Origin of the sequence: Streptomyces yangpuensis (genome assembly GCF_001005295.1) — a bacterium.
Classification (GTDB): Bacteria; Actinomycetota; Actinomycetes; order Streptomycetales; family Streptomycetaceae; genus Streptomyces; species Streptomyces yangpuensis.
On record NZ_LBMK01000002.1, the window covers coordinates 1 to 115343 of the forward strand.

Sequence of the window (115343 nt, forward strand, 5' to 3'; positions counted from 1 at the left end):
GTCGGTGCCGTGTCGGCGACGCCCAGGTCATCACCCGTTCCGCCGGAGAACCAGACCCGCTGGTGCCTATCCACACCAGGGACACGGTCATCAGCTGCTCGGCAATGGCGTTCGGCACGGCGGAGGCATGCCCGAATCCACCGACCCCGACGGTGACAAGGACGCCGTCCAATCGGCCGAGCACAGACCGTGCCCAGGGGCCCGACGCGGCGCAGGCGTCGAGGTCGCGGGCATCAAGGGTGCGCGTGGGGCAGCCCGACCGTGCGGCCAGGCCCACGAGGCTTCTCTCGTTTCGGCCGGTCAGTGCCACGCGAGCACCCCGCCCGAGAAGCTCTGTCACCGCGATGTGACCCAGCTCGCCGGTCGCGCCCACCACCAGTATCCGTGCCGGACCCTCAGACATGACGGTCCCGCCGCGCGGGCAGCCCACGCGGCGCTTGGGCTGTGGCACCGATCTGGGTGCGGGAGTCCGCTGCCTCCCGAGCAGCTTGTTCGGGGTGCCGCTGACGCCAGTACGGGTTGTCGTGGGGCAGTCCGCCGCTGACGCGGCCGTACATCCCGAACGTCATGACGAGCAGTCCCATCAGAAAACTGAAGACGACGTTGGACATACCGAAGTCCAAGACGTTGCCGTCCCTACCGATGAGGAACAGGTGGACGAAGCCGCTCGTGACGAAGAGGACTCCAACGACGACGTTGACCGTAGAGGCGAGGTTGCCTCCGATGGCTGCGGCGACGATGAGGAGCAGCCCGAAGATTATCGAGATCGTGCTGAGTAGTCCGTTCGTCGACAGGCCGGCGATGTGCTGCCCGCTCGTGCTGAAGGAGGACAGGCTGCCGGCGAAGCCGAGGCAGCCGAACAGGAGGAGCAGCAGACCGCACAGAGCCGCTCCGACCCGGTAGATGCGGTTGAGCGGGTGATTCACGGGCAATTCATCGCGCAGGCGCATCGGGCCCTCCAGAGGATCGTTTTGTCCCGTCCCGAGAAATCCAGCATGGCCAGTGCCGACGGACGGCGAAACTCGCAATGTTTCTGCATCGAATCTCAGGGCACGTTCGTGGCTGGCGAGACGGCCATCAGGCCGGTGCTGCCGAGATCCTCGAGCCCTGGGGGTCCTCGGCCCCCGTAGTCACAGCTGTGTTGCGGCGAGGGTGCAGGTGCAACCGGCCGCCCCCGAACCCGAGTAGGCCGCGACTTCGAGGAAGTGAGTGCCGGTGGTCGTTGCGGTGAAGTTGAGGGCCTCATCGGCTCCGGCGCCGTCGATGACGGACCGCGCGAGGGTGCTCCCGCCTCCGTCGAGCAGGTACACGTCAGCGTCGTAATCGCTGGGGATGTCGCACCGGACGTCGGCTCTCTGTCCGGCGGTGAAGCGCACGGCGAAGTAGTCGCGGTCGCCGGTCGGGTCGAGCCTGCCGGTCAGCGTTGCCGGTGGGGCCAGGTTGGTGGCGTCGTCGGCGGTGTCGCGAGTGTTGCTGGGCTCGGTTTCGGTGAACGGGGCATGCGGTGTGCTGGAGGTCTGCGGTGGCCCGTCGTAGAGATTGGCGTCCGGCACTCCCGCGCTGACGCTGCGCAGGTAGTTGCCGCAGCTGGGGCGGTCAGCGAAGTCGAAGCTCGCGCCCGGGGCGATCTTCCAGATCTTGAAGCTGCTGTAGGTGAGGGGTTTCCGGGCTGCGGCTTGTTCGGGCTGGTGGTCGCCGAGGACGACAAAGCCGCTCTTGCCGTAGACGGTGGCCAGGCCGTTCTTGTCGATGTGGAGCGCCCCCCTTCCTCGACGCCGACGCCCCAGGCGGATCCGGTCGTGGTCAAGCCGTCTTTGATGGACCGTGCGACGAAGGCCATCAGCCGGCCCATACGGTCGCGTGCGACGAAGTGTGACTCGTTGATGACGTTGTCATAGTGGTTCCAGGCGAACATGCCGCTGGTGAAGCTGACGTAGCGGTCGTGCGGGTCGGCGAGGGCTTCGCTGCTGCTGACGCTTCCGTTGCAGGCGTCGTAGACGACGGGGCTGTTGATGTGATGGCCGGCGCTCCCGCCACCCGATCCTCCGCCTCTGGCTACCACGGACTCCACCGACGTTTCGAGTGCGGTCCCCTTCCAGGAGGCGTAGCGACACTGGTCGCCACCGGCAAAGCAGACGAACTCCGCTTTGCGTACGTCTGTGTTGAGTTGGCTATTGCCCGCGTCCGATGAGGCGGTCAGGGTCCACGTGGTAAAGGAGTTGACGCCGGGGAGCGCCATGACGGTGTCGCATTCGGGTGTCCTGCTGCCGCTGTTCGGCGCGGAGCCGGCCAGGACGACCACGTCGAGGCTCCCGGAGCCGCCGCGGATGTCGTCGATCGCGGGGGCCATCGAGTCGGCCACGACCCCACCGGCGCCGTTCATGGTGTGTGCAGGGCCTTCCCAGGAAGGCCGGGACGCGTCGGCGGCATTGCCCAGGCGGATGCGTGATGCCGCCGCATGAGCGGCTTCGGTGCCGATGATGCTACCCGGCAGCGTCAGTAGGGCTGTCATGGCTGCGGCAAGTGCGGTTCGGTGGACGGTCCGTTGCATGCCGTCCTCCTCGATGGGCGGGCATGGGGCGCGTGAATCGCCACACCTTGAGTGGTAGCGGAAGATACAAGTCATCCTCTGCTGTGGACAGGTGTAACGCCGAGATGGCCCGAGGTTCGGCATGAGGGCTCTCATATCGGAATGAAAGCCGTGAAGTTCAGGTCCTTGTGCTCGGATCTTGAACCTGAAGAAAAAGTAACGTGCGATACATCTAGTAAACCTAATGGTTCTTCTGTAACTTTCCAGATGGCTCGCCAGCGGCAGCCGTCCCCGGTGTCTCCCTCCCCTTGTGAACGAGGTCCGAGAGTCATGCACGCACGCATACGCTCCATCCGCCCCTTCTCGGCTGCGGTCACCGCACTCGGTGTGGCCGCCACCCTGTCGGCCTGCGGGAACGCTGACGACGTGTCCGGCGCTACGCCCGCCCCGTCCGGCGTTGCCGTCGCAGGGGTTCAGATCATGCGCGATCAGGCCTTGCACGAGGCTCTCCCGGAAGCGGTCAAGAAGTCCGGCACCGTGCGGGTGGCGACCGATGTGCCTTACGCGCCTTTCGAGATGTTCGTCAAGGAAGGCGAGAGCCGGCTGACCGGCCTGGACTATGACCTCGGGCAGGCCCTGGGAGCCAAGCTCGGAGTGAAGTTCGCCTTCGCTCCGCAGAAGTTCGACGGCATCATCCCTGCGATCCAGGCGGGCAAGTACGACGTTGCGATGTCCGCCATCACCGACACGAAGGAACGCCAGCAGGTGGTCGACTTCGTTGACTACTCCCAGTCGGGTTCCGGTCTGCTGGTCGCCGACGGCAATCCGGCAAAGATCGCCACCCTGGACGACCTGTGCGGGCACCCGGTCGGTGTCCAGTCCGCCACCAACCAGGCCGACCTCCTGAAGGCCCACCAGGCGCGCTGCGCGGAACTGGGCAAGCAGTCCATGGACATCCAGACCTTCCCCAAGGACTCGGATGCCCAGCTCGCCCTGCGCGCGGGCAAGGTCGTTGCGGACGTCCTGACCAAGCCCGCCGCAGGCTGGACCGCCAAGACCGCCGAGAACGGGAGCGCCTTCGACTCCGTCGAAGACCCCGCGGCCCAGGGCGGCTACAAGGCATCACCCAACGGCATCGCGGTTTCCAAGCAGCAGCCGGAGCTGACCGACGCGATCCACAAAGCGCTCCAGCAACTCATCGACGACGGGACCCTGACCAAGATCTGCGACAAGTACGGCGTCGCCTCCATCGCGGTCAAGGAAGCCACCAAGAACGCGGGCGCACAGTGACCGACGCGACCGCACCCACCCGCACACCTTCGGTGATCACGAAGAAGACCGAGGACGAGGCGCTCGACGTGGTCCCGGTCAGGCACTACGGGCGCTGGGCCGCGGCGGTCACGGCAGTGGTCGCCCTGATCGGCCTGGCCGGGTCGCTCGCGAAGAACGACAACCTCCACTGGGACGTCGTCGGCGACTACCTGTTCGCCGGGTTGATCTTCGACGGTCTGGTCACCACGCTGTGGCTGACTGCCGCGGCCATGGCACTTGGCCTGGCCCTGGGCACCGTCATCGCCGTCATGCGCCTGTCGGCAAGCCCCGTGCTGTACGGGCTGTCATCCCTGTTCGTGTGGGCCTTCCGCGGGACCCCGCTGCTGGTGCAGATCATCTTCTGGGGTTACGCCGCGGCCCTGTACTCGCAGATCAAGATTGGTATCCCGTTCACGGAGGTCACCTTCGTCTCGTGGGACACCAACGCCGTCCTGACGCCCGCGGTGGCCGCCCTGCTCGCTCTCGGCCTGAACGAAGCCGCGTACGCCTCCGAGATCGTCCGCGCGGGGATCCAATCCGTCGATCCCGGACAGGCCGAGGCCGCGCACTCGCTCGGCATGCGGCCGGCCCTAACGATGCGACGCATCGTCCTGCCCCAGGCCATGAGGGTCATCATCCCGCCCATGGGCAACGAGACGATCAACATGCTCAAGATGACCGCTCTGGTGTCGGTGATCGCCGCCCACGACCTCATGTCGAACATCCAGGAGGTCTACGCCCAGAACTACCAGGTCATCCCCCTGTTGGTGGTGGCCAGCTGCTGGTATCTGGTGCTGGTGTCGCTGCTGAGCATCCCCCAGGCCTGGCTCGAGCGCAGGTACGGACGGGGCGCCGCACGCAGCCAGAGCAATTCCGCCGTTCAGCGGCTGTTCGGCAGCGCGGGAACCCCTTGGGCCCGCCGTACGAAGAAGGAGGCCGGACGATGAGCCAGCCCATGGTCCAGGCGCGCGGCGTCCGCAAGAGGTACGGCAGCCTGGAAGTCCTGCGCGGTATCGATCTGACGGTCGAGCGAGGTCAGGTCTGCTGCCTACTGGGGCCGTCCGGGTCGGGCAAGTCGACTTTCCTGCGGTGCATCAACCACCTCGAACGGGTCGACGGCGGCACGCTGAAGGTCGACGGCGACCTCGTCGGCTACCGGCGGCATGCGGGCAAGCTCCATGAACTGGGTGAACGGGAGGTTGCCGAGCGCCGCCGCGACATCGGCATGGTCTTCCAGCGCTTCAACCTCTTCCCGCACATGACCGCCCTGGACAACGTCTGCGAGGCCCCCGTGAAGGTGGCGGGTGTGTCCAAGGCCGAAGCCGAAGCCGAAGCCCAACGGCTTCTGGAGCAGGTGGGTCTCGCCGACCGGGCAGGCCACTTCCCGGCTCAGCTCTCCGGCGGTCAGCAGCAACGCGTGGCTATCGCCCGCGCGCTGGCGATGAAGCCCAAGCTGATGCTCTTCGACGAGCCCACCTCAGCACTCGACCCCGAGCTGGTCGGCGACGTCCTGGACGTGATGCGGCGTCTGGCTGCCGACGGGATGACCATGGTCGTCGTCACCCATGAGATCGGCTTCGCCCGGGAAGTCGCCGACACGGCCGTCTTCATGGACGAAGGGGTCGTCGTCGAAGCCGGCGCCCCGCGGCAAGTCCTCACGGAGCCGACGCAGGAACGCACCCGGGCGTTCCTGTCCAAGGTCCTGTGACCGCCGCCGTCAGCCCCCAGCCGTCCACCCGGACCCTGCGGGCCCGCGCCGCCGCCCGGCACAGCGAATACCTCGCCGACCTCGCCGCCCTAGTGGCCATCGACTCCGGTTCCTACAGCCCCGACGGCGTCAACCGCGTCGCGGCCTGGCTCGCGGACCGCCTGGAGCGCTGCGGCGCCACCACGCGGACCGTGCCCGTCGGCCGTCACCGGGACCGGGCTCTGGGCAACGCGCTCGTCGCCCGGAAACAGGGCTCCCGACAGGCCTCCGCCGGTGGGCGCAGGATCCTCCTGGCCGGCCATATGGACACCGTTTTCGACGACGGTACCGCCGCCGCCCGCCCCTTCAGCCTCACCGGCTCACTGGCTCATGGCCCCGGTGTCAGTGACGACAAGGGCGGTCTGCTCGCCGGCCTGAGCGCACTGGAGATCCTCACCGAGGCCGGATTCGACGACTACGACGAAATCGTATTCCTGGCCACGCCGGACGAGGAGATCGGCTCACCCGGCAGCGCGGCACTGACCCGTGTCCTCGCAGCCGAAGCAGACTTCGCGCTCGCTCTGGAATGCGCCAGGGAGAACGGCGATGTGGTCATCGCCCGGAAGGGCGTGGCCGAATACCTGATCACCATCGAAGGCCGGGCGGCCCACGCCGGCATCGAGCCCGAACGCGGCGCACACGCCGCCCTGGCAGCCGCCCACCTCACCATCGCGCTGCAGGCACTCAACGGACGAGAGGACGACGCCACCGTCAACGTCGGCGTTCTGCAGGCCGGAAGCCGCCCCAACATCGTTCCTGCACAGGCCGACCTCCGCGTCGAGGTGCGCGCCACCAGCGCCGTCTGCCTGGAACGGGTCGAGGAAGCCATCATGGCCGCGGCGGCAGACCTGCCCGTACGAGGCACCACTGCCACCGTGCGGCAGCTGGACCTGTGCCCGGCGATGGAAGCCACGGACGCCAGCCTCCACATGCTGTCCCTCGCCCGCAGCGCCGGCCGCGAACTCGGAGTCGCCTTCGGTGCCGCAAGCACCGGGGGTGTCGGCGATGCCAACACCATCGCCGCCACCGGTACTCCGGTCCTCGACGGCCTCGGCCCGGTCGGCGGCGCCGACCACACCCCCGAGGAGTGGCTCGACACCACCACTCTCACCGACCGCATCACCCTGCTGGCCCTGCTGATCACCCGCCTTTGCCACACCACCACGCCCTGAACGGAGCCCCCATGCCCGGCAGTCGCACCCGACGCAGCCTCTTGGCTGCCACCGTTACCACGCTGCTTGCAGCCCTCGCAGTGCCCGCGGCCGAAGCCGTCCCCAGACCCGCCGTTGCGGGTTCGCTGGTCCTGGTCGGCGGCGGACTCAAGGCCGACAACAAGGCCGTCTACGGCGAGATCATCAAGCGTGCCGGCGACAGCAGTGCCCGCATCGGCGTCCTGACCGCGGCCTCCGTCCCAGCCAGCCGGGACCCGCACGCCGATGATCCCGACCGGTGCAGCAACTCCGCCTGCAACGGCGCCTACTACGCCTCCCTGTTCAAGCAGCACGGCGCGGCCGACGCGCAATGGATACCCATCGACCTCGACCACATCGCCAACGCCGACTCCGACGCTGTCGTCTCCCAGGTCAACTCCATGACCGGCTTCTTCTTCGGCGGCGGCGACCAATACCGCTACATCACCACCCTCCTACACGGCGACGCGCACACCGACAGCAAGGTTCTGGCCGCCATCCGCGCCAAGCTCGCAGCTGGGGCCGTCATCGCCGGCTCTTCCGCAGGAGCCCAGATCATGGGCGGACGTGACATGGTCACCGGAGGCGAGTCCTACCAAGCCCTGCGTGATGGCAGCGCTCCCGGCTACTTCGACGATCCCACCCGCCTGGGACATCTTCCCGCAGGCGGCTTCGGATTCCTCCACTCCGGCCTTCTCGACACCCACACCGGCGCCTACGGCCGAGAGGGGCGCGCCTTGCGCCTGGCTTCCGACACCGGCCACACGCGCGTCTACGGTCTGGAAGAGAACACCGCCCTCGTCATCGACCGCCCCGGTACACCTGCCGAGACCGCCACCGTCAAGGGCACACAGGGTTTGACCGTCCTCGACCTACGCCGAGCCCGCACGCGAACGACGACCGCCGGATGGTCCCTGAGCGGCGCCAGCTACACCTATCTCACCGATGGGGACCGCTACTTCCCACAGGCGTGGCAGGCCCTGCCCGCCCCCGGCAAACGCCTCCTCACCGCGACCACCGAAACCCCGGTACCCGCCAACACCGACGTCTTCTGCTCACCCGACAACATCGGCGGTCGGCCCTACTCCCTCCTGGGCACTGCCCGGGCCCTCGTGGCCACGCGCACCCAGCGCACCGCGACGGCACACACCTTCGAGACCGGCCCGCGCTTCACCGTGACCCTCACGCGCACCACACAGCGGCGGGCGTGGGTCGGAGACAGCCGGTCCGGACCCGCGACGATCATCGGACTCACCATCGCCATTGCCCCGCACTGACCCAGGGGGCTACGGACACCCCGAGCTGCCGCGTCCGCCGCGCCGGGCACTAGGCTCGGCGGACGCGGCACGAACCACCCGAAAGGAAGTCATCCGACGATGAGCGGCACCCTCGCCGACAGCATCCGGGCCAAACTCGGCGACCTCAGTCCCGCCGAACGCAAGGTCGCCCGTGCGCTGCTCGCCGGATACCCCTCCATGGTGTTCGAGACCGTCGCCGTCATCGCCGAACGTGCCTCGGTCTCCACCCCCACGGTTCTCCGCTTCGCCGCGCGGATGGGGTACCACGGCTTTCCCGAACTCCAGGCAGCAGTCCGCGAGGAACTCGACGCCCGCAACGCCTCCCCCATCTCTCTGTACGAGGCCGCCGGCCTGGGGGTGTCGGACGACGGCACGAGCGCAGCCGGCCTGCTCGAACACGGCAACGCCGTGTTCGCCCCCGCTGTGGCCCGAACACTCGCCGAAATCCCTCCGCACGACTTCGAACGCGCGGTGGCACTGCTCGCCGACCGAAAGCGCCGCGTCACCCTCGTCGGAGGCCGCTTCACCCACCTGCTGGCCCAGTACCTCGGCCTGCACCTGATGCAGCTGCGCGAGGAGGTCCGCTTCCTGCCCGACCGGTCGGTGGAGCGCACCGCTGCATTGACGCAGCTGAGCAGACGCGATGTCGTCGTGCTCTTTGATTACCGGCGCTACGAGGAGGACAAGACCGCGATCGCGCAGCTCACCCGCGAGGCCGCCGGTAAGGCCATCGTGTTCACCGACCCATGGCTCTCGCCAGCGGCCGCCCACGCAGACGTCGTCCTGCCCAGCCAAGTGGGCACCACGGCGCCCTACGACAGCCTTGTGCCCACTCTCGCCGTGATCGAAGTACTCATCGCCAGCGTAATCAACGCCCTGGGCACCGAAGCGCACCAGCAACTGGGCCGCAACGAGGAAGTCGCTCGGCGCATGGGCGCGGTCCAGTAGGCGTCGCCAGCTCCGAGAAGCGTTAGACCCGTTCGTGGCCTGGCTCGTAACTGCCGAAGGTCCACTCGTTGCCTTCCGGGTCAAGGACTCGGGCACGCCGAGACCCCCAGTCGGTCGATTCCGGGGGCAGCACGGGGTGACCGCCTGCGGCGGCGGCCCTTTCGAACAGCGCGTCGACGTGCTCGGTGAGGATGTAGAGCTCTCGCCCCGTGGAGTGCCCCATGAGGCACGGCGTCTGACACTCCTCGTCGTAGCTTGCAACCATGATCACCGAGTCCCCGGACCGTAGCTCGGAGTGGATGACGCGCCCGCTCTCCTCCTGTCGCAGGACCGTCTCGAACCCGATCGTCTCCAGCCACCTGATGGCGCCGAGGACGTCGCGATAGCTGACATAAGCGAACACACGGGGCTCACTCGCTGGCACAGTGATCAGCTCCTCGTTGGTATTCGATGCCGACCCGATTCCCTGGACCGACGAGCACGTCCTGGATCAGTCAAGCATTCAGTGAAGGCGGGGGCGCCCGGTTGTTCGTCAGGTCGCTCGCCAGCAGGGCCAGCAGCCCCAGGGCCACGGTCGCCGCACTGGCGGTGACCGCCCCGGCCGACCGGCGCACGGCGGCCAGCGCCGCGTCCGCCCGGTCGCCCCGTACGGCCTTTACAGGATCAGTAGCGCTCTGACCTGGGGAAACTTCGTGCGATCCAATGGTTCTGGAACTGGATCGGCCGCTCCCACGATGAGATCGCCCAGTTCCGCGACGACTGGACGAACGGCACCCGCTACGGCGAGGTGAAGGGCTACGACGGCCCTCCGATCCCGTCCCCGGAGCTGCCGCCCACCCACCTGAAGCCCAGGGGGGCGAGTGCGCTGACCTGCGATTTTTTAGTCCCTAGGTTGGGTGCGGTGTTCGCTGCCAACCTTCCGTTTCTCGTCTTGGAGAGGGTGCCGCGGGGCGGCGTTTGACGGCCTGCGGCGCCGGTGGTCGAGTCTCACGTGTTGCAGGCTGAATCAAGTCTGGTCGGACGAATGCTGACCTTTTGCTGACTCTACTGAGGAGTGGTCAGTTGTGGTCTCAGGTGCCGCCGAGTTGACTTGCTGCAACGGGCAGCGGCGGAGGCCGTTGTACTGCAGACTCCTGCAACCTTGTGGGTGGATCCGGAACAAGCGTTGCGGTTCGTCTCTGCAGCGTGTGCGTGGGTGCGTGCCGACGACGACGGTCTTTTGCCCGCCGCTGCGGTTGCTCAGTGCCACCACCTGCGCACCGCAGGCGTCATGACCGGCCGCGTCGGCATCTGGTCACCACTCGGAGATGAGCGGCGTGTCCGGTTCGTGCTGCCGCCAGGCTTCGGTGAGGCGGGCGAGGCGGGTGGGGGCGGCGATGCCGTGCACGGTGGAGCGGGCCCCTCTGGCGGAGGACGCGGTCCTGGAACACCGGATCACTGCGGCGACCGCTTTCGCCGATACGCTCCCGCCCAAGTGACATCCCTGCTCAGCGCTCGATGAGTGCCTTGAGCGCCGCCAGATCCTTCTTCTGTGCGCGGCGCATTGCTGCCGCCATCACGGCGGCGCCCACGGACGCGAATCCCCGTGGCTCGCCGCGATTGCGCAGTGTCATGCGGGTCTGGACCGCCCCCTCGCCGTACGGCTCCCAGGTGTAAGTGGTTTCCATGGGGAAGGGGCCCTCGGCCGTGCGCATGACCAGTCGGCTGCCGGGCTCGTAGTCGGTGACCTCGTAGGTGTAAGCCAGGCGCCTGCCGAGGAAGCGGGCTACGAAAGCGACCCGGGAACCGACCGCCACCGGTGGAGGGGTCTGCCATTGCACGGACGTGATGTTGGCGTACCACTCGGGTGCGTGGGCGGGGTCGGCGGCGTAGGCGGCGACGCGCTCGCACGGCGCGGTGATCACGGTCTCGGTCAGCACGTCGACCTTCATGGGAGGACCCTAGACCACGCGAACAGGGAGTCGCCTTGATGATGCGGGCAAGCCGACGCAGGAAGGCAACGCTGTTCACCCGGACGACCGGATGCCCCAGGTGACCGGGTGATGGCTCCTCAGTGCTGTGATGGCGTGGCCGGGTCGGAGACCGCAGCGGCGGCTCCGCGCCGTACCCCGCTCATCACGAGGACGAGGGCTGCTGCGGCTCCGTACGCGATGCTGGTCAGCGACGGAGGGAAGTGGAGCGTCGGGGCGAGTACGTAGACGGCGGCCCCCGCGAGGGGGATGCCGAGCCATTCCCAGCGTCCGTCCAGGGCGACGAGGGCGATCAGGAGGAGGGCGTACCAGGAGTAGCCCGGGGTGAGGAGGAGGAAGGACCAGCCGGTGACCAGGAGCGCGCCGCTCCAGGGGCGCCGCGGATCGCCGCGCCACATCACGTACAACGACACTGCCGCGATGACGACGAGCAGGACCGGGAACGCCCAGGTGCCGGGCAGGACCAGGCGCAGGAGCGAGTAGCGGGATCCGGCTGAGGGGTCGTCGTAGCCCTCTTCCTCGACGTAGCCGCCGAGGTAGCCGAAGACCGAGCCGTGCGAGAGCAGGACGTACGGGACGTAGGAGAGCAGGGTGAAGGCTGCCGCCGGCAGCAGTACCGCAGCCGCGTCACGGACGCGCCGGACCCCGGAGAGCGCGCCGGGGAGGACGACGGCCGGCATCAGCTTCGTGGCGATGGCGGCGCCGATCAGCACCCCGCCCGCTGCTCGCCGGGGCAGGGCCCGGGACGCGACGAGGCCGAGTCCGGCGACGGCGAGGAGCACGCCCAGCACGTCGATGTGCGCATTGTTGACCGCTTCCAGGGGGACGGCCGGGCACCATGCCCAGTACGCGGCCTTGCGGAGGTCCTCGCCGCGCCGACGCAGGATCAGGAGGAGTACGCCCGTGACGCCGAGGGAGATCAGTGCGGCGCCGATCTGGAGCGGCCCCAGCCGGGCGCCGGCGGGGGACAGCCGGTCGACGGCCAGGAAGTACGCCTCGGCTACGGGCGGGTAGATGGTGTGGACGGCGGGCCTGTTGATGCGGGTGCAGTGGGGCTCACCGTCGGTGGGCGGGATGCGGGCGAGGTCGGGGCCCTGGCAGGCGGCCCCGGTGGGGAAGAGCCAGGGGTCGCGCAGCCGGGCGAGGGCCGGGTCCTGTGGAGGATGGTCGTACGGGGAGATGCCGGCCGACTGGACGCGGCCGTCCCAGGCGTAGCGGTACGAGTCGGTGCTGGTCCGAGGGGGTCCCAGCAGTCCGGTCACCGTGACGGCGACGGCCCCGGCGACGATCAGCCACGCGGCAGGGCGGGGCGGGACCCGGCGCACCACGAGAAGCGCGACGGCGAACAGCGCCCAGCCGACCGCGTACCGGCCGAAGAGCCCGACGGGGTCGCTGAAGTAGCCCCCGTACAGCACGGTGAGGGTGAGCACCGTCGTGAGTGCGGCGAGAAGGAGGGCGGTGGCGACGAGTGCGGCGCGCGGGGGGAGGGCGGTAAGCGGTTTCACCTGCGGAAGCGTTCCAGGAACCGGCCCTCCCGTGGACCTCGCCACCTCGGACGTCTGTGTTTCGTAAGGTGTTCGGGCCACCTGCGCGGCTCTCGTCGGGGGTGTGATGGGGGCATGCGTTTCACCCTTCCTCCGGGGCCGCCCGTCACGTTCAAGGCGCGCCTGCACGATGCCCGTACGGCGACCGCGATCGGCCGCTGGCTCGGCCTGGCCATGGCCGTCTGCTTCGCGACCGGCGTGCTGAGCCATTACCTCCAGCACCCGCCGGGGTGGCTGGCCGACCGGCTGCCGAGCCGCCCGTACTGGGGCTACCGGCTCACCCAGGGCCTCCACGTGGCGTCCGGGATCGCGGCGGTTCCGTTGCTGCTCGCGAAGCTGTGGGCGGTCTACCCGCGGTTGTTCGCGTGGCCGCCGGTGCGGTCCCTGCGGCATGCCCTGGAGCGGATCTCCGTGGCCGTCCTCGTCGCGGCCGCCCTGTTCGAACTCTTCACCGGACTGCTGAACACCTTCCAGTGGTACCCGTGGCCGTTCAACTTCGTTCCGGTGCACTACGCGGTCGCCTGGCTCCTGCTCGGCGCGCTGCTCCTGCACGTAGCCGTGCAATGGCCGCTGATCCGGGACCACTTCACGCGCCGCTCTCCCGGGACCCTGGCCCTGCCCGCGGCTGACGGGCCCGACCGCCGGCAGCTCCTTCTCGGTGTCACGGCCGCGGTCGGAGCGGTGACGCTGACCACCGCCGGACAGTCCGTCACCGCGCTCGGCGCGCTGGAGCTGTTCGGCCCGCGCAGCCCGTCCCACGGGGCACAGGGACTCCCGGTGAACAGGACGGCAGCGGCCGCACGCATCACCCCGGCCTCGCTGGCCGACTGGCGGCTGACCGTGCACGGGCCGCGCCCGTACACCCTCACGCTGGAGGAGCTGCGCGCCATGCCCCAGCACGACGTCACCCTGCCCATCGCCTGCGTCGAGGGCTGGAGCAAGTCCGCGCACTGGACCGGGGTACGGGTGCGGGACCTCCTGGAACGGGCGGGGGGAGGCGCGGACGCGCGGGCCAGGGTGGTCTCCCTGGAGGCGGCGGGCGCCTACCGGGTGATGGAGATGGGCCGGCTCTACGCGCAGGACCCGCTCACCCTCCTCGCGCTGCGCCTGAACGGCGAGGAGCTGTCCCTGGACCACGGCTACCCGGCGCGGATCATCGCCCCCAACCGGCCCGGGGTGCTCCAGACCAAGTGGGTCGGCCGGCTGGAGGCCGCGTGATGAACTTCCGACACGTGACGGGCGGACTCGGGCTGGCGTGCGCGGCCTGGGGCGGATGGCTGCTGCTCCAGCAGCCCGAGCCGTGGCGGATCGCCGTGTGGCTCGGGGGAGCGGTCGCGGTGCACGACGGCTTCATCGCGCCGCTCGTGTTCGCGGTCGCGGCCCTCGCCGCCGCGGCGGGCCTGCGCCTGCGCGGAGTTCCGCGTGCGGCCCTGATCGTCGCGGGCTCCCTGACCGCGATCGCGCTCCCTGCGCTCCTGCGCCCCGGCGGCACGGCCAACCCCACCGTCCTGCCGCTCGACTACCTGCGCAACTGGCTGCTGGCCATGGCGGCCATCGCGCTGTTCACCGTCGTACACGCAGCCCTGCACGCCGCTCTGCGGGCGCTGACGCGCCGAGCCGACCGCGGGGCCTGACAACCGGCGTCGCGACGACAACCGCCGGAGTGGGAACCGCAGTTGCGCGGACTCCACCCCGGCGGTCCTGCGTGGCGTGCCGGTCAGCGGGTCAGCGCAACGAAGTGCCGGCCCGCGGCCTGCCAGATGTCGTACGGGGTCCAGCCCGCGGCCTCGGCCCCGGTGCACAGGGCGCGGGTGCCGAGCCGGGCCCACCAGAAGGAGGCCCCGCGGCCGCCGGTGCCGTCCTCGACGTAGACCTCGACGCGTTCGTCGACATCGGCAGTCGCCACCTCGACAAGGAGGGATCCGCCGGGGGCGGTCAGCTCGGCGGCCCGGCGCAGCAGGGCCGTCGGGTCACCGCCGATACCGATGTTGCCGTCGATGAGCAGGACCGTCCCCCAACCGCCCTCGCGGGGAAGCGGGTCGAAGACGGACCGGCACAGCGCGCTGCCGCCGGCCCGGACGGTACGGGCTACGGCCTCGGGGGTGACGTCCACCCCGAGAGCGGCCTGCCCCCGTCCGGCGAGGGCGGCGACCAGGCGGCCCGGCCCGCAGCCGATGTCGAGGACGGGGCCGGTACATCGGTTCAGCACGGTCTCGTCGGCCGCGTCGGGCTCTGCGCACCACCGCTCGACTTCGAGGGGAAGCAGCCAGCCGTCGTGACGCCGCAGGTAGAGCGGGCCCTGTCCGGCGCGCAGGGCATCGGCGTACGGGTCGGCCTGCCAGGCCTGCGGGGCGGGCTCGGTGAGCTGCGCGGTCATCGGCTCACCGCGCACAGGCCGGAGTGCAGGGCGGCGAAGCGGGTCCACGGTGCGGCCGCGGCGACCCGCCGCGCATCGGCGGGGGTGTCCACGTCGCACAGCTCGGGCAGGTCGCGCAGGCCGAGCCCCGCGCCCGTCAGCCGTTGCCGCTGGACCTCACCGGTGTGGGCCACGGACATAGGGACGCCGATCAGCAGGGCCGGGTCGGGTTCGGCCAGGCCGAGGGCCCAGAACCCGCCGTCGTCGGCGGGGCCGAACCACGCGTCGGCCTCGGCGAAGTCGAGGCCGGGGGTGAGGAGGCCGGGGGTGACCTGAGGGGTGTCCATGCCGATCAGCAGGGCCGGACCTTCTGCCAGGGCGAAGGCAGCGGCCAGCCGGACGTCCAGGCCCCCCGCGCACTGCGCGACGACCTCGATGCCGGCCGGGATCCATGGCCCCGGCTGTCCGTCCAGTACCAGGACGCGCCGCCGGGCCGGGGTCGCCAGGACCGCCGCGAGGGTGTCCTCCAGTGCGGCGCGTGCCAGGTCCGCGGCCTGCTGCGGGGTGAACCGGGTGGTCAGGCGGGTTTTCACCCGGCCCGGGACGGGGGCCTTGGCGATGACGAGCAGGGTGCTCATGCGGAGATCCCCTCGGTTCGTGCGGGCCGGGCGACCGGTGGTTCGGCCAGGACCCGGCGCATGTCGCGCACGGCGTTCCAGGTGCCGCGCCAGGTTCCGGTGACCTTGGACTTCCCGGCGCGGGGCAGGTAGGGGACGTCCGTCTCGGCCACCCGCCAGCCCGCGTCGGCGGCCCGTACCACCATCTGGAGCGGGTAGCCGCTGCGCCGGTCGGTCAGCTCCAGACCGAGCAGCGCCTCGCGGCGCGCGACCCGCATCGGGCCGAGGTCGTGCAGCCGCAGCCCGGTACGCCGGCGCAGCATCCGGGCAAGGGCGATGTTGCCGGCCCGGGCGTGGGCGGGCCAGGCGCCGCGGGCCTGGGGACGGCGGCGGCCGAGCAGCAGGTCGGCCCCGCCGGTCGCGACCCGCTCTGCCATGGGCGCGAGCAGAGCGGGATCCATGGAGGCGTCGCAGTCGCAGAAGCAGACGAACTCGGCGCGGGCGGCGAGCAGCCCGGCGTGGCAGGCGGCGCCGAAACCGCGGCGGACCTCGTGCACGACCGTCGCACCGAGGGAGCGCGCGATGTCGGCCGAGCCGTCGGTGGAGCCGTTGTCGACGACGATGGCCCGCCACCCGGACGGCACCCGCGCCAACACCCAGGGCAGCGCCTCGGCCTCGTCGAGGCAGGGAAGTACGAGGTCCGCGCGGGGCGGACGAGCAGAAGGAGTCACCCTCCACACCGTAGGAACCGGAAGGCCGGGAAGGGCGTCTTGAGACCTTACGAAACGCGGACACCGCGCCGTACCGCGGCGCCCGCCGGTCCGCACGGAACGGCACGGTGCCACCCTGGGGGCATGGCAATGAGCAATGAAACCGGTCCCGGCTCCTCCGGCCTGGGCCCCGTCCCCGGCGGCGTCGCGGGCCGCGTTCTGGTGGTGGACGACGATCCGACCGTCTCGGAGGTGGTGGCGGGCTACCTGGAGCGGGCCGGATTCACGGTGCACCGTGCCGTTGACGGGCCGTCCGCGCTGGAGGCCGCCGCCCGGCACCGGCCGGACCTGGTCGTCCTCGATCTGATGCTGCCGGGCATGGACGGCCTGGAGGTGTGCCGCCGGCTGCGTGCGAGCGGAACCTGGGCGCACACCCTCCCCGTGGTCATGCTCACCGCGCGCGGGGACGAGGAGGACCGGATCCTGGGCCTGGAGGTCGGCGCGGACGACTACGTGACCAAACCCTTCAGCCCGCGCGAACTGGTCCTGCGCGTCCGGTCGGTGCTGCGCCGGAGGTCCTCGACGACCCCGGTCGACGAACCGTTGCTCGTGGTTGCCGGTCTTTCCGTGGACCCCGCTGCCCGCCGTGCGACCCGGGACGGATCGGAGCTGGCCCTGACCCTCAGGGAGTTCGACCTCCTGGTGTACTTCCTGCGGCACCCGGGGCAGGTCTGTGACCGGGAACGGTTGATGCGCGAGGTCTGGGGCTGGGAATACGGCGACCTTTCCACCGTGACCGTTCACGTCCGCCGACTGCGGAGCAAGATCGAGCAGGATCCGGCCGACCCGCAATTGATCCGGACGGTCTGGGGCGCCGGATACCGCCTTGAGACGGTCCCCCGTCCGCCCGGCGGCGCGCCGGGCGGCGCCCGCGTGGAGGGCGGCCATGCGTGACCTGTTGCTGATCGCCCTGTACGCCCTCCTCGGCGCGGGGGCGGCGGGACTGCTCGGTGCTGTCGCGCTGCGGATGCTGCGCCGGCGGAGCGTCGCCGTCTCCCTCGCGGTCGTCGCGACGGTCGCGGTGTCCGCGATGCTCGCCGGTACGCTCGCGGTGGCTTGGGCGATGTTCCTGTCCTCCCACGACCTCTCCGTGGTGACCACCGTCGTCGCGATGGCCGCTGCCGTCTCCCTGGGTACGGCGTTGCTGCTGGGACGCCAGGTCGTGTCACGCTGCCGGGAACTCGTCTCGGCGGCCCGCGACTTCGGCGAGCAGGGGGCCTTCACGCCACCCGCCGCACCGGCCCCTGCCGAATTCGCGGCGCTGAGCCGTGAACTGGCGCTCACCGGCGAACGACTGGCGGCCTCGCGTGAACGCGAACGGGCCCTGGAGACCTCCCGGCGCGAGCTCGTCGCGTGGATCTCGCACGATCTGCGGACTCCGCTGGCGGGGCTGCGTGCGATGTCGGAGGCGCTGGAGGACGGTGTGGTGGCCGATCCGGCCCGCTACCACCAGCAGATGCGCGCCGAGGTCGAGCGCCTCAACTCCATGGTGACGGACCTGTTCGAGCTCTCCCGCATCCATGCCGGCGCCCTCTCGCTCAGCACGGCCCGGATCTCCCTCCACGACCTGGTCGGCGACGCCCTGGCGGGCGCGGACGCTCTGGCCAGGCAGCACGGCGTACGGCTGGCGGGCGGGGCGGTGGATCCGCTGCCGGTGGAGGTCGACGGCAAGGAGATGACCCGGGTCCTGTCGAACCTGCTGGTCAACGCCATTCGCCACACCCCGGCCGAGGGCACGGTCGCGATCGCCGCCGAACGCCGTGCGGACGCGGTGGTGCTGTCGGTCACCGACGCGTGCGGCGGGATCCCGGAGGAGGACCTGCCGCGTGTCTTCGACACCGGATGGCGGGGATCGCGGGCCCGTACGCCTCCCTCGGGCGCGGGGCTGGGTCTGGCGATCGTACGCGGCATCGTCGAAGCCCATTCCGGACACGCCGACGTCCACAACGTGCCCGGCGGCTGCCGCTTCGAACTCACCCTCCCCGCCCCCGTGTAATCCAGGAAGGCCGGGCCGGCGGAACCGCCGCCTGCGCGCCGTGCCGTCCATACCGCCCCGCGCCTCTCCGTGGGGCCTCAGCCGACGGCGCCCGCCGAGGCCCGTTGACCGGCTCGGGCGAACTCGGCCATGCCGTCTTCGAAGCCGACTTCCGGACGCCAGCCCAGTCCGTCGCGCAGTCGGGCGGAGTCGGCGGTGATGTGCCGTACATCCCCCAACCGGAACTCGCCGGTCACCACCGGCGCGGGCCCGCCGTACGCGGAGGCCAGGGCCGACGCCATCTCGCCGACGGTCCGCGGCTGTCCGCTGCCGGTGTTGTAGGCGGTCAGCATCCCGGCAGCCGTCCCCCTGAGGGCCTCCAGGGCCACGACGTTCGCCGAGGCCACGTCCCTCACGTGGACGAAGTCCCGCCGCTGCGCGCCGTCCTCGAAGACCCGGGGGGCCTCGCCCCTGGCCAGGGCGGACCGGAAGAACGAGGCCACCCCGGCGTACGGGGTGTCGCGCGGCATCCCCGGCCCGTACACGTTGTGGTAGCGCAGCGCGACCGCACGGCCCTCCACGCAGCGGGCCCAGGCGGCCGCCAGGTGCTCCTGGGCCAGCTTCGTCGTCGCGTAGACGTTCCGTGGATCCGTCGGCGCGTCCTCGCCGACCAGACCCGGAGCGAGCCCAGCCCCGCAGTCGGGGCACCGGGGCTCGAAACGGCCCGCCTCCAGATCCTCGGCCAGCCGCGGCCCGGGCCGTACCGTCCCGTGCCGTTCGCAGGTGTAGCGGCCCTCCCCGTACACCACCATCGACCCGGCGAGCACGAGCTGCCGGATGCCGGCGGACGCCATCTCCGCCAGCAGGACGGCCGTGCCGAGGTCGTTGCAGCCGACGTACTCGGGGGCATCGGCGAAGTCCTTTCCGAGGCCGACCATCGCAGCCTGGTGGCACACCGCGTCCATGCCCTGCAGTGCGTCCCGGACCGCGTCGGCGTCCCGCACGTCGGCCCGGACGAACTCCGCGTCCGGCAAGGCGGGTGTGTCAGGGTGGGCGGCCGGCAGCAGGGCGTCGAGCACGACGGGGTCGTGCCCGCTGTCCATGAGGGCGGTGACGATGTGGGAGCCGATGAACCCGGCCCCTCCGGTGACGAGTACGCGCATGCCCCGGACGCTACGCAGTACCGGCTGTCGGAGCCGTCTCCCACGCGCGGGCGTAAGACTTCCGTCATAGGTGATCGGCGCGGCCCACGGGGCGGCGTCCAGCCGCGAGCAGTGCGGCGATGACGGGGGCGACGGGGCTGCGAGCCGACTCTGTGGCGAGGGGACGGCATCACCGGCCGGGCCGTGGGGTCGTTCGGGTTGACGCCGGTGGCGGCGGAGACCAGGGCGGCGCCGGTGGCCTTCCGTGCGGACGCGCTCCGGCTGCCGGACCGGCCTCGTGCATGGTCGTCACGATCAGAACCTTTCGGGGAAGAACAACGCCAGGATCAGATACCCGACCAGGCTGACCGCGACGACGATGCCTACGACAGTCTCCGTGCTCACCCGTACACCGACTCCTCCGTGCGTCCTCAACCTCACCAGCGAACATCAAGGAAACGCTGAACGAAACGGCGCATACGGCTTCCTGACGCGGTTGGCCGGGACTTTGACGGTGTATTGACGGCCGCTCCATCGACAGGGTGAAGGCGGTGTGCCGGGAAGCCCGGCTGGCGTGGTTCCCGCTGCCCTCGGCCGCCGTCCAGCGGAACGCGGGCGCACACCCGTCCTGCGCGTCCCGGCCGTGCTGACGCGGGCACGTGGCGTGGTCCCCCGGCGGCAGGTACGCGGAGGGCGCGCGGCCGACGTCAGAGGGCCGGGCAGGCAGCGGGCGCCGTCGGCAGCACCGGATTCGGTGGCCGATCGTCGTAGCGCGGACCGCTGTTCATGGCGCAATCCCAGCGCATCGCCGACGTCGGGGCAAGCGCCCGGCGGCTCCTTGACGGCCTTCTGATGCCCCTCCATCAGGGCGGCGTAAAAGATCGACTTCCGCGCGGAAGGAACCCGTCAAGGAGTGGCGCCGGGGCCTTCGGCCGGGCGCAGACTGAAGTGGCGACGGAGCCGGACGACGGACCGGCGGCACGCGGCCGGCGGGCGGTGACCTGAACACCTCCGCAGCCGCGCATGGTCCCACCGTGGGGGTACGGACCGATGCGACCGCGTGTCGGTCACCCGTCGCACAACACATGAGCCGTCCGGCCTTCCGGTGTGGGGATACCGGGCCGGACGGCTCTCGTGTTCCAGGGGGTTGCCCCGGTGTCAGGTGACCGCGGACGCCGGGAGCTCCGGGGACAGCGGAGGTCCGTCACCCGCTACGGGGAGGGTGAGGACCATCGTGAGGCCGCCGCCCGGAGTGTCCTCGGCCGTGAGGGTGCCCTTGATGGCTTCGGTGAAGCCGCGTGCGACGGCGAGGCCGAGGCCGACGCCGGCGCCGCGCGGGGCGTCGCCGTGGCGCTGGAAGGGTTCGAATATGCGGTCCTTGGCCTCGTCCGGGACACCGGGGCCCCGGTCGACGACCCGGAGCTCGACGCGGCTGCCCAGGGCGCTCGCAGACACGTTGACGGGCTGTCGGTGGGGGCTGTACTTGACGGCGTTCTCGACGATGTTGGCGACGGCCCGCTCCAATAGGCCCCGGTCGACGGCGACCATCGGCAGCGTCTCGGGGATGTCGAGTTCGACGCTGTCCTCCGGTACGCCGCGCAGGGCCATCGGGACGACCTCGTCGAGGTCGGTTTCCCGGATCAGGGGGACGACGGTGCCGGTGTTGAGGCGGGACATGTCGAGGAGGTTGCCGATCAGGGCGGCGAGGCGGTCGGCGCCGTCCTCGATGCCTTCGAGCAGTTCGGCCTTGTCGTCCTCGGACCATTCGACGTCGTCGGAGCGCAGGGAGGTGACCGAGGCCTTGATACCGGCGAGCGGGGTGCGCAGGTCGTGGCTGACCGAGGCCAGCAGGGCCGTGCGGATGCGGTTGGCCTCGGCGAGCTCGCGCGACTTCTCCGCTTCGTCGACGAGGCGCTGGCGGTCGAGTACGACGGCTGCCTGGGCGGCGAAGGCGCCGAGGACACGGCGGTCCTCGGCGGGCAGGACCCGGCCGGTCAGGGTGAGGGTCATGGTGTCGCCGATGGGCAGGTCCACGTCCGCGTCCTCGGGGCGGACGACGGTGCCTGTGCCGACGGATGCCGCCGTGGTCCAGGGGTCGACTTCGCTGGTGCGCTCCAGGAGGGCCACCGACTGCATGGCGAAGGTCTCGCGGAGGCGTTCCAGGAGGGCGTCGAGGGAGTCCTCGCCGCGCAGGACGCTGCCGGCGAGGAAGGAGAGGATCTCCGACTCGGCGCGCAGGCGGGCGGCCTGGTGGGTGCGCCGCGCGGCGAGGTCGACCACGGAGGCCACGGACACTGCCACGCCGATGAAGATCGCGATGGCGACGATGTTCTTCGGGTCGGAGATCGTGAACTGGTGCAGCGGCGGTGTGAAGTAGTAGTTCAGCAGCAGGGACCCGAACGCCGCCGAGGCGAGCGCGGGGAGCAGCCCGCCGAGGAGTGCCGCCGCCACCGTGCACGTGAGGAAGAGCAGCATGTCGTTGGCCAGGCCGAGGCCGGGGACCAGCTGGTTCAGCAGGACGGTGAGCAGCACGGGGCCGCCGATGCCGGCCAGCCAGCCCCAGATGCGGCGGGACCGTCCAAGGCGCGCGCCGCGCGCGACGGGCAGGCCGCGGCCCTTGGCGGCCTCGTCGTGGGTGACGATGTGGACGTCGAGGTCCGGGCCCGATTCGCGGGCGACGGTGGCGCTGACGCCGGGGCTGAAAACCGACTGCCAGGAGCGGCGGCGGCTCACGCCGAGCACGATCTGGGTGGCGTTGCAGCCGCGGGCGAACTCCAGCAGGGCGTCGGAGACGTCGTCGCCTATGACGTGGTGGAAGGTGCCGCCGAGACCTTCGACCAGGGTGCGTTGGACGGCGAGCTCCTTGGGCGAGGCAGAGGACAGCCCGTCGCTGGCGGCGATGTACACGGCGAGGACCTCTCCGCCGGCGCCCTTCTCCGCCAGGCGGGCGGCCCGCCGGATGAGCGTACGGCCCTCGGGGCCCCCGGTGATGCCGACGACGATGCGTTCGCGGGCCTGCCAGGTGGAGCGGATGTTGTGCTCGCCCCGGTACTCCTGGAGGTACTCGTCGACCCGGTCGGCCACCCACAGCAGCGCCAGCTCCCGCAGCGCGGTCAGGTTCCCGGGCCGGAAGTAGTTCGAGAGGGCCGCGTCGACCTTGTCGGGCTTGTAGACGTTGCCGTGGGCCATGCGCCGCCGCAGCGCCTGCGGGGACATGTCCACCAGTTCGATCTGGTCCGCCCGCCGGGCCACCTCGTCGGGGACGGTCTCGCGCTGCCGTACGCCTGTGATCGTCTCGACCACGTCGCCCAGCGATTCGAGGTGCTGGATGTTCACGGTGGAGATGACGTCGATGCCGGCCTGGAGGAGCTCCTCCACGTCCTGCCAGCGCTTGGCGTTGCGCGAGCCGGGAACGTTGGTGTGTGCGAGCTCGTCCACCAGCACGACGGCGGGGCGGCGGGCGAGGATCGCGTCGACGTCCATCTCGGTGAACGTGGAGCCGCGGTACTCCAGCTCACGCCGCTCGATGAGCTCGAGGCCGTGCAGCATCACCTCGGTCCGTGGCCGGCTGTGGTGCTCGACGAAGCCGACGACGCAGTCGGTGCCCCGCTCGACCCGGCGGTGCGCCTCGGAGAGCATCGCGTACGTCTTGCCGACGCCCGGTGCCGCGCCGAGGTAGATGCGGAGCTTGCCGCGACCCATGTTCAGACTCTTCTTCTCTGTCGACGGTTGGGCGGATGATCAGGGTTCGAAGCGGTAGCCCATGCCCGGTTCGGTGATCAGGTATCGGGGGTGCGAAGGGTCCGGCTCCAGTTTGCGCCGGAGCTGGGCCAGGTACACGCGCAGGTAATTGGTGTTCTCGCTGTAAGTGGGGCCCCAGACTTCCAGCAGCAGCCTGCTCTGGGTGATCAGCCGGCCGGGGTGGGCGATGAGGATTTCCAGCAGGTGCCACTCGGTCGGGGTCAGCCGTACCGTGCGTTCGCCCCGGTACACCTTCTTCGCGACCAGGTCGACGGTGAACTCGTCGGTGGTGACGATCGAAACCTCGTCGGCCCGCGAGGCGTCGGCCGGCTCCTGTCTCCGGGCGGCCGCGCGCAGCCGGGCGAGGAGTTCGTCCATGCTGAACGGTTTCGTCACGTAGTCGTCTGCGCCGGCGTCCAGGGCTCGGATCTTGTCTTCCGAGGTGTGGCGTGCGGACAGCACCAGGATGGGCACGCGGCTCCAGCCGCGCACGCTCTTGATCACGTCGACGCCGTCCATGTCGGGGAGCCCGAGGTCGAGCACGATGACGTCCGGCTTGCGCGCGGCCGCGAGCCGCAGGGCCGAGCCGCCGTCCGGAGCCTCTTCGACCTCGAATTTGCGTGCCTGCAGATTGATCTTGAGCGCACGGACGAGCTGGGGATCGTCCTCCACCACCAGCACCCGGGTCATGGGTGTGCAGCCTTTCCTTCGATGAGAACAAGACGGTCAGGAGCCGGCATGGCGCGAGCATCCCGCGCCCTGCCGGCTCCCGGTCCGTGCGATGGGGAACATCAGCCGTTGGTCAGTGCCTTGAGCGCGATGTTGAGTTCGAGGACGTTGACCCGCGGCTCGCCCATGAAGCCGAGGATCCGGCCGGTGGTGTGGTCGGCGACGAGCTTCTCGACCTGCTTGACGTCGAGCTTGTTCTGCTCGGCGACCCGGTGGATCTGGAGCTCGGCGTAGGCGGGGGAGATGTGCGGGTCGAGGCCGGAGCCCGAGGAGGTGACGGCGTCAGCCGGCACGTCCTCCGGCTTGACCGTGTGGGAGGGGGTGGAGTTGTCCGCGATGACGGCTTCCTTGGCGGCGACGACCTGGGCGCAGAGGGTGCCCTCCTCGGCGTCCTTGGTGCACTGGCCGTTCACGGCTCCGTTGTCGGCGGAGCGGTTGGTGGCGCCGGAGAGGATCAGCGAGTACTGGGTGTTGACGCTGTTGGTGCCCAGGCCGCCCGAGGGGCGGGGCTGGAACCACCTCAGGTCCGGCTTCGCGGCCTCCTCCGGGTCGTCGCCCGCCGTCGAATCAGAAGCAGCCTGCTTGGGCAGGTTGTAGGTCTGCCCGATGAGGGAGGAGCCGACGACGGTGCCGCTCTGGTCCTTGATCTCGGAGCCGTTGGCCTTGTCGTTGAACAGAGCCTGGGCGATGCCGGTGACGGCGAGCGGGTAGATGACCCCGCAGATCACGGTCAGGACGAGCAGGGCCCGCAGGCCCGCCCCGATCAACCGTGCGGTGTTGCGTACGGAGTTGTTCATGGTCGTCTCAGCCGATTCCGGGGAGGAGGGTGATGAGCAGGTCGATGAGCTTGATGCCGATGAACGGGGCGATCAGACCGCCCACGCCGTACAGCCCGAGGTTCCGGCGGAGCATCTTGTCGGCGCTGGTCGGCCGGTACTGGACGCCCTTGAGGGCGAGGGGGACGAGCGCGATGATGATCAGCGCGTTGAAGATGACGGCCGAGAGGATCGCCGATTCAGGGGACGCGAGCCCCATGATGTTGAGCTTGTCGAGGCCCGGGTAGACCACGGCGAACATGGCCGGGATGATCGCGAAGTACTTCGCGACGTCGTTGGCGATGGAGAAGGTGGTCAGGGCTCCGCGGGTGATGAGGAGCTGCTTGCCGATCTCGACGATCTCGATGAGCTTGGTGGGGTTGGAGTCCAGGTCCACCATGTTCCCGGCCTCCTTGGCGGCCGACGTCCCGGTGTTCATGGCGACCCCGACGTCGGCCTGGGCCAGGGCGGGCGCGTCGTTGGTGCCGTCACCGGTCATCGCGACGAGCTTGCCGCCGGCCTGCTCCCGCTTGATCAGGGCCATCTTGTCCTCGGGCGTGGCCTCGGCGAGGAAGTCGTCGACACCCGCCTCCTCGGCGATCGCTTTGGCCGTCAGCGGGTTGTCACCCGTGATCATGACCGTCTTGATGCCCATGCGGCGCAGCTCCTCGAACCGCTCCCGCATGCCCTCCTTGACGACGTCCTTGAGGTGGATGACACCCAGGACCCGGGCGCCCTTCTCGTCCTTGACGGCGACCAGGAGTGGCGTGCCGCCGGCCTCGGAGATGCGGTTGGCGAGGAGGTCGGCGTCCTCGGAGACCTCGCCGCCCTGCTCCTTGACCCACGCGATGATCGAACCGGCCGCGCCCTTGCGGGTCTGCTTGCCATCCACGTCAACACCGGACATACGGGTCTGGGCGGTGAAGGCGATCCACTCGGCGTGCGCGAGCTCGCCCTGGTGGCGTTCGCGCAGCCCGTACCTCTCCTTGGCGAGGACCACGATGGAACGGCCCTCGGGGGTCTCGTCCGCGAGCGACGAAAGCTGGGCGGCGTCCGCGACCTCCGCCTCGGTCGTGCCCTTGACCGGCACGAACTCCGACGCCTGGCGGTTGCCGAGGGTGATGGTGCCGGTCTTGTCGAGCAGCAGCGTCGAGACGTCGCCGGCGGCCTCGACGGCGCGGCCCGACATGGCCAGGACGTTGCGCTGGACCAGACGGTCCATGCCCGCAATGCCGATCGCGGAGAGCAGCGCGCCGATGGTGGTGGGGATCAGGCAGACCAGCAGCGCGGTCAGCACGATCATGGACTGCTCGGCGCCCGCGTAGATCGCGAAGGGCTGGAGCGTGACCACGGCGAGCAGGAAGACGATGGTGAGGGACGCGAGGAGGATGTTCAGCGCGATCTCGTTGGGCGTCTTCTGCCGCGCGGCACCCTCGACCAGCGCGATCATCCGGTCGATGAAGGTCTCGCCCGGCTTCGTCGTGATCTTGATGACGATCCGGTCGGAGAGCACCTTCGTACCGCCGGTGACCGCGGACCGGTCGCCGCCCGACTCCCGGATGACGGGAGCCGACTCGCCGGTGATGGCCGACTCGTCCACGGAGGCGACGCCCTCGACGACGTCGCCGTCGCCGGGGATGACGTCCCCCGCCTCGCAGACCACCAGGTCACCGATCTTCAGCTCGGTGCCCGGGACCTGCTCCTCGCCCCTGCCGTCCTTGGTCAGGCGGCGGGCGACGGAGTCGGTCTTGGCCTTGCGCAGGGTGTCGGCCTGCGCCTTGCCGCGGCCCTCGGCCACGGCCTCGGCCAGGTTGGCGAAGATCGTGGTCAGCCAGAGCCAGGCGGTGATGGCCCAGCCGAACCAGTCCGTCGGGTCCAGACACGCGAGGACGGTCGTGACCACCGAGCCGATGAGGACGACGAACATGACCGGGGACTTGATCATGATGCGGGGGTCGAGCTTGCGGACCGCGTCGGGGAAGGACTTCAGCAGTTGCCTGGGGTCGAAGAGGCCGCCGCCCACGCGGCCGCCGTCCGGCTTGTGGCCGGTGGGCACGTCCTGGTGCGGAGCCCTGGTGGGTGTGGCGGTGCTCATGACGCGAGCCCTTCGGCGAGCGGTCCCAGCGCGAGGGCGGGGAAGTAGGTCAGACCGGTGACGATCAGGATGGTTCCGACGAGCAGGCCCGTGTAGAGGGGCTTGTCGGTGCGCAGGGTGCCGGCGGTCTCGGGGACGGGCTTCTGCTCGGCGAGCGAGCCCGCCAGGGCCAGGACGAACACCATGGGCAGGAACCGGCCCAGCAGCATCGCGATGCCGATGGTCGAGTTGAACCACTGCGTGTCGGCGTTCAGACCCGCGAAGGCCGAACCGTTGTTGTTGGCGCCCGAGGTGTAGGCGTAAAGGACCTCGGAGAACCCGTGCGCACCGGCATTCGTCATCGAGTTGACGGGCGTGGGCAGGGCCATCGCCGCAGCCGTGAAGCACAGCACCAGCGCCGGGGTGATGAGGATGTAGCAGGCCGCGAGCTTGATCTCGCGGGTGCCGATCTTCTTGCCGAGGTACTCGGGGGTGCGGCCGACCATCAGGCCGGCGATGAACACCGCGATGATCGCCATGATCAGCATGCCGTAGAGGCCGGAGCCGACACCGCCGGGCGCGATCTCGCCGAGCTGCATGCCCAGCAGCTGGATGCCGCCACCGAAGCCGGTGAAGGAGGAGTGGAAGGAGTTGACAGCGCCGGTCGAGGTCAGGGTGGTGGACACGGAGAAGATGGCCGAGGCGCCGATGCCGAACCGGGTCTCCTTGCCCTCCATCGCGCCGCCCGCGGTCTCGAAGGCGGGGCCGTTGCCGGCGAACTCGGTCCACATCATCAGGGCGACGAATCCGACCCAGATGACCGCCATCGTCGCGAGGATCGCGTAGCCCTGGCGCAGGCTACCGACCATGCGGCCGAAGGTGCGGGTCAGCGAGAACGGGATGACGAGGATGAGGAAGATCTCGAAGAGGTTGGAGAACGGGTTGGGGTTCTCGAAGGGGTGGGCGGAGTTGGCGTTGAAGTACCCGCCGCCGTTTGTTCCGAGTTCCTTGATGACTTCCTGGGAGGCGACGGCGCCGCCGTTCCACTGCTGGGTGCCGCCCATGAACTGCCCGACCTCGTGGATGCCGGCGAAGTTCTGGATCGCGCCGCAGGCCACGAGGATGATCGCGCCGATCACGGAGATCGGCAGCAGGATGCGGAAGACACCCCGCACCAGGTCGGCCCAGAAGTTGCCCAGCTCACCGGTCCGCGAGCGGGCGAAGCCCCGTACGAGGGCCACGGCGACGGCCATGCCGACCGCGGCGGAGACGAAGTTCTGCACCGCCAGGCCGCCGGTCTGCACGACGTGGCCCATGGCCTGCTCGCCGTAGTACGACTGCCAGTTGGTGTTGGCGACGAACGACGCGGCGGTGTTGAAGGCCTGGTCGGGGTCGATGGCCTGGAAGCCGAGCGAGCCGGGCAGGACGCCCTGGGCGCGCTGGAGGCCGTACAGGAACAGGACGCTCACCGCGGAGAAGGCGAGGACACCGCGCAGGTAGGCGGGCCAGCGCATCTCGGCGGTGGGATTGGCGCCGATGGCCTTGTAGATCCACTTCTCCGGCTTGTAGTGCTTCTCGGAGGAGTAGACGCGGGCCATGTAGTCGCCGAGCGGGCGGTAGGCCAGCGCGAGTGCGGCGATCAGTGCGAGGAGCTGGAGCACACCAGCGAGAACGGGACTCATCGGTGGCTAGAACCTCTCCGGCTTGACAAGGGCGAGGACGAGGTATCCGAGCAGGGCGATGGCCACGACGAGGCCGACGATGTTTTCGGCGTTCACAGCTTGGTCACCCCTCGGGCGATGAGAGCCACCAGCGCGAAGACCGCGATTGTGGTGACGACGAAGGCCAGATCGGCCACCGTGAGCTCCTGGATGAAGAGGGAAGAAATGAATCGGCCAGATGGCCGATGTCGAGATAACCGTGTCTTCATCCCGGCGTTAAGACGCCTTGACGGGGTCCATACGGGCCGACGGAAACTCTTGACGCCACCCTTACGGGAAGAGCTGGGGAAGGCCCGGTCAGACCTGGTGGTACAGGCCTGCCGTGTCGGGCGCGGAGCCGGCCTGAGCGGCCGACGCGACGGCCACCGGACGATCCTGCTCCGGAGGCAGCGGGCCAGGCGGGGCCGGCAGGAAGCGGCCGTAGTAGTGTCCGCCGCCGACGACCCGCAGCTCGGTCTCGCCGTCCGGCCGCGGTCCGCCGCGACACCGACGCCGTGATCTGCCGGCTCCGTTTCCGCGTCATGGGCGACACGCGTTGACGCGTCTCTGACGGCGGTTTGACGCGTCCCGTGCGGCCGCCGTCAAAGGGGCGCCAATTCCGGAGCCGACAGGGGCAGTACGGCTGGAACGGGCAGTAGTTTCCTGCCTGTCGCGCTGCCGGGGGCCGCGAAATCACCCACATGACGGCCGAGGGGGTCCATGGAGGTGGTCCCCGGCGGTGAGACCCTCCCGCGCTCTGGCCACGAGCTGCCCAGGGCTGCCACCTCGAACCCATCCAGAAGGTCGCTTCATGCCTCCCGCCGCCGCGCAGCACGTTCCTCCGGGTCTCGGGACACCTCCGCGAACCCCGATCAACCGGCCCTCCCGGAAACGGTCCGGCCAGCTGAACGTGGTGGACCCCGAGCTCCTCGCCTCCTCCGCACGGGAGGCCGTCGGCAAGCTCCATCCTCGCGAACTGGTCAAGAAGCCGGTGCTGTTCGTCGTCGCCGTCGGATCCGTGCTGACCACACTCTCGGCGCTCATCCACCCGTCCGTCTTCACCTGGGTGATCAGCGTCTGGCTCTGGCTGACGGTCCTGTTCGCCAACCTCGCCGAGGCCGTCGCCGAAGGCCGGGGCCGCGCCCAGGCCGAGTCGCTGCGCAAGGCGCGTACGGACACGGTCGCGGTGCGGCTGAACCACTGGACGTACGGGGCGAACCTGCATCGAGCCGAGACGGAGGTGGTCACACCGGCCGAGCTCCAGCCCTTCGACTTCGTGATCGTCGAGGCCGGCGAGCTGATCCCGGCCGACGGCGACATCGTCGACGGCGCCGCGATGGTGGACGAGTCGGCCGTCACCGGCGAATCGGCTCCCGTCCTGCGGGAGTCGGGCGGTGACCGTTCCGGCGTCACCGGCGGCACGACCGTGCTGTCCGACTCGATCGTCATACGCGTCACCTCGCGCCCGGGGCACAGCTTCATCGACCGGATGATCGCCCTGGTCGAAGGCGCCACCCGGCAGAAGACGCCGAACGAGATCGCCCTGAACATCCTGCTGGCCGCCCTGACCGTCAGCTTCGTCCTCGTGGTCGTCTCCATCCAGCCGATGGCCGCCTACGCGCACGCCGCACAGTCCACGACCGTCCTGGTCGCCCTCCTCGTCACCCTCATCCCCACCACCATCGGCGCCCTGCTGTCCGCCATCGGTATCGCGGGCATGGACAGGCTCGTCCAGCGCAACGTCATCGCCATGAGCGGACGCGCCGTCGAGGCCGCCGGAGACGTGAACACCCTGCTGCTCGACAAGACCGGCACCATCACCCTCGGCAACCGCGAGGCCGCGGCCTTCATCCCCCTGCCCGGCGTGGACCACATCAAGCTGGCGGACGCCGCCCAGCTGTCCTCGCTCGCCGACGAGACGCCCGAAGGCCGCTCCGTCGTGGCACTCGCCCAGCGGTACGGACTGCCGCCGGCCGACGCGGCGGACCTCAGCAATCCGCGGTTCACCGAGTTCAGCGCCAAGACCCGGATGAGCGGTGTCAACCTGAGCTGGTCGGGCGGCGCCGGCTGCGCCATCCGCAAGGGTGCGACGGTTCAGGTCTGTGACTGGGTGGCGATGCGCGGCGGCACCGTCCCGGCGGAGGCGGTGACCTGGTCGGCCACCGTGTCGGAGTCCGGGGGCACACCCCTGCTGGTGGCGGTCCACGACTGGGACGGGCCGAGAGTGCTCGGCATCATCCACCTCAAGGACGTCGTCAAGGAAGGGATCCGGGAGCGGTTCGAGGAGCTGCGCAGCATGGGGATCCGTACGGTCATGGTGACCGGGGACAACGAACTGACGGCCCGCGCCATCGCCGCCGAGGCCGGGGTCGACGAGTACCTGGCGGAAGCCACCCCCGAGGACAAGATGGCCCTCATCAAGCGGGAGCAGGCCGGCGGCAAGCTCGTCGCGATGACCGGTGACGGCACCAACGACGCCCCGGCCCTGGCCCAGGCCGATGTCGGCGTCGCCATGAACACGGGCACCTCGGCGGCCAAGGAAGCCGGGAACATGGTCGACCTCGACTCCAACCCCACCAAGCTCATCGACATCGTCGAGATCGGCAAGCAGCTCCTCATCACCCGCGGAGCCCTGACCACCTTCTCCATCACCAACGACGTCGCGAAGTACTTCGCGATCATCCCCGCGATGTTCGCGACGGCCTATCCAGGCCTCGAAGCCCTCAACATCATGGGCCTGAGCAGCCCCCGGTCCGCGATCACCTCGGCGATCATCTTCAACGCGCTGATCATCGTCGCCCTCATCCCGCTCGCCCTGCGCGGCGTCCGCTACAAGCCCGCCTCCGCCCACGACCTGCTGCGCCGCAACCTCGGCGTCTACGGTCTGGGCGGGCTCGTGCTGCCGTTCGTCGGGATCAAGCTCATCGACCTGCTGGTCTCCCTCATCCCCGGCATGGGATGAGCTCTGGGCCGCTCCCTCCCCGGCTGGCCTGGTTCAGGCAGCCGGCTGGGGCTGGCGCAGTTCTGCCTGGCCGAAGAGGAGCGCGTACCCGCCGGGGAGTTGGCGAAGGATGCGGGCGAGGAGGTCGGGGCCGGCGAGGCGGGTGACGACGGCGAGTACGGCGCCGGTGTCCCAGCGGGCGACGGCCGGGGTCGTGCCGGCGCGGGCGGCAACATCTTTGACGAAGCCCCATCCGGTGAGCTGTTCGGTGTCGGGGACCTGTCCGGTGAAGGTGAGGGCGGCCTCGACGGGCAGGGCCTGGGCGAGGTCGACGCGTTCGTCTCCGACGAGCTGGCGGCCGAGGGCGGCGAGGACCGTGCGGACGGCTTCTTCTGCGCGTGCGCGGGTGGGGTAGGCGCCTTCGTAGCGCACTCGTTCCAGCATCTGGTCGAACGTCATGGCCGCGAGGGACGGGTTCGGTTGAGGCTGGGCGTACATGGTGCTGCGGTTGCCTTTCTCGTCGAAGGTACGTTCTGGCCGGTGCCTGCGGTCAGGTGGGCTGGGGGTGGCCGAAGAGGAGGTCGTAGCCGGGCGGGAGCTGGAGCAGCGCTTCGCGGATCAGGACGTCTCCGGCGGCTGCGGCCACGGTGGAGAGGACCGCTCCGATGTCCCACAGGGCCGTCTTCTCGGTGGCGCCTTCGATCCAAGCCGCGGTGGCGCGGACGAAGCGTTCGGGAGAGAGCGGCTCCGCGGCCTGCAGCGGATTGAGGAGGATCAGGGCGTAGGTCTCGGGGAGCCGGGCGGCGAGCTCGGCCCGCACGGTGCCGACCAGGTGTGCGCCCAGCAGGGCCAGGACGACGCGGGCTGCGCGTTCGGCTTCCTCCCGGGTTCGGTACTCGCCGCGTTCCTGGACATGGTCCAGGAACGCTTCCCGGCGCATCGACATCTCACGTCACCTCCATGGGAGGGGTGAAAGGGGAATGGGGCGCGGAGGGCGGGGTGCCGGAGGGGGATCGGTTCCCCGTCCTCCGCCGCCGGTGCCGGCCTGGTCAGCCGGAGATCTGCTTGCGGCCGGACTCGCCGCCGATGGCGATCTTCCGCGGCTTGGCGCGCTCGGCGATCGGGATCCGCAGGGTCAGGACACCCGCGTCGTAGTCGGCCTCGATGTGCTCGGTGTCGAGGGTGTCGGCCAGCATGACCTGGCGGGAGAAGACGCCCAGGGGCCGCTCGGAGAGCTCCATCTGCACGCCGTCGGCCTTCCCCGCGGGGCGGCGCTCGGCCTTCACCGTGAGCATGTTGCGCTCGACGTCGATGTCGATCGCCTCGGTGCTGACTCCGGGGAGGTCGAAGGCGATCACGTACGTGTCGCCCTGGCGGTAGGCGTCCATCGGCATCACGGACGGCTTCGACCAGGTCCCGGACGCACCCGACAGCTGCTGGACGATCCGGTCCATCTCGCGGAACGGGTCGGTGCGCATCAACATCGCGAAACACCTCCAGTCGGTTCAGGCAGGAACTGCCAATGCGCTTCAACGTGCTTCCGTTGTAACATGTCATCGAAGCGATGACAAGCAAGGAGTCGTCGAGTGGACGACATATGACGGAGAGAGTGTCATGAACGAGGCCGCCCAACCCCGCGCACAGATCCCCTTCCTTGCCGCCGCCGCGGCGCTGGAGGCCATTGCCCAGGCCGTGAGGGATGCGCAACAGCCTCCCGCGGGAGCACCGACGGGCAAAGCGGCGCACGCACCGGACCCGGGTCCGGAATCGGCTCTGGCCGCGCTGCTGATGCTGCGCGAGGTCCGTGAGCAGCTCGCCGGCTGGGAGAGCGGGCTGATCGAAACCGCCCGGGGCCAGGGCGCGAGCTGGGCCGACCTCGCCGGACCCCTCGGGGTGGCCAGTCGCCAGGCCGCCGAACGCCGCTACCTGCGCCTACGCCCCGGCGCTGCCGGAAGTACCGGCGAGCAGCGTGTCCAGGCCACCCGCGACACCCGCGCCGCCGACCGCACCGTGAAGGGCTGGGCCCGTGACAACGCGGCCGACCTGCGTCGGCTCGCAGGCCAGGTCACCGCCCTCACGGGTCTCCCCGCCGGCGCCGATTCCGCCGTCGGCGACCTGAACCTGGCTCTCGCCGACAACGACGTTTCCCGCCTGGTGCGCCCGCTGGCCGACACCCGGCCCTATCTGCGGCCGGAGGATGCCGAGCTCGCCGAACGCATCGACGTACTGACCCGACACGCCGACCAGCTCCGCCAGGACACCCACGACCGGCGCAGCATGTGATCCGCACCCCGAACCCTCGACCGGCGTCGGGACCACGCCCGTCGACTCAAGGAGTGATCCACCATGGCCGAACACCCTCCCCGGGAGACAGGCGGCAACGACATCGCCGTGGACGACTTGGACCACATGGTCGCGGTCCGGCCCGTCGGAGAGATCGACATCGAGACGGCACCCTCCCTCCGGCTCGCCCTCGCCGAAGCTCTCGTCCACGCCTCGTCGGCCAAGCCCGTGGTGGTCGACTGCAGCCGCCTCACCTTCTGCGACTCCTCGGCACTCAACGCACTCCTCACCGAGCGACGGGCCGCTCAGGAGACCGACACCGTCATCCGCCTGGCAGCCCCCAACCACCAGCTCCAGCGCCTCCTGGAGATGACCGGCGCCCTGCCCCTGTTCCCCGTGGACGCAGACCCGCCGGCCAACGGCTGCATTCCGACGGGACACCCCGACGGAAGGCAGTAGGCGGGCCGGTGGTGCGCGGGTGCTGGCCGGCGTGTGGCGTAGCCGGGTCGCCTTTCCGGGGCCGCCCTCATCGCCGCCCGCCACCACCTGTCCGGCACGGGTACCGATGGCCGTCTCGACGAGGGGCAGATCCTGACGGCGTGGGCTCAGCAGGCGCCGCGGAAGGCGTGCCGGGAGTTCTTGGGGTACGTGTACGGGGAGGGCGGTGGGCACGCACCGCCGCTCTGGCACGCATCGCCGCTCTGGTGTCGGGGCAGATGCCCGGAAGGCGGCTGAGGCGGGTGAGAAGCACCTGGCCGCAGTTTGGGAGCGGGTGTATCCCGGTCATGGCTCAAGCGTTCAGCAGCCCATTCCTTGGAGACACACGATGACGACGAAGCACAGCGCTGCCGCCTCGGAGCCGGACGAGGACGGTCTGCCGGGCAAGCCGGGGCCGGTGTCCCCGGCCGTGGCCGAGCCGGCACAGCCCGCAGAGCCTCTCCCGCCCAAAGCGGACCAGGAAGGGCCGGAGACCGTGAGCCCCACCGGGCAGGCCACCGGGGCGGAACAGGCACGCATGGCGCAGAGCGGCGCGTACCTCACCACCGCCCAAGGGGCCCGGCTCTACGACACCGATCACTCGCTGAAGGCCGGACCGCGGGGGCCGGTCCTTCTCCAGGACCACCATCTGCGCGAGAAGATCACGCATTTCGACCACGAGCGGATCCCGGAACGAGTGGTGCACGCGCGCGGCGCCGCCGCGCACGGGGTCTTCCAGGGCTACGGGACCGCAGGCGAAGTCACGCGTGCCGCCTTCCTGGCGAAGGACGTGGAGACACCCGTGTTCGTCAGGTTCTCCACCGTCCTCGGCTCACGCGGCTCGGCCGACACGGTGCGCGACACCCGCGGCTTCGCGACGAAGTTCTACACGGAGGAAGGCACCTTCGACCTGGTCGGCAACAACATCCCGGTCTTCTTCATCCAGGACGCCGTCAAGTTCCCCGACATCATCCACGCCGGCAAGCCGCACCCCGACCGGGAGATCCCGCAGGCACAGAGCGCGCACGACACCTTCTGGGACTTCGTCTCGCTCCACACCGAAGCCACGCACCACACCCTGTGGAACATGTCCGACCGCGGTATCCCGCGGTCCTTCCGGATGATGGAGGGCTTCGGCGTCCATACGTTCCGCCTGATCAACGCGGCCGACGAGAGCGTGCTGGTGAAGTTCCACTGGAAGCCGAAGCTCGGCGTGCACTCCCTGGTCTGGGAGGAAGCGCAGCTGATCAACGGGATGGACCCCGACTTCCACCGCCGGGACCTCTTCGACGCCATCGAATCCGGCGCGTACCCGCAGTGGGAGCTCGGCATCCAGGTCTTCCCCGACACCCCGGAGCAGACCTTCGAAGGCATCGACCTCCTCGACCCGACGAAGATCGTCCCGGAGGAGCTCGCGCCGGTCCGGCCCATCGGGCTGATGACCCTGAACGCGAACACCAAGAACTACTTCGCCGAGACCGAGCAAGTCGCCTTCCACCCCGGCCACCTGGTCCCCGGCATCGACGTCACCGACGACCCACTGCTCGCCGGCCGCCTCTTCTCGTACCTCGACACACAGATCAGCCGGCTCGGGGGCCCCAACTTCGGCCAGATCCCGATCAACCGGCCGCACGCCCCCGTCAACGACATGCTCCGCGACGGCATGCACCAGACCGCCGTCCACACCGGGGTCGCCCCCTATCACCCCAACAGCCTCGACGGCGGCTGCCCCTTCTTCGCCGGAGCCGACACGGGGGCCTTCATCGAATCGCCGGTGCAGCTCCCGGCAGCGAGCAAGGTCCGTGGGGCGCCCGCCTCGTTCTCGGACCACTTCACCCAACCGCGGCTGTTCTGGCTCAGCATGACCCCGCCCGAACGCGAGCACATCATCGCCGCATACACCTTCGAACTGAACAAGTGCTACGAGCAGGCCGTCAAGGAACGCACCCTCCAGGTCCTCGCGAACATCGACCCGCAGCTGTGCGAACAGGTCGCCACCGGGCTCGGTCTGCCGGCCCCCGCGGCCACCGAGCCGCTCGCCGGGCCCGACCCCAGCCCGGCCCTTTCCCAGCTGGGCGGTACCTGGCCGACCGATGGCCGCGTCATCGGCATCGTCACCGACGCCGAGGCCGACCTGGGCGGCGTACGGATCGCCCGGCAAGCCATCCTCGACACAGGCATGGTGCCCCTCGTCATCGCCCCGACCGGCGGCACACTCGACCCCGGCGGCGATCCGATCGCCGTCCAGCGGACCTACGCCACCGCCCGCTCCACCGAATTCGACGCCGTCCTGCTCGCCGGCGTGCCTCAGGCAGGCGCGGACGCGTACGGTGCCCGCGACGCCAAGGCCGGCACCGCCCGGCCCCCGCGAGCCGTCGACCCGCGCGTGCTCCTGCTCGTCACCGAGGCGTACCGGCACGGCAAGGCCATCGGCGGCTGGAACGGCGCCGACCAGCTCCTCGAGACCGCCGGCATCACCCCTGGCGACCCGGGCATCGCCCTGGAGGAGGACGCCACGGCCGTCGTGGAGGCCGTTGCCGCAGCCCTGGCCGAGCACCGGGCCTGGGACAGGTTCCCGCCTGCAGTCTGAAAGGGCCTGCGGCGGAAACGGCGAGAACGGCCCACCGTGACCTCCGCCATGGGGCGGGGTCCAGCCGAGCTGGACCGCGGAGACGACGAACGCCCCTGCGGTAAGACCCAGGAATTCGACGGGCAGGGGGGCACCGAGCGGGGCGGGGCACCGTTGTGGTGGGTGACACGGGTGCGCTCATGAGGGTCCCGTCGGGGTAGTGCTGTTGTCCTTCGCGTCCGGGCCGGGCCCGGGCCGCGAGGCCGCGGTGGTGGGGGCCGGGGCGCGGTCCGAGGCGCGGGACACCGGGGTGATGCGGGCCGCGCCCGTTTTGAACAGGGGCTGCTTGGAGGCCGGATCCCAGGAAGTGGGCGTGAGCTCGTTGGCGGCCCGGTGGTGGCCGATCCCGTCGGGGGCGTCCCAGTAGCCGTAGTGGAACGGCAGGAAGACGACGCCCTGGCGGATGCCGGTGACCCGGACCCGGGCCCTGACGGTGCCGCGCCGGGTGCCCACCTCGGCGAGGTCGCCTTCCCCGATGCCGGCCGCCGCCGCGTCGGATTCGGACATCTCGATCCACATGTCCGGCGCGGCGGAATGCAGTTCGGGCACGCGGCCGGTGCGCGTACGGGTGTGGAACTGGTACAGGGTGCGGCCGGTGATCAGCCACAGCGGATAGTCGGCGCCCGGCTGTTCGGGCGGCGGGACGTACGGGGCGGTGCGCAGGAGCTCCTTGCCGTCCGGGTTCAGGGACCGGTACGCCTCCTCGTCGAGGGAGCTTCCTGTGAGGAGGTCGCGGCCGTAGGTCTCGCAGTCCTCGGCGCGGCTGCGGAAGTCGCCCCGGGTGTAGAGGCGCTCGGTGCCGTCGGGGTGTTCGGTGGTGCAGGGCCATTGGATGCCGCCGCGGTCGCGCAGCAGGGCGTAGGTGAGGCCGCTGTAGTCGCACGGGCGCCCGCGACTGCACTCCTTCCACGCCTCGAAGACTTCCTCGGGGCTGTGCCAGGGCAGCAGCGGTGCGTCCGATGCGTCGCGGAGGTCCATGCGGCGGGCGAAGTCGAGGAAGATGTCGAGATCGGGGCGCGCATCTCCGTAGAAGCCCTGCAGCACCGTGGACAGCAGCCGGCCGGCCTGGCCGAGCAGGCGGGCCGCAGTACGGATCTGCTCCGCGGGCACGTCGGTCGCCGCGGCGGTGGCGGCTTCGGCCGGGAAGAGAGTGCGCGCGTGCGCTCCGTGACGAGAGCCATGGCGGTGTCCCAGTCGGCTTCGCGTTGGGTGCCGTTCTCCAGGATCAGCGGGCTGGTCAGGCGGTCGGGCGAGCCGACGGCCTGCCAGCCGTACAGGTCCTTGGGGTCGAGGCGGCCGCGGTTGACCCTGTCGCGGGCCATCCCCCGGACACCGACGAGCCGGCCGTCCCGCACCGCCAGCTCCATGGCATCGCCGTTCGAATGAAGATTCGAGGCCGTCTGGACCCATCGGTCGATGTCATCGGCGCCGCAGCCCCCGGCGAGGTACTGGTCCACGCGAGCGGGCCAGGAACCTCCGCGCCCGTACGGGGTGCGGCGCCCCCACGGATCAGCGATACGCCCGGCCGGAACGGATTCTGTGGTCATATGCAGCCCCTGCCCCTGCCCCCGCCCGAGGCCGCCATACCCCCGCGACGCCTCGGGGGCATGGCGGCCAGGAGGCTACGCGCCGGAGTGGACGGGTCCGGCACCCGTTGTCCGGCCAGGCGTGCGCGTCGGCCGGACCGAGGTCCGGATCGCCGCCGCGCGCACGGGGACGTACGCGAAGAAGGAACGCCACGCACCCCACGCACCCCACGACCCGTAGCCGACGGCGAACCGCTTGCCGGGCGGCCGACGCCGTCCGCGACCGGTTCGGCCCGGTCGCGGGCCTCGGCGCCCGGAGGCAGGCCCTTCCGGAAGCGGCGCCTCAGCGCTGTACCGGCACTGGCGGGGGATGGCGCCGGCCACCTGGTGACCGGAGACCCCCTCCTGCTCGCCTGTGCTGCGGAACCAGCCACTCCCTGGGCGACCGCTACGACGCCCGGACCGGGCCTTCGAGGCGCCCGGCCGGCCGGGTCCGTCCGGCACAGGTCAGAAAACGGTGACCGTGAAGGGGTTGTCCACGTAGCTGCCGCGCAGGTCGTACGTGTAGACGGTGACCGCGTCGGGGCCGCAGACGGCGTTGGGCGTGGTGCTGAAGCTGCGACGGTTGGAATTGGGCAGCTCCACGTGGACCACGCTGAACGCGAGATTCACCTGCTCGCTGACGTTCACGCAGTACCGGCCGGTGTTGACGTGTCGCACCCAGTCGACATTCTTCGCCCGCAGCAACGCCCCGGAGCCGGAGACGTCCGCCGCGGCCTGGACGTAGGGGGAGGTGATCGGCCTCGGGTCGGCCGCCGTGGCGTTCGCGGGGGCCGCGAGCGCCCCTGTCATGACGACGGCGGCCGGCAGGAGGATGGAAAAGCGGATCATATGACTTCACTCCGGACTGTGGCGTGCTGCGGCGAGGTGTGGGTGGTCGCCTCATACTCGGCCGGTACGCACGACGATGCGTTCGCCGCGCCGAGCCGCATCGGCCCAACGGGGCCGAAAGCTACCCGTGCGGCCCACGAGCGTGAGGCGGCTGACGTGGGCGGCCCGGCCGGTGCCGGGGACGCAGCCATGACGAAAGGCAGCCGTACAGGAGGCGGGCGGGACCCGCTGCGTGCGTCGGCGGCCGCGAGGGCTGAGCAGCCCGGCGGGGGCGGCTGAAAGGCGCCCTTACCGGGGCAGCCCGGCCCTAGTGTCCTGCCATGACCACGATCAATGACACGACGTACGAATACCGCATCGCACGCCCCGAGGACACCGAGGCCATCGAGGCCATCGACGGGTCCTTCAGTACCAGCACGGTTTTCGAAGTGGCCGTGACCGGCGACGGGTTCGCCCTCCGCGAGGTTCCGGTGGACCCGCCACTGGTCAAGGTGTTTCCCGAGGACGATGGCGGCGACGAGGGGGACGACGCGGAGGCGGACGGCGAGGGCGACGACAGCCGCACCTTCGTGGCCGTCGGCCCCGCCCGGGGGATCGTCGGCTTCGCCGCCGTCTCCTACTCCCCGTGGAACCGGCGGCTGACCATCGAGGACATCGAGGTCGCCGCCGGCCACCGGGGCCGGGGCATCGGCCGCGCGTTGATGGGACACGCGCTGGACTTCGCCCGCGAACGGGGCGCCGGGCACGTCTGGCTGGAAGTGACCAACGTCAACGCCCCGGCCATCCATGCCTACCGGCGGATGGGTTTCTCCCTCTGCGGCCTGGACACCGCCCTGTACCTGGGCACCGAATCCGAGGGCGAGCAGGCGCTCTACATGAGCATGCCCTGCCCCTGAGCAGCCAGCAGGCGGCGCACGGCGGGGCCGGAGCCGTCGGCGGGCGCGACGGTGACGGTCAGCAGCCAGTCGGCGGCCCCGTCCGGCCCGGCCGTCGGTGCGTACCACTCTACGCGCGCGTCCAGCAGCCGGTCCCCGGCCTCGCGGCGTGTGGCGTACCAGGTCCGGAAGGGCCCGGTCCGCCACACCGTCAGCGGTACCGCCCGCTCGCCACCGCTGCGCGTGTGGCCCGGCCCGACCGCGCGCAGCGCAGCCTCGGCCGCACCCGTCGGCGTACGCTCCACCGGCACCCCCAGGGCGTCCGCGAAGTGGAGCAGGTAGGCCATGCGTTCGGCCTCCGGCGGCGCACCGAGCACGGCGCGGCCCGAGTCGCACCAGGAGCCCCACTTGATGTTGGACACCAGGCCCGGCAGCGTGGCCATGTCGCGGGGGATCCAGAAGAGGATCACGTCGGACCGGCGCATGGCGTCCTCCTCCCATGCGATCTGGTCCCCGTACGCGGGATAGTCACCGCCGGGGACCGGTTCGGGCAGGAACACCACCAGCCGTCCGGCACCGGACCACGCGGACCGCAGTGCGTCGACGGCGCCCGGCCGCCACGACGGTTCGGCGGGGTCGACGGGGGTCGGGCCGCACAGGTACACGGCCGCGGCCCAGGAGTCCGGCGGCTCCTGGCCGACGTGGACGACCTCGACCTCGACCTCTGAGGTGACGGGGGTGTGGGGCTCAAGGGGCATGGGACACTCCGGGGTCGGTCGGGGCCAGGGTAGCCAGGAAGTCCAGCAGGAGGCCGTTGAAGGCGTCGGGCCGTTCCAGGAACCCGAGGTGGCCGGCGTCGGCCAGCTCCGCGTAGCGGGCACCGGGGATCGCGGCGGCGACCTCGCGGCCCAGCGGGGCGGGTGCCAGGACGTCGTCGGCGAAGCCGACCACCAGGACGGGGACGGGGATCCGGCCGAAGTCGGCCAGCCGGTGGCCGAGCGGCGGGAGCGGGCGGTCCGCCGCCGCCGACTCGCCGGTCAGCGCGGCGAGTTCGAACAAGTCGAGCCATTCTGCGGCCGCGCCCTCGTCGGCCAGGGTGCGGGGGGAGAGGTTCAGGACGAGGCGGACGAACGCCTCGTACGCGGGTGGCGGCCGGGTGCCCGCGTACGCTGCCGCGGTCTCCGCGCGGGCCAGGGCCTCGGCCAGCACGTCGGACCGGCCGCGGGTCGCCGCCAGCAGCGCCCCACTCACCCGGTGCGCGTCGGTCAGCAGCAGCTCCTGCACGGCGAGGGCGCCCAGCGAGTGCCCGACCAGCGGGCAGGGCGGCAGGTCGAGGGCGGCCAGCAACTCGACGGTCCGGGCGGCCAGCGCCCCAGGGCCTGCGGCTTCCGCCCCGTAGGCCGCCCGTCCGGCCGTCTCTGCGCCGGCGGCCTTCCGTCCGGCGTCCTCCGGTCCGGCCGTTTCCCGTCCGGCGTCCTCCGGTCCGGCCGTCTGCCCGGCGGCCGCCGGACCGGTCGTCCCCGGCCCTGCTGCCTCCGGCCCGTGGTCGAAAGTGATCACCCGGTAGCCCGCCGCCGTCAGGGCCGGGACCTGGTGGTGTTCCCATATGCGGCCTGTGCCGCCTGCGCCTGCTATCAGGACCACCGGGTGGGGGCCCGTGCCCTGGACGGTGTACGGCGTGCCGCCCGGTGTCCGGCCCGTTGTGCGCGCCGTGTTGCGGGGGCCGCTCATGGCGCCATCCTGCGCAGTGCCGTCTCCACCCAGGCGCGGCGGCCCGTGTCCAGGCCGCGCAGCGCCACGTGGACCCACAGGAAGGAGGCCCGGGCCAGGATGTGGGCGCGCATGCCCTCGCGGACCTCGCCGCCCGCCGCCCGGTAGGCGTCCAGGAGGCGGTCCAGGACGGCGGGGCCGCCCGCGTACAGCATGTCGACGAAGTCGGCCGCGGGATCGCCCACATCGGCATTGGCCCAGTCCAGCAGCCCCGACAGCACCGGTGGGCCGGAGCGCGGGCGGTCCACCAGGGTGTGCCCGGGGTGGACGTCGCCGTGGACGAGGGTCAGCCGGCCGGGCCACAGCCGGTCCTCGTCCAGCCAGGCCCGCCAGCGGCGCACCCCGGCCTGCGGCAGCGGGAGTTCGGCCCGGGCCCGGTCGAGCCGGTCCGCGATCCTGGTGCGTACGGCCCCGGCGTCCGCCCGCCCCCGGGCCGCCAGGGCGGGGGAGTCGTCCAGCGGGGTCGTGTGCACCGCGACCAGGGCCCGGGCCAGCGGCTCCAGGTACTGGCCGGGGTGGGCCAGCGGGTCGATGGACCAGCCGTACACCAGGGTGCCGGGATCCTCCGTGCCCGCCGCCTCGCCGGGCAGCCGGGGGTAGGCGACCAGGTCCGGGTCGTGCAGCCGCCAGTCGGGCACCGGTACGGGCGTCCGGTCCCGTACGGCGGCCAGTACGGCTCCCTCGAAGGCCAGTTGCTCCGCGGCTTCGGGCCGGCGGGGCCGGCGCAGGATCCACCAGGAGCCGTCGGCGGCCCGGATGTGGACGACCCGGAAGTCCCAGCCGGTGTCGTCGGCGCGGGCCGTGGCCGGATCGAGGGCGAGGCCCAGCCGGCGGGAGGCATGCGCGGCGAGCGCGGCGAGGGAGGCGAGGGAGTCCGGGCCGGCCCCGCAGGACGCCCCGGCGCGGGTCGCGGCGGTCATCGGGCCGCCTCCGCCGTCGCCAGGTACCGGTCCCGGGTGGCCTCGCGGTCCACCTTGCCGGTGTGGGTGCGGGCCAGCTCCGTGAGCGGCACCAGCAGGCTCGGCACCAGGTGCGGGGCCGCCGTACCGGCCAGCCGGGTACGCACGTCCGCCGCGACCTCCCGCGGGTCGCGGCCCGGCAGCGGTACGAAGAAGGCGGCCAGCGTGCTGTGTTCGGCCCCCTCCACCCGGGCGGCCGCCACCTCGCGCACCCCGTCGCAGCTGCCGACCAGGGCCTCCACATGGACCAGGTCCACCCGGTGTCCGCGGATCTTGACCTGGTGGTCGGAGCGGCCGCGGAACACCAGGGCCCCGCCGGGCGCCTCGGAGACCAGGTCCCCGGTGCGGTACCAGCGGGTCCCGCCCTCCTCACCGAACCGGGCCGCCGTGGCATCCGGCGCGGCGTGGTAGCCGAGGGCCAGCCCGGGCCCGGACACGTACAGCTCGCCCGTGTCGTCGATGCGCTGGCCGACATGCGGCAGGGGCAGCCCGATGGGCAGATCGCCTCCGGTGTCCGGCAGTCCGGGCGCGTCCGGCCCGGCCAGCTGCACCGCGTGGGTCACCAGGGCCGTCTCGGTGGACCCGTAGGTGTTGAGCAGCCGTACCCCCTCGGCGCCCAGCTTCCGCCAGCGGTCCAGCATGTCGGCGCGCACGGCCTCCCCGCCGATGACCACGGTCCGCAGGCAGGACGGCAGTGCGGCGCCCTGGTGCAGCAGGTCGCCGGTGAGGCTGTGCCAGAAACCGGTCGGCAGCACCGCGACGGAGATCTCCTGTTCCTCGGCCACCTGGGCGAACGCCTCGCGCGCCGCGTCGTCGACGACGAGCGTGGCGCCGCCGGTCAGGGTGGGCAGGATCTCCTCCAGGCTGGTGTCCCCGCCGGCGCCGTGGAAGTGCAGCACGGTGGAGCCCGGGCCGATCCCGTACAGCTCGCGCAGCGGCGGCACCACGGCCGCCGGCGCCCGGTGCGGTACCACGACCCCCTTGGGCCGGCCGGTGGAGCCGGAGGTGAACAGGACGTACGCCGGATCCTCGGGCCGGACCCCGCTGCCGGGGAGCGCCGGGGGCACCGGCACCCGCACCGGAGGGGAAGCCGCCCAGCGGGGGCGGACCACCCGCTCCACGGCCGGCTGCCAGCCGGTGTCCGCGGTGGCCACGGCCTCCCGGACCTCCAGCCGGTCCAGTACGGACTCCAGCACGGCCGCGGGATGGCCGGCCTCCAGCGGTACGTAGGCCCGCCCCGCCGCGAGGACGCCCAGCAGGGCCGCGACGTCACGGGCCGAGTGGTGCACGACCACCCCGACCGGCGGCTGGGGCGCGTCCGTGCGCGGTGCGACGGCGCCCGCCACCTCCAGCACCCAGGCGGCGAGAGTGCCGTAGCCGATGACGAGCCCGTTGTCGACGACGGCCGGGCGCCCCGGATCCGTACGCGCGGTTTCGAAGAACGGTTCCAGGAAATGGATTCCTCTGGCCCTGGCCTGCATTGTCATTTCCCTCGTCCTGGTGGAATATGGGCGGGTGCGAATTGTTGTGGAACACGATCTGAAAATACCCATGCGCGACGGCGCCTTATTGAATGCCGACCTGTATCGCCCGGATACCGGCGGCCCCGTTCCCGTCCTCGTACGCCGCACCCCTTACGGGAAATCGGGCAGCCCGGGCGGCGCCTCCGTCGACGGACTGCGGCTGGTCCGCTCCGGGTACGCGCTGCTGGTGCAGGACGTGCGCGGCCGGTTCGGCTCCGGCGGCATCTTCGAGCCGTACTGGCACGAGGCGGCGGACGGCGCGGACACCGTCGCCTGGGCGGTGGAGCAGCCCTGGTGCGACGGCTCGGCCGGGCTGTTCGGCCGCTCGTACGAGGCGATGGCCGCACTGCTCACCGCGGCCGAACGCCCGCCCGGCCTGGGCGCGATCGCCCCGCACGTGGCCGGATCGGGCTTCGACGAGGGCTGGACCCGGCAGGGCGGCGCCTTCCAGCTGGGCTTCGTCCTGTACTGGGTGCTCTACGACCTGCTGCTGGAGGGGGCGGGGCTGACCGGGGCCGAGCTGGCCGAGGTGGCCCGTGCCGTCGACCGGATCGACGAGCTCTACCGGGACCCGGAGGCGGCCGCGGAGCTGCTGGACCGGCCGGCCCCGTACTACCGGCAGTGGCGCGAGCACCCGGCCGGGGACCCGTACTGGCGGCGCGCCGCCCCGCGCGAGTCCTATGCGGCGATCGACGTCCCGGTACTTCACCTCACCGGCTGGTACGACATTTTCCTCGCCGGTGCCCTGGAGAATTACCGGGGAATTCGGGACTGTGGAACGCCGTCGCAGCTGGTGGTCGGTCCGTGGTCCCATTGCGTCACCGGCGGGATATTCCCGCAGCGGCGTTACGGGCTGGCAGCCGATGAACGCAGCATCGATGTCACCGGACTCCATCTGGACCATTTCGACCGGCATCTGCGACAGCGCAGCGATGCCCCGGAAACCGACCCGGTACGGCTGTTCGTCACCGGCGCCGACGAGTGGCGCGTCTTCCCCGACTGGCCCGTCCCCGGAACCCGGGACCTCGTCCTGCACCTCGACGGCCGTGCCCTGACCTCCGGCCCCGCCCCGGTGGCCTCCGGCGCCGACCGGATCCGTCACGACCCGGCCGACCCCGTGCCCACCACCGGCGGTGCCACCGCCCTCCCCGGCCAGTTCACCGGAGGTGACTGCGGTCCGCTGGACCAGCGCGGCGTGGAGGAGCGCCCCGACGTGCTGTGCTTCACGGGCGAGCCGCTGACCGCACCGCTGACCGTCGTCGGCGACACCCTCCTGACCGTGTACGTGACCCCGGACGCGGCGGGCGCCGACGTGACCGGCAAGCTCGTCGACGTGCACCCCGACGGCCGGGCCGAGTTGCTGTGCGACAGCGTGCGCCGACTGGCGCCGGGGGCGGACACGGCATCCGCCCCCGGGGAGCCGGCCGAGGTCACCGTCGCGCTGGGCCCGGTCGGTCACGTGTTCCGCGCGGGCCACCGGATCCGTCTGGAGATCGCGGCGAGCAACGCGCCACGCTTCGACGTTCACCCGCGGGTCCTCGCCCACCACACCGTCCATCACGGCGGCGACCACCCGTCACGCCTGCTGCTGCCGTGCCTGCCCGGCAGCTGACGGACCGGCAGGGCCGGCGGCATCCGGGTGGAAGACCGACAGGTCGGCCACCTTCTCGATCCGCCGGCCCGCCTCCCAGTGGGCCCGTCGCAGCCGTCGCAACTGGGCACTGCTCAGCTTGGTGCTGTGCTGCGGGATCGACCGCACCATGCGGGCGCGCTTCGCCGAGGCGGGGTAGCGGTCGCGCACCCGGTAGGGGTCGTTGAGCAGGTGGTGGGCGGTGCCGACGTGGAAGGCGGCCTTCAGCAGCGCGTAGTAGGCCGCCGCGCCCACCCCCTTGTCCCGGGCGCAGTGCACCAGCGTCCGCGACGCCTCGAACAGCCGCCACACCACCGGCACCGCCGGTGTGGTGAACACGCCGGTCTCCTGGGCGATGCCCTCACCCACGCCGTAGCGGAAGTAGCTGCGCATGTTGCCGAAGCCGTGCTGGGCGTCGTGGAAGATCCGTGCCTCCGGCAGGTACACCACGGGGATGCCCGCCAGCTGGAGCCGGAAGTCGAACTCCCGGTCCTCGCACCAGTGGATCAGCTCGTCGAAGTGGTAGCCGCCGATGTGGTCGACGATGTCCCGGTTGTAGATCAGCGGCGGGGACAGCGCGCTGACGTAGTCACCCTCGTCGAACTCCCGTACCCGGGCGGTGAGTTTGCTCAGTGTCCCGTCCGACTCCCCGTACACCACCTGCCCCTTGACCACCGGGTCGGTGAGCACCGCGCGGACCATGGCGCGGACCACGCCCGGGGCGAAGGTGCAGTCGGAGTCCATCAGCAGCAGGTACTGCCGGTCGGTGACGGCGGCGCCCGCGTTGTAGGCGGCGCCCAGGTTGCCGACGTCCTCGATCTCGGTGACGGTCAGCGGGCGGGGGTGCTCCGCGATCAGTTTCAGGACGGCGTCGCTCGGCCCGTTGAGCGCGAGGACGATCTCGACGTCCTCGTCGATCGACGCGATGCAGTCCGCGATCCGCAGATCGTCGCGCAGAGCGATGATCACACTGGTCCGGGCGATGCCCTTGTCGACCGACGCCTCGTCCACCAGGTCGGTGGCCATCTCAGTTCTCCCTCGTCGAACTCGTGTGCCTACGCTGGGCCCGTCGTACGCGTGCGGCGGTCACGGGGACCCGTCCTTGAACCGCAGGGGCAGGGCGTTCAGGGCGCGTTCCGCGATGGCCTCGGCCTCCCCGGCTTCGGGTGCGTGGGCGATCACCCCGGCCAGTACGTCGGCGCCGCCGCGGTAGGACGGCACCACGGCGCCCGGATGCAGGTCGAGGCCCCAGAACACGTCGTGCACCCCCACCCGGCGGGCGACGTCCCGCGGGTCGCCGACCCACTCGACCACGCCGCCGTCCGCCGGCAGGAACCGCTGGACCGCCGCCCGGCTGTGCCGAGGGACCAGCTCCGCCCGCTCCAGGGGCCGGCCCAGCGCCAGCCGCACCACATTGGGCAGCGGGTCCACACCCGTCGCCAGCCGCATCACCTCGGTGGCGATCCGGGCGCCCGTCAGCCGGCAGGTGATCTCCAGCAGGATCACCCGGCCGTCGTGCGTGCGCAGGATGTCGGTGTTGATCACCGCCGGGTCCAGGCGCAGCGCCTGCGCGCCCCGCCGCACCACGTCGGTCACCTCATCGATCTGCTCCGCCGTCAGCCGGCTGGGAAGGGTGTCCCCGCCCTCGAAGAAGTGCGGGGCGAACTCCTCCTTGCGCCCGTACTCCCGGTCGGCGAAACCGAAGCGGTGCAGCTCGCCGTCGACCATGAAGGCCGCGAGGGTGTGCTCGGTCCCCTCCAGGAACTCCTCCACCACGATCCGCCCGCCGGGGCTGAGCCGCAGCGCCTCCTCCGCCAGCCCCCGCACCTGCCCGGCGGTCTCCACCTTCAGCACGCCCAGCGACCCGGTCTGGTCACTGGGCTTGAGGACCGCCGGCAGGCCGATGTCCGCGACCGCCCGCACCGCCTCGCCGACGCTCTCGGCGGTGGCGAACCGGGGCAGGTCCAGCCCGGCGGCGCGCAGGATCCGCAGCCGCCGGTCCTTGAGCGTGCAGTCCAGGGCCGTCTCCAGCGGCAGCCCCGGGCAGCCGAAGCGCCGCGCGAGGGTGCTGATCACCGGCGGGTTGTCCGCGCCCAGCGAGAACACCCCGTCGATCCGGTCGATCCCGGCCGCCGACAACTCCGTCAGGACCGCCACGGCGTCGTTCGGATCGGACACGATCAGCACGTCGGCGGCCGCCCGCGCCCGGTCGGTCGGGTGGTCGGTGACCACCACGAGTTCCCGCCGGGGCGAGCGCAGCTCGGTCAGGGACCGGTCCATGCCCGAGCCGAGCCCGCAGACCAGCAGCCGGTCAGTCATGGCCGCCACCGGCCCGGAGTCCGGCGGGCGGGGCCCCCAGGCTCAGCACCTGGAACACCTCCGCGTGCCCGGAACCGGCCGAGACCGCGCCCCGGTAGCGGGCCAGACCGCGGATGCCCTCGTCCCACGCGGCGTGCCGCAGCTGGGATACGTACGCCCGCATTGCCTCGACCTTGGTCTCGATCTGCCCGTCGATGTCCTCGGCGTACTGGAAGCGCGCCATCGGCGCCCAGACCTCGTAGCCGAGCACCAGTTGCGGAGCGGGCATCGCCCGGCCGCCCGTCTCCTGGAAGAACTCCGACTGCGCCATCCACAGCGCCTCGGTGGTCAGCTGGTGCACCATCCGGTGCTCGACGTCGTCGTCGTTGTCGTGCGGCAGGTACACCACCTGAGGCCGCACCTCGCGCATGACCCGGACCAGGTCCAGGTGCACCCGCCGGGAGAGGGCGAAGTCCCGCGACGGCTCCTCGAAGCGCACGCAGCGGTGCACACCCAGCGTCTTCGCGGCGTTCTCCGTCTCCGCGGCGAACTCGGCGTCGCTGACCGCGTCGTCGAGGGCGCTGCGCTCGCGGCCGATGACGATGACCACCGTCACCCGGGCCCCGTCGCGCACGTGCTTGGCGATGGAGCCACCGCAGCCGATGACGTCGTCGTCGGGATGCGGCGCCACCACCAGGACGTCGGTGATGCCCGTCACGCGCCCGCCTCCGGCGCTTCCCCGGCCCAGCGGGCCCACTGGCCGGTCAGCGCGGCACCCTCGGCGAACGGCACGCGTGCCGTGTGACCCAGGATCCGGCGGGCCTTGTCGTAGCCGGCGCGGGCCGTCGCCCGGTACAGCTCCAGCTCCCAGTCGGCGACCGGCTCCCCGGCCGCCTCGCCCGCGGTGTCCAGCGGGCCGCGCAGCGCGCGGATCCCGTCGAAGAAGGTGCCCCAGCCCAGCTCCTCGGGGTGGCCCACGAGGAACCGCTCGCCCGCGGCGGCCCCGGTGTCCGCGGCCAGGAGCACCGCGTCGGCCAGGTCGTCCACGTACACGGCGTTGCACACGCCGCCCTCGCCGCCCGCCGGCAGCTGAGCGAAGTCGCCCGCCGGACGGCGGAGCTGGGCGGTGGTCCACTGGCCGCCCCACGGGCCGTACACCACGCCCGGCTGGAGCACGACCGTCTCCAGGACGCCGCCGTGCGCCTCCAGCACCAGCTGCTCGGCGGCCAGCTTCTGCTGCTCGTACTCGCGGTCGGCGGGGTCGGCCGGCCGCGCGGGGGAGTCCTCGGTGAGGGCGCCGGTCACGGCCGGGTCGTAGACGTCGACGGTGCTCAGGTGCACCACACGGCGTACGCCCGCGGCGCGGGCCGCGGCCAGGACATGCGCGGTGCCCTCGACGGAGGCGGCCCAGCGGCCGGCCTCGTCACCGGCGCTGCCGAACGCGCAGTGCACCACGGTGTCGCAGCCCTCGAAGGCCGCGCGCAGCGTGTCGGGGTCCAGCAGATCGCCCTGGCGGAACTCCAGCCGGTCCTGCGGCAGGACCGACAGCCGCGCCGCCCGGCCGAAGCCGCGCACCACAGGCCGGACCCTGGCCTCGGTGCCGAGGACCAGCCGCTCGACGATCCGGCCGCCGATGAACCCGCTCGCGCCGGTCACCGCCACGGTGCGCCCGGCCAGTACGGGGCCTGCCGGCGCCTCACCGTCCCGTACGGTCCACGGCTGCGCGGCCCGCTGGTGGCCGGGGCCGCCGTAGCACTCCTGGATCAGCTCGACGACGCGAACGCCGTCCTGCGGGGAGGAGTGGACGGCGGCGGAGCCGCGCACGGCGGCCGCGAAGTTGCCCAGCTGCTCGGTGAAGAGCAGTTCCCACTCGCCCTGCGCGGGGGCGACGGCGTCCACGTCGCCACGGTGCAGTTCCACCCCGTCCGCGGTGATCAGCGTGCACTCGCCGGCCGGGAAGTCGGTGCCGATGGTCACGGTCGCCCGGGTGCCGGTGACCTTGCAGCTGATGCCGAGGTCGCGCAGTCGGCTGAACTCGCAGTGCACGTCGGTGGTGCCGAAGCGCAGGTGGGCGGAGGAGTCGGTCTCCACCCCGCCGAGGGAGTTGTCCTCGTAGCGGACCACCTCCACCTCGGGGCCGAGCCACCACAGCAGGGTGTCGAAGACGTGCGAGGCGGTGTCGGTGAGCACGCCGCCGCCTGCCAGGCGCCGGTCGAACATCGACCAGGAGACCGGCTCGTGGGCGTAGGGGTGGCCCTCCGACCAGTCGACCCGCACCACGTCACCGAGCTCGCCGCCGTCGATGAGCCGCTTGACCCAGGCGTAGGCCGGGAAGAGCCGGCGCGGATGGGCCATCGCGAGCACCGGGGCGCCCTCGGCGGCGGCGGTGGCGGCCAGCGCCTTCGCGTCCTCCACCGAGGTGGTCATCGGCTTCTCCAGCAGGACGTGTTTGCCGGCCGCCAGCAGCGCCTGGACGATCGGCGCGTGCAGGGTGTGCGGCGCCACGACCACCGCCGCGTCGAAGGCGTCGGCGGCCTCGGCCGGGTCGGTGGCGAGCACCACCCGGTCGGCGTCGGTGCCGCCGAGCTCCCGGTAGAGGGCGAGGGCGTCCTCGGCCTGGCGCGGGTCGCGGTCGATGAGCGCGGTCAGCTGTACGTCGCCCTTGAGCGCGGGCAGGGCGGGCAGGTGGCAGCCGCGGGCGGCGGCGCCGCACCCGACGATGGCGAGGCGTACGGGAGGCATGGTTCTCTCCAGGGTGGTCGAAGATCGGGGGTGGGGTGAGGCGGCCGGGCGCGCGGCCCGGAGCCGGTCAGGGTGCGGCGGGGCCGGCGGGGTGGTGCACCCACACGTTGGGTTCCGTATAGGTGCCGTGGTCGTCCGCGGCGACCCGCAGCGGTACGAGGGCCCCGGGCAGGAGGTGCTCGCCCGGGCCGGGCAGCGGGTGCCCCAGGAACTCCGCCCAGCGGACAACCGGCTGACGGATCACCAGGGAGGCGCGGGCGATACCGAGTTGGCGGGCCCCCAGCTCCAGGTGGGTGCGCAGCCAGGGGTCGAAGCAGCGCCCGTCGGGCCGCCGCCAGGCTGCGTACTCGTCGATCGGGATCAGCGGGTAGAGCGGCTTGCGGGTGGGCCGGACCGGGATGATCACCCCGCGCGGGGCGTGCCGGGCGGCCCGCCGCCGGACCTCGGTGAGCAGCCGTTCGGCGTGGCCGGCCGCCCGGTGCGCGGGGTCCACGGACACCGACAGCATGCATACGGCGTCCGGGCAGTCAGGCGGGGCCTGGTCGACGCCCCGCACCAGGACCTCGTCGCTGCCGGACGGCAGCGACGAGGTCGTGCCGTCCCAGTGGACCGGCAGGCCGTTGGCGGCCGCGACCAGGCGCCCGGCGCCGTCCACCAGGCACAGCTGGTGCTCGGCGTAGCGGTCGTACATGCCGTGCCAGCGCCAGTTGCCGGGGGACTCCCAGCTCATGAACGCGGGCATGTTGGCACCGATCAGGGCGTCGACCTCGGGCAGCAGCCACGGGTCACGGGACAGGTCGGTGAGGGTGAGGGCCACCGCGTGTCAGCCCAGGAGCCGGGTGGCGGCCGTGGCCCGCATCTCGCGGGAGCGGCGCAGGTCCGTCGTCACGCAGACCCGCTTCAGCCAGCGGTCGGTGCCGTCGTAGCGGGCCTGGAAGGGCAGCCGGCCGTGCACGGCCCGGTGGTTGTCGATGAAGAGCACGTCGCCCTGGTCCGCGACGACCTCCCGCATCCCGGCGTCGACCACCTTGAACAGTGCGTCGTAGGCCCGCCGCGCCTCGGTGTCGTCCTCCGGTACGGAGGTGAAGTACGGGTCCAGGCGCATGTACGGGTCCAGGCGCGAGCCGTAGAGCAGCGCGCCCAGCGGCCGCTCGTCGATCATCCGCTGGATGGTGGCGAACCGGGCCGCCTCCTCCTCGGAGGCGATCGTGTTGTTCTTCGGCAGGTGCGACTCGTCGGGCGCGATGTAGAAGCGCGGCTCGAAGAGGATGTCGATGTCCTCGGCCGACAGGGAGGACAGATCCAGCTCGCCGACCGTCGTGGGTACGTGGTCGGGATTGCGCAGCGCGCCGAGGATCAGGTAGTCGCTGCGGTAGGGGTGGAAGGCGTCCTCGGTGTGCCAGGTCAGCAGTTCCTTGCTGCCCATGCCGAGCTGGTCGTTCTCGTGCTGGCGGATCGGGAAGATGTCGTGCACGAGGTGCCCGTCCTGCTGCGTGGCCCAGCCGAAGGGCTCGCCGAGCAGCGCCGAGTACAGCATCAGCAGCAGCTCTTCGGGGAACTCCGGTCCGGGCCGGCCGCGGCCGCGCCAGTGGTCGGGTGTGGGGCCGATGCGCCGCTGGTCGAAATCGTGCCCGCGGATCACGGTGTGGCCGTGGCGGTCGCCGAGTTTGAACTCGCGCAGGAAGCCCTGCACGCCTTCGGGCAGCCGGGCCGCGAGGCGCGGCAGGTCGTGCAGCAGCTGGGGGTCGCCGAAGGAGGGATAGGAGGCCGCCAGTTCGAGGGCGAGCTCCGCTGTGGCGGACGCCTCGTCGGCGGTCAGGGTGTAACCGGGCGTGGACTGGTCGGTGAGGTTCGACATGCCAACTCTCGCTGAGTGGTCGGGGAAGGGGTGCTGCTCGCGGCCGGCCGGAGCCGGGCCGCGGGCCCTCGGGTGGTGCGGGTGTGCGGGGCGGGGCCGGATGCGGCCCCGCCCCGGGAACGCGGTGGTCAGGGGCGGGCGACCGCGCGGCCGGCGAGCACGTCGGCGAACAGTCGTGGCGTCGGGGCCGTGAAGAGCGCGCTCGCGCGCAGTCCGGCTGCGTCGGGCCGGGACTCGCGCAGTCGCGCGAGCAGGCGCAGGGCCAGCAGGGACTGGCCGCCGTGGTCGAAGAAGTTGTCGTCGGGGCCGAGGGCGGGGGCGTCAAGGACCTCGCGGAAGAGGGCCAGCACGGTGCCCAGCGGCTCCTGCCCGGTGCCCGCGGCTTCCGGGACCGGTGCCGCTGCCGCGACCGGTGCCGCTGCCGTGGCCGGCGCCCCGGAGGCGGCGGAGGCCGCAGCCGCCCAGGTGGCCAGCCGCCGCTTGTCGACCTTGCCGTGCGGGTTCTTCGGCAGGACGGACACCCGGTACAGCACCCGCGGCACCGCCCAGTCGGGCAGCTGTGCCTCCAGCGGGGCCACCAGGGCGTCCCGGTCGGCGCCCGTGAGCCGGACGGCCTCGCCGGGCAGGGGCGCCGCCGCGGGGTCGGCCGGCACGGTGAACGCCCACAGGACGGTGCCGGTCTCGGGGTCGGGGAAGACCACGGCCTGGCCGACGCCGCCCTCGCACAGAGCGCGCTCCACCCGGGCGGGCTCCAGCCGGTGTCCGCGGATCTTGACCTGGTCGTCGACCCGGCCGAGGAAGACCAGCTGCCCGTCCGCGTCGATCCGGCCCAGGTCCCCCGTGCGGTACACACGGCCGCCCGGGGTGCTCGCGTACGGGTCGGGCACGAAGCGGCGGGCGGTGGCCTCCTCGTCGTCGAGGAAGCCGCGGGCCAGCAGCGGGCCGCCGATGTGGATCTCCCCGGTCCCGCCGTCCGGGACCGGGCGGCCGTCCTGCCGGATGCTGATCTCCACGTCCTGCAGGGCGGTGCCGAGCGGCACCTCCTCGGCGTCGGAGGGCAGCAGCCCGGTGTAGAAGGTGGAGCTGACGGTGCATTCGGTCAGCCCGTAGACGTGGGCAAGGACCGCGGGCTGCCGGGCCTGCCAGCGCCGGTAGGGGACCGGGTCCATCCGCTCGCCGCCCACCACCACGGTGCGCAGGGTCTCCGGCGTGGCCGTGCCGCTCCCGTCCAGCCAGCGGGCGTACTCCAGCCAGTACTGGGTGGACAGTTCGACCACGGTGGCCCGGGTCCGGGCCAGGGCGATGTGCAGTTCCTCGGCGTCCAGCGCCCGGGTGTCCTCGCGGCACACCACGGCCGCTCCCGCGGCGAACGCGGGGAAGACCTCCTCGATCAGCACGTCGAAGCCCAGCGACGCCACCTGGAGCCAGCGGTCGTGCGCGGTCAGTTCCAGCCGGCTCGCGACCGCGGCCGCGAAGCGGCGCAGCGCGTCCCGCTCGATGACCGTGCCCTTGGGCCGGCCGGTGGAGCCGGAGGTGAACAGCACGTACGCCACATCGGACCCGTCGGCCCGGCGCACCGGACGGGCCGGTTCCGTGACGTCCGCGTCCTCGGCGGGGCCGTGCGGTACGCAGGCCCCCTCGGGCGCGTGCGCCCCGTCGCCCAGCCACACCGCGGCGGCTGTGCGGGCCACCAGCGCCGTACGGGCGGCGGGCGGCAGCCGGTCGTCCAGGACGGTGAACCCGGCGCCGGCCTTGAGCGCCGCCAGCATGCCGAGCACCGTACGGGCGGGGTCGCCGAAGGCGAGGCCCACCAGCTCCCCGGGGCCCGCGCCGCGCTCCGCGAGGAAGGCGGCCCAGGCGTCGGTGAGCCGGTCCGCGTCCCGGTAGGTCAGCACCCGGTGCGGGGTCACGAGCGCGGGCCCGCCGGTGTGCTCGCGGACCGAGTGCTCCCACAGGTCGAGCACGTCGGGCCCGGTCACGTCGGGTTCGGTCACGGCGGGTTCGGTCACGTCAGGCCCGGTTGTGTCGGGCCCGGTCGCACCAGGCCCGTTCAGGTCTGCCCCGGTCACGTCAGGCCCGTTCACGTCAGGCCCGGTCACGGCGGTCACCGTCCGGCCTTCCGCGCCAGCAGGAACTCCGACAGCCCTTCGAGACCGGCCCGGAAGCCCTCCTCCGGGCCGCCGAAGCCGAGCCGGGCGGCGTGCGGCGCGCCGAAGGCGGTGCCGGGCACCAGCAGGGTGCGGTGGCGGGCGAGCAGTTCCAGACAGAACCGTTCCACCGCCTCCGGTCCGGCCGCCGCCTCCTCCAGCTCGCGGAAGACGGGCAGGGCGCACACGCCGCCCTCCGGTGGGGTCCAGCGGACCAGCTCCTCGTGCTCGGCCATCCACTCCGTCAGGTGCGCGAGGTTGCGCCGGGCCTCGGCCGCCCGGCGGCCGATGAGCTCGTCGGCGTGCCGCATGGCCCGCTCGGCGACCAGCTCGACCAGGGGGGAGAGGAAGAGGGTGGTCCGGTCGCGCAGCGGGAAGGTGGCGGTGATCAGCTCCTTCGGCGCGATGGCCCAGCCCACCCGCAGGCCGGGCAGGCCGAAGGTCTTCGAGAAGGTGCCGTAGGACACCGTGTCGCCGCCCTCGGCGCCGGGGTCCGGCAGCACCTCCCAGCGGTGCGCGATCTCGGCGGTGGCGGCGTCCCACACGAGCACGGCGCCGGTGGCCGCGGTGCGCTCGGTCAGCGCCTTGAGGCCCGGCTGGGACAGCGTGACGCCGCTGGGGTTGTGCGGGAAGTTGACGATCACCGCGGCGGTGTCCGGGGTGATCAGCTCGTCCAGCACCTCGGGGTCGATCCCGCCGTCGCGCACGGCCCGCGCCGGCAGTTCGACGACGTCGCAGCCGGCCGCCCGCGGGTAGTGGCCCAGCGAGTGGTAGATGCCCTCCTGTACGACGACCCGGTCGCCCGGGTGCAGCAGGGCGCTCAGCGTCAGCGCAACGGCCTCGCTGGACCCGTGCGTGATCAGGACCCGGTCGGCGTCGCCGCCGGCATAGCGGTCGGCGACGGCCTGGCGGATGCCGGCCCCGCCCTGGGAGACGCTGTCGTCCATGACGATCTCGTCGAGATCGGCCACCGGGATGCGGCACAGGTCGCGTATCTCGGCGAAGGTGTACGGGTGGACGCCGCTGGAGCTGATGTCGTGGATGTCCGGGCCGAGGTGCCGGCGGTACCACTCCTCCAGCACCGGAGGGTCTTCACGCCGTGGACGGAGACTGCTCATGCTGTGCAACTGTCCCTTCTCTACCCCTGACGGGCTTCCCGCCACCAGCGCTGCCCGGAGAGCGGGAGCGTGTCGATGGGGTCGTAGTACTGGTAGGAGCCGCTGTGGGCGTCCGGGTCCGCCGCCTCCAGCGGTGTGAGGAAGCTCTTGCTCCAGTGCGACACCCCGAGCTCGCGGTCGTAGGAGTCGGCCTGGTCCACCCACCGTTTGCCGGCCATCGGTACGTCGCAGACGATGCGCGGGGTGGAGAATCCCGGCAGGTAGCCCAGAATCTGATGCTGGATCAGCTGGGCGCGGTGCAGCGGTACACGCCAGTGCTCGGCGTTCGGGATCATGTCGCACATGTAGAAGTAGTACGGAGTGATGCCGGCGTGATCGATTAGCGCGAAACAGAGGTCGAGCAGGTCGTGCGCGTTGTCGTTGATCCCGCGCATCAGCACGCCCTGGTTGCGTACGTCGTGCAGACCGGCACCCAGGAGGGCCCAGGAGGCCCGCGCCACCCCGGCCGTCACCTGCTGCGCGGCGTTGGCGTGCGTGTGCAGCGCGACGCGCACCCCGCGGGAGCGGGCCTTGCGGGCGATGCGCTCGACGCCCTGGAGCACCGGCGCGGAGTTCCAGTGCTGGGGCAGTCCGATCAGCCCCTTGCTGGCGAGCCGGATGTCGCGGATCGACTCGATGTCCAGCAGCCCGTCCACGAAGCGCTCCAGCCGAGGCCAGGGCAGGTTGGCCAGGTCGCCGCCCGACACCACCACGTCCCGGATGCCGGGGGAGGCGCGCAGGTGCTCCAGGATCCGGTCGGCCCGGTCGACGGGCTTGAGCTGGAGCTTGTTCTTGGTGACCTGGGGCGTGGAGTTGCCCACCAGGTCCATGCGGGTGCAGTGCCCGCAGTACTGCGGGCAGGTCGACAGCAGTTCGGCCAGCACCTTGGTGGGGTAGCGGTGGGTCAGCCCCTCCACCACCCACATGTCCTGCTCGTGCAGTGAGTCCCGGCTGGCCATCGGGTGCGAGGGCCACTGCGGGTGCCGGTCGGAGAACACCGGCAGCATGTAGCGGCGTACAGGGTCGTCGTAGAAAGCCTTGGTCAGCTCGCCCGGGCGGGCCGCGGCGGCCTCCGGGGCGATGGTGTTGAGCATCTGGGGCGGCAGGAGCACCGACATGGTGGCGCGGTGCAGCCTGTCCTGTTCCCAGTCCTCGTAGAACGCCTCGTCGAGCAGATCGCCGACGACCGCGCGCAGTCCTTTCGCGTCCTTGACGCAGTGGGCGCGCTGCCACTGCGGATCCGCCCATTCCGCACCGGTGACTTCACGCCATCCGGGGAAGCGCCTCCAGTCCGGTTCCACCAGTGGGCTCTTCCGGTACTCGTAGACGCCTTCGAGCGCTGCTGATTCCGTCTGGCTGCGTGCTGTGTCCACCAACCCGCCACCCATTCCCGTCGGTTTCGGCCGTATCGCCTGACAGCAACCGATCTTGCAGAGCTCCGGCGTTGTACACGAGAGCCGGTTGTACGGGGCACTCTGCCCGAGTGCCCCTGTACAAAAGACCGCCGAAGGCGGATGGTTGTGCGGGCAACGAACGGTCGCGCACTTGTGCGGGACAACGTTCCGGGGCGGGAAGAGGAACGTCGGGGGAACGCTTCTGGACGGGCGTCGAGACGGTGTTGATCCGAGGAGTCTCATTCGGCCGAACCGCCCTCCGCGTGGCCGGAAGCGTCGATTGCCGATTGATGGATATGTCAGTGGCATGTACCAATGTCCGAGAGATCCGGTGCGACGGTTTCCGGTCGCGTCCCGAGCATCGGACCGGTTCTCGCGTCGGAGCCGTACGCCGTTGACCGGGTTGTACGGCACGGGGGAGCCGACGCTTCACTCGACAACACCGTCGATCATTCAGGGGAGAGGCATGCCCAGGCCAGAGCGGTTGTTAGACCCCACAGCCGGACCGCTGGAGGAGTTCGCCCACGCATTGCGCGCTCTGCGCAAGCAGGCCGGGAACCCCTCCTACCGGACCATGGCGAAACGAGCCCACTACTCCGTGGCCACCCTCGCGGAGGCGGCCCGCGGACTGCACAAGCCCTCCTTGAAGGTGACGCTCGCCTACGTTGCCGCCTGCGAGGGCGATCCGGAAGCGTGGACCCGCCGCTGGTACCGCCTCAGCACGGCCCTGGAGGGACACGATGTCCCCGCCCGGGGCCAGCCGACCGGCAACGGCCTGGTCCCCACCCAGCCGCCGGCCGCCGGCCGCCGCCCCGGAACAGGCGCCTCCGTCGCCCCGGCCCGGCGGACCGGGCCGGGCGCCGCGGCCCGCGCCGTCGCCCCGCCCGTGGCCGCCGCGCGCCGTCCCGCCCAGGACGCGCTGACCGCCGACGAGCGGGCCGAACTGCGGCGGCTGCGCAACGAGGTCGAGCAGCTGCGGCACGCCAACGCGGTGCTGAAGGCGGCATCCGCGATATTCGCCGCGGATCTCCGCACAAACTCCCAGGTCGTGTACAACCCGGCGGACCGACAAGATCCGTTGGCGTGACCGGACGCCGAGCGCCCCATGGGCCCGAGGCGGATCCGGCGGATGCCGACCGACCTTTGGGGACTGAACATGCGTGTGCTCGGAGTCAACGGCTGGCCCGGCGCCAGCCACGACGGTGCGGCCTGCCTCGTCGTGGACGGTGAGGTCATCGCCCTCGCCGAGGAGGAACGCTTCACCCGCAACAAGCACGCCTACGGGGAAGCGCCCCTCCACGCCGCCGCCTACTGCCTGGCGGAGGGCGGTCTCACCCTGGACGACATCGACGTGGTCGCCCACGGCTGGGACCTGCCCACCCTCTTCGCGGACCGCGGCCTGGACTGGTTCGACAGCGACGCGGACGCCCTCGAACACCTGCTGCCCAAGGCACTGTTCCCGCGGGCCCGCGATCCCCGGCTGACCTTCGTCAACCACCACATCGCGCATGCCGCCAGCGCTTACCACCTCTCCGGGCGCGACCGGGGCGCGATCCTCGTCCTCGACGGCCAGGGCGAGAACGAGAGCACCACCCTCGCCGTGGGAATCGACGGCGAGATCAAGACACTGCGCGCGCACACCCCCGGCTGGTCGCTGGGCTACTTCTACGCCGCAGTCTGCGAGTACGCCGGCCTCGGCGCCGACGCCGCGGGCAAGATGATGGGCCTGGCCTCCTACGGCACCCCCGGCGACCTGAGCTTCGGCGGCGCCTTCGGCTTCACCGACGAGGACTTCACCATCGGCGTCGTCCCGCCCGACCTGCGCTCCACGGGCACCACGGACGAGGAGACGGCCACCATCCGGTACTGGATGGAGCACCTGGAGAAGACCCTCCCCGAGGCGCCCAACCGCGGGGTGCGCCGTTTCGACTCCCGCACCGGCCGCTACGGCAAGGTCACCGACCGGGACCCCTTCGAGTACCGCGACCTCGCCGCCACCGCGCAGGCCGCGCTGGAGCGCGCCGTCATGGGCCTGGTCCGCGGCCTGCTCCGGGAGACCGGCGAGACCACGCTGCTGATCGCCGGCGGCGTCGGCTTCAACGCCACCCTCAACGGCAAGATCATGCGCATGCCCGAGGTCCAGGACCTCTTCGTGCAGCCCCTCGCCGGCGACCAGGGCGTCTCGCTCGGCGCCGCGGTCTGGGTCGCCGCCCGGGAGGGCGACCGCATCCGGCCCATGGACGGCTCGGTGGCCTGGGGCCCGCAGTGGTCCCCCGACGAGATCCGCCGGATCCTGGACGCCTCCGGCACCCCCTACACCGAGCCCGCCGACATCGCCGCCGCCACCGCCGGCGTACTGGCCGCGGGCGGGGTCTCGGGCTGGTTCCAGGGCCGCGCCGAGGGCGGCCCGCGCGCGCTGGGACACCGCAGCCTGGTCGCCGTACCCGACCCGGAGTCCACCCGCGACCGGGTCAACGTGCGCATCAAGGACCGTGAGGCGTGGCGGCCGTTCGCGCCGAGCATGCAGGAGGAGGCCGCCGAGGCCCTGATCGGCACCGCCACCCCGCTGCCCTACATGATCGTCACCACGCCCGTCACCGAGGCCGGCGCCGCGGCCATGCCCGCCGTCGTCCACAGCGACCGCACCACCCGGCCGCAGACCGTCTCGGCCGCGGTCGATCCGCTCTACCACCGCCTCATCGGCGCGGTCGGCGGACACACCGGGACCCCCGTCATCATGAACACCTCCTTCAACGGCCGTGACGAACCGGTCGTGTGCAGCCCGCGCGACGCCCTCGCCACCTTCCACCGGCTGCCCCTCGACGCCCTCGCCCTCGGCCCGTTCCTGATACGCCGCCCCGCCGGGTTCCCCGGGGAGGCCGGCGCGTGACCGCCCCGGTACAGCAGGAGAGCGCTCCCGAGGCCGACGCCCCCGAGGCCGCGGCCCCCGAGTCCCCCGAGACCAGCGCCCCCGACGCCCCGCCCCAGGAGGAGATCCACGCCCGGCTCGCGGGCTGGCTCGCCGAGGCGGTGCTCGACCCCGACGCCGACCTCACCGGCCCGCTGGTCGACCTCGGCGTGGACTCCCTCGACCTGATCCGCACCGCCCGCCGCATCGAGGCGTCCTTCGGCGTACGGGTGCAGCTGCGCGAGATGTTCGCCCCCGGGCTGACCACCGCCGCTCTCGCCGCGCTCGTCGCCGGGCGGGCCGCCCTGCGCGGCGGGGCCGAGGCCGCCCCGCCCGGCACCGCCCACGGGCCGGTCGTCCTCACCCCCTCCCAGGAGCAGGCGTGGGAGGAACAGGCCGGCGAGCGCGGCCAGTGGAACCAGGCCCTGCTCTTCACCACCAGACCGGGCATCGACCCCGGCCTGTTCGCCGAGGCCGTCCGCCGGCTCGTCGCCGGCCACGCCTCGCTCCGGCTGGCCGTCGAGGACCGCCCGGCCCGCCGCCCCCGGCAGCAGACCGCCGCCCTGGACACCGACGGCCCGCCCGGCGCCGCCCTCGGAGCGGCGCTCGACACCGTCGACGTCTCCGAGCTGGCCGACGCCGACCTCTCGGCCGCGGTCGCCCTGCGCTGCGCCGTCGAACAGCGCTCCCTGGACCCGCAGCGGGGCCGCGTGGCCCGCTTCGTCCGCTTCGACGCCGGCCCCGCCCGGGCAGGCCGGCTGCTGATCGTCGTCCACCAGATCGCGATCGACATGGTGTCCTGGTCCGTCCTGCTCGCCGACCTGGAGGAGGTGTACACCGCCCTGGAGGAGGGCCGCCACGACGTATGGCCCGCCGAGGGCACCTCCTACCCGGAGTGGGCGCAGGCCCTCGCGGCCCACGCCCGCACCCCCGAGGCGGAGGAGCAGGCCGAGTGGTGGACCGAGGTGGCCCGCACCCCCGCCGCCCTGCCTCCGGACCACCCCGTGGCCGACCCGCGGGCCGTGAACACCGCCGCCACCGCGGCCACCCACCGCGAGGAGTTCCCCGCCGAGCTCACCGCCCGCCTCCACACGGCGGCCCGCGCCCACCGCGCCCATGCCGGCGACCTCGTCCTGCACGCCCTGGGCGAGGCCCTGGCCGAACGGCTCGGCGTGCCCGCGGTCCGCGTGGACGTACTGCGCCACGGCCGCGAGGAGAGTGTCGGGGACACCCATCTGGCCCGCACCACCGGCTGGTTCACCACCACCGTCCCCGTCCGCCTGGACCTGGCCGCCGCCACCCCGGCCGAACGCCTGGCCACGACCGTGGGCCATCTCGCCGCCCTGCCCGGCGGCGGCGTGGGCCACGGCGCGCTCACCCGGCACGGCCGGCCGCGGATCGCGGCCGTCCTGCGCGCCGCCCCGCCCAGCGACGTCTCCTACGACTTCGAGGGCGACGACGCGGACACCCTGCCCCTGGGCACCCTCCTGCCGGACGTGGCCCCGGAACCGGTCGGCGACATCACCGCCCCGCACTGGACCCGCCCGCACGCCGTCGAGGTCATCGCCACCACGGAGGACGGAACCCTGCGCGTCGAGTGGTGGTACTCCACCGCTCTGCACGAGGAGGCGACCGTACGCACGCTCGCCGCCCGCCACCGGCATGCCCTCGTCACCCTCCTGGACGCCCTGGACGGCCCCGGCGCGCCGGGCGCCGGGGCCCCCACCCGCTGACCGCCGCACGGACGGACCGGAAGAGACCTGCCATGACCCTGCCCAGCATGCTGGACCCCTTCTTCGCCATCGCCCGCTCGGAACCGGACCGGCCCGCCGTGGTCGACAACGGCGTGACCGTCGGATACGGCCAGCTGGCCCGCTGGGCAGGGGCCGTCGCCGACCTCGTGTCCACCCGCGGCCCGGCGGCCGGCCGCCCGGTGGTGGCCGTCCAGACGCACCACAGCGTCCGCGACATCGCGGCCATCCTCGGCGTCCTGGCCGCCGGCCGGGGCTACGTCCCCCTCGCCGACGAGCCGCTCGACCACACCCAGGCGGCCCTGCGCGCCCTCGGCTGCCGGGAGCTCGTCGCCACCGCCGAGACCGGCCGGCTGCCCGCCGTCGACCGCGTCCTGCGGCCCAACTGGGGCCGTTCCAAAGCCCCCCTGCCCGAGACGGGCGAGCCGGTCCGGCCGGAGGACCCGGCCTACGTCCTGTTCACCTCCGGCTCCACCGGCGCCCCCAAGGCGGCCGTGGTCCCGCACGGCGCACTGCATGCCGTCCTGCCGCACCTGGGCCGGCACTACGGGGTCGGGCCCGGCACCGTAGCCCTCAACTTCCACCGGGCGGACGGCGACACCAGCCTGGAGGAGATCCTGCCGACCCTGCTGGCCGGCGGACTCGTCGTCCTCGACGAGGACAGCGAGGCCGACCTCGACCGGGTCCTGACCGATCACGAGGTCACCCTCGTCAACCTGCCCGTCGACTACTGGCACCTCTACACCGGCCATCTGCTCGACACCGGACGCCCGCTGCCCGGCTCCGTCGAGACCGTCGTGATCGGCGGTGAGGCCGTCCGGCCCGACATGCTGGAGCGCTGGCGGCGGCTCGGCGCCGACCACGTCGTCCTGCTCAACACCTACGGATCCACCGAAACCGCGCTGGTCACCCACAGCGCCGTCCTCGCCGGCCCGGGTGCGGCCGCGGCATTCCCGGACGGGGTGCCCATCGGCCGCCCGCTGCCCTCCGTACGGCAGACCGTGCTGGCCCGGCCCGACGCGCCGGATGGCCCCGGGGAACTCCTCGTGGCCGGACCCCAGTTGAGCACCGGTTACCTCGACGCCCCCGACCGGACCGCCGCCCGCTTCGTCGAGGCCGACCACGGCGGCGGCACCGAGCGCTGGTACCGCACCGGCGACCTCGTCACCGAGGACGCGGAGGGCTCGCTCGTCTTCCACGGCCGCATCGACCACCAGGTCAAGATCCGCGGCCACCGCGTGGACCTGCTCGACGTCGAAGGGGCCGTGGGCCGGCTCCCGGAGGTGACGGCCGTCGCCGCCGCGGCGCACGACAAGGGCGAACACACCGTCCTGCTCGCCTTCGTGACCCTCGCGCCCGAAGCGGCCGAGGCCACCGACACGGCCCTGCGCGAACGGCTCCGGGCCGCCGTCCCCGGCCCCCTCGTCCCCGACCGGATCATCGCCGTGCCCGAACTGGTGCACACCCGCACCGGAAAGGTCGACCGCGCGCGCACCCGGGACCGGTACCTGTGAGCAACCGACTCTTCGACGCCTCCGTCGCCCCCGCCACCGTCCCCGAGGCGGAGGCCGGAGGCCCTTGGGCCTACCTGTGGTGGCTGGCCCGGATCCGCCCCCGGCCGCTCCTGCTCGCCGCCCTGCTCGGCGTGCTGTGGATGGTCCCCCTGGCACTGATCCCGCTGGTCCTCGGCCGGGCCATCGACGAGGCCGGGGCGGCCACCGGCCAGACCGGCCTCTACCTGTGGTCGCTGGTCGCCCTGGGCCTCGGCGTCCTCCAGGCCGTCGCCGGCGCCGGCCTCATCCAGGCTGCCGTCGGCGCCGAGGCCCACGCCCTGTCCGTCACCCACCGTGTCCTCGTACGCCAGGTCGTGCGGCTCGGCGCCACCCTGCGCGGCAAGGCCCGCTCGGGCGACGTGGCCGCTTCCGCCTCCGCCGACGTGGAGAGCATCGGCAACGCCTTCGAGGTCGTCGGCCGCACCATCGGCGCCGTTGTCGCCGCCGTCCTGGTCGCCGTCACCCTCACCCTCCCCTCGCCCGTGCTCGGGCTCGCCGTGCTCATCGGCGTCCCCGCCGCCGTCCTCGGCATCGGCCCCCTGCTGCGCCCCCTCCAGGAACGCGACGAGGCCCAGCGCGAGCAGATGGGCATCGCCACCTCCCAGGCCGGCGACATCGTGGCGGGCCTGCGCATCCTGCGCGGCATCGGCGGCGAGGCCCGCTTCGCCGAGCGCTTCCGCCGCACCAGCCAGCAGGTCCGCCGGGCCGGCGAATCCGCCGGCCGGATGGAGGCCTGGCTCCAGGCCGCCGGAGTCTTCCTGCCCGGGCTGGTCACCGTCGGCATCGTCTGGCTCGGCGCCCGGCTCGCCCTGAACGGCACCATCACCGCCGGTGAACTCGTCGCCTTCTACGGAGCCTCCGCCTTCCTCACCCTGCCCGTCAGCACGGCCACCGAAGCCGCGGAGACCCTGAGCCTGGCCAAGGTCGCCGCCGGCCGCGTCTGCACCCTGCTGCGGCTGACCCCCGAGACCGTCCGCCCCGAGGATCCCGCCCCGCTGCCGGCCGGCGCCCTCGCCCTGGCCGACGCCGGCACCGGCGTACAGGCCGCCGCCGGCCGCCTCACCGTGATCACCGCACCCGCCGACCGCGTCGGCGGCCTCGCCGACCGGCTCAGCCGCCCCGGCGCCCACCCCGACGGCGGCCCCTGCGCCGTCCGGATCGGCGGCGTCCCCCTGGACCGGGCCGACCCGGACGAGCTGTCCGCGCGACTGCTGCGCTCCGGACCCGCCGACATCCTCTTCAGCGGCACCGTCCGCGAGGAGCTGACCGGCGGCTCCGCCCGCCCGCCCGAGGCCCTGGACCGGGCCCTGTCCGCCGCCGACGCCACCGACGTCGTCGAGGCCCTGCACGGCGGCCTCGACGCCTGGCTGGACGAGGGGGGGCGCACCCTGTCCGGGGGACAGCGCCAGCGGCTGGTCCTCGCCCGCGCCCTGCTCGCCGCCCCGGACCTGCTGATCCTGGAGGACCCCACCGCCTCGGTCGACGCCCACACCGAAGCCCGCATCGTCGAACGGGTCGCCGCCCTGCGCGCCGGCCGGACCACGGTGGTCCTCACGGACAGCCCGCTGTGGCGGGCCGCCGCCGACCACGTGGTCCGCCTCGACGCGGAGCCCGCCGCCGGCGCCACCGACCGCTCCGCAGGAGTTCCCTCATGACCACCACCCCCACCCGGGCCACCGCCCCGGCCCGCGGCGCCGACGTGGCCGCCCCGGACCCGGCACCCGCCGAAGCCCCCGGGGCCGGCCGGCTGCCGCTCGCCGGGCGGGCCGAGGTCCGCGCCTGGACCGCCGTCTTCCTGCGCGGCGAGGCCCCCCGACTGGCCCTGACCTTCGGCCTGTTCGCCGCGGCCCTCGCCGCGAGCCTCGTCGGCCCCCGGCTCCTCGGCCACCTCGTCGAATCGGTCAAGGACGGCACCACCACCGGCCGCGTGGACGTGCTCTCCCTCGCCTTCGTCGCCATCCTCGTCGGCCACGCCCTCCTCGCCCGCGCCGCCCGCACCCAGGCCACCCTGCTCGGCGAACGCGTCCTCGCCCGCACCCGCGAGAACTTCGTCAGCAGGGTGCTGCGGCTGCCCCTCTCCGAGGTCGAGGCCGTCGGGACGGGCGACCTGCTCAGCCGCGCCACCACCGACGCCGACCGGCTGAACGAGAGCATCCGGCAGGCTGTCCCGCGCATCGCGCTGGCCGCCGTCACCCTGGTCTTCACCTTCGCGGCCATCCTGCTCACCTCGCCGCTGCTCGCCCTCGGGCTGCTGGCCGGCATACCCTTCGCCGTCCTCTCCACCTGGTGGTACCGGCCCCGCGCCACCCGCGCGTACGAGCGCCTGCTCGCCGAGGAGGCCGACGTCCTGGCCGTCACCCACGAGACGACGCGCGGCGCCGCCACCGTCGAGGCCCTGGGGCTGGGCCCGCGCCAGCTTGGCCGCCACGGAGCGGCCGTGGACCGGGTGGTGCGCACCCGACAGCGCACCACCTGGCTCCAGACCATCTGGTTCCCCAGCCTGGACCTGGCCACGATGGTCCCGATGGCGCTCACCCTCCTCATCGGCGGACTCGCCTACCAGCGCGGCGAGGTGGGACTGGCCGAGCTGACCGCGGTCGTGCTCTACGTACAGGCCCTCGGCGAGCCCCTGAACGACCTGCTGACCTGGACCGACGAACTCCAGATCGGCAACGCCGCGCTCCGCCGCATCCTCGGCGTCGAACGCCTGCCCCGCGAGGAGCCGGGCACGCCGCCGCCCTCCGACGGGCACGCCATCCGCCTCGACGGGGTTCACTTCGGCTACGGGCCGAGCCGCGAGGTACTGACTGGCGTCGACCTGGACATCGCGGCGGGCGAGCGGCTGGTGGTCGTCGGCGCCTCAGGCGCGGGCAAGTCCACCCTCGGCAAACTCCTCGCCGGCGTGCACCACGCCACCCGGGGGACCGTACGCATCGGCGGCGCCGACGTGGCCGGCCTGCCGGTGGACCGGCTGCGGCGGGAGATCGTACTGGTCACCCAGGAACAGCACGTGTTCACCGGCACGGTACGGGACAACCTGCTGCTGGCCGTCGGCGCCGCCGAAGAGGAGGAGGCCGAGGACCGGGGAGGCGCGGCGGACCCGAGGCTGTGGGAGGCGCTGGACACCGTCCTGCTCGCCGACTGGGTACGCTCCCTGCCCGACGGCCTGGACAGCGAGATCGGCCACGGCGCGGCCCTGGTGTCCCCCTCGCACGCCCAGCAACTGGCCCTCGCCCGGCTGCTGCTGTCGGACCCGCACGCACTGGTCCTCGACGAGGCCACCGCGCTGCTGGACTCCACCGCCTCACGCCGGGTCGAGCGCTCGCTGGCCGCCCTGATCGAGGGCCGCACGGTCATCTCGATCGTGCACCGCCTGGACTCGGTCCGCGACGCGGACCGCATCGCGGTCATGGACGCGGGCCGGATCGTCGAACTGGGCAGCCACGAAGAACTCCTGTCCGCCGCCGGCGCCTACGCGGCCCTCTGGCACTCCTGGGATTCGGCACGCCGAGCCTGAGCTGCGCGCTTGCGCGCGATCCTGCCGCCCCCGACGGCCACTGACCTGACCCGCGCACGGTTCTTGCCGGTGCCCGCACCGGACGGGGCGCCGGGAAGGGTCCGACCGGTACCCGTGAGGGGCCCGGACGGCCCAAGCGCGGCGGAGGGACGCGGAGACAGGCTGGGACTGCTGCCGTCGCAGCGCAGAAGGAAGGAAGGAAGGAAGGAAGGAAGGCCGCGCCGGGCCGCCCCGCCGTCCTCAGGAGAGGGCGTACTCGGCCACCACACCGCCGGCACGGTCGTCGAGCTCGGCGGGGCAAGCCGTCCGTGCCCGCTCAGGAGCAGTGATCACGATGAAGAGGACCCCGCCCATCCAGCCCGAGACGCCCGCGGGGACGTCCCGGCGGACCGACCTGGGCCGTCGCCTGGCAGCCCGTCGTGAGGCTCTCGGTCTGAGCCGCGCCGAGCTGGGCCGCAGGTGCGGTGCCGACGGCAACTACATCGCCTACCTGGAGGAGCATGCGGCCTCGCCCTCCATCGGCACCCTGGTGCGGCTCGCCGACGTCCTCGGCGTCAGGGTGGACGACCTGACCGGCGCGAGCGCCGGGCGGGTTCCCGGCCGTTCCACGGCCCGTCGGGGCGCCGCCCTGGTGCCGCTGGGCGAGTCCGAGTGCCGGGACCTGCTGGGCACCCATGGGGTGGGCCGCATCGCGGTCGTCACTGCCGAAGGGCCGGTGGTGCTGCCCGTCAACTACCTGATGGCGGGAACCGGCATCGCCTTCCGCACCTCCGCGGTGTCCGTCGTCGGGAGGTCGGCGGGGACAGAAGCCGCATTCGAGATCGACCACATCGACGACGTGACCGCGAGCGGCTGGAGCGTCCTGGCCGTCGGCACCCTGGAAGGGGTCACCGACCCGGAGGCACTCCGGCATCTGAACGCTACCGCCCGTTCCGGCCCCTGGGCCGGCGGGGACCGCGATCAGTGGATGCGGCTCGCCCCCGCCCGGGTCACCGGCCGTCGCGTGGCCCACGACTGGTGAGTGACGTGACCGGTGACATACGGGACCGGTGACGTACGTGCGCTGGGACGTACGTGCGGTGTGGTGCGGGTGATGTCACAGGAAGCTGCCGCTGCCGTACGGCGCGTACAGGTCGAGCAGTCGGGTCCGGGTGGCCTGCAGCCGGTGGGCGAGGACCTGCCCGACCCAGTGTCCGACGGCGGAACCGAAGACGGGATCGGAATCCATCAGCATCCGGACGCTCCCGGCGTCGAACTCGTACGCGCGCACAGGAGTCATCGCCTCCGCGCCCAGCCGCCAGGCGTACGGCTTGAACAGCCAGGAACAGCCGACGAGTTCGCCGGGACCGAGGCTTTCGACGACCGCCGCGCGACGGCCGGGCACATGGACGTCCAGAGTGACGGTCCCGGACCGGACGATCCAGAACCTGTCGGCGTGGCCGCCCTCGCGGAACAGGCGCGTTCCTTCGTCGAAGTTGACCTCCTGGGCCATCTCCATCAGGCGGGTGCGGCAGTCCGCGGGCAGTGCCATGGCGAAACGGGTGGGTGACGGGGTGCTCATCGACGACCTCCGATGCGAGTCCGCCTCCAGTCTCGGCGTGCCGGTATGCCCCGCGCATGGGCCCTGTGGTCCCCACCCGGGCCCGAACGGCCCTGGCTGCACGGGACCGGCCCGCGCATGTCGCGGATCCGGTCGGCTCGACAACTCGTGCACACCTCCCGCCACGGGGCCGATCGGACCTTCGCCGTGACCCACAGGGCCCTGCCCGTGCGCGCGCTCCTGGCGCTCGATGGGTGTCGGGAGAAGGAAACGCGTCAGGCGAGGGCGAGGAAGAGCTTTTCGAGTTCTTCCTCGGTCATGGGCGCCTGGGTCTCGTCGGCGTTGTTCATGCACTGGCGCATGCCGCTGGCGACGATCTTGAATCCGGCGCGGTCGAGTGCCTTGGAGACGGCTGCGAGCTGGGTGACGACGTCCTTGCAGTCCCGGCCGGCCTCGATCATCGCGATGACGCCGGCGAGCTGCCCCTGGGCGCGGCGCAGCCGGTTGAGGACCGAGCTGACCGCGTCGTCGTCGACCTTCACCGGGTACCTCCTGCTGGGTGTGCTGTCCATCCCCATGGTACCCCAGGGGGTATTCACCTCCGGCGCTGCTGATCGAGGAGGGCCGCGAGGGCGGCATCGAAGTCGCCGGGCCGTGGACGGTTGTGGGGAAGCCTGGCGAGCAGGGCGGCCATTGCGCAGGTGTCGGTGAGGGCGGAGAAGGCCAGGCCGCCGGCGACGCCGGCGGAGACCAGCCGGAAGGCGGGGTGGAACCGGCCGAGCCCGAGGCCCGCGAGGACGAGCGCGCCGGCGGTCAGGCGGACCTGGCGTTCCATGGTCCACGTGCGGCCCGAGGTCTGCTCGGGGCGGTGGAGGTCGTGTCCCGCGGCGGCCCAGGCGCCGGTGCCCCCGGTGAGGGTGGCGGTGTCGACGCCGTGCTCGGCGAGCGTCGTACGGGCGGCGCCGGAGCGTGCTCCGGACGCGCAGACGACCAGGATGTCGCCGTGGTCGGCGGCGTGGCGGATGGCGGGGAGGGCGCGGGAGAGATGATCGAGCGGGATGTTCAGCGCGCCGGGCAGGTGACCGGTGGCGTATTCGCCGGGAGTGCGGACGTCGAGGACGATGAGGTCGCGCAGGCGGGGGAGGGCCTGTGCGGGGCTGAGGGCGTGGGGGGTGGTCATGGCGGACTGTCTCCTGGTGGGGGTGTCGGGGATGTAGCGGAGGCCGGGGGCGTCGGGGGTGTCGGTGGTGTCGGTGGTTCCCCGGGCGGACCCCGGGTGCCGGACACCGGGCGGCGGCGATCCGAGGACCCGCCGCTGCCAGTGGTCGTGTCAGCGGATGGTGTCAGTGGATCGTGTCGGCGAGCATGAAGGCAGCGACGCACAGCAGCACGACGGCGAAGATCCGTTGCAGGGCCGGGCCGGTGACGGCGGCGGACAGGCGCTTTCCGTCCCAGGCGCCGAGGACCGCCGCCCCGGTGAAGGGCGCGACGACCGCCCAGTCCAGGGGCGTGGCGCCGCCGGCACGGACGGTGAGCGCGGCGAGCGAGTTGAGGGTGATGACGAGCAGACTCGTCCCGATGGCCGCCCGCATCCTCAGGCCCAGCACTCCTACGAGGGCGGGGACGGCGAGGAATCCGCCGCCGACGCCCAGGAACCCGGTGACCGCGCCCAGGCCCGCGCCGGCTCCGGCAGCCCGTACGGGGCGCACCGGGCGGGACCCGTCCTCGTACGCGCGTGACGTGAGCATGCGCACGGCGGCGAGTCCGGCGACGACCGCAAAGGCGACGGTGAGCAGCTGTCCGGACAGTCGTGCGGCCAGGGCGGCCGCTGCCAGGGCAGCTGGGAGGCCGGCGGCTGCGAAGAGCAGGCCCGTTCTCCAGCGGACGTGGCCAGATGCCGCATGGGAGTAGAGGGAGGTGGCGGACGTGACGGTGACGATGATCAGCGACGCGGTGGTGGCCGCGGCCGGGGTGAAGTCGAGCAGATAGATCAGTGCCGGGACCGTGAGCACGCTGCCGCCGCCCCCGAGCGCGCCGAGTGCCAGACCGACGACGGCTCCCGCGATCAGGGCGAGGACGAGCGTGTTCACGCTGTCGAGCCGCTGTTCCCGCGGTCGTCGACGACGGGCAGTCCCGCTGCGGCCCAGGCGTTCATGCCGCCCTTGACGTCGACGGCCGTCGCTCCCCGTCCGGTCAGGAGTTTCGCGGCCCGCTGGGACCGGTGCCCGGAGCGGCAGATCACCATCAGCGGCCGCCCCTGGGCCGCCGGGGGCAGGGCGGCTCCGGTCAGCAGGGCGGAGAGCGGTGCGTGTACGGCGCCGGGTGCGTGGCCGGCGGCCCATTCCGCGGGCTCGCGTACGTCGAGCAGGACGGCGCCCTCGTCACGGGTACGCAGGTGGGCATCGGCCGGGGTCACACGGGCGGGGCCGCGTCGGAAGAGGAACACGGTCGGGTCCTTCTCTCGTCAGGATCGGGGCGGAGGGATGGGGCGGGGGATCGGAAGGTGGGGATGGGATGGGGCGGAGGGCCGGGGCGGAGGGACGGGGTGGTGCGTCGGACGGTCGTCAGCTCTGTGACCCGGGTCCGGCGACGACGGGGAGCCCCGCGCTGCGGGCTGCGTCGAAGGAGTCGTCGACGGCCACGACGTCACGTCCGGCGGCGTCGAGCAGGGAGGCGGCGATCCCGGCGCGCATTCCGCCCGCGCAGTGGACCCACACGACCCCGGCCGGGAGTTCGCCCTGGCGTCGGTGGAGCTCGTGGACCGGGATGTGCACCGAGTCCTCGATCCAGCCGTCCGCGCGTTCGGAGTCCCGTCGTACGTCCAGCACGATCCGGTGGCCGCCGGGGTCCGGGGCCGCGAGGTCGGCGAACGTGGCCCGCGGAAAACTGCGCAGCTCTGCGTGTGCGGCGATCCATTCGGCGGGATCACCGGTGGCAGCGGCGGCGGGGCGGTCGATCCCGACCCGGGCGAGTTCCCGCTGGGCCTTCGCCAGTTGCTCGGGGGACTCCGCGAGGAGCGTGACGGGCTTGCCCCAGGGGATCAGCCACGCCAGGTATGTCGCCAACTTCCCGTCGGCCTCGAAGTTGAACGAACCTGCCACGTGCCCCTGGGCGAACGCGATGCGGTTGCGCAGATCGACCACCCACTCCCCGGCGGCCAGGCGGGCGGCGATGTCGGCGGCGTCCGCCACAGGAGGTGCGGTGAGGTCGACCGGAGCCGGCCCCGCGGCGTTCGTCGGGCCCATGTGGGCGTAGTAGGCGGGCACGTCGTCGAGCCCGGCCAGCAGGGCGGCGACGAAGGCGTCGACGTCCTGGACGAGGGCGTCGTTGCCCGACTTCTCCTTGCCGATGGTGGTGGCGTCCCCGTCGGCCTGGGCGGAGGAGCAGAAGCTGCCGAACCCGTGGGTGGGCAGGACCTCGGTGTCGTCCGGCAGTTCGGCGGCCAGCCGGTGCGCGGAGGCGTGCTGGGCGCGGGCCAGTTCCTCGGTCAGGCGGGGCTCGACCAGGTCCGGCCGTCCCACCGTTCCGATCAGCAGGGAACCCCCGGTGAACACGGCAACGGCCGCCCCCTCCTCCTCCAGCACGTAGGAGGTGTGGTGGGGGGTGTGGCCGGGAGTGGCCAGGGCCCGCAGCGTGATCCCCTCGTCCACGGTGAAGGTGTCGCCGTCCCGGACAGGGGTGCGGGCGAAGGACACCCGGGCCGCGGCGGGTACGTGGTGGGCCGCGCCGGTGAGGCGTGCCAGGTCCTGGCCGCCGGAGACGTAGTCGTTGTGGACGTGGGTCTCCACGACGTGCGAGATCCGCACCCCGCGCCGGGCGGCAGCGGCGAGTACCTGGTCGATGTCGCGCGGCGGATCCACCGCCACGGCCGTGCGGGCGCCGCCTGCCAGGTAGCTGCGGTTGCCGAGCCCTTCCAGATCAAGGGTGTCGATGAAGAACACGCTGTCGCTCCTACTCGTGAGAATTACCCCCGGGGGTATGTCTCGAGCGTAGCACTAATACCCCTGGGGGTATCTTTGGTGATGACGGGTAACGGTGGGTGAGCATGCGGCGAGCCGCGTGCCGCGGCGCGCTTGCGCCAGGCGCTCGTACGGGAGCTGACCGAAGCGGGATGGACCGGCCAGGAGGTAGAGGAAGGTCAGCACGCCGGCTGCGGCGATCAGGGACACCGCCGCGTTCAGGGTGTTGGTGCAGTAGCGGATCATGCGTCGGGCGGAGTCCGCGCCGTACCGGGCCGCGTCCAGCAGCCGGTGGAACTCGTCGTCCTCGATCGCCGAGAGCTCCGTACGGTGCACCAGCCCCAGGTACTGCTCCGTGGCGACCCGCTGCACCTTCGGCTCCAGCGCCCCGGTGGCCGCGGTCGACGCCGAGCGCAGCAGGGACCCGAGGAACGCGGTGAGGGCCACGATCGCGAGGGCGGGTACCGCCTGGGTGGCCTGGCGGACAACCCGGAGACCGGTCGCCCCGAGGACTTCGCCGCGGGGGTCCTGGGAGTCGTCGGGGCCGAGGGGCCCACTTCCGCTGCGGGTCCCGGTCGGCGAGGACGCGTACGGTTACCCGGAGGTGGCCGACGAGGCCTGGCACGAGGAGTTCGCCGCGGCCCGGATTCTCGCCCAGGAACCTCCTGCGCCGTCGGCGTGAACGACGAGTCGCGGAAAACCGGTTGGACGGGACGGCGGAGTACTGCCACTGTCTGCCCGTGACCATGATCAAAAACGATTCGGCGGTTGTCTCCTTGGCCGGCGGCCTTGTCCTGCGTCAGGCGAGGCCCGCGGATCTCGACCAGATCGGCGCACTCCTGTCTGCGCGGGGGGAGCCGGACGACGCCGTCGACCACCGGCTGGCCGTCACCGACCCCGACGCGGGCCTGTCCGCCTGCGCCGTGGTCGTCGACGGCGACCGGGTGGTGTCCACCGCGACACTCCTCGACGAGGAGGTGTGCATCGGGGGAGTCCGCCTGCCCGCCGGCCAGGTGGAACTGGTCGCCACCGAGGCCGCGTACGAGGGACGCGGCCTCGTCAGGGCGTTGATGCACTGGGCCCACGACCGTTCCGCCGCCCGTGGCCACGTTGTTCAGGCGATGATCGGAATCCCCTACTTCTACCGGCTGTTCGGCTACGAGTACGCCATCGACATACCGCAGGCGCTGAACGTGAACGCCCTGCCGCTGCCGCTGCCCGGTGACGGAAACTCCACGCTGCGGGCCGCCCGGCCCTCCGACATCCCGGCCATGGCCGCCCTGCAGGCCTCGGCCCAGAGCGGGTTCGACGTGACCATGCCGCACTCGGCGGCGTGCTGGCGCTGGCTCCTGGACCACGAGTCGAGCAACCTCGTGGTTCTCGAGCAGGCCGGCACGGTCATCGCGACGGCGCGCACCACACCTCCCGGTGAGGAGATGCTCCTGGCCGAGGCCGCGGCACGCGACGAGTCGGCGGCGCGGGAACTGCTGAGCGCAGTCGGCGTCCTGGCAGCGGGGAAGGGGCTGCAGGTCGTCCATCGAGCCGGCACCGTGACCGGTAACGCCTGGCAGGAGTTCCTCGACCACGAACCGCGGCGGAGCGCGGAGCAGTACTACATCCGCATCCCGGACGTCGCGGTGCTGCTCGACCGGCTGCGTCCGCTGCTCCGGCAGCGTCTGACCGCGGCCGGGATCGACCGGACCGGCCGGGACATCGTCATCTCCACCTTCGGCGCCCACCACCGGATCCCGGTTCTCGCCGACGGGCTCGGTGAGGTCGTCACCGGCGGCGTGATGCAGTCGCCCGGGGTTGTGGGAGGTGCAGGGGTGGCCCCCGACCACCTGGCCCCCCTGCTGTTCGGCCCGCACGGATTCGAGGGCCTGACCCGGTTCCGCCCGGACGTCTACGCGGCGGACGAGGAACTGTTCCGGACGCTGTTCCCCCGCCTCACGGCCGACGTACTCAGCTACTACCTTCCGTACTGACCGATCATTTCGGAATGAGGTTCGGAGTCGTCTCAAGCGCCTGATGCTGCAGGCGAGTTGGACCGGTCCGTGGTGGAGGTCGGCTCCTATCGCGTACCGGGTCCGCAGGCGTCTGAACGGGTGGAGCCAGGCGAAGGTCCGCTCGACGCCCCACCTGCTCTCGCCCAGTGCGTGGCCACCCGCTCGGGCAGCTGGCCGCTCGCGGCCGCATCCGGCATCCGATACACTTGCAGGATTATGCAATTTGTAAAATCTGAGTCGAATCCCTCCCCGTCCAACCAGTCGGACGAGTCGAACCAGGAGAGGTGGAAGGAGAAGGGCGTCGCGCTGCGCGCCTTCTTCTACATCTTCGGCACGCACGTGTTCGCCGGGTTCGTCTGGCTGCTGTTCTACCTGGGCCAGCACGCGCAGAAGTGACCGGGCCGCACCCTGCCGGTCATCACCGCCCTCCTTGCCGGAGTCAGCCTCGCCGCCGGCAGCGCGACGCCGGCCATCGCCCTCGGCGGTGAGCACACCGTCTACTGGGTGGGGCGGCTCGCGCGGAGGTCTGCCAGGAGTTCGGCCTGGCCCTCCAGGACGCCGGAAAGGATGCCGCGGGCGACCCTCAGCAGTTCGGCGATCTGCGAGTCGATGAGCGAGTAGTACACGTTCGAGCCCTCCCGGCGGGTGACTACCAGGTTGGCCCGGCGCAGGACGGCCAACTGCTGGGAGAGGCTCGCGGCCTCCACCCCGACCTCCGGCAGCATCTCGGCGACCGCGTGTTCGCGTACGGACAGGAGTTCCAGCACGCGGATGCGGACCGGGTGCCCCAGCGTCTTGAAGAACTCCGACTTCAGCTGGTACAGCGGCGTGCTCGCCTGCGTGGCCTTGCCGTGTCTGTCCATCTCGTCCACCCGGAACCGCTCCTTCGTAGGGGCTTCCGTTCGCCCCTCCTCACACCTGTGACCTCAACAATTGCAGATCCCTGCAACTCGCGGGACGCGCAGGCCGCCCCGTGTGACGTTCGGCCCGCCGACACGGGCCGTCCGGGCACCGCCTCGGCCCGCCCCCTACCGGCCCGGCCCCGCACACTCACCGCCCCGGCCCCCTCCCGTCCCGCACCCCTGACGGCTCGTTTCGCTAACGGCCCGCACCCGTCGTGGTGCGCGCCAGGCGGAATCCTGACACCTGATGCACGTGCAGGCGCAGCAGGGTGTCGTGCGGGCCGTGGGCCCATCCGGGAAGGGTGCGCCGGTAGTGGGCGGCCTCGTCCGGGTCCGAGACGACGTCCGCCGGGCCATGGGCGCTGACCGTCCAGCCCGTCCCGGCCGTACCGAGAATCTCGTCCACCTGGTAGGTCAGCAGCGCCCGGCCGGGAACGGCCGCGGCTTGTACAGGGGCACGCACGACGAGGCGTCCGTACTCCATCACGTGGACGGCGGGCCGGACGACGGCCAGGTCCCGCTGGACGAAGACGAGCCGGCCCTGTGCGGAGCCTTCGAGGAGCCACAGGGCCTCGGTGCCGGAAACCTCGATCATGCGGCGTTCGGCGGAGACGGTCATCGTGCGGCCTTCCGGATACGGTGCGGTCGATGTGCGGGGGGCGGGAGCAGGCCCGCCCGCTCCAGGTGTTTGCGGGCGCCGGCGATCGCCTCCGGAGTGGTCGCGTACTCACGGCCCTCCGGGCGCAGCAGCTCCAGAGCCCCGACCGCGTCGAGGGCCTGCCGCTGGCCGGGCCTGATGCCGGAGGCGAGGACGGCGATGCCGCGCCGGTTCAGCTTCTCCACCGCGTCCTTGAGGACCAGCGCGCCGGTGGCGTCGAGGGTCGTCACCCTCGACATGCGCAGGATGACCACCCTGACGTCACAGACCTCGGAGAGTTCGAGGAGGAAGCGATGGGCACCGGCGAAGAAGAGGGGTCCGTCGATGCGGTACGCGACGATGTGCTCGGCCAGCAGGGCGTGCTCCTCGTCGCTGTGCTCGCCGGGCAGGTCCGGCCGGAAGTCGACCTGTTCCATACGGGCCTGACCCGCCACCGCCTTCAGGGCGAGGGCGCCCGCGACGACCAGACCGATGATCACCGCGTAGACGAGGTCGAGGGCCAGGGTGGCCGCGGCGGTGAGGACGAGGACGGCCGCGTCGGAGCGGGTCGCCTTCGCCATCGCGCGCAGGGAGCCGACCTCCACCATGCGGATCGCCGTCGCCAGCAGTACGCCGGCCAGCGCCGCGAGGGGGATCGTCGAGACCAGGGGCGCCGCGGCGAACACGACCACCGCGAGCACGGCGGCATGGGTGAGTGCGGCGAGACGGGACGAGGCACCGGTACGGACGTTGACAGCGGTGCGCGCGATGGCGGCGGTGGCGGGAACACCGCCGAACAGCGGGGCGGCCAGGTTGGCGATGCCCTGCCCGAACAGTTCCTTGTCCGGGTCGTGCTGCTGCCCCACCGTCATCCCGTCCGCGACCGTCGCCGACAGCAGGGACTCCAGCGCGGCGAGTGCCGCGACCGCGACCGCCGGGGCGAGCAGTGAGCCGAGGGCGGAGGCGTCGAGGAAGGCCAGGGAGGGGGCCGGCAGCCCGGACGGCAGGTCGCCGATCGGGGCCGCCGCGTCGAGGTGGAAGACCTGGGTGAGCACGGTGGCCGCGATCACCGCGACGATCGAGAACGGGATCGTCGGCTTCCACCGGGCGCCCGCCAGCATCGCTGCCGCGACGCCCGCCGAGATTGCGATCGCGGTCCAGTTCGGGGACGCCACGCTGTCCAGCAGCGCCCGCCACGCCACCACTACGACTTTCTCGCCCTCGGGCTTGTCGACCCCGAGTGCGTTGGGAATCTGCTGGAGGCCGATCACGCAGGCGATCCCGAGGGTGAACCCCTCCACCACCGGCGCCGGTACGTACCGCATGGACCGGCCGGCCCGCAGCAGGGCGAGACCGATCAGGATCACGCCGGCCATCACGCCTACGGTCAGGACGCCGCCGGGCCCGTACCGGGCGACGATCGGCACCAGGACCACGGTCATGGCACCGGTCGGGCCGGACACCTGGAGGTTCGACCCGCCCAGCAGCGCGGCGAGCGCTCCGGCGACCACGGCGGTGGCGAGTCCCGCCTCGGCGCCGAGCCCGGAGGAGACGCCGAAGCCGAGCGCGAGGGGGAGGGCGACGATCGCCACGGTCAGTCCGGCCAGGAGGTCCTGGCGCGGGCTGCGGCCCATCGCCGTGAAGTCCGCCCGGGCCGGGAGCACGGAGCGCACCCGCCCGAGCGCGGACGCCAGGAAAGCGGTCACGGTCACGAGGCCGCCCTCGCGACTCGCGCGGTTCCGGGAGTTCGCTCGGTTCGCTCAGTTCGCTCTGCCCGGTCGGGAACCGGCACTGTCTCGCACCCTTCTCACCGCCCCGAGCGGGGCGCTCATGCCTGGCGCTGTGCCCGCGACTGCCCCACGGTCACAGCAGTATCAGCATCTATGAAATTGCAGATTTCTGCAATTCGTAGATGCCGGGAGGTCGGGATGCCGGGCTGGGTCCGGGGTCAGGGACCGGGTCAGGGCGTGCCACCTGTACCGGGGTACGGGTTTTCCGTCGGAGGTGTCCTCCGGCCGGCCCGCGCGAGCCGCCCCCAGCGGTGCCCGCTGCGCGGACATCCGGGGGCGATTTACCATGAAAAGCGACGTTTTCTCGCTCCCCGCAGCTACCCGCGTCCACCCGCGGCCAGACGGTAGGGGCGGCAGGGAGGCCGGTATGGACTTCGCGAACGGATCCGAGAACGCATTCGGGAACGGATTCGGCAACGGATTCGGCGGCGACGCGGACGGCTCGCGCTATCTGCCGATCTCCGAGCACGGCCTGATCGGCGATCTCCGGACCGCCGCGCTCGTGGGCACGAACGGCACGATCGACTGGTACTGCTGTCCGCGCTTCGACGCCCCGAGCGTGTTCGCGTCGATCCTCGACGCCGACCGGGGTGGATCGTGGGAGCTTGCCGCCGAGGTGCCGGCGCGGACACGCCAGTTCTACTTCCCCGACACCAACGTGCTGATCACCCGGTTCTACGCGGCCGACGGGGTCGCGGAGATCCAGGACTTCATGCCGGTCGCGGACGAGTCGCGCGAAGCGGCCCGGCACCGGCTGATCCGGCGGGTGGTCTGCGTACGCGGCACCCTTCCGTTCCGAGCGAGGGTCGCTCCCCGTTTCGGCTACGGCACCGAAGCGCACACCGTGCACGCGCAGGCCCACGAGGCCGTCTTCACGTGCCAGTCGATCTCCCTGGCGCTGACCTCCACCGCGCCGCTCGAAACCGACGGAACGGACGTGTGGTCGCACTTCAAACTCCTCGAAGGCGAGTCCGTGGTGTTCGCCCTCGACCAGATCGGTGACGGCGTGCACCCGCAGGCCTGTCCGCGTGCCGAGGCGCAGGAGCAGTTCGAGGCGACCGTCCGGTTCTGGTCGCGCTGGCTGAGCCGCTCCCGGTACCGCGGCCGGTGGCGGGAGATGGTGAACCGTTCCGCCCTGACCCTGAAGCTGCTCACCTACGTGCCGACCGGTGCGATCGTCGCCGCACCGACGACGAGCCTTCCCGAGCGGGTCGGCGGTGAACGCAACTGGGACTACCGCTACGTGTGGGTCCGCGACGCCGCCTTCTGCGTCTACGCCATGCTCCGGCTCGGCTTCACCTCGGAGGCCGAGGCGTTCATGGGCTTCCTGTCCGAACGGTGCATCGCACCGGGCGCCGGCCCCGCCGGCCCCCTACAGATCATGTACGGCATCGACGGGCGCCGTGACCTGCCCGAGGTCGAGCTCTCCCACCTGGAGGGATACCTCGGATCCGCTCCGGTGCGGGTCGGCAACGCCGCCACCGGCCAGCTCCAACTGGACATCTACGGAGCGCTGATCGACTCCGTCTACCTGTACGACAAGTGGGGGCGGCCCATCAGCAGCGACCACTGGGACGAGGTCGGCGTCGTGGTGGACTGGCTCTGCGACAACTGGGACCAGCCCGACGAGGGCGTCTGGGAGACCAGGGGAGGCCGGAAGGACTTCGTCTACTCACGCCTGATGTGCTGGGTGGCTATCGAACGGGCCATCCGGATGGCCAACCGGCGCGGCCTGCCCGCCGATCTGCCGCGCTGGCAGCGGAACCGGGACGCGATCTACCGGAAGATCATGCGGGAAGGCTGGTCGGCCGAGCGCGGAGCGTTCGTCCAGGGACTGGGCGACGACGTGCTCGACGCCTCCGTACTGATGATGCCGATGGCCAAGTTCATCGCACCCACCGACCCCAAGTGGCTCTCGACCCTCGACGCGCTGACCACCGAACTGGTCTCCGACTCGCTGGTCTACCGCTACGACCCCGGGGCGAGCCCGGACGGTCTGCGCGGCTCCGAGGGCACGTTCTCGATCTGCTCCTTCTGGTACGTCGAGGCGCTCACCCGCGCCGGACGCCTGGAAGAAGCCCGGCTGGCCTTCGAGAAGATGCTCACCTACGCCAATCACGTAGGCCTCTACGCGGAGGAGATCGGCCGCAGCGGGGAGCAACTCGGCAACTTCCCGCAGGCGTTCACCCACCTCTCGCTGATCAGCGCCGCCTTCAACCTCGACCGCGCCCTGGGCTGAGTCGAGCGTGCGCGCGGAACCGGACGGCGCACGAACTCACCCCGCCCCGCCCGCCCGGCTCACCGCGTCGGGGAGAGGTGCGCTCCCAGGCTGCCGGGGGTGGGGTAGACGCGCTCCGTGGGCAGGAGGCGCTGGGCCTGGGCGGTGCGTCCGCTGCGGACGAGCGCCGCGGCCTTGCGGACCTGCGGGGTGAGGTCCGTGATACCGACGACCCAGTCCTCGGCGAACGTGCGGATCAGGTGGCGGCCGATGCCGACCTGGATGCTGTAGTGGTTCAGGGCCGCACCGCGCACCGAGCGCTCGGGATCCCACTGGAGGTGCACGGCGGCCTGGGCCACCGCCCTCGGGTCCGCGGTCGTCCGTACGGACCGGGCAAGAGCCTCTTCCCAGCCCTCTCGCGTCATCCGCACGGCGAGGACACGCTCCTGCCCCGGCTTGCGCGCCCAGTTGCTGCGATGCATCAGCCACAGGAAGGAGGGCTTGATCCACGTCATCCGCTGGAACGAGAACGGCGGGACGAAACGTCCCGCGCACAGCGCGGCATCGGCGATCACGTCCGCATACGCCTGGTAGACCACGATGGTGCGGGCATCGTAGTCGGCGCGGATCTGGTACTGCGGCGTCATGCACCGCACCCTGTCACCCGCCCGGCCGGTGCCGCCAACGGTTTCCGCGGGCCGGGGCGCCCGAGCGGCCGGGCAGCCGCGGCGGCTACGTGATGCGTACGGTCCCGTGCACGGTGACCTGGTCGATCTCGGTCGTGCGCACCACGATGTCGAGATTCCACTCGCCGGCCATCGGCAGCCGAAGGTCGTAGGTGGCCCAATACCCCTTCTGGTTCTTCAGCTTGGCGTCGAGGGGGCCGATGCCCGACTCCCGCTGGGTGAGCGTGAGGCGAAGCTCGGGGACGGTCGCGAGGCCGCCGTCCTCGCTGAACACCACCGCCTCCACCGTGTTCTCACCGACGCGGCCGGGAGTCAGGGTGATCTGGACCTGGCCGCGGCGATTGGCCGTCCCCATGTCGAACGGTACGGTGACCACCTTGGCCTGCGGCTCCTGCCCGACGGCGGCCGAGGCGGACTCGGAGACCGCGGCGCGGCTGGGCTGGGTACCGGTCAGCAGGGTCGTGATCGCCAGAACCACCACACCGAGTACGGCTTCGGCCGCGACGGTACGGCGCAGGCCGCGCCGGTACCGCTCGGACTCCGCTGCGGGCGAGAGCCCGGCGCTGTCGCCATCGCCATCGCTATCTCCGTCACCGTCGCCATGGCCGTCGGCGCCGTCCGTCCGTCCTTCCGCGGCGGTATCGGGGCCGCCGCTGCCGCCCGTCACCTTCCGGGGGCCGGACGCGCCGACCAACTGCGCCACGCGCACCACTTCGGGCTCGGGCCTCCGCTGCGCCTCGTCGGCGGGTACGGGCTCCCGGAGGAGGCGGAGCGCCGCCCGGCGGGAGTACGACGCCACGTACAGCACGAGGACCACGGCGGCGACCTTCACGACGAGGGTCCTGCCGTACGAGGTACCGGTCAGCGCCTCCCACGAACCGACCTGCCGCCAGGACTGGTACAGCCCGGTGCCGACCAGTACGGCGACCGCGCGGAAGGCCAGCGTCGCGAAGCGGCCCACCGCGGACGCCGGGAGCGCGAGGCCGCCCGGCCCCCGGTCCCGCAGGGCGATCACCAGGGTGATCAGGCCGCCCAACCAGACGCCCATGGCCACCAGATGAAGCGCGGCCACAGGCATGGCCAGCGGCACCTGCAACCCGGCGGAGGCGTGTTCGGCGGTGGCCCAGGTGAGGGCCAGGCCCAGGGCGAGCGCCGTCCCGGCCAGCCGGAACCGGATGCCGAAGTCCGTCGGTGGGGATCCCTCGCCCTCGCGGAAGGGCCGCACGGCCGGGTGCCGGCGCATCACGGCGGCGGCCACGAGCAGCAGGGCGAGCCGGACGAGGAACGCGATTCCGGGCTTCCCGGTGGCGGTCCGGGCCAGCCGGGCCGGGTCGAACGCCGATGCCAGCGAGCCCGCCGCCTCGTACGGGCCGCGGAGCAGGAGCAGGGCCACGGTGGCCACCGCCAGGGTGGCCCACCCGGCGACGAGCAGCCGCCGTACCGGGCGCAGCGCGACCGCCGCCGGCCAGCACAGGAGGATGAACGCGGCCGCTCCCACGAGGAGGGCGAGACCGCTGTAGGAGAGGTAACGGAAGAAGCCGTAGAGGCGGCCGGCCGCCGTGTCGTCCGGCGAGTCGGCGGTCACCGTGGCGGCGGTCTCGGAGGGCTTGCCGATCGAGAAGGTGAACGCGCCGGAGATCGGGTGGCCGTCGGCGGAGATGACCCGCCAGGCCACCGTGTAGGTGCCCTCGGGCAGTTCGCCGGACAGCTCCACGCGGGCCGTGTTCGCCTTGCCGTCGGCGTGCTGCGCCGGGCGGGGGTTGACGCGTTCGTTCGCCGGTGACAGCACCCTCAGTGCCTCGTCGGGGAAGCTGATGGACTCGGTGAAGGTGAGCGTGACCTGGCGGGGCGGTGTCTGCAGGACGCTGCCGTCGGCGGGATCGGAGCCGCTGAGCGCGGTGTGCGCGAGGGCGGGGGCGGCCCCGCCGAACAGCAGGGCCAGTACGGCGGCGACCAGTACCAGGACGGTCAGCGGCCTCCTGGACGGCGGTGATCCGGGTGATGCTGGTGATCCTGTGTGCATGACGGGCGGGCTCCGGGGTGGCGGTCGTGAGCGGGCGGCCCTCGCCACCCGGGACTCGGCTCCGGCAGGGCGGGGACCGACGACGGGATGTGGACGATAGTGCTGCCGGACGGGGCACCGGGGCGGGTGCGCAACTTCGGCTAAAGCCCGGGACCGGGAGGCCCGGTTCGGGCGTTCTCCCTGTACATTGCACCCGCCCCGCCCTGCCCCGCTGCTGAGGACAGGCGGTCAGACGGTCAGGCCTGGTCCCGGCTCTGACTGCGGCGCAGCCACCAGAAGGCGCCGACGGCCGCCACCACCAGGACGGCCGCGACCACACCGAGGGCCGCTCCCGTACCGCTGCCCGCCGTCTCGGCGTCCGCCGTCTCTGCGTCCGCCGTCTCCGCGTTCGGGGCCGCGGCGAGAGCGGTCGGGTCCGCCGCCGACGGCTGTTCGGACGGGACCGTGCCCGGCGTCGTCGCAGGCGTCGTTGAAGGCGTCGGCGTCGCCGAGGGGGGCGGGGCGATCGGCTTGGCCCCGGGGGCCGCCGCCTTCAGTTCGAGTACGGGCGCCGGGTTGTCGACTTTCTCGCCGCCCGTGGGAACCTCGATCCAGCGGGAGACCTTGCCGTCGCCGTACGTCTCAAGGGTCTTGAACACCAGGGACTTCTCGTCGGGCAACTGGCGCACGGTGATGCTGTACTCGGCATCGGTACCGGTGGCCAGGGCCGTGCCACCGATGCTGTAGCCGTCCGGGGTGGCCGTCAGCTTCCACCCCTCGGGGGCGTCCTTCAGCGTCACGGCGTCCGGGGCGATGCCCTTCGGGAGCACGACCCGCAGCTCCGCGATCCCCGCGGAGTCCGACTCAGCCTCGGACGTGAAGGAGAGCGTGACGTTCTCGGCGAGGGCGCGCGCGTCGGAGGCGGTGACCCCAGCGTGCGCGGCGGCCGGACCGGCGCTCAGGCCGAGGACCACCAGGGCGCCGAGGGCGGCCGGCCCCAGTCCGCGCGGACGCGGACGGGGCCGGGGATGGTGACGGTGAGAGTGAAGGCTGGGTGTTCCGGTCATGAGGAAGAGCAACCTCTCGGTACGAGGGGATCGGGGGACCGTCTCCTGCGTACGCGGCCGGAGGCCCCCGCCGCACCACCGAGTGACAGAGCGTCGTGGTGACCGCCTGCCGTGCGGCCGGACCGCCGCACGGCACGGGCGCGGTCCGCGGCAACGGCCCTGCCCACGGCCGGTGGAGGGCGCCGAAGCCCGCGGCGGCGGCCGTGACGGTCCGCTGGATCCACCGGCCCACCGTCGCCGGCAGCCGGCTGAGCACCTGATCCGCCCGGTGCATGAGCAGCGCCATCGCGCAGGTGGCCACGCCATGGGCCGCCGCCATCGTCCACGTACCGTGGTGTGCGGTGGCCCGTACGATCTGCCGCCCCGGGCCGTGGGCCTCGGCATGCGCGTCGAACGCGGGATGCCGTACGGACAGGGCCCGGTGCAGCACGAGTTGGGCCGCGCCGGTCCCCGCGACCACGTGCCACCGAGGCCGGGGCCGCGGCCGGGACGTCCGCGTGACGAGCCACGACAGGGCGAAGGCGGCCGCCGCCCCGCCCGGCACCCGTTGCCAGGCAACCGGTCCCTCAGCCGCCAGATGATGGCCCGCGACGGCCAGTACCGAACTGAGCAGGGTGAACACGGCAGCCCGCAGCCACCGTCCGCCCTGCCGCCCGGGCCGCGGACATGGACGCGTCCTTGCACGGGCTCCGGCCATGTCCGGTCATCATCACCCGGCTTCACCGCCGACAGGCTCCAACTGTCAATTGTGGAGCAGCTTTCCGCAGCGGCGCCCGATCGATGCCCGCGCGATGCCCGGTCGTGCCCGTGGCGCAGGCCCGGGTCAGGCCTTGGGGATGGTGTTGATGCGGTGGGTGCCGGCGTTGTAGAAGCCGTCCACCGTCTTCTGGACGTCCGCCGGGGACACGGCCTCGTCGGCCTTGTGGTAGACCCAGTTGACCTTCATCTCCCAGGTGCGCGCGCCGCCGGCGAAGGGGAGGTCGATGAACCAGTTGCTGAAGTGGATGTCCATCTTCTCGCGCGGGACGTACTTGCCGGAGCTGGTGAATATCTCCTTGCCGTCCAGGGAGTACGTGACCTTGCCGTCCATGGCCGTGATCATCAGGGTGTGCCAGCCCCCGAGGCGCTGCTTGAGGGTGTTGTTGACCCGGTCCGGCGGGTCGGCCTTGTACCAGCTGACGTTGTCGAGCCGCGGCCCGGTCGAGCCCCAGCCGCCGTTGGGCAGGTACTCGAAGTCGAGTTCGCTGTACTTGTCCGAGGCGTCGGAGGGCGAGATCGGGAAGAAGGTCTGCACGACGTGGTCGCCGTTGCGGCCGCTCGTGGGCTTGTCGCTGAAGTGGACCCGGGCGGCGTACGTGCCCGTGAAGAGGTTCTTGCCGGTGCCCTGGAACTCGACCTGCTGGGTGCCCTGCTTGGTGCCGTCGGTGGAGGAGCGCAGCTGCAGGACCCTGCCGCCCTGGGCGGTCGCGTCGGCGGGGAAGGTGGCGCCGGCGGCGGACCAGCTGTCCTTGATCCCCGGACCGCCCCCGCCCGTACGGATCTCCCAGCCCTGGGTGGCGAGCGCGGGGTCGTCGGCGCCGTTGTACTGGAAATCGTCGAACAGGGTTCCCGGCGGTCCGGACGGCGTCGGCGAGGCGCTGCCGCGGGGCGCGGCGCCATCGGCGGCGGGGCCGCCGGAACACGCCGCGAGGACGCACAGGAGGGCGGGCAGGGTGAGCGCGGTCCATGCGCGGCGACGAGAGGTGCGGCGGGGCTGGCGGCTCACACGGGCTCCTTGGGGGCGTAGAGGCGGTATTCGGACACGCCCTCTTGCGTGGGGATCAGCAGCTGATCCGATGAGGGCGTCATCCTAAGGCTCCGCGCGGGGGCCGGAGCGACCGCCGTGGTGGCCCCTCGTGCCATCCGGAGTTCGAGGTTCCGGTGAAACGCTTGGCTGAAAGCTGCACCCTCCTGCGCTCGGCGACCCTAGGGGTCGGTCTACCGGTCGGTATGACCAATTGGCGTTTCGATCCGATTACGACCCATGGATAGATCGGGTCAAATAAGTGCATCGAGGTCAAGTTGCTTCGGCTCGGTGCACTAGCGTTCGCCCTGCGATCCAGCGGTCCCGGTCTACGTACCCTGCAATGAAAGGCCTCGCAAGGTGCGCCCTACAGCTAATTCCAGCCAGCGTGGATCGGTGTACCCGACCGGGTTCGATATGTCCGGGCCGGACTTCGAGGTGCCTGCCGCCGCACCCGTGTTCGTCGACCAGTCGGGTCTGCGCGGCCGTCTGCTGCGCGGCTTCGGCTGGCCGGTTTCCGTCGTCGGCGCGATCCTGGCGGTCGCGATGGCCAGCAGCCTGATCGGTGTGCAGGCGGACGCCCCGGCGATGGGGATACCCGCGCAGCCCGCCCGGACGCCCGTCCCGTCGCACCCCCCCGCACCGTCGCTGTCGCCCGGCCCGTCGTCCGCGTCGACCGCCTCGTCCGCACCCCGGACGGTCGCACGGTCCGCGACACCGCAGCCGAAGAACCCGGCCGCCACCTCGAAGAACGCGGCCACCACGTCGAAGACCGGGGCCACCACGTCGAAGACCGGGGCGACCTCGAAGCCCGGCGCCACCGCGCCGCGCGGGCCGAAGCCCTCGGGCCAGCCGGCCGAACAGCCCTGATCACCCGCGCCGCCGTCAACCGGCGGCGCAGCCCCGATCAGTCGCAACAGCACCAGCACCAGCACCCGCACCGGCAACACCATCACCAGGAGCGTCATTGTCCCGCCACCAGCGCCGCCGGCAGTCCTTGCTGAGGCCGCGCCGACTGGCCGCGCCACCGCTGCGCTTCTTCATGCCGCTCTCCCTGCTGGCCTGCCTGCTTGCCCTCCTCGTCCTGCGCGGCCTCGCCACGAACGAGGCGTTCCACGACTCCCGGATCGCGATCTCGGTCGACAAGACGACCGTGCCGAACCACCTGCTCAAGGGCGGCCCGGTCATCGACGCGCGCGGAGCGAAGAACGAGAACCCCGTCAGCTACCACATCCCCGACCGGACCGCGGTGCTGAGTTTCGACGACGGTCCCTCGCCGGAGTGGACGCCGAAGATCCTCGAGGTGCTCGCCGCCCGCAACGTCAAGGCCGACTTCTTCGTCACCGGTGCGATGACCACCCGCAACCCGGACCTCATCCGCCAGATCGTCGCGGGCGGCCACGAGCTCGGCGTGCACACCTTCACCCACCCCGACCTGGTGTACCAGTCCCACGCCCGGATCAGCTGGGAGCTGGCACAGACACAGCTCGCGCTGGCCGGCGTCGCGGGCGTCCACTCCGCGCTGTTCCGTCCGCCGTACTCCTCCGATGCCACGGCGATGGACGACTGGAACTACCCGGTGATCAAGTACGTCGGCGCGCGCGGCTACCTCACCGCGTTCATCGACCGCGACACCGACGACTGGAAGCGCCCCGGCGTGGACGCGATCGTCAAGGCGGCGATGCCGGCCAAGCCCGGCGCGGGCGCGCTGATCCTGCTGCACGACGCCGGTGGTGACCGTACCCAGACCCTTGCCGCGCTCGTCCAGATCATCGACAAGCTGCAGGCCGAGGGGTATCGCTTCACCACGATCTCCGACGCCCTCGGCGCCTCCAGCGCGACCGTCCCGGTGGACGGATTCCAGTTGTGGGCGGGCAAGGGATTCATCTGGGCCACCCAGGCCGCCGTACACACCCTGCCGGTGCTCGTCGGACTGCTGGCCCTGGTCGGCATCCTCAACTTCGGCCGCTTCGCCCTGATGCTCGTCCTCGCACCGATCCACGCCCGCCGCTCCAAACGGCGGGACGCCTGGGGTGCGCCCGTCACCGAGCGGGTCACCGTACTGGTCCCCGCCTACAACGAACGCGAGTGCATAGCCAACACCCTGCACTCCCTGGCCGTGAGCGACCATCCGATCGAGGTGATCGTCATCGACGACGGCTCCACGGACGGCACCGCGGACATCGTCGAGGAGATGAACCTGCCGTTCGTGCGGTTGATCCGCCAGGTCAACGGCGGCAAGTCCAGCGCGCTCAACACCGGAATCGCGGCCGCCTCGCACGACATCATCGTGATGATGGACGGCGACACCGTCTTCGAGCCGTCCACCGTGCGCGAGCTGGTCCAGCCCTTCGGGGACCCGACGATCGGCGCGGTCGCGGGCAACGCCAAGGTCGGCAACCGCGACAGCCTGATCGGCGCCTGGCAGCACATCGAGTACGTCCTCGGCCACAACCTGGACCGCCGGATGTACGACATGCTCGGCGTCATACCGACCATCCCCGGCGCGGTCGGCGCCTTCCGCAAGGAGGCCCTGCGGCGGGTCGGCGGTATGAGCGACGACACCCTCGCCGAGGACACCGACATCACCATCGCGGTGCTCTGCGACGGCTGGCGGATCGTCTACGCCGAGTACGCCCGCGCCTGGACCGAGGCCCCCGCCAGCCTTCAGCAGCTGTGGTCCCAGCGGTACCGCTGGAGCTACGGCAGCATGCAGGCGATGTGGAAGCACCGCCGCGCCGTGACCTCCCGCGGCCCGGCGGGACGCTTCGGCCGGCTCGGGCTGCCGCTCATCGTGCTCTTCGGCGTGGTCGCCCCGCTGCTCGCGCCGCTGGTCGACATGTTCCTGCTGTACGGCGTGCTGTTCGGGGACGCCCCGATCACCCTCACCAGCTGGGGCGGCTTCATCCTGCTCCAGGCCGTGCTGTCGTGGTACGCCTTCCGGCTCGACCGCGAGAAGCCCTGGCACCTGATCAGCCTGCCGATCCAGCAACTGGTCTACCGCCAGCTCATGTACATCGTCCTGTTGCAGTCCGCGATCACGGCGATGACCGGTGGCCGGCTGCGCTGGCAGAAGCTCCGGCGCACCGGCGAGGTCGCTGTTCCGGTGGAGGCCTGACCGTGACCGCACCCATCGACCTCGGGCGGGACCGGGGCACCTGGGACGCTTTCGGTGCCCGGGACACCCGGGACACCCGGGACGCCCGAGAAGCCCGGGACGCCCGGGACGCTCGGGATGCCCGAGACGCCCGGGACGCCCGGGACGTCCGGGACCTTCGGGATCCCCGGGACACCATGCAGTTGAGGGTCCCCGCCGCACTGCGGGCCCGGCCGGAGCGTGAGCCGCAGCCGGTTCCGGATCCGATCCCGGATCCGGGGTGGGAGCGGGATCCGGAGCCGGAACCGGAGCGGGATCCGGAGGCCGCGGAGGCCCGGAGCAAGGGCGGCAGGGACCGCTACTTCGACCTGCTGCGCGCGCTGGCACTGGGCCGCGTGGTGCTCTACCACAACTTCGGCTGGTTCTGGCTGCCCCTCGTCTTCCCGTCGATGGGCGTGATGTTCGCCCTGGCCGGCTCGCTGATGGCGCGTTCGCTCAGCCGGCCCGCCTTCGGCGTGATCCGCGGCCGACTGCGCCGGCTCCTGCCGCCGATGTGGCTGTTCGGCGCCGCCATGATCGCCCTCCAGATAGCCGCCGGCTGGGGCCCCCAGTCCGACGGCCACCCCACCTGGTGGTGGTCCAAGCTTGCCTTCTGGGTCCTGCCGCTGAGCACCCCGCCGTACGCGGACGAATTGTCCGACTTCGGACTCGTGGAAACCACCTGGGCGGCGCAGATCATCGTCCCGCTCTGGTACCTCCGGGCCTACCTCTGGTACGTCCTGTTCTCGCCGCTGCTGCTGCGGGCACTGCGACGCTTCCCGGTGATGACGCTGTTCGCGCCCCTGGCGATGGTGATCGTCATGAACGTGTTCTTCGTCGACCAGGAGTTCGTCTACGGCCGGGTCTGGGAGAACGCCAACGACTTCGCCACCTTCGGCGCGTGCTGGATCCTCGGCATGGCCCACCGGGAGGGGCTGCTCAGGAAGATCCCGCAGTACGTGCTGCCGTCCGTCGCGCCGCTGATCATGGTCGCCGGCCTCTGGTACATGCAGACCCGGCCGGTCGACCCGACCGTGGCGACCGACATCGAGTCCTGGCCGATCGCCCAGGCCCTCTGGTCCTTCGGCTTCGTCGCCATGCTGCTCCACGTCAGCCCGTCCTGGGACCGGTGGCCCAGGCCGCTGGAACGCTGGAACGGCCTGATCAGCCTGCTCAACGCGCGCGCCGTCAGCTTCTACCTGTGGCACCAGGTCGCCCTGGTCGCCGCCATCCCGCTGATCGATCCGCTCTGGAGCGTCCCCTTCGTCTACGCGAACTTCCAGTGGCTGCTGGCCAGCCAGTGGTTCACGCTGCTGGTGGCGATCCCGCTGCTCGCACTGCTGGTGCTGACCTTCGGCTGGGTCGAGGACGTGGCCGCCAAACGCCCGCCGCGCCTCCTGCCGTACCCGCGCCGCGGGCGGGGCAGACGCCGCGCCGACTGACCCGCCCGCCGGCCGGGGGTGGTGTCACTGGCGGGCGCGCATACGCGCTCTTCGGAGGACTTCCTCGGCGAGCCGGCGGCGATCCGGGTCCAGGTGATCGAATTCCCACATTTCCTGCAGCTGGACGCGGAGTTTCAGCAGCAGTTGGTGGAGTGGAACGGCGGGCAGGAGACCGGAGCCGCGTTGTACAGGAACGAACTGCCCCTGGCTCGCGGCTGGAAGGCCAGTGGCTGGACCCCGTGGGGACCGACCGATCCCGTCGTCCGGAGCTGCGCCGTCTGCGGTGCCGGCATGGCCCCGTTGCTCACCATCGCCTCGAAGGAATGGCATTCCCGCCGGCGCAGCCGGGTCCCGTACGTGGACCGGGATATCGCCGCGGTCGCCGGATCCGGCGGGGAGAACTCGCCCGGGGGTGCAGATTTCAGGTGGCAACCACCTGCAGCTCTACGCCTGCCCGGAGTCCCCGGAACATCCGCACGCCGGCCTGATCCAGTGACTCGTCCGGCCGCGGCTAGCGGGGGTGTCTTCCGCGGACCGCGGTGAGGATCTCTCCAGTCTGGGCGGAGCGGAGGGGGCCGGGGCAGGCGTGGCCGCCCCAGGCTCGGCCGCCCATGCTGTGGATGCCCAGGCCCCGGCCCAGCGGGGTGGGGGCGGGGGCCAGGGGCCAGCCGTGCTGGGCCATGCCCCAGGCGTAGATCCGTGCCACGGCGTCCACCTGTTGCGCGGTCAGCGGCCGGCTCGCGAAGCCCGAGGTCTCCACCGAGAGCCACGACGGGTTGCCGGTGCCCTGGGCCCAGGCCCGGTCGTGCGCGGAGACGTACTGCTCGATCTCGCCGGACTGCGAGACCCAGAAGTGCGCGGAGGACCTCACCGCCGGGTCGCTGAAGCGGTCGTGGAGCGAGTTCTCACCTTCCTGCACGTGCAGGACCAGACCCCGCACCTCCCGGAGCCCGCCCGGAGTGAAGTTCACCGACAGGGGCCGGAGGGTCGCCTCCGGCATCCATGGCTGAGCGGGTACGGAAGCCGCCTCCACAGGTGGCGGCGGCCCCGCCCCGCCCTCGTCCCCGGCCTCCATCGGGCCGGGGTCGGGGCCGGGGCGCCCGCCGACGTCGGCGACGACGCCGAAGGCGGTGGCGATGAGTCCGCTGCTGGCACAGACCATCGCGTTGCGGCGCGTCACGACCCGTGGTTTCGGCTTCGGTTTGCGATGGGTCACGCGCGCGGCGCCCTGGCTGCGGCGCGTCGGGAACGGAGCATCGGAGGGTCCCTTGCTGGACTGACGTTCTCCAGCGGAATGCTTACCGACCATTAGTGTCGGAATGAGACCGGATGATGACCGTTTCGTGACAGCCGTGCCGCTGCCCTACGTCAGGGTCGCCGCACCGAAGGAGACGTCGAAGCGGTCGCACCAGATGGTGACGCTGCTGTAGTCCGCCAGGTTCACGTCGGCCGGGATCTCGTAATTCTGGTCGCCCTTGTTGCCCTTGAGCTTGCCCAGGCTGACGTACTTGCCGTCGTCGAAGACGCGCCAACCGGCGACACCCTCCTTCACCGGGGCATCGGTCAGCCAGACGCGCAGGTCCGGACCGTTGCTGGTGTCGAGGCCCTCCAGGCGCAGGGTGTGCGATCCGTCGGCGAGGCGGATCAGCTTCGCCTTGCCCGTCGTGGTGTGCTCATGGCTGATCAGCGTGCCCTGGGCGAGGGTCTGCGGGCCTGCGGCCGGGGCCTCGGGTGCCGCTCCGGATACCGCTCCGGATGCGGCTCCGGAGGGCTGCTGCGGAGCGGCCGCGCCCGGCAGCGCCTCGCTGACGGTCTCGTTCCGCCACAGCTTCCACGGCTGGAACCAGTACGAGCCGATGCCCAGCACCACCACCGCCGCGATCAGCGCTCCGGCCCATACCCGACCGCGCCGCTTCGTCACCGTCACTGCCGTACCCATCGTCGTACCCACTTCCTCCCCGGCCGCTCACCGGCCCGTTCACCGCAATTCAACGCGGTGGGGGGCCGTGGTGCCCACTCCGGCCGGATGACGAAACCCTTACGTCTCATCCCGTCGTCCCGCGGTGCCCCCGACCACCTCGACGGGGACCGGGTACGGATCCTCGCCGAGCGGATGGAACGCGAGAGCGGGAACAGGGGCGGTTCGATCTTCCCGCCGACGACCCGGCCGCGCGGTCGGTGCCGCAACCTTCCGCAGCCCCGGCCAGGTGCCGGGGCCACGTGAGGGGGGCACGGTTCGGGGCCGTCCCCCGGCAGGGCAGATGTCTCCGACTGGTGCGACCCCCACCCACGGTCCACGGTAACCGCACCCGGTGCCGGCCCGTCACCGAAGTTCCCGTCCGGATGAATGTGCTCCTGTCCCTTGACCGCCGGCTGTCCCTTGACCGGCGACGCCGTAGGACCGGGCGAGGACGCTCACCGTGTCGGCCATGGCCCGGCGCAGTTCCGCCGGCGCGAGCACCTCCACGTCCGCGCCGAGCCGCAGCAGTTCACCGCAGGCGTGCGCGGTGCTCTCGGTCGGGACGACGGCCTCCACCCACCCGTCCGCGCCGACGGCCGTCGCGGTGGCGTCGACCGACCGCACCACCTCCGGTGCCACGTTGTCGGGCAGTCGACGGCGCCCCTGCGGGGACAGACGGATGGTGGCCGTGCCCGTGTAGCGGCGTGCCCAAAAGTCCGCGAGGTAGGAGGTCCAGTAGGCGCCCAGCTCGAAGTCCCGCGGGCGGTCGAAGCGTTCGTCGCTCAGCACCGCTTCGAGGACCTGCGAGACCCGGTAGGTCGCCGTCCCGCTCTCCGTGGCGGCCACGACGTACCAGACACCGGATTTGAGAACCAGACCGTAGGGGCGAAGACGGCGGGACACCTCCTGCGGCGCACGCCATCGGCGGTAGCACACCTCCACGACGCGTTGCGCGAGCGTCGCCTCGACGAACAGCGGCAGATGCGGGGTCCGTTCGGGCTCCCGGTACCAGCCCGGAGCATCCACGTGGAACACCGCGGCGGTCCGCGCCGCCTCCTCCCGCGGCCCGGCCGGCAGCGCCGCCAGCAGCTTCAGCCGCACCGCCGCAACCTCCTCCGCCAGCCCCAGGTCGGCGGCGGCCCCCGGCAGCCCGGCGAAGAGCAGAGCCCGCGCCTCGCCCTCGCTCATCCCGGTCAGACGGGTGCGATAGCCGTCGAGCAACCGGTAGCCGCCACCACGGCCCGGCTCCGCACAGACCGGTACGCCGGCTGCCTGCAGCCGCTCCACGTCGCGGTAGGCCGTACGCACCGACACACCGAGCTCCTCGGCGATCGCCCGCGCGGACATACGGCCCCGCGATTGCAGCAACAGCAGGACGGACAGCAGACGGCCGGCGGACATGCGCCCATTCTCCCCGGAAACCCTGACACCCCCTGGCACGACCGAGACCTACCGTCGGTCAGCACCCGTGCAACGGACCCAAAGAGGAGCCTGCCGTGCCATCCGTACCCACCGACCCCGCCCGCGAGCCCGCCGTGATCGAGCTCCGCCAGTACACGCTGCGCCCCGGCCGGCGCGACGACCTCATCGAACTCTTCGACCGGGAACTGGTCGAGTCCCAGGAGGAAACCGGTATGGCCGTCCTCGGCCAGTTCCGCGACCTCGACGACCCGGACCGCTTCGTCTGGCTGCGCGGCTTCTCCGACATGGCGGCGCGGCACGAGGCGCTGACCGACTTCTACGGCGGTCCCGTCTGGAAGCGGCACGGCCCGCAGGCCAACGCCACCATGAGCGACTCCGACGACGTCCTCCTGCTGCGCCCCCTGACGCACGACGGCTCCTTTCGCGCCGCGCCGCCTGCGAGGCCGCGTCCGCGTCCCGGCACACCGGCTCCCGAACGGTTCGTCTCCGCGACCCTGTGGTCCTTCCCGCCCGGCCGGGACGAGGGGATCACCCTGGTCAGGGACGGTCTCCTGCCGCTGCTGCGCTGCACGGGAGCCGAGCCGCTCGCCGCGTTCGCCACCGAGACGGCGCCCAACACCTTCCCCCGGCTCCCGGTCCGCACCGGGGAGAACGTGGCGGTGGTCCTCACCTCCCACCCCGACGAGAACGCCCACCAGCGGCACCTGACCGCGCTGCGCGCCCACCCCGTCGCGCGGGACGAGGTCCTGCCCGGCATCGAACGGGAAGGGAGATCGGCCCCCGTGACCCTGCGCCTGGCGCCCACGGGCCGCTCGCTCATGACCTGATGCGTCCCGAGGAGGCCCTCGGCCCACGGACGCCTCACCTATTGCACATATATTGCAGCTGCTGAAACAGCGCAAGAGCGCAGACGTGCAGAAGGAGTGGGTGCCGTGAGCGGACCGGTGGTGCTGGGGATCGAGTCGTCGTGCGACGAGACCGGGGCGGGCATCGTGCGGGACGGCAGACTCCTCGCCCACGTGGTGGCGTCGAGCATGGACGAACACGCCCGCTTCGGCGGGGTGGTGCCGGAGATCGCCGCCCGAGCCCACCTGCACGCCTTCAACCCGGTGGTCGAGCAGGCCCTCGACCGGGCCGGGCTGCGGATCGGGCAGATCGACGCGATCGCGGTCACCACCGGCCCCGGACTCTCCGGGGCCCTCCAGGTGGGGCTGGCCGGCGCGAAGTCCCTGGCTTACGCGGCCGGGGTGCCGCTGTACGGCGTCCACCATCTGGCCGGTCACGTCGCCGCCGACACCCTCGAACACGGCCCGCTTCCCCGGCCGTGCGTGGTGCTGATCGTCTCCGGCGGGCACACCTCGCTGCTGCTCGTACGGGACCTCGTGCGCGAGCCGATCGTCCACCTCGGCGACACCCTCGACGACGCGGCGGGGGAGTGCTTCGACAAGGCCGCCCGGATCCTGGGCCTGCCGTACCCGGGCGGCCCCGCCATCGACCGGGCCGCCCGGGACGGCGACCCGAAGGCCGTGGCGTTCCCGCGCCCGCTGACCCGCCCGGGCGACGACCCGTACGCGTTCTCCTTCTCGGGCCTCAAGACGGCCGCGGCCCGCTGGGCCGAACGGCACCTCCAGCGTGGCGAGGAGGTCCCCGTCGCCGACGGGGCGGCCGCCCTCCAGGAGGCGGTGGCCGACGTACTCACCCGCAAGGCCCTCGCGGCCTGCCGCGCCCACGACGTGAGGACGCTGATCGTGGTCGGGGGAGTGGCCGCGAACTCCCGCGTCCGCGCCCTGGCGGAGAAGCGGTGCGCCTCCGCCGGGATCGAGCTGCGCGTCCCGCCGATGACGCTGTGCACCGACAACGGCGCGATGATCGCCGCGGTCGGCGACCTCCTGGTGCGGTCCGGTGCCGAACCGGCGCCCTTGGACGTGTCGATCGACCCGTCCGCACCGCTGGAGTACGCCGCCCTGACCCCGCTCGCCCGCCCGGCAGCCCGCGTCGCCTGACGCCGACCGGCCCACCGGCCCACCTGCCCCACCGGCCCACCTGCCCCACCGGCCGACCGGTCGGCTAACCGCGCGGGCGGGGGCGTTCGGTGAGGGCCCCGTAGATCTCCGGGCGGCGGGTGCGCATGAGGCCGAAGTCGAGCCAGTCGCGGCGCTGGTCGAGATCGAGGTCGGCGACGAGGACGGCGGAGGTGTCGCGGGGGGCGCGGAGCATCACGCGGCCGTAGGGGTCGGAGATGAACGAGGAGCCGTAGAAGGTGGAACGGCCCTCGGTGCCGACGCGGTTGGGCACGATCATGAAGAGGGCGTTGGCGAGGCCGTTGGCGCTGATGGCGTGTTCCCACATGGGCCGGGTGTCGAAGTCCGGCAGCTTCACCTCGGACCCGATGGCGGTGGGGTGCACCAGGACCTCCGCGCCGGCGAGGGAGTAGGCGCGCGCCAGCTCCGGGAACCACTCGTCCCAGCAGGTGGGGAAGCCGAAGCGGGCGCCGGCGTGGGCGACGACGGGGAACCCGCTGTCGCCGGGGCGGAAGCACAGGTCCTCGCGGTAGCCGGGGAACGCCGGGATGTGGTTCTTGCGGGTCCGGGCGATGAGCCGGCCGTCTGCGTCCACGCACACGGCGGTGTTGTAGCCGAGCCCGCCGTCACCGGCGCGCTCGTACAGCGACGCGTGCCCCGCGATGCCCAGGCCGGTGGCCAGTTCGGCGGCGAGGGCGACCGTGGGGCCGCCTTCCACGTCCTCCAGCCAGCGGGCGGCGCCGTCGGCCATCGGGTCGTCGGTGTTGCAGAAGTACGGGCTGCGCGTCAGCTCGGGCAGGCAGACCGCCTTCGCACCCCGCGCGGCGGCCAGGGCGACTCCCTCGCGCAGCCGGTCGTCGTGCTCGGCGGGGTCGGCGTACCAGCGCATCTGGACGAGCCCGACCCGCAGCGGTTCGCGTTCGCCGGGCTGGGTGCGGCCCGGCGAGCCGAGCGGCGAGTCGTAGGAGGTGAGGAGGGCGTACGAGGTCACGGGCGTTCTGCCTTCGGGTCGGGGATGCATCGGGGATGCATCGGGCACGCATCCGATCTGACTGAAATTTTAGTCAGAATCTGCGGGGCGAAAAGGCCCGACCTGAGGTGCGGCCGGGCGGCGAGGCCGTGCGGGGTCCTGGCAGAGCCCCTCAGGTGGTGGCGGTCAGCGGCGCGTAGGCGTCGGGGCGGCGGGTGGCCAGGAAGGGAAAGAGCTCCAACCAGTCGCGGCGGGCGTCGAGGTCGAGGTCGGCCACCAGGACGGCGGCCTCGTCCCGGGGGGCCTGCGCCAGGACGCGCCCGTACGGATCGGCGATGAAGGAGCTGCCGTAGAAGGTCAGGCCGTTCTCGGAGCCGATGCGGTTGGGGACGACCATGAACGTGGCGTTGGCGGCGGCGTTGCCGGTGATCACCCGCTGCCAGATCGGCTGGGTGCCGAATCCCGGATGGCCCGGCTCCGAGCCGATGGCCGTGGGGTAGACCAGGACGTCGGCGCCGGCCAGGGAGTAGGCGCGGGCCAGCTCCGGGAACCACTGGTCCCAGCAGGTCGGCAGGCCGAAACGGGCCTCGTCCACCGTCACCACGGGGAAGGCGTCGTCGCCGGCCGGGCCCGGGCGGAACCAGCGGTCCTCGTAGTAGCCCTCGGTCACCGGGATGTGCGTCTTGCGGGTGCGCAGGGCGAGCGTGCCGTCCGGGGCGACCAGTACGGCCGTGTCGTAGCCCAGCCCGTCGTCGGTGCCGTCCGGGGCCGGTGCCGCCTCGTGCAGGGAGGCGTGCACGTACAGGCCGTGGGCGCGGGCGGCCTCGGCGGCGAAGGCGAAGGTCGGGCCGGTCAGCAGGTCCTCCGGCTCGGCGGGCTGCGGGTGGTCGGCCTTGGGTACCACGGCGAAGTACGGCGACAGGGTCAGTTCCTGCAGGCACACCACGCGCGCGCCCTCGGCCGCGGCCAGGGCGATGCCCTCCAGGAGGGCGGCGCGGTGCTCGGCGGGGTCGCGGTGCCAGCGCTGCTGGACGGCGGCCACGCGCAGGGCGGACCGTTCGGCGGGCCGGGTGCGGGACGGTGAGGCGGGCGGGTCGTACGCGGTGATCAGGCGCATGGGAGATCCAGACGGGCATGGGAGGGCACGCGGCGAAGAGTCGCGTTCGGTCGTGCCGGAACGTTCCGGCAGTCGCCCGCGCCGCGGGGGTCTCCAAGAGCACCGTCTCCGACGCCCTGCAGGGCTCCGGGCGGGTCGCGGAAGCCACCCGGGACCGGGTTCACGAGGTCGCCGAACGCCTGGGCTACCGGCCCAACAGCGCGGCGCGCCGACTGCGCCGCGCCACTACCGGCGCCGTCGGGCTGTACCTGCCCCAGACCGCGACCCGGCTCGACTACTACATGAACCTGGCCTTCGGCGCCGTCGCCCGAGCCCAGGAAGAGGGCCTCGACGTGGTCCTGCTCGCCGCCTCGGCCGGCGGCCCCGGCCGGTTCGCCTCACGGGTCGACGGCCTCCTCGTCATCGACCCGGAGGTCGGCGACCCCGCGGTGCCCGCCCTGCTCGACGCGGGCGTCCCCGTCGTGACCGGCGAGCGCTACCTCGGCCCCGCACCCGCCCCGACCGGCGCCGTCGTCTGCGACAACTCCGCCTCGCTGACCGCGCTCCTCGACCACGTACGGGCCCGCGGCGCCCGCCGGCCCGCCCTGCTGGCCCCCGCCGACACCTCGGCCTGGGCCGCGGCCCTGCACGCGACCGCCGGGAGCTGGGGTGCGGAGCACGGCACCCCGGTGGCGATCCACCCGGTCCCCTTCGCCGCCACGGCCGACGAGGCCGAGCGGGCCACCCTGGCACTGCTGGCGGCCGACCCCGCGACCGACGCCGTCATCTGCGCCCCCGACGGCGCGGCGCCGGGTGTCCTGCGCGCGGCCGCCGTCCTGGGGCGCACTGCCGGAGAGGACTTCCTCGTCGCTTCCTGCGTCGACAGCGCCGCCACCCGCAGCAGCAGCCCGCCCGTCACCGCCGTCGACCTGTGCCCCGCCGGATACGGCCGGGCCTGCGTGGACCTCCTGTGCGACATCCTCGCCGGCCGCACCCCGGCCGACACGGTCCGCCGGCACGAGTGGACCCTGCGGACGCGCGCCTCGACGCTGCGCGAGGGATGATCCCGGCAGCCGTCCTCACCCGGAGGCGGACGCGGCGGGTGAGGGCGCGTCGTCCGGCGGGGGCGTGTTGACCACCCCGAACGGTACGTGGACGCTGGGCGTGGCCGGCGCCGTTCCGTTCAGGTGCGAGACCTGGTCGTCGAAGAAGATGTGCGGATCCAGGACGCTCATCACGGCGGACTTGTCGATCCCGCCGAGGAAGAACGCGTCGTTGACCCGCAGCCCCCACCGCTTGAGGCTGCGCACGGCACGTTCGTGCGCGGGCGCGTCCCGGGCGGTGACCAGGGAGACCCGCAGCCGCAGCCGGTACGCGGGGTCCTCGCGGCGCCTGTCCTCCTCCCGGCACTGGATGCGGTTGATCCCCGCGAGGAACTCGCTCAAAGGTCCCGGGTCGTGCGGGGTGGTCGCGTTGAGGACCTCGTGTGCGCGGAAGCCGTCGATGCCGGCGTCCCGGAAGACCCGCTCGGAGGAGTCGCTCGCCAGCACGCCGTCGAAATCGAAGGCGATGCGGAGTTCCTGGTCGTCCTCGTCGTCGACGCGTGCCGTCTGCAGGACGTGCCCTGCGGGCAGCCCGTCCGCCACCGCTTCACGGACGTCGGCCCCGTCGGCCGACAGGAACAAGGACATGTTCAGGGCGCGCATGAAGCGGTGTGCCGACCGGCCCTGCCGGAAGACGGCCCGGCTGATGGGCAGACCGTGTGCGGCGACCGAACGCATCACGCGCAGCCCGCTGTCCGGGTCGTTGCGCGACAGCACGATCACCTCGACCAGCGGGTCCGACGGCTCCGCGAGGTCGTTCAGCGACAGCAGGCGACGGACGAAGGGGAAGGCCACACCCTTGGCCAGGACGTCGTTCACATGGGCCTCCTGATGGGCCCGGTAGGCGTCCTCCCCCTGCTCCCGGAACACCGCGTCGCAGTCGGCCAGGTCGAACAGAGCGCTGGAGGCGATCCCGATCACCAGACGGTCGGACAGGTCATACCTCATTGACGCCCCCTGCTGGTACCCGTGCGACATCGCCGATGACCGCCGCTCCTCCGTACCTGCCGAACATACATGCATACATACCCCGCTCCCGACGCCACCGGCGGCGGCTCGTGAGCGGGCGGCGGCGGTCGTACGGTGGACGAGCGACCGGAACCGGCATGCACCGCCAGGAAGCCGTCGCACTCTTCGCCGTCCGGCCTGGTGACCGCACAGGTTTCCCGGAGGCGCGTGCGGTGACGGGCCCGCCACACCCGGTGCGCATACGGCGAAGGGCCGGGTCGTCGGTCGACGACCCGGCCCCTCGGGCGGACCCTGCGGGTCACTGCCAGTCTTCGTCCCAGGGAGGCGGGGCCATCTCGTCCAGGTCGAAGGGCGGCTCGTCGAGCTCCGGCGGCGCGGACCGGGCCGGACGGGAAGCGGCCGGGGCGGGGGCGCCCGGCGCGACGGTCTCGGCCGGGGGCGCGGCGGCGGGGGCGGGCACGGCGGCACCGCACTCCGCCAGAGTGGCCAGCACGCCCTCCGCGTACTTGGCGAGCTTCGCCTCGCCGACGCCGCCGATACCGCCCAGCTCCTCCACCGTGGCGGGCACACGCGTCGCGATCTCCCGCAGCGTCGCGTCGTGGAACACGACATACGCCGGCACGCCCTGCTCCTTCGCCGTCTCGGCCCGCCAGGCGCGCAGCGCCAGGAAGACCGGCTCGGCCGCTGCCGGCAGGTCGACCGGCACACGGGCACCCTTCCCCGAGCGCGCCCCGGACTCCTTGCGGGAGGCGGCCGCGGGCGCCTTCTCCTTCCGCATCGGGACCTTGCGGCGGCCCCCCAGCACCTCACCGCTGTCGTCCGTCAGCACCAGCGTCCCGTACTCGCCCTCCACCGCCAGCAGCCGCTGCGCCAGCAGCTGGCGCACGACGCCCCGCCACTCCGCCGTGCCCAGGTCGGCCCCGACACCGAACACCGAGAGCGCGTCATGGTCGAACTGGATGACCTTGGCCGTCTTCTTGCCCTGGAGGATGTCGATGATCTGGCCCGCGCCGAACTTCTGCCGCCGCTCCTTCGCCAGCCGCCACACGGTGGACAGCAGCTTCTGCGCGGCGACCGTCCCGTCCCAGGACTCGCCCGGCGTCAGGCACGTGTCGCAGTTGCCGCAGGGCGTGCCCGTCTGACCGAAGTACGCCAGCAGTCGCACCCGCCGGCACTCGACCGTCTCGCACAGCGCCAGCATGGCGTCCAGGTGCATGCTCAGGGAACGGCGGTGCGCCTCGTCGCCCTCCGAACCCTCGATCAGCTTGCGCTGCTGGACCACGTCCTGCAGGCCGTACGCCAGCCAGGCCGTGGCGGGCTCGCCGTCGCGGCCGGCGCGGCCGGTCTCCTGGTAGTAGCCCTCGACCGACTTCGGCAGGTCCAGGTGCGCCACGAAACGCACGTCCGGCTTGTCGATGCCCATGCCGAACGCGATGGTGGCCACCACCACGACCCCCTCCTCCCGCAGGAAGCGCGCCTGGTTCGCCGCGCGGGCCCGGGCGTCCATCCCGGCGTGGTAGGCCACGGCGTCGATGCCCTGCTCCACCAGGGAGGCCGCGGTCTTCTCCACCGAGGCCCGGGAGAGGCAGTAGACGACGCCCGCGTCCCCGGCGTGCTCGGTGCGGATCAGCTCCAGCAGCTGCCCCAGCGGGTTGTTCTTCGGGACGATGCGGTACTGGATGTTCGGCCGGTCGAAGCTGGCGACGAAGTGCCGGGCGTCCTCCAGACCGAGCCGCGCCACGATCTCGGCATGGGTGGCCTCGGTGGCCGTCGCCGTCAGCGCGATCCGCGGCACCTTCGGCCAGCGCTCGTGCAGCATGGACAGCGCCAGGTAGTCGGGCCGGAAGTCGTGACCCCACTGGGCGACGCAGTGCGCCTCGTCGATCGCGAAGACCGACACCTTGCCCCGGTCGAGCAGCCGCTGGGCGCTCTCGGTGCGCAGCCGCTCGGGAGCCAGGTACAGCAGGTCCAGCTCGTCGGCGAGGAAGGCCTGCTCGACGGCCTGCCGCTCGTAGGGGTCCTGCGTCGAGTTGAGGAATCCGGCCCGCACCCCGAGCGCGTTGAGCGCGTTCACCTGGTCCTGCATCAGGGCGATCAGCGGCGAGATCACGACACCGGTGCCCTCCCTGACCAGCGCCGGGATCTGGTAGCAGAGCGACTTGCCGCCGCCGGTCGGCATCAGCACGAGGGCGTCGCCGCCGCTGATCACCTGCTCGATGATCTCCTGCTGCTCACCGCGGAAGGAGCTGTATCCGAACACACGGTGCAGGACCTGCAGAGCGTCGGAGGTATCGGGGGAAGTGTCCGGAAGGGCCATCCACGAAGCCTATCGGCACCCGCCGACAGCCCGGGCCCGCCCGCCGGAACCCGGCGGGCGGGGGAGCGGACCGAAGAGGCCCCCGACGGGTCTCAGTGCACCGCCGACCTGGCCTCCCGGGCGTCACCGAAGTCCCACAGGCAGACCACGGAACGGTCGCCGCCCGTGGACCGGACCGGGACGTTCACCTCGGACAGGAACGAGGTCAGATACGGCTGCCGGCCCGCCCACCGGGCCGCGAACCACGGGCCGGCGTCCTCGCGCAGCAGCAGCTCCGCCATCGGCGGACTGCACACCGCGAGCACGTCGCCGGGCAGCGTGGTCAGCCGTGCCCAGCCGACCCGCGCCGCGTACGCGGGCAACCGCAGGGCGCGGTCGAGGGCCGATTCCCCCGGTGTGAACACCACGCTCCACTCACCGTCCCGCAGCCGCAGCAGCGCGCCGTCGCCGACGCCGAAGGCCAGGTGCTCGCGTTCCCGGCCGTCGCCCAGCCGGGTCAGCAGCGCGGTCAGCGACACCTCGATCGCGGCGTCGTCGGCCTCGCCGTCCGGGCCCTCGCCCCGGGTCACCAGCCGCATCGAGTGCGCGACGCCCTGCAGCGCCGTACGCAGCAGGGCGCCGAGGGCGCCATCGTCGCCGTCGGGTCCGTACAGCTCGCGCCCCAGGCCCTCGCCGTAGCGGCCGACCTGCGTGGACAGGCTCCGGCAGGCCCGGTCGGCCGCCGACTGCGACCACCGGCCGCGCGGGGCGCCCGCCGCCACCACGCTGAGCAGCGTCGGCGCGGGGATCTCCTCGGCGAAGCGCAGCAGCACCGCGTCACGCCGGTGCTCGCCGTCGTGCCGGGCGCGGTCGCCGCGCGCCGACGCGGCCCGTACCACCACCGGCCCGAGGTCGGCGCCGTCCACGCTGCTGTCGGTGGTCGTGTCGCGGCCGACCGGCAACTGCCGGGGGATCGCCGGGGAGACCGGCTCGGGTCCCAGCGGGCCGTCGACGCGGGCCTCGGCGTCCGCCAGGCGCCGCTCCAGCTCGTGGATCCGGGCCAGGGCCTGGGTCTGGGCGTCGTCGCGTTCGCGTGAACGCCGCCGCAGCTCCTCCTCCAGCTCGCGCAGCCGCGCGCGGAGCCCCTCCCGTTCCTTGCGCAGCGCGAGGGTCTCCTCCGCGGCGTCGGCCGCGTCGGCCGCCTGGGCCCGGGTCTGCTCGAGCAGCCCGCGGACCCGGCCGAGTTCGAGATCGCGGCCCTGTATCAGCCCCGCCGCGTGGTCCGCGGCCCGGCGGGCCTGCTCCAGTTCCTGGCGCGTGTCCTCCAGTTCGCGCAGGGTGTGCGGTGACTCGGTCACCACGGTGGCCGGGAGCAGGGGCTGGGGCCTGCGCCGCCGGGCGGTCAGCTGAGCCGTGAGCGCGACGTTCGCGACGACGGACAGCACCAGGAGGACGATCAGCCAGGTCGTGGTGGTCATGGCGAAGAAGCTCCCCGGGAGTCGGACGGATCCTGGACATCGGCATCGGCATCGGCATCGGCATCGGAGGCGGTGGGGCTGGGCGGGGCGGCGGAGGAGGTCCGTACGCCGGGTGCTGCGAAGCGTCGTACCGCCCGCTCCGCCAGCGGCCCCGCGGCGAAGGCCTCCAGCTCCTCCCACAGCCGCTCGGCGTCGTCCTCCCCGGCGGGGGCCCGCCGCGCGCCGGCCGGACGGCGGTGGTCGAGCCGCACGCCGTGCAGCGCCGCACGGAAGCGCCGCAGCGTCAGCTCCCCTCCGGTCCGGGCCACCCGGTCCAGCGCGGGTCCCAGCACCCCGTCGCACAACTCCGGCATCCCGGACATCTCCCAGTCCGCCCGGGCCTGTTCCACCGCCGCAGCGGGCCGGCCCTGCGGGCGGCGCAGGATCCGCAGCGCCTGTTCGGCCTCCACCACCGCGACGGCGTACACGGGCAGGTCCCGCGCCGCGGGCCCGACCGTCACCGGAGTCCGGCCGCGCAGCCAGCCGCCCAGCGCGGCCGTCGCGCCGGGGCCGCGCCGCCCGGCGGTCGTCGCGACGAGCACCACCTCGGCCCGGTCCCCGCCCGGACGGGTCCGCTCCAGCAGGCTGCGGAAGGCGGCGGGCAGCGGCTCCCCGCCCGCCAGTGCCGTGGCCGGGGCGGCGGCCAGTACCAGGTGCGCGGCGTCCAGCACCTCCACCAGGTGCGCCGACGGCCCGCCGCCCGGCGGCACCGGCAGGTCGGTCACCTCGATGCGCCCGCGGCCGTCGGCGCCGCCGCCCGCGGCCGGCCAGGGCAGCGGATCACCGTGGAAGAGGAACGGGTGGCGCACCGGGACGTCCAGCACCGCACCGACCGCACCGGGAGCCGTTCCCAGGCCCGCCGCGGTGACGTCCTGGATCCGCCGCCAGGCCCGCTCCACCTCTTCCTGGCCCGCGTACCGGGGCCGGAAGAACGCCCGCCGCCGCTGCGCTGCCCGTACGCGCAGCCAGGCGGCCGTGCCGTCCCGGGCCAGCGCCGCCAGGCCCAGGTGCTCCGTCGCGGCCAGCGTCCCGGCCAGCCGGTTCAGCGCACGCACCTGCGCCCCGGTGAGCCGCAGCTGCGGCAGGTCGGCGGGTTCGTGCACGTAGGTGAGCGGTACGACGTCCTGCGCGGCGGGCGGTCCCGGCGGGCGGACCCCGGTCAGCAGCGGTACCAGGCGCTGGGCGGAACCCGGACCGATGTGCGCGCGCAGCACGGCCACGCGCACCGTGACGGGCGTCCTGCCGGTGCCGTCGCAGGCGTCCGCGAGGTCGGCCACGAGCTGCGGCGAGAGCCCGTTGGCACGGCCCGTCGCGGACGCGCCGAGCAGCTCGCCGACCCGCCGGGCCCGGTGGGTCGTGCCGGAGCGCGCCGCCCCGTCGGTGTTCACGGGGTCGTGTGTCATCGGTAGCCCTTCGGAGGACGGATGACGACCCGGCCCCGGTGCTCGTTCGGGGCGGCCTTGTCCCTGGGCCGCAGCGGCGTCCACACCACCCACTGCACCAGCGGCTCCTCGATCGCGCCGACACCGGGGATGGTCTTGCCGGCGTAGGCATCGACGTGCGACCGCTGCCACTTGGCCAGGGGAATGCGCACGCGTTCGTATCCGGCGCTGTCCGCCAGCGGATCGAGGATCTCGGAGACGCCGTCGCGCCACCGCGCCCACCAGCTGTCCGGGGCGGCGGGTCGCTTGTGCATCAGCCCGCCGAGAACCATGTCGAGCGAGTGGGCCGCCCCGAGTCGGCTGTCGGCCGACCACTCGCCCTCGCCCGCCACGGCCGAGGCCGCGCCCTCCAGTGTGCTGTGCAGGCGCTGCTGGTAGCTCATCCGTACCATCTGCGAATCCAGGCCGGCCGGCCTGGATTCGGGGAACACGGCCACCTGGAGTTCGGGGTCCAGGTCCACCAGGCGGAGCGCCTGATCGGCCCGTACGGCCCACGCCAGCCGAGGATCCGCGGCTGGCAGCTCCATCACGGCCTCGGGCGAGATGCCGAGCCTCTCGTGGATCTCCCAGGGGACGGATCTGGCGGCCATCCGCGGAGCGGGAAGGGCGAGCCGTACCCGCTGGGCGACGTAGAGGCCCTGCGGCAGCCCGGGAACGATCACGTTCGGATCCGACGCTTCCTCGGCGGGGACGGGGAGCCCGGCGGCCGCGGCGACTTCGCGAGCCTGTGCGCGCCATTCGTCGCAGGGGTGGGTGGGCAGCCGGAGCAGGGCCATGTGCACGCGCTGCCAGGTGGCCGCGATGCGTTCGGCGGCGGTGGCCGCAGGGCGGACGGCGGCGGACTGCGTTGTGGGGGGCAGGAAGCGGATCTGCTCGGCGAGGAGCTTCCTTTCGAGAGCGCCGAGGGCGTCGGCGAAGCCGGCCAGCGGGTCGGGGGCGGGCTCGGCCCCGGCCCCGGCATCGGCCCCAGCCCCGGCATCGGGGCCGCCGTCCTTGGAGGGTGACGGCTCGTCGCCGGTCCGGCCCGTCGCGGAGGAGCCCGCCGGGTGGTCCGGCCCCGACGCGTCGGCCGCCGTGCCGGTTCGGTCCTCACCGGTCGCGTCCGTGCCGGTCCCGTCCGCGGCGTCGCCGTCGGGCGCCACCTGTGCCGGGGCGACCTGACCGTCGTCGGGCGGCGACTGCGTTGCGGATGCGGGCCCGTCTCCCGAGGCGTCCGCCCCGAGCGGGGCCGGCTCCGGCCTGGCGTGCTCCTGGCCGCTGCGGTCCACTTCGCCGTGGTCCTGCTCGTCGTGGTCCTGTGCGCTGCGGTCCCGGTCCCCGAGGTTCCGGTCCCCGTGGTCCCGGTCCGCGGGCTCCCCCGGCGCCGCCCCAGCACCCGCCGCCCACAGGCCGCGCTCCAGCGAGGCCCTCGCCGAGTCGAAGCGGTCGTAGACCTCCGCCGGGTCGTTCGCGTACGGCTCGAGGTGGCGGCCCACCCATCGCAGCTCGTCCCAGCACCGGCTCAGCGCGTCGAGCACCACCTCACGGCACTCCGACGGGGTGCCGAGCACCTCGGCCGCCGCCTCCGCGAACTCGCCCAGGCACACGGTGAGCGCGTCGGCCCGTACGCCATCGTCCGTGCCGCTCATCAGTGCCTCCCGCTGTTCGGGTCCCAGTGGTGGTTGAAGTCGCCGACCGGCGGATCCATCCGCCGCCCCAGCACCCGCCCGGGATACCGCTGCACCTCGCGCAGCGTCTCGGCGGGCACGTACGGCACCACGCCGCGGTGCACCCGCAGCCGGCCCCGGGCGTCGAGGGTGGCGTGGTGCCGGCCCTGCTGCGCGGCGCTCAGCCGGCCCAGGAACACCGGGTCGCCGTCGTCCCGCTCCAGGTAGAACTCGTACGTGTAGGTGTGGTTGGCCTCCAGCGGCGGGACAGGGATCGCCGCGACCCGGCCCGGCAGTGCGAGTTCGTCGGCGTCGGCGGTCTCGTGGAAGGATTCCGGCAGATAGCCGGCGGCCGCCGGTTGCAGGCCGTCGCGGCCGGTGGGGCCGGCCGGCTCCGTCGCCGGGAACACCTCGGTCAACTGCCGTACGCCGTTGCGGTCCACGCCCGTCGCGACGCAGATCCGGCCGGGCACCGAGCACCCCGGCAGGTCGGGGTCGAAGGACAGGCCGGGCACGAGTCCGTCGAGTTCCAGCCCCAGCCCGCCCACCAGCAGATGGGCCGGGCCGTTGCACAGCAGGATCGACGCGACCAGCCGGTGGTCCATCTCGATCTGGTAGTTGACCCCGCGGCCGCGGCCGCTCGGCGGGCGCCACACCGATTCGAGCGGAGTGAAGTTCTCCGCCCTCGCCGTGAGCGCGAGATCGAAGACGCCCCACTGGATGGAATCGCCGGATCCGATGTCGCGGTGCAGCTCGACGACGCGGCTCAGCGGGTTCCATCCGGTCCGCACGCCAAGCCGGCCCGAGGAGTCCAGCTCGATGAACGGATCGCCCGCCCACAGCAGCGGATTGACCCGCCCCATCTGCCCGACCGGCCCGAAGTGGCAGGGCAGACTGGAGAAGAGGCCCTGGAGCCTGATGTCCAGATCGCTCATCCGGATGGAACCGCCGGTGCGTCCGCCCGTGTCGCGCGTGCGGTCGATCTGCCCGGACCGGTTGCGGATCGAGTGCGCCCACGCGGCGCCGAGGGAGGTGGCCTGCTTGGCGAACTCCCGCTCGACGGACAGTTCCGTGGCCTCGTGCCAGCCCAGCCCCGTCCTGCCGTCCGACTCGTCCTGGCGCAGCGCCGAGACGACCTGCTCCTGGAGCTGTTCCAGGGCGCTGGTGCGTCCCGACAGTACCACCTGGTCGAGCACCGGCTCCGGCAGCGGGTCCAGCCCCTGCTCCGCGCGCTGCGTGTTCTCCTCGTGGATCCGCCGGAACGAGCCGCGCACCAGATCCGCGCCCAGTTTCGCCGCCCGCCGCAGCACGGGCCGCATCAGTTTGCGGAACTCGCCCGCGTCGAGGGTGAGGGGACCGCTCACCGTGCCCAGGGTGTGCGGCGCGGCTCGCAGGATCGCGTCGACGTCCTCGTGCTTGAGGACGGCTTCCACGGCTCCCGCCTCGCCCAGTTCCCGCTTCTTGCGCTCGGCGAGCCGCCACAGCAGCCGGAAGCGGGTGTAGCGGGCCTCCCGTTCGGCCGGGTCGCCGACCCCCGCCCAGTCCGTGGGCAGGCAGTCGGACAGGATCTGCCGGATGTCGTCGGAGACGATGGTGTCCAGCTGGTCCGCGGCCTGTTCGGCGACGGCCTCGGCGAGCGCGCGCCGCTCCACCCGCGGACCGGCGCCCACCGCCGGATCGGCCCCGTCCTGCGGGTCGCCGTCCTCCCGGCCGGGGGAGCGCAGTGCGTCCACGAGCCGGGCCTTGATCCAGTACAGCACCTGGAGCGTCAGCAGGTCCCCGCCCAGCCGTTCGTGGCCCGTCGAACCGAGCAGTTCGGGCTCCAGCCGGTAGCTGCGGCCCGCGACGAACTCCTGCTCCTCGGTCAGCTCGGGGGTCTGGTCGACCAGCGTCAGCCGCAGCAGCGCGATATCGGTGGTGCCGCCGCCGATGTCGATCACCAGCATGATGCGGTGCCAGGTCGGCGGAGCGTCCCCGACCCGGCGGCACCGCGCCCGCAGGGCCTCCAGCCCCGCGTTGAGGTCGTCGGTCAGGTCCCGCATCAGGAAGTACAGCCCGGCGGCCAGGCCCTCGTCGTAGTCCATGACGGTCATCGGGCCGCCCAGAGCACGGCTGACCAGCACCTTCAGCCGCTCCTTGACCTCGGGCAGGATCGTGGTCGGATACGTCACCACGACGGTGGGCACCCGGCTGACCGTGCCCAGCATCCCATTGTACGTGGCCTCCTCGGCGCCCTCCACCAGCAGCAGGTACATGTGCTGCGCGAGGTGGTCGGCGGACAGGTCGCTGCCCGCCACCGGCTCGGGCTTGAGCTGCAGAGCGGCCCGCTTGATGCCCGTCAGGCCGTGGGTGTCGTCTCCGCACAGCTCGAAGCGCCGCGCCTTCGGGTCCTCGGGCACCACCGCGCCGGGATACTCCACCTCCAGCATCGCGCTGGCCGGGGCGTGGGTGCGCCGGCCGGTGCCGTCCGGGTACTCGACCGGCTGGATCCCGTGCCGTTCCAGCGGCGGGGTGCCGATCACCGTCGCGTAGCCGGCGTGCAGCCGCCGGTTGAGCCACCGCCGCAGCTCCGGTCCGGCCTGCTGGCGGATGCTCTCCACGCGCAGCATCAGCGCGTCGGCGGCCGCGGGCTCCGCCACCCGTGCCAGTACCGTGCTCCCCGTCGTCCCGGTGTCCTCCTCGCGCGGCAGCGTGACGGTACCGGCGAGCAGCGCCTTCACCTCCTCGCGCCAGGCGGGCGGCGCGTCGGCGGGCGGCCCCAGCAGGTCCGCCAGCATCGCGGACAGGGAGGCCGACTGCGCCCGGTCCACCAGCCGCTGCTTGACCTTCTTCTCGTCGTGCAGGGTCGCCGTCGACGCGGTCGTACCGAAGTCCACGACGACGAACTCGTGCTGATGGCTGGTGCCCGCCAGGTCGCGCAGCTGGAGGTGGTCGTCCTCCTCCTGCGCCTGCGGGACCGGGCCGGGCCGTTCGCCGGGCGGGGCGAACTCCAGCATGACCGCCCCGTGCGCCGTCTCGGCACCCTGAGAGCCGGCGTAGTCCACGCTCCAGTAGACGTCCAGCCGCAGGGGCTCGCCGTCCGGGGTGACCGCCGGCCCCGTTTCGGGATGCACCAGGGATGTCGGCAGCAGAGCCTCGGACGACAGGGTCCGCGGCCCGTCCACGGTGATCGGGGCGAACTCCTGCGGCACCCAGCAGGCCTGGAGCGCATAGGCCAGCTGGGCGGGGATCAGACTCCCGCTCTCGGCCCGTACCTCGATCCGGGCGGGCAGGTGGACGGTGACGACCGCGGGGCCGCCGACCTCCTCGTCCTGTTCCAGGACCACCTCGGGCAGTGGGATGCCGTCCGGGCCCGCGTACAGACGGAAGTGCTTGCGCCCCAGCGCGACCACGCCGGAGGCGGCGCCGGTGTGCGGGGCACAGAAGGAGATGTTCAGTGCGGCGCTCATGTCAGTCGGTGCTCCAGGCTCGGATGAGGACGTCGATGGGCTGATCGGGCTCGGAGTCCTCCGCGCCGTCGTGGGCCGCGGAGGCGGACGGGAAGGAAGGGCGCGGTGGCCGTACCTCCGTCTCCGTGGGCAGGTACTCGTTCGCCTTCGTGTACAGGGCGACGAGGTCCTTCTCGATCCGGGCGAGGGCGCGCCCCAGGTACTCGGTGACCAGCCGGGCGGCCGCGTCCGCCGTGTTCTGGCGCAGCTGCACCACCGACCGCGGATGCCGCTCGCGTTCCTCGGACTGCGGGTCGAGCAGCGGCATCCGGTGGTGCCACGGCAGGGCGTGCGGGGACCGGGCCGGGAACCGGGCCTCCTGCTCCTCGGCGCTGGGCCCGGGCGCGGACAGCAGCTCGGTGACCCGCTCCGTCGCCGTGACCGGATCCAGCGCCGTCCACAGGTGGTTCAGCTGATGGTCGGCCTTCTGCGCGCTGCCGCGCAGCCGCGTGAACAACTCGGTGAGCACGGCGTCGGTGGCCTCGTCCTCCATCCAGGCACGCAGCGGCCCGAACTCCTCGCGCCAGTACGCCACCCAGTTCTCGAACCAGGCACGGAGCTGGTCGCGGCCCTCGTCCGTACGGCGCTCGATCAGCGAACGGAACTTGTCCAGGAAGGCCTCGGTGGAGTCCGCCGAGGCGCCGTCGCCGCCGCCACCGGAGCCCGCCGCGGTGCGCGCGGCCGCCGCCGCGCGTCCCGGGCGCAGGCCGATCCGGATGCCCTGGCTGGACGGCGGCTCGCTGCGGGGCACCAGGTGGTGCCGGTCCCGCTCGGCCCGCCCCAGCAGCTCCTGCCACTCCCGCCAGTCGAACACCTCGTCGCGCACCGCCTCCGCGGTCTCGCCGCGCCGCGGCGGCCGGCCGCCCGCCTCCTGCATGTCGGGTCCGCCGTCCGGTCCGCCCGGCAGGCCGTCGGCGCGCAGCGCGTGCAGGGCCGGCAGCATGCGGTCGAGCAGCCTGCGGAACTCCGTCAGCTTCTGCGACAGTTCCCGGTACTCCTCGGTGCGGCCGCCGCCCGCGCGCCGTACGTGGCCGCGCAGCACGGCGAGTTCGCGGGTGAGCTTGTGGTGGGAGCTCTGCGCCCGCTCCAGCTTCTGGGCGACCCCGTGGCGTCGTACGTGCTGCACGATCAGGGTGCGCAGTCGCGTGATGCCGCCGTCGTCGTCGTACGCGCGCAGCCGAGGCGTCCACGCGTTGCCCGGGTCGGCCGCCGCCAGCCGGGCCGCGATCGGCTCCCACCGCCGGGTCCCCGGCGGATCCAGGTCGTTCAGCGCCGCCCGGATCCGGTCGTGGGTCTCGGGGGAGGTCCGGGTGTAGGACAGCTTGTGCGTGCGGATGGCGTTGACCGAGGACACCGCGACGATGCCGTCCTCGCGCTGCGCCACGAACTTGTTGCCGTAGACGTGGATCCCGTTGACCTCGGCGGCGTGGGGCAGCAGTTTCTCCAGCGGCAGCGGCCCTTCCGGGTACTGGCTGAGGGCCGGGGGCTTGGCCAGGTCGAAGGCGTTGGCGGCGACCAGCGCGGCGCTGGCCAGCGCCTGCGGCTGCCGCCCGTCCTCGGTGAGCATGTCCCAGAACGCCGAGGCGCCCTTGGACTCCGCCCGCGAGGCGCTGAGCACCAGCAGGATCGTGTGGACGTTCACGAGCTCGCGGCGGCTGAGGAAGGTGTCCCGCCCGTAGGACCCCGCCGCCCCGATGCCGGGGAAGTCCAGCAGCCGGACGGTGTGCTCCTCGGCGGTCAGCCCGCCGATGTCCCAGTGGTCCGGGGACAGCGTGACCGCTTGCGTCACCCGCTCGATCAGCGGGAAGGCCCGCCGCAGCGCGTCCGGCGCGGTCTTCTCCTGCTTCAGCTGTGCCATGTCGAAGGGCTGTACGTTGCGCTTGGGAGCCGTCGGCGGGGTGCGCCGGGCCGCCTCCAGCACGAGGGCCGCGCGGATCGACTCCGTCGCCACGCCGATGGGCTTGCCCAGCAGGTCCTGCTGGCCGAGCGCGGCGTCCCGGATCCGGCACAGCTCGGTGACGGCATCGCGGTGTGCCGCCGAGATCGTCTCGAAGGCGACCGGACCGGTGCCCGACGGCCACAGCCGCGGGTACCAGGCCTCGAAGGGCGCCCAGCCGCGCGGGTCGGTGACCGGGTTGTAGCCGCCGAGCATCTCGCGCGCGCCGAGCTGCGGGTGCTTGGCGTCCACGGTGGCGACGAGCTCGCCGAGGATGGCGCCCACGCAGGCGGCGAGCCGGTCCTCGTCGAGGAAGGTGATGTCGGTGGTCGAGGAGACGGTCGTCCGACTGCCCGGTGCGCCGCGCGTCAGCTCCAGCACCGTGATGTTGCCCGTGCTGGGGGCGGCCTCGACCGGCAGCAGGTCGGGGCGGCCGAGCAGGGTGCCGAGGAGGAGGGACTTGCCGACCGAGTACTCCCCGACCACACCGATGGTGACCGGCGCGTCGAGCCGGGAGGCGAGTTCGCCGGCCAGGGCCTGGACGCGGTCCCGTGACGCGTGCGCCTCGGGTGTGTCGGGGACGTCCTGCTCGCTGAGCATCGTCAGGGTCTGCTGGGCGAAGAGCCGGAGGTCGGCGAGGCTCAGGTTGTTCGTCGTGGAGGTCACAGCGATCCACACTCCGTCGAGGCTGTCGGGCCGCCCAACTGTCGGCCGCTGAAGGGGCGTCCGGTCAGGGCAGCAGGAAGAAGAGCTCGATCCGCGCGGTGCCGGAGGCGATGCCCGCACCGCTGTCGTGGTAGCCGCGGATGATCTTCTCCGAGTACGGGGGGAAGAACCGCGGGGCGGCCTGGGGAAGTTGTCGTGCCACCGCGGTGGCGTACGCGTCGCTGCGCCCGTTGTCGACGGAGCCGCCGGAGCGGACGGTGCCGAACACCATCACGAAGGCCGCGGTGCGGCCCGCGTAGCGCTTGATCTCCTCGTTGACCTGCCGGGCGAGCTCGGCGGTCTCGGAGGGGCTGCCCGCGATCAGGGCGTCGGGGTCGAGGCGGATGCCGACCGAGACGGTGACCGGGTCGAGCCCGCCGGGCCGGGAGGTGTCCGAGGGGGTGGGGGAGGGGCTCCGCGACGGATCGGCCGTGGCCGTGGGTGTCGGCGTCGGGTGCGGGTCCGGGGCGGCCACCGGCATCTCGCTGCCGAGCACCACGAGCACGATCACCAGCAGCAGGTCCGCGAACAGCCACCCGGCGAGGTAGGTGCCGGCCGGGCGTCCGGAGTCCCGGCTCACCGCACCTCCTCCCGGTCGCCCCCGGTACCCGCGTCGCCGTGCGCGCCGCGGCCGGCGGCCGGGGGGCCGGCAGGGCCCCGGCCGGGGGCGGGCGGGTCGCTGTGGTCCTGGCGGCTGGGGTGCTGGTCGGGGGCCGACGGGTCGCCGCGGTGCCGGCGGTGGGCCGCGGCGCCGGGTGCGTCCGGTGCGGCGCCCGTGGGGGTCTGCAGGTTCCGGCCGGGGGCGTCCGCAGCGTCTCGCGGGCCGCCGTCCCCGCCGTCCCCGGTGCCCTCCGCGGGCCGGGCGGCCCGGTGCCGCGCGCCGTCGGCCACCGCGGGGCCCGACTCCCGCAGCGCCTTGGTCAGTGCGCGCACCGTGTCGTGGAACTCCGCGACCGCAGCGCCCAGTTGGGTCTCGTAGAGGGCGCGCCCGGCCCGCAGGTCCTGCTCCGTGCTCTGCCGGTCCGCCACTGCCTCCCGCAACTCCTCGATCCGGTCGCCCAGTTCCGCTGACACGGCACGGACCTCCTGCCGCAGGGAGGCGGAGAGGGCGGCGACCGCGAGCTCGTAGGCCATGCCGATCCGCTCGGCCCCCTCGGACGCGGAGGACTCCAGCGAGGAGGGGAGCGTGGTCAGCGAACGGTCCAGGCCGTTCACGGCCGAGCCCAGGAGCTGCGTCGACTCGGCGAAGGACCCGCGGGCCGCCGTCAGCGCGTCGCGGACCTCCCGGCCCACCCGGTCCATCGACTCCGCCGCGTGCCCGGCCGCGGCGGATCCGCGTTCGTCGGCCGCCGCCGCGACCGTGTCGAACCGGGACGCGACGGACTCACCGGCCGCGCCGATGAGCCGCGCCGCGTCCCGCCCGGCGGTCACGAAGGACTCCGTGACCGACGTACGCAGGGTGGTGACGGCCGAGTCGACGCTCTCCGCCAGCAGCCGGCTCCCGGCCGCCACCTGCTCCGCCGCCGCCGAGGCGGTCTGCGCCGACGCGCGCATCTGCTGCGTGCCCGAGCGCAGCGCGTCCGCCGCGGAGGCGAGCGCGGCCGTGGCGGCGACGCTGCGACCGGCCGCGCCGTCCGCCTGGACGATCAGGTCCCGGGCGCACTGCTGGACGGTGGCGGCCTGGCCCAGCAGGGCGCGCAGCCGCTCGGCCGCGCCCTGGAGCTCGGCCGTGAACCGTCCGGGAGAGGCCGCGGCGGCGCCGGCCGCCAGTGCCTGGGTCTGCACGAGCGCCCCGGACAGCCGCTGGGACAGCAGTCGGCGTTCGCTCTCGTCCCGCTCCTCCCAGCGGTGCCGCATCAGGGTGGCCGTGGCCAGCGCGGACAGGGCCAGGACCGTCCACAGCGCCATCATGTCGAAGCGCAGCACCGGCCACAGCCGTCCGTCGAAGCCCTGCTGCCACAGCGTCAGGAACGACCCCTGGGCCGTGCTGCCCGAATCCCGCATCCGCTGGTACGCCCAGGCGGCGGCACCCAGCCCGAACCAGGTGATCAGCAGCGGTACGAAGACCAGGACGGTGGGCAGGGCGCCCAGCCTGCGGCCCCGTGCGGCGTCCTCGTCCGGCCCCGGCGCCAGGGCGTCGGGCCCGCCGTACGCCGCGACCAGGCCGCCGCCCGCCCAGACCTCCAGGCCGGAGCCGCGCGCCACTGAGTCCGCCAGCTCCCGCAGCGCGGCCCCGTGGGAGCCGGCCCGCGGGTGGGCGGCCAGTTCCCGCAGCTCCGCGGCGAGTGCCTGTGGATTGCGGTGGGTCGGGCCCGGCA

The 115343-nt window shown here is 72.4% G+C and carries 94 protein-coding genes and 4 pseudogenes (1 of these 98 running past the window's edge); 32 read left to right on the top strand and 66 right to left on the bottom strand.

Going from position 1 to position 115343, the window contains the following annotated elements; translation table 11 throughout:
* The 3 genes from AAT21_RS37355 to AAT21_RS38305 form a co-directional block, all read right to left on the bottom strand.
* Positions 1-403: SDR family NAD(P)-dependent oxidoreductase (locus tag AAT21_RS37355; protein WP_157879629.1), on the bottom strand; the 403-nt coding region annotated here is incomplete at its 3' end.
* Entirely contained in the window at positions 396-950 is a 555-nt protein-coding gene (locus tag AAT21_RS05415; RefSeq protein WP_046775645.1) for a DUF4383 domain-containing protein, read from the bottom strand. The genes AAT21_RS37355 and AAT21_RS05415, both read right to left, overlap by 8 nt.
* Before the next feature lie 180 nt (positions 951-1130).
* A complete protein-coding gene (locus AAT21_RS38305) occupies positions 1131-1553 on the bottom strand; it encodes a PPC domain-containing protein (RefSeq protein WP_200904335.1) in 423 nt (140 codons plus the stop codon).
* Between the two features lie 1307 nt (positions 1554-2860).
* On the opposite strand from AAT21_RS38305, the gene AAT21_RS05425 reads away from it, so the two are divergent.
* From AAT21_RS05425 to AAT21_RS05450, 6 genes are all read left to right on the top strand, one after another.
* On the top strand, positions 2861-3820 hold the full coding sequence (locus AAT21_RS05425) for an ABC transporter substrate-binding protein (protein WP_046775646.1): 960 nt from the start codon (positions 2861-2863) through the stop codon (positions 3818-3820).
* A complete protein-coding gene (locus AAT21_RS05430; protein WP_046775647.1) occupies positions 3817-4788 on the top strand; it encodes an amino acid ABC transporter permease in 972 nt (323 codons plus the stop codon). The genes AAT21_RS05425 and AAT21_RS05430 overlap by 4 nt, the downstream gene beginning before the upstream one ends.
* Before the next feature lie 8 nt (positions 4789-4796).
* Entirely contained in the window at positions 4797-5549 is a 753-nt protein-coding gene (locus AAT21_RS05435) for an amino acid ABC transporter ATP-binding protein (RefSeq protein ID WP_046777052.1), read from the top strand.
* Entirely contained in the window at positions 5546-6760 is a 1215-nt protein-coding gene (locus AAT21_RS05440) for a M20 family metallopeptidase (protein WP_046775648.1), read from the top strand. The genes AAT21_RS05435 and AAT21_RS05440 overlap by 4 nt, the downstream gene beginning before the upstream one ends.
* A gap of 11 nt (positions 6761-6771) precedes the next feature.
* Positions 6772-8055 carry a cyanophycinase gene (locus tag AAT21_RS05445; protein WP_046775649.1) on the top strand — a complete coding sequence of 428 codons (1284 nt, stop codon included), beginning with the start codon at positions 6772-6774 and terminating at the stop codon, positions 8053-8055.
* 99 nt (positions 8056-8154) lie between these two features.
* Positions 8155-9024 (top strand): MurR/RpiR family transcriptional regulator, encoded by an 870-nt coding sequence (locus AAT21_RS05450; protein ID WP_046775650.1) that lies wholly within the window; start codon positions 8155-8157, stop codon positions 9022-9024.
* Positions 9025-9046: 22 nt separating this feature from the next.
* Here the strand turns inward: AAT21_RS05450 and AAT21_RS05455 are convergent, their stop codons facing one another.
* Both AAT21_RS05455 and AAT21_RS39635 read right to left on the bottom strand, forming a co-directional pair.
* Positions 9047-9427, bottom strand: a complete 381-nt coding sequence (locus AAT21_RS05455; RefSeq protein ID WP_052757653.1) for a VOC family protein — start codon at positions 9425-9427, stop codon at positions 9047-9049.
* A 106-nt stretch (positions 9428-9533) separates the two neighbouring features.
* Positions 9534-9677 (bottom strand): annotated as a pseudogene (locus AAT21_RS39635) (MMPL family transporter); the annotation flags it as partial.
* A 53-nt stretch (positions 9678-9730) separates the two neighbouring features.
* Here AAT21_RS39635 and AAT21_RS38640 point away from each other — a divergent pair.
* Positions 9731-9880 (top strand): annotated as a pseudogene (locus AAT21_RS38640) (pirin family protein); the annotation flags it as partial.
* Between the two features lie 631 nt (positions 9881-10511).
* On the opposite strand, the gene AAT21_RS05460 reads toward AAT21_RS38640, so the two are convergent.
* Entirely contained in the window at positions 10512-10955 is a 444-nt protein-coding gene (locus AAT21_RS05460; RefSeq protein WP_046775652.1) for an SRPBCC family protein, read from the bottom strand.
* Positions 10956-11074: 119 nt separating this feature from the next.
* Positions 11075-12499, bottom strand: a complete 1425-nt coding sequence (locus tag AAT21_RS05465) for a glycosyltransferase family 87 protein (RefSeq protein WP_046775653.1) — start codon at positions 12497-12499, stop codon at positions 11075-11077.
* Positions 12500-12613: 114 nt separating this feature from the next.
* On the opposite strand from AAT21_RS05465, the gene AAT21_RS05470 reads away from it, so the two are divergent.
* A complete protein-coding gene (locus AAT21_RS05470; protein WP_046775654.1) occupies positions 12614-13756 on the top strand; it encodes a molybdopterin-dependent oxidoreductase in 1143 nt (380 codons plus the stop codon).
* Positions 13756-14172, top strand: a complete 417-nt coding sequence (locus tag AAT21_RS05475; protein ID WP_046775655.1) for a hypothetical protein — start codon at positions 13756-13758, stop codon at positions 14170-14172. Before AAT21_RS05470 ends, AAT21_RS05475 begins: the two co-directional genes overlap by 1 nt.
* 83 nt (positions 14173-14255) lie before the next feature.
* Here AAT21_RS05475 and AAT21_RS05480 read toward each other — a convergent pair whose 3' ends face one another.
* Genes AAT21_RS05480 through AAT21_RS05490 form a run of 3 tightly spaced genes read right to left on the bottom strand, consistent with a single transcriptional unit; the run spans position 14256 to position 16242 of the window.
* Positions 14256-14915 (bottom strand): class I SAM-dependent methyltransferase, encoded by a 660-nt coding sequence (locus AAT21_RS05480; protein ID WP_046777053.1) that lies wholly within the window; start codon positions 14913-14915, stop codon positions 14256-14258.
* A complete protein-coding gene (locus AAT21_RS05485; protein WP_046775656.1) occupies positions 14912-15532 on the bottom strand; it encodes a TIGR04282 family arsenosugar biosynthesis glycosyltransferase in 621 nt (206 codons plus the stop codon). The genes AAT21_RS05480 and AAT21_RS05485 overlap by 4 nt, the downstream gene beginning before the upstream one ends.
* Entirely contained in the window at positions 15529-16242 is a 714-nt protein-coding gene (locus AAT21_RS05490; protein ID WP_046775657.1) for a glycosyltransferase family 2 protein, read from the bottom strand. Before AAT21_RS05490 ends, AAT21_RS05485 begins: the two co-directional genes overlap by 4 nt.
* Before the next feature lie 123 nt (positions 16243-16365).
* On the opposite strand from AAT21_RS05490, the gene AAT21_RS05495 reads away from it, so the two are divergent.
* Both AAT21_RS05495 and AAT21_RS05500 read left to right on the top strand, forming a co-directional pair.
* Positions 16366-17175 (top strand): response regulator transcription factor, encoded by an 810-nt coding sequence (locus AAT21_RS05495; protein ID WP_079025464.1) that lies wholly within the window; start codon positions 16366-16368, stop codon positions 17173-17175.
* Positions 17168-18277 (top strand): sensor histidine kinase, encoded by a 1110-nt coding sequence (locus AAT21_RS05500; RefSeq protein WP_046775658.1) that lies wholly within the window; start codon positions 17168-17170, stop codon positions 18275-18277. Before AAT21_RS05495 ends, AAT21_RS05500 begins: the two co-directional genes overlap by 8 nt.
* A gap of 77 nt (positions 18278-18354) precedes the next feature.
* Here AAT21_RS05500 and AAT21_RS05505 read toward each other — a convergent pair whose 3' ends face one another.
* The 8 genes from AAT21_RS05505 to kdpF (AAT21_RS34890) all read right to left on the bottom strand — a co-directional run bounded on the left by AAT21_RS05505 (position 18355) and on the right by kdpF (AAT21_RS34890) (position 28535).
* On the bottom strand, positions 18355-19419 hold the full coding sequence (locus AAT21_RS05505; RefSeq protein WP_046775659.1) for an NAD-dependent epimerase/dehydratase family protein: 1065 nt from the start codon (positions 19417-19419) through the stop codon (positions 18355-18357).
* 294 nt (positions 19420-19713) lie between these two features.
* Complete coding sequence (gene kdpF / locus AAT21_RS34885) at positions 19714-19803, bottom strand: K(+)-transporting ATPase subunit F (RefSeq protein WP_107081215.1); 90 nt, start codon at positions 19801-19803, stop codon at positions 19714-19716.
* A gap of 753 nt (positions 19804-20556) precedes the next feature.
* A complete protein-coding gene (locus AAT21_RS05515) occupies positions 20557-23100 on the bottom strand; it encodes a sensor histidine kinase (RefSeq protein ID WP_046775660.1) in 2544 nt (847 codons plus the stop codon).
* A 39-nt stretch (positions 23101-23139) separates the two neighbouring features.
* Positions 23140-23829: a response regulator gene (locus tag AAT21_RS05520; protein ID WP_046775661.1), complete on the bottom strand. Its 690-nt coding sequence runs from the start codon at positions 23827-23829 to the stop codon at positions 23140-23142.
* Between the two features lie 101 nt (positions 23830-23930).
* Positions 23931-24665, bottom strand: coding sequence for a potassium-transporting ATPase subunit C (locus tag AAT21_RS05525; protein ID WP_046775662.1), 735 nt, complete (start codon positions 24663-24665; stop codon positions 23931-23933).
* Positions 24666-24672: 7 nt separating this feature from the next.
* A complete protein-coding gene (kdpB, locus tag AAT21_RS05530) occupies positions 24673-26778 on the bottom strand; it encodes a potassium-transporting ATPase subunit KdpB (RefSeq protein ID WP_046775663.1) in 2106 nt (701 codons plus the stop codon).
* On the bottom strand, positions 26775-28439 hold the full coding sequence (gene kdpA / locus AAT21_RS05535; RefSeq protein ID WP_046775664.1) for a potassium-transporting ATPase subunit KdpA: 1665 nt from the start codon (positions 28437-28439) through the stop codon (positions 26775-26777). Before kdpA ends, kdpB (AAT21_RS05530) begins: the two co-directional genes overlap by 4 nt.
* A 6-nt stretch (positions 28440-28445) precedes the next feature.
* Positions 28446-28535, bottom strand: coding sequence for a K(+)-transporting ATPase subunit F (gene kdpF, locus AAT21_RS34890; protein WP_046775665.1), 90 nt, complete (start codon positions 28533-28535; stop codon positions 28446-28448).
* Positions 28536-29268: 733 nt separating this feature from the next.
* Here kdpF (AAT21_RS34890) and kdpB (AAT21_RS05545) point away from each other — a divergent pair.
* Positions 29269-31419: a potassium-transporting ATPase subunit KdpB gene (gene kdpB / locus AAT21_RS05545; RefSeq protein ID WP_079025466.1), complete on the top strand. Its 2151-nt coding sequence runs from the start codon at positions 29269-29271 to the stop codon at positions 31417-31419.
* A 33-nt stretch (positions 31420-31452) separates the two neighbouring features.
* On the opposite strand, the gene AAT21_RS05550 is transcribed toward kdpB (AAT21_RS05545), so the two are convergent.
* From AAT21_RS05550 to AAT21_RS05560, 3 genes are all read right to left on the bottom strand, one after another.
* Positions 31453-31896 (bottom strand): DUF2267 domain-containing protein, encoded by a 444-nt coding sequence (locus tag AAT21_RS05550; protein ID WP_046775666.1) that lies wholly within the window; start codon positions 31894-31896, stop codon positions 31453-31455.
* Positions 31897-31948: 52 nt separating this feature from the next.
* Complete coding sequence (locus AAT21_RS05555; RefSeq protein ID WP_046775667.1) at positions 31949-32344, bottom strand: DUF2267 domain-containing protein; 396 nt, start codon at positions 32342-32344, stop codon at positions 31949-31951.
* Between the two features lie 103 nt (positions 32345-32447).
* The gene (locus tag AAT21_RS05560) at positions 32448-32882 is read right to left on the bottom strand and encodes an Hsp20/alpha crystallin family protein (RefSeq protein ID WP_046775668.1); all 435 of its coding nucleotides are present in this window, start codon (positions 32880-32882) and stop codon (positions 32448-32450) included.
* A 130-nt stretch (positions 32883-33012) separates the two neighbouring features.
* Between AAT21_RS05560 and AAT21_RS05565 the strand changes: the two genes are divergently transcribed.
* From AAT21_RS05565 to AAT21_RS05575, 3 genes are all read left to right on the top strand, one after another.
* Positions 33013-33681: a hypothetical protein gene (locus AAT21_RS05565; protein WP_046775669.1), complete on the top strand. Its 669-nt coding sequence runs from the start codon at positions 33013-33015 to the stop codon at positions 33679-33681.
* A gap of 63 nt (positions 33682-33744) precedes the next feature.
* Complete coding sequence (locus tag AAT21_RS05570; protein ID WP_052757654.1) at positions 33745-34140, top strand: STAS domain-containing protein; 396 nt, start codon at positions 33745-33747, stop codon at positions 34138-34140.
* Positions 34141-34507: 367 nt separating this feature from the next.
* Positions 34508-36748 (top strand): catalase, encoded by a 2241-nt coding sequence (locus AAT21_RS05575; protein WP_046775670.1) that lies wholly within the window; start codon positions 34508-34510, stop codon positions 36746-36748.
* Between the two features lie 177 nt (positions 36749-36925).
* Here AAT21_RS05575 and AAT21_RS39965 read toward each other — a convergent pair.
* Positions 36926-38334 (bottom strand): annotated as a pseudogene (locus tag AAT21_RS39965) (molybdopterin oxidoreductase family protein).
* Positions 38335-38820: 486 nt separating this feature from the next.
* Complete coding sequence (locus tag AAT21_RS05590) at positions 38821-39204, bottom strand: hypothetical protein (RefSeq protein WP_046775672.1); 384 nt, start codon at positions 39202-39204, stop codon at positions 38821-38823.
* 320 nt (positions 39205-39524) lie between these two features.
* Between AAT21_RS05590 and AAT21_RS05595 the strand changes: the two genes are divergently transcribed.
* Positions 39525-40100, top strand: a complete 576-nt coding sequence (locus AAT21_RS05595; RefSeq protein ID WP_046775673.1) for a GNAT family N-acetyltransferase — start codon at positions 39525-39527, stop codon at positions 40098-40100.
* On the opposite strand, the gene AAT21_RS05600 is transcribed toward AAT21_RS05595, so the two are convergent.
* Genes AAT21_RS05600 through AAT21_RS05615 form a run of 4 tightly spaced genes read right to left on the bottom strand, consistent with a single transcriptional unit; the run spans position 40076 to position 44295 of the window.
* Entirely contained in the window at positions 40076-40837 is a 762-nt protein-coding gene (locus AAT21_RS05600; RefSeq protein ID WP_046775674.1) for a nucleoside 2-deoxyribosyltransferase domain-containing protein, read from the bottom strand. The two genes, AAT21_RS05595 and AAT21_RS05600, sit on opposite strands and share 25 nt — an antisense overlap.
* Positions 40827-41810 carry an alpha/beta fold hydrolase gene (locus AAT21_RS05605; protein WP_046775675.1) on the bottom strand — a complete coding sequence of 328 codons (984 nt, stop codon included), beginning with the start codon at positions 41808-41810 and terminating at the stop codon, positions 40827-40829. The genes AAT21_RS05600 and AAT21_RS05605 overlap by 11 nt, the downstream gene beginning before the upstream one ends.
* Entirely contained in the window at positions 41807-42769 is a 963-nt protein-coding gene (locus tag AAT21_RS05610) for a macrolide 2'-phosphotransferase (protein WP_046775676.1), read from the bottom strand. The genes AAT21_RS05605 and AAT21_RS05610 overlap by 4 nt, the downstream gene beginning before the upstream one ends.
* Positions 42766-44295, bottom strand: a complete 1530-nt coding sequence (locus AAT21_RS05615) for an AMP-binding protein (RefSeq protein ID WP_235438693.1) — start codon at positions 44293-44295, stop codon at positions 42766-42768. Before AAT21_RS05615 ends, AAT21_RS05610 begins: the two co-directional genes overlap by 4 nt.
* A 64-nt stretch (positions 44296-44359) precedes the next feature.
* On the opposite strand from AAT21_RS05615, the gene AAT21_RS05620 reads away from it, so the two are divergent.
* Complete coding sequence (locus AAT21_RS05620; protein WP_079025468.1) at positions 44360-45943, top strand: CocE/NonD family hydrolase; 1584 nt, start codon at positions 44360-44362, stop codon at positions 45941-45943.
* On the opposite strand, the gene AAT21_RS05625 is transcribed toward AAT21_RS05620, so the two are convergent.
* From AAT21_RS05625 to AAT21_RS05665, 9 genes are all read right to left on the bottom strand, one after another.
* Positions 45908-46987: a glycosyltransferase family 2 protein gene (locus tag AAT21_RS05625; RefSeq protein ID WP_046775679.1), complete on the bottom strand. Its 1080-nt coding sequence runs from the start codon at positions 46985-46987 to the stop codon at positions 45908-45910. The genes AAT21_RS05620 and AAT21_RS05625 overlap by 36 nt on opposite strands.
* A 60-nt stretch (positions 46988-47047) precedes the next feature.
* Positions 47048-48280, bottom strand: a complete 1233-nt coding sequence (locus AAT21_RS05630; protein ID WP_046777059.1) for an ATP-grasp domain-containing protein — start codon at positions 48278-48280, stop codon at positions 47048-47050.
* Positions 48273-48977: a PIG-L deacetylase family protein gene (locus tag AAT21_RS05635; RefSeq protein WP_107081274.1), complete on the bottom strand. Its 705-nt coding sequence runs from the start codon at positions 48975-48977 to the stop codon at positions 48273-48275. The genes AAT21_RS05630 and AAT21_RS05635 overlap by 8 nt, the downstream gene beginning before the upstream one ends.
* Positions 48974-51001, bottom strand: a complete 2028-nt coding sequence (locus tag AAT21_RS05640; protein ID WP_046775681.1) for an NAD-dependent epimerase/dehydratase family protein — start codon at positions 50999-51001, stop codon at positions 48974-48976. The genes AAT21_RS05635 and AAT21_RS05640 overlap by 4 nt, the downstream gene beginning before the upstream one ends.
* 67 nt (positions 51002-51068) lie before the next feature.
* Positions 51069-51818: a hypothetical protein gene (locus tag AAT21_RS05645; RefSeq protein WP_046775682.1), complete on the bottom strand. Its 750-nt coding sequence runs from the start codon at positions 51816-51818 to the stop codon at positions 51069-51071.
* 6 nt (positions 51819-51824) lie between these two features.
* Positions 51825-52859: an arginine beta-hydroxylase, Fe(II)/alpha-ketoglutarate-dependent gene (gene vioC, locus AAT21_RS05650; protein WP_046775683.1), complete on the bottom strand. Its 1035-nt coding sequence runs from the start codon at positions 52857-52859 to the stop codon at positions 51825-51827.
* A gap of 128 nt (positions 52860-52987) precedes the next feature.
* Positions 52988-54868: an amino acid adenylation domain-containing protein gene (locus AAT21_RS05655; RefSeq protein ID WP_235438694.1), complete on the bottom strand. Its 1881-nt coding sequence runs from the start codon at positions 54866-54868 to the stop codon at positions 52988-52990.
* Positions 54869-54963: 95 nt separating this feature from the next.
* A complete protein-coding gene (gene vioD, locus AAT21_RS05660; RefSeq protein WP_052757656.1) occupies positions 54964-56124 on the bottom strand; it encodes a capreomycidine synthase in 1161 nt (386 codons plus the stop codon).
* A gap of 20 nt (positions 56125-56144) precedes the next feature.
* Positions 56145-57536: a KamA family radical SAM protein gene (locus AAT21_RS05665; RefSeq protein WP_046775685.1), complete on the bottom strand. Its 1392-nt coding sequence runs from the start codon at positions 57534-57536 to the stop codon at positions 56145-56147.
* 487 nt (positions 57537-58023) lie between these two features.
* On the opposite strand from AAT21_RS05665, the gene AAT21_RS05670 reads away from it, so the two are divergent.
* From AAT21_RS05670 to AAT21_RS05700, 7 genes are all read left to right on the top strand, one after another.
* Positions 58024-58644 (top strand): helix-turn-helix domain-containing protein, encoded by a 621-nt coding sequence (locus AAT21_RS05670; protein WP_046775686.1) that lies wholly within the window; start codon positions 58024-58026, stop codon positions 58642-58644.
* 69 nt (positions 58645-58713) lie between these two features.
* Positions 58714-60447, top strand: coding sequence for a carbamoyltransferase family protein (locus AAT21_RS39640; protein ID WP_046777061.1), 1734 nt, complete (start codon positions 58714-58716; stop codon positions 60445-60447).
* A complete protein-coding gene (locus AAT21_RS05680) occupies positions 60444-62198 on the top strand; it encodes a condensation domain-containing protein (RefSeq protein WP_046775687.1) in 1755 nt (584 codons plus the stop codon). The genes AAT21_RS39640 and AAT21_RS05680 overlap by 4 nt, the downstream gene beginning before the upstream one ends.
* A 32-nt stretch (positions 62199-62230) precedes the next feature.
* On the top strand, positions 62231-63730 hold the full coding sequence (locus AAT21_RS05685; protein ID WP_046775688.1) for an AMP-binding protein: 1500 nt from the start codon (positions 62231-62233) through the stop codon (positions 63728-63730).
* A complete protein-coding gene (locus tag AAT21_RS05690; RefSeq protein ID WP_046775689.1) occupies positions 63727-65424 on the top strand; it encodes an ABC transporter transmembrane domain-containing protein in 1698 nt (565 codons plus the stop codon). Before AAT21_RS05685 ends, AAT21_RS05690 begins: the two co-directional genes overlap by 4 nt.
* The gene (locus AAT21_RS05695; RefSeq protein WP_079025469.1) at positions 65421-67286 is read left to right on the top strand and encodes an ABC transporter ATP-binding protein; all 1866 of its coding nucleotides are present in this window, start codon (positions 65421-65423) and stop codon (positions 67284-67286) included. The genes AAT21_RS05690 and AAT21_RS05695 overlap by 4 nt, the downstream gene beginning before the upstream one ends.
* Positions 67287-67620: 334 nt before the next feature.
* A complete protein-coding gene (locus AAT21_RS05700) occupies positions 67621-68307 on the top strand; it encodes a helix-turn-helix domain-containing protein (RefSeq protein ID WP_046777063.1) in 687 nt (228 codons plus the stop codon).
* Positions 68308-68382: 75 nt separating this feature from the next.
* Here the strand turns inward: AAT21_RS05700 and AAT21_RS05705 are convergent, their stop codons facing one another.
* The 7 genes from AAT21_RS05705 to AAT21_RS05735 form a co-directional block, all read right to left on the bottom strand.
* Positions 68383-68847, bottom strand: a complete 465-nt coding sequence (locus AAT21_RS05705; protein WP_046775690.1) for a Crp/Fnr family transcriptional regulator — start codon at positions 68845-68847, stop codon at positions 68383-68385.
* A gap of 254 nt (positions 68848-69101) precedes the next feature.
* Positions 69102-69368 carry a metal-sensitive transcriptional regulator gene (locus tag AAT21_RS05710; RefSeq protein ID WP_046775691.1) on the bottom strand — a complete coding sequence of 89 codons (267 nt, stop codon included), beginning with the start codon at positions 69366-69368 and terminating at the stop codon, positions 69102-69104.
* A gap of 53 nt (positions 69369-69421) precedes the next feature.
* On the bottom strand, positions 69422-70006 hold the full coding sequence (locus AAT21_RS05715; protein ID WP_046775692.1) for a rhodanese-like domain-containing protein: 585 nt from the start codon (positions 70004-70006) through the stop codon (positions 69422-69424).
* A gap of 163 nt (positions 70007-70169) precedes the next feature.
* Positions 70170-70916 carry a sulfite exporter TauE/SafE family protein gene (locus AAT21_RS05720; protein ID WP_046775693.1) on the bottom strand — a complete coding sequence of 249 codons (747 nt, stop codon included), beginning with the start codon at positions 70914-70916 and terminating at the stop codon, positions 70170-70172.
* Positions 70913-71272 carry a rhodanese-like domain-containing protein gene (locus tag AAT21_RS36545; RefSeq protein WP_046775694.1) on the bottom strand — a complete coding sequence of 120 codons (360 nt, stop codon included), beginning with the start codon at positions 71270-71272 and terminating at the stop codon, positions 70913-70915. The genes AAT21_RS05720 and AAT21_RS36545 overlap by 4 nt, the downstream gene beginning before the upstream one ends.
* A gap of 118 nt (positions 71273-71390) precedes the next feature.
* Complete coding sequence (locus AAT21_RS05730) at positions 71391-72767, bottom strand: MBL fold metallo-hydrolase (RefSeq protein WP_046775695.1); 1377 nt, start codon at positions 72765-72767, stop codon at positions 71391-71393.
* A gap of 54 nt (positions 72768-72821) precedes the next feature.
* Complete coding sequence (locus AAT21_RS05735; protein WP_046775696.1) at positions 72822-73232, bottom strand: hypothetical protein; 411 nt, start codon at positions 73230-73232, stop codon at positions 72822-72824.
* Between the two features lie 299 nt (positions 73233-73531).
* Between AAT21_RS05735 and AAT21_RS05745 the strand changes: the two genes are divergently transcribed.
* Complete coding sequence (locus AAT21_RS05745) at positions 73532-74770, top strand: GNAT family N-acetyltransferase (protein ID WP_046777064.1); 1239 nt, start codon at positions 73532-73534, stop codon at positions 74768-74770.
* Between the two features lie 18 nt (positions 74771-74788).
* On the opposite strand, the pseudogene AAT21_RS38660 reads toward AAT21_RS05745, so the two are convergent.
* A pseudogene (locus AAT21_RS38660) lies at positions 74789-74953 on the bottom strand (transposase); the annotation flags it as partial.
* A gap of 54 nt (positions 74954-75007) precedes the next feature.
* Here AAT21_RS38660 and AAT21_RS05750 point away from each other — a divergent pair.
* On the top strand, positions 75008-75187 hold the full coding sequence (locus AAT21_RS05750; protein ID WP_046775698.1) for a DUF6126 family protein: 180 nt from the start codon (positions 75008-75010) through the stop codon (positions 75185-75187).
* 101 nt (positions 75188-75288) lie between these two features.
* Here the strand turns inward: AAT21_RS05750 and AAT21_RS05755 are convergent, their stop codons facing one another.
* From AAT21_RS05755 to AAT21_RS05765, 3 genes are all read right to left on the bottom strand, one after another.
* Positions 75289-75654: an ArsR/SmtB family transcription factor gene (locus AAT21_RS05755; protein WP_046777065.1), complete on the bottom strand. Its 366-nt coding sequence runs from the start codon at positions 75652-75654 to the stop codon at positions 75289-75291.
* A 235-nt stretch (positions 75655-75889) separates the two neighbouring features.
* Positions 75890-76312, bottom strand: coding sequence for a pyridoxamine 5'-phosphate oxidase family protein (locus AAT21_RS05760; RefSeq protein WP_235438695.1), 423 nt, complete (start codon positions 76310-76312; stop codon positions 75890-75892).
* Complete coding sequence (locus AAT21_RS05765; protein WP_107081275.1) at positions 76309-77964, bottom strand: SulP family inorganic anion transporter; 1656 nt, start codon at positions 77962-77964, stop codon at positions 76309-76311. The genes AAT21_RS05760 and AAT21_RS05765 overlap by 4 nt, the downstream gene beginning before the upstream one ends.
* A 523-nt stretch (positions 77965-78487) precedes the next feature.
* Here AAT21_RS05765 and AAT21_RS05770 point away from each other — a divergent pair.
* Positions 78488-80359 (top strand): glycoside hydrolase family 15 protein, encoded by a 1872-nt coding sequence (locus tag AAT21_RS05770; protein WP_079025472.1) that lies wholly within the window; start codon positions 78488-78490, stop codon positions 80357-80359.
* A gap of 59 nt (positions 80360-80418) precedes the next feature.
* Here AAT21_RS05770 and AAT21_RS05775 read toward each other — a convergent pair whose 3' ends face one another.
* From AAT21_RS05775 to AAT21_RS37360, 5 genes are all read right to left on the bottom strand, one after another.
* Complete coding sequence (locus AAT21_RS05775; RefSeq protein WP_046775699.1) at positions 80419-80985, bottom strand: DUF4291 domain-containing protein; 567 nt, start codon at positions 80983-80985, stop codon at positions 80419-80421.
* A gap of 85 nt (positions 80986-81070) precedes the next feature.
* Complete coding sequence (locus AAT21_RS05780; RefSeq protein WP_079025473.1) at positions 81071-83047, bottom strand: copper resistance CopC/CopD family protein; 1977 nt, start codon at positions 83045-83047, stop codon at positions 81071-81073.
* A gap of 236 nt (positions 83048-83283) precedes the next feature.
* Positions 83284-84093 carry a DUF1775 domain-containing protein gene (locus tag AAT21_RS05785; RefSeq protein WP_079025660.1) on the bottom strand — a complete coding sequence of 270 codons (810 nt, stop codon included), beginning with the start codon at positions 84091-84093 and terminating at the stop codon, positions 83284-83286.
* An 823-nt stretch (positions 84094-84916) separates the two neighbouring features.
* Positions 84917-85858 (bottom strand): glycoside hydrolase family 16 protein, encoded by a 942-nt coding sequence (locus AAT21_RS05790; protein WP_052757657.1) that lies wholly within the window; start codon positions 85856-85858, stop codon positions 84917-84919.
* A 347-nt stretch (positions 85859-86205) separates the two neighbouring features.
* Positions 86206-86844 (bottom strand): hypothetical protein, encoded by a 639-nt coding sequence (locus tag AAT21_RS37360; protein ID WP_157879630.1) that lies wholly within the window; start codon positions 86842-86844, stop codon positions 86206-86208.
* 62 nt (positions 86845-86906) lie between these two features.
* On the opposite strand from AAT21_RS37360, the gene AAT21_RS05800 reads away from it, so the two are divergent.
* Both AAT21_RS05800 and AAT21_RS05805 read left to right on the top strand, forming a co-directional pair.
* On the top strand, positions 86907-88994 hold the full coding sequence (locus tag AAT21_RS05800; protein WP_046777072.1) for a bifunctional polysaccharide deacetylase/glycosyltransferase family 2 protein: 2088 nt from the start codon (positions 86907-86909) through the stop codon (positions 88992-88994).
* Between the two features lie 2 nt (positions 88995-88996).
* The gene (locus AAT21_RS05805; protein ID WP_235438696.1) at positions 88997-90454 is read left to right on the top strand and encodes an acyltransferase family protein; all 1458 of its coding nucleotides are present in this window, start codon (positions 88997-88999) and stop codon (positions 90452-90454) included.
* A gap of 511 nt (positions 90455-90965) precedes the next feature.
* Here AAT21_RS05805 and AAT21_RS05810 read toward each other — a convergent pair.
* The 3 genes from AAT21_RS05810 to AAT21_RS05820 form a co-directional block, all read right to left on the bottom strand.
* Positions 90966-91634: a peptidoglycan recognition protein family protein gene (locus AAT21_RS05810; RefSeq protein WP_052757659.1), complete on the bottom strand. Its 669-nt coding sequence runs from the start codon at positions 91632-91634 to the stop codon at positions 90966-90968.
* A 183-nt stretch (positions 91635-91817) separates the two neighbouring features.
* Positions 91818-92393: a DM13 domain-containing protein gene (locus tag AAT21_RS05815; protein ID WP_046775701.1), complete on the bottom strand. Its 576-nt coding sequence runs from the start codon at positions 92391-92393 to the stop codon at positions 91818-91820.
* 384 nt (positions 92394-92777) lie between these two features.
* On the bottom strand, positions 92778-93815 hold the full coding sequence (locus tag AAT21_RS05820) for a helix-turn-helix transcriptional regulator (RefSeq protein WP_046775702.1): 1038 nt from the start codon (positions 93813-93815) through the stop codon (positions 92778-92780).
* A 95-nt stretch (positions 93816-93910) separates the two neighbouring features.
* Between AAT21_RS05820 and AAT21_RS05825 the strand changes: the two genes are divergently transcribed.
* The gene (locus AAT21_RS05825; protein WP_046775703.1) at positions 93911-94663 is read left to right on the top strand and encodes an NIPSNAP family protein; all 753 of its coding nucleotides are present in this window, start codon (positions 93911-93913) and stop codon (positions 94661-94663) included.
* Between the two features lie 105 nt (positions 94664-94768).
* Positions 94769-95839 (top strand): tRNA (adenosine(37)-N6)-threonylcarbamoyltransferase complex transferase subunit TsaD, encoded by a 1071-nt coding sequence (gene tsaD / locus AAT21_RS05830; RefSeq protein ID WP_200904338.1) that lies wholly within the window; start codon positions 94769-94771, stop codon positions 95837-95839.
* A gap of 64 nt (positions 95840-95903) precedes the next feature.
* Here the strand turns inward: tsaD and AAT21_RS05835 are convergent, their stop codons facing one another.
* Together AAT21_RS05835 and AAT21_RS05840 are read right to left on the bottom strand one after the other, a co-directional pair.
* A complete protein-coding gene (locus AAT21_RS05835; protein WP_235438697.1) occupies positions 95904-96848 on the bottom strand; it encodes a nitrilase-related carbon-nitrogen hydrolase in 945 nt (314 codons plus the stop codon).
* 151 nt (positions 96849-96999) lie between these two features.
* Complete coding sequence (locus AAT21_RS05840) at positions 97000-97944, bottom strand: nitrilase-related carbon-nitrogen hydrolase (RefSeq protein ID WP_046775705.1); 945 nt, start codon at positions 97942-97944, stop codon at positions 97000-97002.
* Between the two features lie 17 nt (positions 97945-97961).
* On the opposite strand from AAT21_RS05840, the gene AAT21_RS05845 reads away from it, so the two are divergent.
* Complete coding sequence (locus tag AAT21_RS05845; RefSeq protein WP_046775706.1) at positions 97962-98987, top strand: LacI family DNA-binding transcriptional regulator; 1026 nt, start codon at positions 97962-97964, stop codon at positions 98985-98987.
* A 15-nt stretch (positions 98988-99002) separates the two neighbouring features.
* Here the strand turns inward: AAT21_RS05845 and AAT21_RS05850 are convergent, their stop codons facing one another.
* The 9 genes from AAT21_RS05850 to AAT21_RS34345 all read right to left on the bottom strand — a co-directional run.
* Positions 99003-99974: a 5'-nucleotidase gene (locus AAT21_RS05850; RefSeq protein ID WP_046775707.1), complete on the bottom strand. Its 972-nt coding sequence runs from the start codon at positions 99972-99974 to the stop codon at positions 99003-99005.
* A gap of 319 nt (positions 99975-100293) precedes the next feature.
* Positions 100294-102312, bottom strand: a complete 2019-nt coding sequence (recQ, locus tag AAT21_RS05855; RefSeq protein WP_046775708.1) for a DNA helicase RecQ — start codon at positions 102310-102312, stop codon at positions 100294-100296.
* Positions 102313-102404: 92 nt separating this feature from the next.
* Positions 102405-103769 (bottom strand): PP2C family serine/threonine-protein phosphatase, encoded by a 1365-nt coding sequence (locus AAT21_RS05860; protein WP_046775709.1) that lies wholly within the window; start codon positions 103767-103769, stop codon positions 102405-102407.
* Positions 103766-105211, bottom strand: coding sequence for a hypothetical protein (locus AAT21_RS05865; protein ID WP_157879631.1), 1446 nt, complete (start codon positions 105209-105211; stop codon positions 103766-103768). Before AAT21_RS05865 ends, AAT21_RS05860 begins: the two co-directional genes overlap by 4 nt.
* On the bottom strand, positions 105208-106878 hold the full coding sequence (locus tag AAT21_RS05870) for a hypothetical protein (RefSeq protein WP_046775711.1): 1671 nt from the start codon (positions 106876-106878) through the stop codon (positions 105208-105210). Before AAT21_RS05870 ends, AAT21_RS05865 begins: the two co-directional genes overlap by 4 nt.
* On the bottom strand, positions 106878-110345 hold the full coding sequence (locus tag AAT21_RS05875) for an acetate and sugar kinases/Hsc70/actin family protein (RefSeq protein ID WP_046775712.1): 3468 nt from the start codon (positions 110343-110345) through the stop codon (positions 106878-106880). The genes AAT21_RS05870 and AAT21_RS05875 overlap by 1 nt, the downstream gene beginning before the upstream one ends.
* 1 nt (position 110346) lies before the next feature.
* On the bottom strand, positions 110347-112986 hold the full coding sequence (locus tag AAT21_RS05880; protein WP_046775713.1) for a P-loop NTPase family protein: 2640 nt from the start codon (positions 112984-112986) through the stop codon (positions 110347-110349).
* 64 nt (positions 112987-113050) lie between these two features.
* Positions 113051-113605, bottom strand: coding sequence for a hypothetical protein (locus AAT21_RS34340; RefSeq protein WP_052757660.1), 555 nt, complete (start codon positions 113603-113605; stop codon positions 113051-113053).
* Positions 113602-115343: the 3' portion of a hypothetical protein gene (locus AAT21_RS34345; protein WP_157879632.1), read on the bottom strand. 73 nt of this gene lie beyond the right edge of the window; 1742 of the gene's 1815 nt are visible here — the last part of the coding sequence; its start codon lies beyond the right edge, outside the window; the stop codon is at positions 113602-113604. The genes AAT21_RS34340 and AAT21_RS34345 overlap by 4 nt, the downstream gene beginning before the upstream one ends.

Bases quoted from the DNA above. Each gene is read 5' to 3' on its own strand.
- AAT21_RS05620 (WP_079025468.1), top strand. From the start codon at position 44,360: ATGCGCGACGGCGCCTTATTGAATGCCGACCTGTATCGCCCGGATACC.
- AAT21_RS05760 (WP_235438695.1), bottom strand. From the start codon at position 76,312: ATGACCGTCTCCGCCGAACGCCGCATGATCGAGGTTTCCGGCACCGAG.
- AAT21_RS05555 (WP_046775667.1), bottom strand. From the start codon at position 32,344: ATGTCGATGCGCCGGGAAGCGTTCCTGGACCATGTCCAGGAACGCGGC.
- AAT21_RS05815 (WP_046775701.1), bottom strand. From the start codon at position 92,393: ATGGGTACGGCAGTGACGGTGACGAAGCGGCGCGGTCGGGTATGGGCC.
- AAT21_RS05495 (WP_079025464.1), top strand. From the start codon at position 16,366: ATGGCAATGAGCAATGAAACCGGTCCCGGCTCCTCCGGCCTGGGCCCC.
- AAT21_RS05785 (WP_079025660.1), bottom strand. From the start codon at position 84,093: ATGACCGGAACACCCAGCCTTCACTCTCACCGTCACCATCCCCGGCCC.
- AAT21_RS05670 (WP_046775686.1), top strand. From the start codon at position 58,024: ATGCCCAGGCCAGAGCGGTTGTTAGACCCCACAGCCGGACCGCTGGAG.
- AAT21_RS05750 (WP_046775698.1), top strand. From the start codon at position 75,008: ATGCAATTTGTAAAATCTGAGTCGAATCCCTCCCCGTCCAACCAGTCG.
- AAT21_RS05425 (WP_046775646.1), top strand. From the start codon at position 2,861: ATGCACGCACGCATACGCTCCATCCGCCCCTTCTCGGCTGCGGTCACC.
- AAT21_RS05460 (WP_046775652.1), bottom strand. From the start codon at position 10,955: ATGAAGGTCGACGTGCTGACCGAGACCGTGATCACCGCGCCGTGCGAG.
- kdpB (WP_079025466.1), top strand. From the start codon at position 29,269: ATGCCTCCCGCCGCCGCGCAGCACGTTCCTCCGGGTCTCGGGACACCT.
- AAT21_RS05640 (WP_046775681.1), bottom strand. From the start codon at position 51,001: ATGCCTCCCGTACGCCTCGCCATCGTCGGGTGCGGCGCCGCCGCCCGC.
- AAT21_RS05415 (WP_046775645.1), bottom strand. From the start codon at position 950: ATGCGCCTGCGCGATGAATTGCCCGTGAATCACCCGCTCAACCGCATC.
- AAT21_RS05840 (WP_046775705.1), bottom strand. From the start codon at position 97,944: ATGCGCCTGATCACCGCGTACGACCCGCCCGCCTCACCGTCCCGCACC.
- AAT21_RS05450 (WP_046775650.1), top strand. From the start codon at position 8,155: ATGAGCGGCACCCTCGCCGACAGCATCCGGGCCAAACTCGGCGACCTC.
- AAT21_RS05765 (WP_107081275.1), bottom strand. From the start codon at position 77,964: ATGGGCCGCAGCCCGCGCCAGGACCTCCTGGCCGGACTGACCGTGGCG.
- AAT21_RS05600 (WP_046775674.1), bottom strand. From the start codon at position 40,837: ATGCCCCTTGAGCCCCACACCCCCGTCACCTCAGAGGTCGAGGTCGAG.
- AAT21_RS05470 (WP_046775654.1), top strand. From the start codon at position 12,614: ATGCGTTTCACCCTTCCTCCGGGGCCGCCCGTCACGTTCAAGGCGCGC.
- AAT21_RS05505 (WP_046775659.1), bottom strand. From the start codon at position 19,419: ATGCGCGTACTCGTCACCGGAGGGGCCGGGTTCATCGGCTCCCACATC.
- AAT21_RS05715 (WP_046775692.1), bottom strand. From the start codon at position 70,006: ATGACCACCCCCCACGCCCTCAGCCCCGCACAGGCCCTCCCCCGCCTG.
- AAT21_RS05570 (WP_052757654.1), top strand. From the start codon at position 33,745: ATGGCCGAACACCCTCCCCGGGAGACAGGCGGCAACGACATCGCCGTG.
- AAT21_RS05745 (WP_046777064.1), top strand. From the start codon at position 73,532: ATGATCAAAAACGATTCGGCGGTTGTCTCCTTGGCCGGCGGCCTTGTC.
- AAT21_RS05845 (WP_046775706.1), top strand. From the start codon at position 97,962: ATGGGAGGGCACGCGGCGAAGAGTCGCGTTCGGTCGTGCCGGAACGTT.
- AAT21_RS05610 (WP_046775676.1), bottom strand. From the start codon at position 42,769: ATGACCGCCGCGACCCGCGCCGGGGCGTCCTGCGGGGCCGGCCCGGAC.
- AAT21_RS05515 (WP_046775660.1), bottom strand. From the start codon at position 23,100: ATGGGTCGCGGCAAGCTCCGCATCTACCTCGGCGCGGCACCGGGCGTC.
- AAT21_RS05565 (WP_046775669.1), top strand. From the start codon at position 33,013: ATGAACGAGGCCGCCCAACCCCGCGCACAGATCCCCTTCCTTGCCGCC.
- AAT21_RS05615 (WP_235438693.1), bottom strand. From the start codon at position 44,295: ATGACAATGCAGGCCAGGGCCAGAGGAATCCATTTCCTGGAACCGTTC.
- AAT21_RS05820 (WP_046775702.1), bottom strand. From the start codon at position 93,815: ATGTCCGCCGGCCGTCTGCTGTCCGTCCTGCTGTTGCTGCAATCGCGG.
- AAT21_RS05770 (WP_079025472.1), top strand. From the start codon at position 78,488: ATGGACTTCGCGAACGGATCCGAGAACGCATTCGGGAACGGATTCGGC.
- AAT21_RS05550 (WP_046775666.1), bottom strand. From the start codon at position 31,896: ATGTACGCCCAGCCTCAACCGAACCCGTCCCTCGCGGCCATGACGTTC.
- AAT21_RS39640 (WP_046777061.1), top strand. From the start codon at position 58,714: ATGCGTGTGCTCGGAGTCAACGGCTGGCCCGGCGCCAGCCACGACGGT.
- AAT21_RS05595 (WP_046775673.1), top strand. From the start codon at position 39,525: ATGACCACGATCAATGACACGACGTACGAATACCGCATCGCACGCCCC.
- AAT21_RS05520 (WP_046775661.1), bottom strand. From the start codon at position 23,829: ATGACCCGGGTGCTGGTGGTGGAGGACGATCCCCAGCTCGTCCGTGCG.
- AAT21_RS05560 (WP_046775668.1), bottom strand. From the start codon at position 32,882: ATGTTGATGCGCACCGACCCGTTCCGCGAGATGGACCGGATCGTCCAG.
- AAT21_RS05860 (WP_046775709.1), bottom strand. From the start codon at position 103,769: ATGACCACCACGACCTGGCTGATCGTCCTCCTGGTGCTGTCCGTCGTC.
- AAT21_RS05755 (WP_046777065.1), bottom strand. From the start codon at position 75,654: ATGGACAGACACGGCAAGGCCACGCAGGCGAGCACGCCGCTGTACCAG.
- AAT21_RS37360 (WP_157879630.1), bottom strand. From the start codon at position 86,844: ATGACGCTCCTGGTGATGGTGTTGCCGGTGCGGGTGCTGGTGCTGGTG.
- AAT21_RS05850 (WP_046775707.1), bottom strand. From the start codon at position 99,974: ATGAGGTATGACCTGTCCGACCGTCTGGTGATCGGGATCGCCTCCAGC.
- AAT21_RS05685 (WP_046775688.1), top strand. From the start codon at position 62,231: ATGACCCTGCCCAGCATGCTGGACCCCTTCTTCGCCATCGCCCGCTCG.
- AAT21_RS05590 (WP_046775672.1), bottom strand. From the start codon at position 39,204: ATGATCCGCTTTTCCATCCTCCTGCCGGCCGCCGTCGTCATGACAGGG.
- AAT21_RS05480 (WP_046777053.1), bottom strand. From the start codon at position 14,915: ATGACCGCGCAGCTCACCGAGCCCGCCCCGCAGGCCTGGCAGGCCGAC.
- AAT21_RS05780 (WP_079025473.1), bottom strand. From the start codon at position 83,047: ATGCACACAGGATCACCAGCATCACCCGGATCACCGCCGTCCAGGAGG.
- AAT21_RS05575 (WP_046775670.1), top strand. From the start codon at position 34,508: ATGACGACGAAGCACAGCGCTGCCGCCTCGGAGCCGGACGAGGACGGT.
- AAT21_RS05775 (WP_046775699.1), bottom strand. From the start codon at position 80,985: ATGACGCCGCAGTACCAGATCCGCGCCGACTACGATGCCCGCACCATC.
- kdpA (WP_046775664.1), bottom strand. From the start codon at position 28,439: ATGAGTCCCGTTCTCGCTGGTGTGCTCCAGCTCCTCGCACTGATCGCC.
- AAT21_RS05485 (WP_046775656.1), bottom strand. From the start codon at position 15,532: ATGAGCACCCTGCTCGTCATCGCCAAGGCCCCCGTCCCGGGCCGGGTG.
- AAT21_RS05865 (WP_157879631.1), bottom strand. From the start codon at position 105,211: ATGACACACGACCCCGTGAACACCGACGGGGCGGCGCGCTCCGGCACG.
- AAT21_RS05875 (WP_046775712.1), bottom strand. From the start codon at position 110,345: ATGAGCGCCGCACTGAACATCTCCTTCTGTGCCCCGCACACCGGCGCC.
- AAT21_RS05625 (WP_046775679.1), bottom strand. From the start codon at position 46,987: ATGGCCACCGACCTGGTGGACGAGGCGTCGGTCGACAAGGGCATCGCC.
- AAT21_RS05630 (WP_046777059.1), bottom strand. From the start codon at position 48,280: ATGACTGACCGGCTGCTGGTCTGCGGGCTCGGCTCGGGCATGGACCGG.
- AAT21_RS05435 (WP_046777052.1), top strand. From the start codon at position 4,797: ATGGTCCAGGCGCGCGGCGTCCGCAAGAGGTACGGCAGCCTGGAAGTC.
- vioC (WP_046775683.1), bottom strand. From the start codon at position 52,859: ATGTCGAACCTCACCGACCAGTCCACGCCCGGTTACACCCTGACCGCC.
- recQ (WP_046775708.1), bottom strand. From the start codon at position 102,312: ATGGCCCTTCCGGACACTTCCCCCGATACCTCCGACGCTCTGCAGGTC.
- vioD (WP_052757656.1), bottom strand. From the start codon at position 56,124: ATGAGCAGTCTCCGTCCACGGCGTGAAGACCCTCCGGTGCTGGAGGAG.
- AAT21_RS05445 (WP_046775649.1), top strand. From the start codon at position 6,772: ATGCCCGGCAGTCGCACCCGACGCAGCCTCTTGGCTGCCACCGTTACC.
- AAT21_RS05700 (WP_046777063.1), top strand. From the start codon at position 67,621: ATGAAGAGGACCCCGCCCATCCAGCCCGAGACGCCCGCGGGGACGTCC.
- AAT21_RS05705 (WP_046775690.1), bottom strand. From the start codon at position 68,847: ATGAGCACCCCGTCACCCACCCGTTTCGCCATGGCACTGCCCGCGGAC.
- AAT21_RS05605 (WP_046775675.1), bottom strand. From the start codon at position 41,810: ATGAGCGGCCCCCGCAACACGGCGCGCACAACGGGCCGGACACCGGGC.
- kdpB (WP_046775663.1), bottom strand. From the start codon at position 26,778: ATGAGCACCGCCACACCCACCAGGGCTCCGCACCAGGACGTGCCCACC.
- AAT21_RS05695 (WP_079025469.1), top strand. From the start codon at position 65,421: ATGACCACCACCCCCACCCGGGCCACCGCCCCGGCCCGCGGCGCCGAC.
- AAT21_RS05500 (WP_046775658.1), top strand. From the start codon at position 17,168: ATGCGTGACCTGTTGCTGATCGCCCTGTACGCCCTCCTCGGCGCGGGG.
- AAT21_RS05475 (WP_046775655.1), top strand. From the start codon at position 13,756: ATGAACTTCCGACACGTGACGGGCGGACTCGGGCTGGCGTGCGCGGCC.
- AAT21_RS05870 (WP_046775711.1), bottom strand. From the start codon at position 106,878: ATGAGCGGCACGGACGATGGCGTACGGGCCGACGCGCTCACCGTGTGC.
- AAT21_RS05525 (WP_046775662.1), bottom strand. From the start codon at position 24,665: ATGAACAACTCCGTACGCAACACCGCACGGTTGATCGGGGCGGGCCTG.